The 113,092-nt window shown below is 71.4% G+C and carries 101 protein-coding genes and 2 pseudogenes (1 of these 103 cut by a window edge); 48 read left to right on the top strand and 55 right to left on the bottom strand.

The window, feature by feature from the left end; genetic code table 11:
* Positions 1–1,995 (top strand): zinc-ribbon domain-containing protein (locus tag ACGFYN_RS28135; RefSeq protein WP_393868671.1); only part of this gene is annotated, 1,995 nt, incomplete at its 5' end.
* A 440-nt stretch (positions 1,996–2,435) separates the two neighbouring features.
* Here ACGFYN_RS28135 and ACGFYN_RS28140 read toward each other — a convergent pair.
* The 6 genes from ACGFYN_RS28140 to ACGFYN_RS28165 all read right to left on the bottom strand — a co-directional run bounded on the left by ACGFYN_RS28140 (position 2,436) and on the right by ACGFYN_RS28165 (position 8,353).
* The gene (locus ACGFYN_RS28140) at positions 2,436–2,702 is read right to left on the bottom strand and encodes a hypothetical protein (protein WP_393868672.1); all 267 of its coding nucleotides are present in this window, start codon (positions 2,700–2,702) and stop codon (positions 2,436–2,438) included.
* 305 nt (positions 2,703–3,007) lie between these two features.
* The gene (locus ACGFYN_RS28145; protein WP_393868673.1) at positions 3,008–4,696 is read right to left on the bottom strand and encodes a phosphoenolpyruvate--protein phosphotransferase; all 1,689 of its coding nucleotides are present in this window, start codon (positions 4,694–4,696) and stop codon (positions 3,008–3,010) included.
* A complete protein-coding gene (gene dhaL / locus ACGFYN_RS28150) occupies positions 4,693–5,334 on the bottom strand; it encodes a dihydroxyacetone kinase subunit DhaL (RefSeq protein WP_393868674.1) in 642 nt (213 codons plus the stop codon). The genes ACGFYN_RS28145 and dhaL overlap by 4 nt, the downstream gene beginning before the upstream one ends.
* Positions 5,335–5,466: 132 nt before the next feature.
* Entirely contained in the window at positions 5,467–6,465 is a 999-nt protein-coding gene (dhaK, locus tag ACGFYN_RS28155; protein ID WP_393868675.1) for a dihydroxyacetone kinase subunit DhaK, read from the bottom strand.
* Complete coding sequence (locus ACGFYN_RS28160) at positions 6,462–7,232, bottom strand: MIP/aquaporin family protein (protein WP_393868676.1); 771 nt, start codon at positions 7,230–7,232, stop codon at positions 6,462–6,464. The genes dhaK and ACGFYN_RS28160 overlap by 4 nt, the downstream gene beginning before the upstream one ends.
* A gap of 341 nt (positions 7,233–7,573) precedes the next feature.
* Entirely contained in the window at positions 7,574–8,353 is a 780-nt protein-coding gene (locus ACGFYN_RS28165) for an IclR family transcriptional regulator (protein ID WP_393868677.1), read from the bottom strand.
* 61 nt (positions 8,354–8,414) lie between these two features.
* On the opposite strand from ACGFYN_RS28165, the gene dhaM reads away from it, so the two are divergent.
* The 3 genes from dhaM to ACGFYN_RS28180 all read left to right on the top strand — a co-directional run bounded on the left by dhaM (position 8,415) and on the right by ACGFYN_RS28180 (position 9,622).
* Positions 8,415–8,807 carry a dihydroxyacetone kinase phosphoryl donor subunit DhaM gene (gene dhaM, locus ACGFYN_RS28170; protein WP_393868678.1) on the top strand — a complete coding sequence of 131 codons (393 nt, stop codon included), beginning with the start codon at positions 8,415–8,417 and terminating at the stop codon, positions 8,805–8,807.
* On the top strand, positions 8,791–9,090 hold the full coding sequence (locus ACGFYN_RS28175; protein WP_393868679.1) for an HPr family phosphocarrier protein: 300 nt from the start codon (positions 8,791–8,793) through the stop codon (positions 9,088–9,090). Before dhaM ends, ACGFYN_RS28175 begins: the two co-directional genes overlap by 17 nt.
* Before the next feature lie 91 nt (positions 9,091–9,181).
* A complete protein-coding gene (locus ACGFYN_RS28180) occupies positions 9,182–9,622 on the top strand; it encodes an ATP-binding protein (RefSeq protein WP_393868680.1) in 441 nt (146 codons plus the stop codon).
* Positions 9,623–9,726: 104 nt separating this feature from the next.
* Here ACGFYN_RS28180 and ACGFYN_RS28185 read toward each other — a convergent pair whose 3' ends face one another.
* Positions 9,727–10,080: an ANTAR domain-containing protein gene (locus tag ACGFYN_RS28185; protein WP_393868681.1), complete on the bottom strand. Its 354-nt coding sequence runs from the start codon at positions 10,078–10,080 to the stop codon at positions 9,727–9,729.
* A 134-nt stretch (positions 10,081–10,214) separates the two neighbouring features.
* Here ACGFYN_RS28185 and ACGFYN_RS28190 point away from each other — a divergent pair, with 134 nt between their 5' ends.
* Together ACGFYN_RS28190 and ACGFYN_RS28195 are read left to right on the top strand one after the other, a co-directional pair.
* Complete coding sequence (locus ACGFYN_RS28190; protein ID WP_393868682.1) at positions 10,215–11,174, top strand: helix-turn-helix transcriptional regulator; 960 nt, start codon at positions 10,215–10,217, stop codon at positions 11,172–11,174.
* A 70-nt stretch (positions 11,175–11,244) separates the two neighbouring features.
* Entirely contained in the window at positions 11,245–11,469 is a 225-nt protein-coding gene (locus ACGFYN_RS28195; protein WP_393868683.1) for a cold-shock protein, read from the top strand.
* 64 nt (positions 11,470–11,533) lie between these two features.
* Here the strand turns inward: ACGFYN_RS28195 and ACGFYN_RS28200 are convergent, their stop codons facing one another.
* Complete coding sequence (locus ACGFYN_RS28200; RefSeq protein WP_393868684.1) at positions 11,534–12,334, bottom strand: alpha/beta fold hydrolase; 801 nt, start codon at positions 12,332–12,334, stop codon at positions 11,534–11,536.
* Between the two features lie 83 nt (positions 12,335–12,417).
* On the opposite strand from ACGFYN_RS28200, the gene ACGFYN_RS28205 reads away from it, so the two are divergent.
* Both ACGFYN_RS28205 and ACGFYN_RS28210 read left to right on the top strand, forming a co-directional pair.
* A complete protein-coding gene (locus tag ACGFYN_RS28205) occupies positions 12,418–13,419 on the top strand; it encodes a phosphotransferase (RefSeq protein WP_393868685.1) in 1,002 nt (333 codons plus the stop codon).
* Between the two features lie 152 nt (positions 13,420–13,571).
* Positions 13,572–14,405 (top strand): slipin family protein, encoded by an 834-nt coding sequence (locus ACGFYN_RS28210; protein WP_393868686.1) that lies wholly within the window; start codon positions 13,572–13,574, stop codon positions 14,403–14,405.
* On the opposite strand, the gene ACGFYN_RS28215 is transcribed toward ACGFYN_RS28210, so the two are convergent.
* The gene (locus tag ACGFYN_RS28215; RefSeq protein WP_393868687.1) at positions 14,347–15,540 is read right to left on the bottom strand and encodes an MFS transporter; all 1,194 of its coding nucleotides are present in this window, start codon (positions 15,538–15,540) and stop codon (positions 14,347–14,349) included. The genes ACGFYN_RS28210 and ACGFYN_RS28215 overlap by 59 nt on opposite strands.
* 85 nt (positions 15,541–15,625) lie before the next feature.
* Here ACGFYN_RS28215 and ACGFYN_RS28220 point away from each other — a divergent pair, with 85 nt between their 5' ends.
* Together ACGFYN_RS28220 and ACGFYN_RS28225 are read left to right on the top strand one after the other, a co-directional pair.
* Positions 15,626–16,615: a helix-turn-helix domain-containing protein gene (locus tag ACGFYN_RS28220; protein WP_393868688.1), complete on the top strand. Its 990-nt coding sequence runs from the start codon at positions 15,626–15,628 to the stop codon at positions 16,613–16,615.
* Positions 16,616–16,624: 9 nt separating this feature from the next.
* Positions 16,625–17,134 (top strand): glutathione peroxidase, encoded by a 510-nt coding sequence (locus ACGFYN_RS28225; RefSeq protein WP_393868689.1) that lies wholly within the window; start codon positions 16,625–16,627, stop codon positions 17,132–17,134.
* Positions 17,135–17,168: 34 nt separating this feature from the next.
* On the opposite strand, the gene ACGFYN_RS28230 is transcribed toward ACGFYN_RS28225, so the two are convergent.
* A complete protein-coding gene (locus ACGFYN_RS28230) occupies positions 17,169–19,037 on the bottom strand; it encodes an MFS transporter (RefSeq protein WP_393868690.1) in 1,869 nt (622 codons plus the stop codon).
* Between the two features lie 199 nt (positions 19,038–19,236).
* On the bottom strand, positions 19,237–21,978 hold the full coding sequence (locus ACGFYN_RS28235) for a D-alanyl-D-alanine carboxypeptidase (RefSeq protein WP_393868691.1): 2,742 nt from the start codon (positions 21,976–21,978) through the stop codon (positions 19,237–19,239).
* A 219-nt stretch (positions 21,979–22,197) separates the two neighbouring features.
* Between ACGFYN_RS28235 and ACGFYN_RS28240 the strand changes: the two genes are divergently transcribed.
* The 3 genes from ACGFYN_RS28240 (at position 22,198) to ACGFYN_RS28250 (ending at position 24,552) form a co-directional block, all read left to right on the top strand.
* Complete coding sequence (locus ACGFYN_RS28240; protein ID WP_393868692.1) at positions 22,198–22,956, top strand: GPP34 family phosphoprotein; 759 nt, start codon at positions 22,198–22,200, stop codon at positions 22,954–22,956.
* Between the two features lie 332 nt (positions 22,957–23,288).
* A complete protein-coding gene (locus ACGFYN_RS28245) occupies positions 23,289–24,146 on the top strand; it encodes a helix-turn-helix domain-containing protein (protein ID WP_393868693.1) in 858 nt (285 codons plus the stop codon).
* Positions 24,147–24,360: 214 nt separating this feature from the next.
* Positions 24,361–24,552, top strand: a complete 192-nt coding sequence (locus tag ACGFYN_RS28250) for a DUF397 domain-containing protein (RefSeq protein WP_393868694.1) — start codon at positions 24,361–24,363, stop codon at positions 24,550–24,552.
* A gap of 133 nt (positions 24,553–24,685) precedes the next feature.
* Here ACGFYN_RS28250 and ACGFYN_RS28255 read toward each other — a convergent pair whose 3' ends face one another.
* The gene (locus ACGFYN_RS28255) at positions 24,686–25,531 is read right to left on the bottom strand and encodes a hypothetical protein (RefSeq protein WP_393868695.1); all 846 of its coding nucleotides are present in this window, start codon (positions 25,529–25,531) and stop codon (positions 24,686–24,688) included.
* An 85-nt stretch (positions 25,532–25,616) separates the two neighbouring features.
* Between ACGFYN_RS28255 and ACGFYN_RS28260 the strand changes: the two genes are divergently transcribed.
* The 3 genes from ACGFYN_RS28260 (at position 25,617) to ACGFYN_RS28270 (ending at position 28,889) form a co-directional block, all read left to right on the top strand.
* A complete protein-coding gene (locus ACGFYN_RS28260) occupies positions 25,617–26,402 on the top strand; it encodes an SDR family oxidoreductase (protein WP_393868696.1) in 786 nt (261 codons plus the stop codon).
* 228 nt (positions 26,403–26,630) lie between these two features.
* Positions 26,631–28,205, top strand: coding sequence for a sodium:solute symporter family protein (locus ACGFYN_RS28265; RefSeq protein ID WP_393868697.1), 1,575 nt, complete (start codon positions 26,631–26,633; stop codon positions 28,203–28,205).
* Positions 28,206–28,289: 84 nt separating this feature from the next.
* Complete coding sequence (locus ACGFYN_RS28270; RefSeq protein ID WP_393868698.1) at positions 28,290–28,889, top strand: DinB family protein; 600 nt, start codon at positions 28,290–28,292, stop codon at positions 28,887–28,889.
* Between the two features lie 45 nt (positions 28,890–28,934).
* Here the strand turns inward: ACGFYN_RS28270 and ACGFYN_RS28275 are convergent, their stop codons facing one another.
* Complete coding sequence (locus ACGFYN_RS28275; protein ID WP_393868699.1) at positions 28,935–30,050, bottom strand: ADP-ribosylglycohydrolase family protein; 1,116 nt, start codon at positions 30,048–30,050, stop codon at positions 28,935–28,937.
* 117 nt (positions 30,051–30,167) lie between these two features.
* A complete protein-coding gene (locus tag ACGFYN_RS28280; RefSeq protein ID WP_393868700.1) occupies positions 30,168–33,455 on the bottom strand; it encodes a tetratricopeptide repeat protein in 3,288 nt (1,095 codons plus the stop codon).
* Between the two features lie 89 nt (positions 33,456–33,544).
* Here ACGFYN_RS28280 and ACGFYN_RS28285 point away from each other — a divergent pair, with 89 nt between their 5' ends.
* Positions 33,545–34,042: a DUF2165 domain-containing protein gene (locus ACGFYN_RS28285; protein ID WP_393868701.1), complete on the top strand. Its 498-nt coding sequence runs from the start codon at positions 33,545–33,547 to the stop codon at positions 34,040–34,042.
* Between the two features lie 28 nt (positions 34,043–34,070).
* Here ACGFYN_RS28285 and ACGFYN_RS28290 read toward each other — a convergent pair whose 3' ends face one another.
* The 3 genes from ACGFYN_RS28290 to ACGFYN_RS28300 all read right to left on the bottom strand — a co-directional run bounded on the left by ACGFYN_RS28290 (position 34,071) and on the right by ACGFYN_RS28300 (position 38,230).
* Positions 34,071–34,628 carry a hypothetical protein gene (locus tag ACGFYN_RS28290; RefSeq protein ID WP_393868702.1) on the bottom strand — a complete coding sequence of 186 codons (558 nt, stop codon included), beginning with the start codon at positions 34,626–34,628 and terminating at the stop codon, positions 34,071–34,073.
* Between the two features lie 102 nt (positions 34,629–34,730).
* Positions 34,731–37,343 (bottom strand): bifunctional FO biosynthesis protein CofGH, encoded by a 2,613-nt coding sequence (locus ACGFYN_RS28295; RefSeq protein WP_393868703.1) that lies wholly within the window; start codon positions 37,341–37,343, stop codon positions 34,731–34,733.
* Between the two features lie 38 nt (positions 37,344–37,381).
* Positions 37,382–38,230, bottom strand: coding sequence for an LLM class F420-dependent oxidoreductase (locus tag ACGFYN_RS28300; protein WP_393868704.1), 849 nt, complete (start codon positions 38,228–38,230; stop codon positions 37,382–37,384).
* 166 nt (positions 38,231–38,396) lie between these two features.
* Between ACGFYN_RS28300 and ACGFYN_RS28305 the strand changes: the two genes are divergently transcribed.
* From ACGFYN_RS28305 to ACGFYN_RS28320, 4 genes and pseudogenes are all read left to right on the top strand, one after another.
* Positions 38,397–39,908 carry a CehA/McbA family metallohydrolase gene (locus tag ACGFYN_RS28305; RefSeq protein ID WP_393868705.1) on the top strand — a complete coding sequence of 504 codons (1,512 nt, stop codon included), beginning with the start codon at positions 38,397–38,399 and terminating at the stop codon, positions 39,906–39,908.
* 290 nt (positions 39,909–40,198) lie between these two features.
* Positions 40,199–40,378, top strand: coding sequence for a hypothetical protein (locus ACGFYN_RS28310; RefSeq protein WP_393868706.1), 180 nt, complete (start codon positions 40,199–40,201; stop codon positions 40,376–40,378).
* A gap of 312 nt (positions 40,379–40,690) precedes the next feature.
* A pseudogene (locus ACGFYN_RS28315) lies at positions 40,691–42,042 on the top strand (RHS repeat-associated core domain-containing protein); the annotation flags it as partial.
* A gap of 332 nt (positions 42,043–42,374) precedes the next feature.
* Positions 42,375–42,869 carry a hypothetical protein gene (locus tag ACGFYN_RS28320; RefSeq protein WP_393868707.1) on the top strand — a complete coding sequence of 165 codons (495 nt, stop codon included), beginning with the start codon at positions 42,375–42,377 and terminating at the stop codon, positions 42,867–42,869.
* Between the two features lie 28 nt (positions 42,870–42,897).
* On the opposite strand, the pseudogene ACGFYN_RS28325 reads toward ACGFYN_RS28320, so the two are convergent.
* Together ACGFYN_RS28325 and ACGFYN_RS28330 are read right to left on the bottom strand one after the other, a co-directional pair.
* Positions 42,898–43,315, bottom strand: a pseudogene (locus ACGFYN_RS28325) (MFS transporter); the annotation flags it as partial.
* A 145-nt stretch (positions 43,316–43,460) separates the two neighbouring features.
* Positions 43,461–44,291 (bottom strand): endonuclease/exonuclease/phosphatase family protein, encoded by an 831-nt coding sequence (locus ACGFYN_RS28330; protein WP_393868708.1) that lies wholly within the window; start codon positions 44,289–44,291, stop codon positions 43,461–43,463.
* Between the two features lie 111 nt (positions 44,292–44,402).
* Here ACGFYN_RS28330 and ACGFYN_RS28335 point away from each other — a divergent pair, with 111 nt between their 5' ends.
* Complete coding sequence (locus ACGFYN_RS28335) at positions 44,403–44,795, top strand: nitroreductase/quinone reductase family protein (protein ID WP_393868709.1); 393 nt, start codon at positions 44,403–44,405, stop codon at positions 44,793–44,795.
* Positions 44,796–44,798: 3 nt separating this feature from the next.
* Here the strand turns inward: ACGFYN_RS28335 and ACGFYN_RS28340 are convergent, their stop codons facing one another.
* From ACGFYN_RS28340 to ACGFYN_RS28370, 7 genes are all read right to left on the bottom strand, one after another.
* Positions 44,799–45,575, bottom strand: a complete 777-nt coding sequence (locus tag ACGFYN_RS28340) for an alpha/beta fold hydrolase (RefSeq protein WP_393868710.1) — start codon at positions 45,573–45,575, stop codon at positions 44,799–44,801.
* Between the two features lie 59 nt (positions 45,576–45,634).
* Positions 45,635–47,095 carry an aldehyde dehydrogenase family protein gene (locus tag ACGFYN_RS28345; protein ID WP_393868711.1) on the bottom strand — a complete coding sequence of 487 codons (1,461 nt, stop codon included), beginning with the start codon at positions 47,093–47,095 and terminating at the stop codon, positions 45,635–45,637.
* The gene (locus ACGFYN_RS28350; RefSeq protein ID WP_393868712.1) at positions 47,092–48,822 is read right to left on the bottom strand and encodes an amidohydrolase family protein; all 1,731 of its coding nucleotides are present in this window, start codon (positions 48,820–48,822) and stop codon (positions 47,092–47,094) included. Before ACGFYN_RS28350 ends, ACGFYN_RS28345 begins: the two co-directional genes overlap by 4 nt.
* Before the next feature lie 15 nt (positions 48,823–48,837).
* Positions 48,838–49,956, bottom strand: a complete 1,119-nt coding sequence (locus ACGFYN_RS28355) for an LLM class flavin-dependent oxidoreductase (protein WP_393868713.1) — start codon at positions 49,954–49,956, stop codon at positions 48,838–48,840.
* Between the two features lie 107 nt (positions 49,957–50,063).
* The gene (locus ACGFYN_RS28360; protein ID WP_393868714.1) at positions 50,064–50,834 is read right to left on the bottom strand and encodes an SDR family NAD(P)-dependent oxidoreductase; all 771 of its coding nucleotides are present in this window, start codon (positions 50,832–50,834) and stop codon (positions 50,064–50,066) included.
* 10 nt (positions 50,835–50,844) lie between these two features.
* The gene (locus tag ACGFYN_RS28365) at positions 50,845–51,771 is read right to left on the bottom strand and encodes an LLM class F420-dependent oxidoreductase (RefSeq protein WP_393868715.1); all 927 of its coding nucleotides are present in this window, start codon (positions 51,769–51,771) and stop codon (positions 50,845–50,847) included.
* A complete protein-coding gene (locus tag ACGFYN_RS28370; protein ID WP_393868716.1) occupies positions 51,768–53,012 on the bottom strand; it encodes an amidohydrolase family protein in 1,245 nt (414 codons plus the stop codon). Before ACGFYN_RS28370 ends, ACGFYN_RS28365 begins: the two co-directional genes overlap by 4 nt.
* A gap of 210 nt (positions 53,013–53,222) precedes the next feature.
* Between ACGFYN_RS28370 and ACGFYN_RS28375 the strand changes: the two genes are divergently transcribed.
* The gene (locus tag ACGFYN_RS28375; RefSeq protein ID WP_393868717.1) at positions 53,223–56,210 is read left to right on the top strand and encodes a BTAD domain-containing putative transcriptional regulator; all 2,988 of its coding nucleotides are present in this window, start codon (positions 53,223–53,225) and stop codon (positions 56,208–56,210) included.
* A 221-nt stretch (positions 56,211–56,431) separates the two neighbouring features.
* Positions 56,432–56,614, top strand: a complete 183-nt coding sequence (locus ACGFYN_RS28380) for a hypothetical protein (RefSeq protein WP_393868718.1) — start codon at positions 56,432–56,434, stop codon at positions 56,612–56,614.
* Positions 56,615–56,688: 74 nt separating this feature from the next.
* Here ACGFYN_RS28380 and ACGFYN_RS28385 read toward each other — a convergent pair whose 3' ends face one another.
* Positions 56,689–58,257 carry a FadD3 family acyl-CoA ligase gene (locus ACGFYN_RS28385; RefSeq protein ID WP_393868719.1) on the bottom strand — a complete coding sequence of 523 codons (1,569 nt, stop codon included), beginning with the start codon at positions 58,255–58,257 and terminating at the stop codon, positions 56,689–56,691.
* A gap of 95 nt (positions 58,258–58,352) precedes the next feature.
* Here ACGFYN_RS28385 and ACGFYN_RS28390 point away from each other — a divergent pair, with 95 nt between their 5' ends.
* From ACGFYN_RS28390 to ACGFYN_RS28400, 3 genes are read left to right on the top strand one after another with little or no spacing between them, the layout of a single operon-like run.
* Positions 58,353–59,510 (top strand): lipid-transfer protein, encoded by a 1,158-nt coding sequence (locus tag ACGFYN_RS28390; protein WP_393868720.1) that lies wholly within the window; start codon positions 58,353–58,355, stop codon positions 59,508–59,510.
* Positions 59,511–59,516: 6 nt separating this feature from the next.
* Positions 59,517–59,933 (top strand): Zn-ribbon domain-containing OB-fold protein, encoded by a 417-nt coding sequence (locus ACGFYN_RS28395; protein WP_393868721.1) that lies wholly within the window; start codon positions 59,517–59,519, stop codon positions 59,931–59,933.
* Positions 59,930–60,706 (top strand): enoyl-CoA hydratase/isomerase family protein, encoded by a 777-nt coding sequence (locus ACGFYN_RS28400; RefSeq protein ID WP_393868722.1) that lies wholly within the window; start codon positions 59,930–59,932, stop codon positions 60,704–60,706. Before ACGFYN_RS28395 ends, ACGFYN_RS28400 begins: the two co-directional genes overlap by 4 nt.
* Positions 60,707–60,708: 2 nt before the next feature.
* On the opposite strand, the gene ACGFYN_RS28405 is transcribed toward ACGFYN_RS28400, so the two are convergent.
* The 3 genes from ACGFYN_RS28405 to ACGFYN_RS28415 all read right to left on the bottom strand — a co-directional run bounded on the left by ACGFYN_RS28405 (position 60,709) and on the right by ACGFYN_RS28415 (position 64,633).
* Positions 60,709–61,236, bottom strand: a complete 528-nt coding sequence (locus tag ACGFYN_RS28405; RefSeq protein WP_393868723.1) for a hypothetical protein — start codon at positions 61,234–61,236, stop codon at positions 60,709–60,711.
* 134 nt (positions 61,237–61,370) lie between these two features.
* On the bottom strand, positions 61,371–63,716 hold the full coding sequence (locus ACGFYN_RS28410) for a PQQ-binding-like beta-propeller repeat protein (protein ID WP_393868724.1): 2,346 nt from the start codon (positions 63,714–63,716) through the stop codon (positions 61,371–61,373).
* Between the two features lie 170 nt (positions 63,717–63,886).
* On the bottom strand, positions 63,887–64,633 hold the full coding sequence (locus ACGFYN_RS28415; RefSeq protein ID WP_393868725.1) for a VOC family protein: 747 nt from the start codon (positions 64,631–64,633) through the stop codon (positions 63,887–63,889).
* A 134-nt stretch (positions 64,634–64,767) separates the two neighbouring features.
* Between ACGFYN_RS28415 and ACGFYN_RS28420 the strand changes: the two genes are divergently transcribed.
* Entirely contained in the window at positions 64,768–65,403 is a 636-nt protein-coding gene (locus ACGFYN_RS28420) for a TetR family transcriptional regulator (RefSeq protein ID WP_393868888.1), read from the top strand.
* Between the two features lie 78 nt (positions 65,404–65,481).
* Here ACGFYN_RS28420 and ACGFYN_RS28425 read toward each other — a convergent pair whose 3' ends face one another.
* Entirely contained in the window at positions 65,482–65,949 is a 468-nt protein-coding gene (locus ACGFYN_RS28425) for an Lrp/AsnC family transcriptional regulator (protein ID WP_393868726.1), read from the bottom strand.
* Positions 65,950–66,031: 82 nt separating this feature from the next.
* Here ACGFYN_RS28425 and ACGFYN_RS28430 point away from each other — a divergent pair, with 82 nt between their 5' ends.
* Positions 66,032–66,640 carry a LysE family translocator gene (locus ACGFYN_RS28430; protein ID WP_393868727.1) on the top strand — a complete coding sequence of 203 codons (609 nt, stop codon included), beginning with the start codon at positions 66,032–66,034 and terminating at the stop codon, positions 66,638–66,640.
* Here ACGFYN_RS28430 and ACGFYN_RS28435 read toward each other — a convergent pair.
* Positions 66,635–67,108, bottom strand: coding sequence for a nitroreductase/quinone reductase family protein (locus ACGFYN_RS28435; protein ID WP_393868728.1), 474 nt, complete (start codon positions 67,106–67,108; stop codon positions 66,635–66,637). The two genes, ACGFYN_RS28430 and ACGFYN_RS28435, sit on opposite strands and share 6 nt — an antisense overlap.
* Positions 67,105–68,289 (bottom strand): acyl-CoA dehydrogenase family protein, encoded by a 1,185-nt coding sequence (locus ACGFYN_RS28440; RefSeq protein ID WP_393868889.1) that lies wholly within the window; start codon positions 68,287–68,289, stop codon positions 67,105–67,107. The genes ACGFYN_RS28435 and ACGFYN_RS28440 overlap by 4 nt, the downstream gene beginning before the upstream one ends.
* Before the next feature lie 83 nt (positions 68,290–68,372).
* Between ACGFYN_RS28440 and ACGFYN_RS28445 the strand changes: the two genes are divergently transcribed.
* Positions 68,373–69,542, top strand: a complete 1,170-nt coding sequence (locus ACGFYN_RS28445; protein WP_393868729.1) for an acetyl-CoA acetyltransferase — start codon at positions 68,373–68,375, stop codon at positions 69,540–69,542.
* Positions 69,543–69,553: 11 nt separating this feature from the next.
* Here the strand turns inward: ACGFYN_RS28445 and ACGFYN_RS28450 are convergent, their stop codons facing one another.
* The gene (locus tag ACGFYN_RS28450) at positions 69,554–70,888 is read right to left on the bottom strand and encodes a hypothetical protein (RefSeq protein ID WP_393868730.1); all 1,335 of its coding nucleotides are present in this window, start codon (positions 70,886–70,888) and stop codon (positions 69,554–69,556) included.
* Between the two features lie 89 nt (positions 70,889–70,977).
* Between ACGFYN_RS28450 and ACGFYN_RS28455 the strand changes: the two genes are divergently transcribed.
* Positions 70,978–71,403, top strand: a complete 426-nt coding sequence (locus tag ACGFYN_RS28455; RefSeq protein WP_393868731.1) for a pyridoxamine 5'-phosphate oxidase family protein — start codon at positions 70,978–70,980, stop codon at positions 71,401–71,403.
* 26 nt (positions 71,404–71,429) lie between these two features.
* Positions 71,430–72,095 (top strand): pyridoxal 5'-phosphate synthase, encoded by a 666-nt coding sequence (locus ACGFYN_RS28460; protein ID WP_393868732.1) that lies wholly within the window; start codon positions 71,430–71,432, stop codon positions 72,093–72,095.
* 3 nt (positions 72,096–72,098) lie between these two features.
* Here ACGFYN_RS28460 and ACGFYN_RS28465 read toward each other — a convergent pair whose 3' ends face one another.
* From ACGFYN_RS28465 to ACGFYN_RS28480, 4 genes are read right to left on the bottom strand one after another with little or no spacing between them, the layout of a single operon-like run.
* On the bottom strand, positions 72,099–72,959 hold the full coding sequence (locus ACGFYN_RS28465) for a GNAT family N-acetyltransferase (protein ID WP_393868733.1): 861 nt from the start codon (positions 72,957–72,959) through the stop codon (positions 72,099–72,101).
* Positions 72,960–73,012: 53 nt separating this feature from the next.
* On the bottom strand, positions 73,013–73,612 hold the full coding sequence (locus ACGFYN_RS28470) for a GNAT family N-acetyltransferase (RefSeq protein ID WP_393868734.1): 600 nt from the start codon (positions 73,610–73,612) through the stop codon (positions 73,013–73,015).
* A gap of 50 nt (positions 73,613–73,662) precedes the next feature.
* Complete coding sequence (locus ACGFYN_RS28475) at positions 73,663–74,058, bottom strand: Zn-ribbon domain-containing OB-fold protein (RefSeq protein WP_393868735.1); 396 nt, start codon at positions 74,056–74,058, stop codon at positions 73,663–73,665.
* Positions 74,055–74,507 carry a DoxX family protein gene (locus ACGFYN_RS28480; RefSeq protein WP_393868736.1) on the bottom strand — a complete coding sequence of 151 codons (453 nt, stop codon included), beginning with the start codon at positions 74,505–74,507 and terminating at the stop codon, positions 74,055–74,057. The genes ACGFYN_RS28475 and ACGFYN_RS28480 overlap by 4 nt, the downstream gene beginning before the upstream one ends.
* Positions 74,508–74,720: 213 nt before the next feature.
* Between ACGFYN_RS28480 and ACGFYN_RS28485 the strand changes: the two genes are divergently transcribed.
* The 6 genes from ACGFYN_RS28485 (at position 74,721) to ACGFYN_RS28510 (ending at position 83,060) form a co-directional block, all read left to right on the top strand.
* Complete coding sequence (locus ACGFYN_RS28485) at positions 74,721–76,301, top strand: subtype B tannase (protein ID WP_393868890.1); 1,581 nt, start codon at positions 74,721–74,723, stop codon at positions 76,299–76,301.
* Positions 76,302–76,454: 153 nt separating this feature from the next.
* Positions 76,455–77,642 carry a flavin-containing monooxygenase gene (locus ACGFYN_RS28490; RefSeq protein WP_393868737.1) on the top strand — a complete coding sequence of 396 codons (1,188 nt, stop codon included), beginning with the start codon at positions 76,455–76,457 and terminating at the stop codon, positions 77,640–77,642.
* Between the two features lie 141 nt (positions 77,643–77,783).
* Positions 77,784–79,295, top strand: a complete 1,512-nt coding sequence (locus tag ACGFYN_RS28495) for a flavin monoamine oxidase family protein (protein WP_393868738.1) — start codon at positions 77,784–77,786, stop codon at positions 79,293–79,295.
* A gap of 103 nt (positions 79,296–79,398) precedes the next feature.
* Positions 79,399–81,624 carry an acetate--CoA ligase family protein gene (locus tag ACGFYN_RS28500; protein WP_393868739.1) on the top strand — a complete coding sequence of 742 codons (2,226 nt, stop codon included), beginning with the start codon at positions 79,399–79,401 and terminating at the stop codon, positions 81,622–81,624.
* Positions 81,615–82,421, top strand: a complete 807-nt coding sequence (locus tag ACGFYN_RS28505) for an enoyl-CoA hydratase/isomerase family protein (RefSeq protein ID WP_393868740.1) — start codon at positions 81,615–81,617, stop codon at positions 82,419–82,421. Before ACGFYN_RS28500 ends, ACGFYN_RS28505 begins: the two co-directional genes overlap by 10 nt.
* Positions 82,422–82,463: 42 nt before the next feature.
* Positions 82,464–83,060: a flavin reductase family protein gene (locus ACGFYN_RS28510; protein ID WP_393868741.1), complete on the top strand. Its 597-nt coding sequence runs from the start codon at positions 82,464–82,466 to the stop codon at positions 83,058–83,060.
* Between the two features lie 10 nt (positions 83,061–83,070).
* Here the strand turns inward: ACGFYN_RS28510 and ACGFYN_RS28515 are convergent, their stop codons facing one another.
* Positions 83,071–84,417, bottom strand: coding sequence for an MFS transporter (locus ACGFYN_RS28515; RefSeq protein ID WP_393868742.1), 1,347 nt, complete (start codon positions 84,415–84,417; stop codon positions 83,071–83,073).
* A gap of 71 nt (positions 84,418–84,488) precedes the next feature.
* Here ACGFYN_RS28515 and ACGFYN_RS28520 point away from each other — a divergent pair, with 71 nt between their 5' ends.
* Positions 84,489–85,496, top strand: coding sequence for a GlxA family transcriptional regulator (locus tag ACGFYN_RS28520; protein ID WP_393868743.1), 1,008 nt, complete (start codon positions 84,489–84,491; stop codon positions 85,494–85,496).
* A 104-nt stretch (positions 85,497–85,600) separates the two neighbouring features.
* On the opposite strand, the gene ACGFYN_RS28525 is transcribed toward ACGFYN_RS28520, so the two are convergent.
* The 3 genes from ACGFYN_RS28525 to ACGFYN_RS28535 form a co-directional block, all read right to left on the bottom strand.
* Positions 85,601–86,650 (bottom strand): Zn-dependent alcohol dehydrogenase, encoded by a 1,050-nt coding sequence (locus ACGFYN_RS28525; RefSeq protein WP_393868744.1) that lies wholly within the window; start codon positions 86,648–86,650, stop codon positions 85,601–85,603.
* Entirely contained in the window at positions 86,650–87,801 is a 1,152-nt protein-coding gene (locus ACGFYN_RS28530) for an acyl-CoA dehydrogenase family protein (protein WP_393868745.1), read from the bottom strand. Before ACGFYN_RS28530 ends, ACGFYN_RS28525 begins: the two co-directional genes overlap by 1 nt.
* A 98-nt stretch (positions 87,802–87,899) precedes the next feature.
* Positions 87,900–88,814, bottom strand: a complete 915-nt coding sequence (locus ACGFYN_RS28535) for an SDR family NAD(P)-dependent oxidoreductase (protein WP_393868746.1) — start codon at positions 88,812–88,814, stop codon at positions 87,900–87,902.
* An 85-nt stretch (positions 88,815–88,899) separates the two neighbouring features.
* On the opposite strand from ACGFYN_RS28535, the gene ACGFYN_RS28540 reads away from it, so the two are divergent.
* Positions 88,900–89,826, top strand: coding sequence for a cyclase family protein (locus ACGFYN_RS28540; RefSeq protein ID WP_393868747.1), 927 nt, complete (start codon positions 88,900–88,902; stop codon positions 89,824–89,826).
* Positions 89,827–90,196: 370 nt separating this feature from the next.
* Here the strand turns inward: ACGFYN_RS28540 and ACGFYN_RS28545 are convergent, their stop codons facing one another.
* The 4 genes from ACGFYN_RS28545 to ACGFYN_RS28560 form a co-directional block, all read right to left on the bottom strand.
* A complete protein-coding gene (locus ACGFYN_RS28545) occupies positions 90,197–90,658 on the bottom strand; it encodes an ATP-binding protein (protein WP_393868891.1) in 462 nt (153 codons plus the stop codon).
* Between the two features lie 487 nt (positions 90,659–91,145).
* Complete coding sequence (locus ACGFYN_RS28550) at positions 91,146–92,051, bottom strand: acyl-CoA dehydrogenase family protein (RefSeq protein ID WP_393868748.1); 906 nt, start codon at positions 92,049–92,051, stop codon at positions 91,146–91,148.
* A gap of 3 nt (positions 92,052–92,054) precedes the next feature.
* Positions 92,055–93,188: an acyl-CoA dehydrogenase family protein gene (locus ACGFYN_RS28555; protein ID WP_393868749.1), complete on the bottom strand. Its 1,134-nt coding sequence runs from the start codon at positions 93,186–93,188 to the stop codon at positions 92,055–92,057.
* The gene (locus tag ACGFYN_RS28560) at positions 93,188–94,381 is read right to left on the bottom strand and encodes an amidohydrolase family protein (protein WP_393868750.1); all 1,194 of its coding nucleotides are present in this window, start codon (positions 94,379–94,381) and stop codon (positions 93,188–93,190) included. Before ACGFYN_RS28560 ends, ACGFYN_RS28555 begins: the two co-directional genes overlap by 1 nt.
* A 152-nt stretch (positions 94,382–94,533) precedes the next feature.
* On the opposite strand from ACGFYN_RS28560, the gene ACGFYN_RS28565 reads away from it, so the two are divergent.
* The gene (locus ACGFYN_RS28565) at positions 94,534–96,042 is read left to right on the top strand and encodes a class I adenylate-forming enzyme family protein (protein WP_393868751.1); all 1,509 of its coding nucleotides are present in this window, start codon (positions 94,534–94,536) and stop codon (positions 96,040–96,042) included.
* On the opposite strand, the gene ACGFYN_RS28570 is transcribed toward ACGFYN_RS28565, so the two are convergent.
* Positions 96,021–96,533 carry an EF-hand domain-containing protein gene (locus ACGFYN_RS28570; RefSeq protein WP_393868752.1) on the bottom strand — a complete coding sequence of 171 codons (513 nt, stop codon included), beginning with the start codon at positions 96,531–96,533 and terminating at the stop codon, positions 96,021–96,023. The two genes, ACGFYN_RS28565 and ACGFYN_RS28570, sit on opposite strands and share 22 nt — an antisense overlap.
* A gap of 145 nt (positions 96,534–96,678) precedes the next feature.
* Positions 96,679–97,059 (bottom strand): STAS domain-containing protein, encoded by a 381-nt coding sequence (locus ACGFYN_RS28575; protein WP_393868753.1) that lies wholly within the window; start codon positions 97,057–97,059, stop codon positions 96,679–96,681.
* 309 nt (positions 97,060–97,368) lie between these two features.
* Here ACGFYN_RS28575 and ACGFYN_RS28580 point away from each other — a divergent pair, with 309 nt between their 5' ends.
* Together ACGFYN_RS28580 and ACGFYN_RS28585 are read left to right on the top strand one after the other, a co-directional pair.
* Positions 97,369–97,950, top strand: a complete 582-nt coding sequence (locus ACGFYN_RS28580; RefSeq protein ID WP_393868754.1) for a sigma-70 family RNA polymerase sigma factor — start codon at positions 97,369–97,371, stop codon at positions 97,948–97,950.
* Entirely contained in the window at positions 97,947–99,320 is a 1,374-nt protein-coding gene (locus tag ACGFYN_RS28585) for a maleylpyruvate isomerase N-terminal domain-containing protein (protein WP_393868755.1), read from the top strand. The genes ACGFYN_RS28580 and ACGFYN_RS28585 overlap by 4 nt, the downstream gene beginning before the upstream one ends.
* 163 nt (positions 99,321–99,483) lie before the next feature.
* Here the strand turns inward: ACGFYN_RS28585 and purU are convergent, their stop codons facing one another.
* Positions 99,484–100,365, bottom strand: coding sequence for a formyltetrahydrofolate deformylase (gene purU, locus ACGFYN_RS28590; RefSeq protein ID WP_393868756.1), 882 nt, complete (start codon positions 100,363–100,365; stop codon positions 99,484–99,486).
* A 46-nt stretch (positions 100,366–100,411) separates the two neighbouring features.
* Positions 100,412–100,912, bottom strand: a complete 501-nt coding sequence (locus ACGFYN_RS28595) for a hypothetical protein (protein ID WP_393868757.1) — start codon at positions 100,910–100,912, stop codon at positions 100,412–100,414.
* Positions 100,913–101,029: 117 nt separating this feature from the next.
* On the opposite strand from ACGFYN_RS28595, the gene ACGFYN_RS28600 reads away from it, so the two are divergent.
* A complete protein-coding gene (locus ACGFYN_RS28600; protein WP_393868758.1) occupies positions 101,030–102,337 on the top strand; it encodes an ABC transporter substrate-binding protein in 1,308 nt (435 codons plus the stop codon).
* Between the two features lie 40 nt (positions 102,338–102,377).
* Here the strand turns inward: ACGFYN_RS28600 and ACGFYN_RS28605 are convergent, their stop codons facing one another.
* Both ACGFYN_RS28605 and ACGFYN_RS28610 read right to left on the bottom strand, forming a co-directional pair.
* Positions 102,378–104,060 (bottom strand): hypothetical protein, encoded by a 1,683-nt coding sequence (locus tag ACGFYN_RS28605; RefSeq protein WP_393868759.1) that lies wholly within the window; start codon positions 104,058–104,060, stop codon positions 102,378–102,380.
* 167 nt (positions 104,061–104,227) lie between these two features.
* A complete protein-coding gene (locus ACGFYN_RS28610; RefSeq protein WP_393868760.1) occupies positions 104,228–105,613 on the bottom strand; it encodes a transcriptional regulator in 1,386 nt (461 codons plus the stop codon).
* A gap of 265 nt (positions 105,614–105,878) precedes the next feature.
* Here ACGFYN_RS28610 and ACGFYN_RS28615 point away from each other — a divergent pair, with 265 nt between their 5' ends.
* From ACGFYN_RS28615 to ACGFYN_RS28625, 3 genes are read left to right on the top strand one after another with little or no spacing between them, the layout of a single operon-like run.
* Positions 105,879–106,532, top strand: coding sequence for a bifunctional DNA primase/polymerase (locus ACGFYN_RS28615; RefSeq protein WP_393868761.1), 654 nt, complete (start codon positions 105,879–105,881; stop codon positions 106,530–106,532).
* Positions 106,533–106,569: 37 nt separating this feature from the next.
* Positions 106,570–107,361: an ABC transporter ATP-binding protein gene (locus tag ACGFYN_RS28620; RefSeq protein WP_393868762.1), complete on the top strand. Its 792-nt coding sequence runs from the start codon at positions 106,570–106,572 to the stop codon at positions 107,359–107,361.
* A complete protein-coding gene (locus ACGFYN_RS28625; RefSeq protein WP_393868763.1) occupies positions 107,358–108,959 on the top strand; it encodes a transporter in 1,602 nt (533 codons plus the stop codon). Before ACGFYN_RS28620 ends, ACGFYN_RS28625 begins: the two co-directional genes overlap by 4 nt.
* A gap of 145 nt (positions 108,960–109,104) precedes the next feature.
* On the opposite strand, the gene ACGFYN_RS28630 is transcribed toward ACGFYN_RS28625, so the two are convergent.
* The gene (locus tag ACGFYN_RS28630) at positions 109,105–109,980 is read right to left on the bottom strand and encodes an alpha/beta fold hydrolase (RefSeq protein WP_393868764.1); all 876 of its coding nucleotides are present in this window, start codon (positions 109,978–109,980) and stop codon (positions 109,105–109,107) included.
* A gap of 518 nt (positions 109,981–110,498) precedes the next feature.
* Positions 110,499–111,191: a metal-dependent transcriptional regulator gene (locus tag ACGFYN_RS28635; RefSeq protein WP_393868765.1), complete on the bottom strand. Its 693-nt coding sequence runs from the start codon at positions 111,189–111,191 to the stop codon at positions 110,499–110,501.
* A 239-nt stretch (positions 111,192–111,430) separates the two neighbouring features.
* Here ACGFYN_RS28635 and ACGFYN_RS28640 point away from each other — a divergent pair, with 239 nt between their 5' ends.
* The gene (locus ACGFYN_RS28640) at positions 111,431–112,186 is read left to right on the top strand and encodes an SIS domain-containing protein (RefSeq protein WP_393868766.1); all 756 of its coding nucleotides are present in this window, start codon (positions 111,431–111,433) and stop codon (positions 112,184–112,186) included.
* Positions 112,187–112,209: 23 nt separating this feature from the next.
* Here the strand turns inward: ACGFYN_RS28640 and ACGFYN_RS28645 are convergent, their stop codons facing one another.
* On the bottom strand, positions 112,210–113,092 hold the 3' portion of the coding sequence (locus tag ACGFYN_RS28645; RefSeq protein WP_393868767.1) for a PAS domain-containing protein. The gene runs 524 nt beyond the window's last position; only the last 883 of its 1,407 coding nucleotides appear in the window; its start codon lies beyond the right edge, outside the window; its stop codon occupies positions 112,210–112,212.

The following is a 113,092-nucleotide window of genomic DNA, read 5'->3' on the forward strand; positions in this document are numbered from 1 at the left end:
CCAGGACGCACCGCATCCGACATCCACGCCAGCTCGAACAAGATGTGCCAATGGCACTGCGGACAATGCGGCAGCCAGTGGAGCACGACACCAAACGCCCGAATCCGCTCAGGCAGCGGCTGCGCGCAATGCCGACGGGCATCCTGGCAGACGCCGCCGCCTGGCGCATCCCTGCAAGACCGCTTCCCAGAGATCGCGGCAGAGCTCACTGCAATCAACGGCCACCCAGGACGCACCGCATCCGACATCCACGCCAGCTCGAACAAGATGTGCCAATGGCACTGCGGACAATGCGGCAGCCAGTGGAGCACGACACCAAATGCCCGAGTCCGCGGAGGGGCAGGTAGTGGGTGTCCGAAATGCGGACGGCTACGGACAATTAATGCGCGCAGGATAGCGCATCCGGGCACGTCACTGGCAGATCTGCACCCTGAACTGGCCCTAGAATTCGTCGCCAATCTAGAGAACGAACTCACTGCTTCAGAGCTCAAGCCGCACAGCAATTATAAATGTCGCTGGCGCTGCCGCTCCTGTAGCAACGAATGGGTAGCTGTTCCACAGAACCGCGTGTCCGGAAAAACGGGATGCCCCGCCTGCTTTGCAGCAAGACGCGGAAGCTGGAGACGTAGCCCAAAGAGCACCTCTCTGACCGCACACGATGTACTCGGTCACGTCGCCTCGGAGTTCGTCAACAATGAGACAACTCCCGATCATGATCTAACCATGCTCAGACCAGGATCTGCCGATAAGTGCACATGGTTGTGCTCAACTTGCGGGCACACCTGGATAGCTTCTGTCGCCTCTCGCGTCGCCTCCCACAGGAACCGAAGCGAATCCGGGTGCCGTAAATGCTATGACCGTCGAATTGCCGCACGGCGCAGAACACCCAAAGAAGGGGAGTCGCTAAAGGAACGTTACCCACAGATTAGTCAATCTTTCGTGAAAAATCTAACGACGCCAGGAAATGGCCCCGAACGTCTGCGCATCCGTAGCAATGACCGATGTCTCTGGCGATGCAATCACGGGCACGAGTGGGAAGCTAACGTCCTGTCCCGGACCTATGGCTCCGGATGCCCCAAGTGCACCTCAGCAGGCAGGTCCCGTTTCGAGCTTGAAGTGCAGTCTCTACTGATAGCAGCAACGAGAACCGACGTAGTATGCGACTACGTCGTAGAGCATGTACGCGGCCTATCAGGGCGCCGTCCTCGAGTGGATCTCTTCGTCCCGGCAGTTCGGCTCTACGTGGACCTAGACCCATTCCACACACACAGCACGAATAGGCACAGAGAAAAGGACGCCAGGAAGTGCACGCTTCTCTGTGATTTGGACTATGTACGGGTTCGCGCCCAGGGCCTCCCCGCCATTCCAGGGGATCACGTAGAAGTTATTGACAGCACCAAGGATGGCATCAACCCGTGGACTTGGGCGCAATCCCTTCGCCCCATATTAATCGCTCACGGCTTGCCATTCGAACCTCTCAATAAGGAAGAAAGAGGCTTAGCCCTCGGACAGGCCGCAGACGCTTGGGCTGCAATTAAGGGGCGGGTAAGGTTTGAATCCGTCGCTGAGCGGAATTCCGACCTTCTAATCGAATTCAGGAAAAATCTCACCCGCCCCGAGTACGACCTAAGCTTGTGCTCTCCTTCCTCTTTCGATGTAGCGCAATGGCAGTGCATCAAATGCGGAAACACCTGGGAAACGATGATCCGCAACAGGGCCATCAGCGGTTCCGGTTGTCACGCATGCCATCGGCAAGGCATCAACAAGAACAATGTCGCACGCTCGATGGCACCGCCTGGCGAGTCACTTGCAGAGCTGTTCCCTGACATTGCCGCTAGGTTCATCCGTTGCTTGAAGGATCCGAGTCGCACCCCAGGCAACCTCCGCATAAAGAGCAATCTGAAGTGTGAGTGGTCCTGCCACACGGGCAAGCACACCTTTACCGCACCAGTCTTTTCGGTAGCGAACGGCACAAAGCGCAGGTGCTGCAAATAGGAGCTCGCGTGACTATGCCATGTCTCCCTCGTCGGCGATGCTGCTTCCTCGTGACCGTCGAAGCAGCCGTGGTACCGGCGATGGATGAGCTCAGGCGAGCTGCCAACCCACCGGGCTACCTCTGCGATAGAGACTCCAGCGTTCAGCCATCGCGTAATGCAGGCGTGTCGCAGGTCGTCGACGAGTTCGCCTGGCGGACCTCTGAGGAGCCGGAACAACTCCCTTTCTGACATCCACATCTGACATCAACGATGCCGGATGGGGGCGTACACCAGCATCCTTGTCCGGCCGTCGCACCAGTCGCCAACAGCAGCTGGAGCGGGCTCGGATCGAACTCCTAAATCGGGTGTCGCAGGTTCGAATCCTGCCGGAGGCACAAGGTGGCTCTCGGGGACCGACGACCGCGATCTCGTCAGATCGTCCTTCAGGCCCCGTGCTCATCACATGCGCCGGGCGCTCCTGCGCGCCAAGGATTCGGCGGCGAGCCCGGCCGGCAGAGCGAGGCTCAAGCCCAGAACTCCGGCGTTGACGACCGAGGGACCCTGGGACCAGGCCCAAGCGCAGCCGACCGCGAAGGCCACGGCTACGGCGATGCGCCCGGGAGTTCCGCTGACCACAAGGAGGGGAGTCTGCCCAGCCATGCGCCGGCGGTACTTGAGTACGACGATCACCGCGGCAACCAGCACCAGGATGGTCGGTCCTGCCAAGCTGTCCATAATCTACGTGTGCCCTCTCGGTTTCTCCGCAGCGTACGGCGGACCTCCTTGCAGTATCCGCCCTTGTACTCGTACGGGAGAAAGGTCGGCATGTTCGCCGCGTTCAGGATGCCGTACGCATCGGAGGGCGGCGGGGCGGCCGCGAACAACACGGCCGCGAACCGGCATTGGAGGCGAGGTGGGCTGTCTCCTTCTTGTTGAAGTAGACCGTTCCGCTGATGATTCCCCACGTCCACTTCGGGTCGGCGACGACGGGGTACGCGGCGTTCGCCCCGGGTTCTTCAGGCCCCTTCTTCTCAAGGCAGCGGCGGCCGGCAGGACTGCTCGACGAGTTGCCAGACCTCTTCGGGCGTTTCGCGGGTCAGGGCCACGGCGGCCAGTGAGGCACAGGCGTCGTGGCGGAGCCGGCGGATGCGGGCCCGGACCTCGTCGACGGCGGCGGAGCCGACCGAGAGGCTGTCGCAGCCGAGGCCGATGAGGAGAGGGGTCACCAGGGGGTCCGCGGCGGCGTCACCGCAGACGGACACCTCAATACCGTGACGGTGGGCGGCAGTGACGACGCGGGAGACGGCGTCGAGTACGGCAGGGTGTGCCGCCATGGCCGGGGTGGCTGTGGGGTCACGCCGGTCAAGGCCCAGGATCTGGCAGGTGAGGTCGTTGCTGCCGATGGAGAAGAAGGAGGCTTCCCGGGCGAGGCTGTCGGCCGCGGCGACCGCTTCGGGGAGTTCCACCATGATGCCCAGGGGCGGTATCGGAACGCCGGCATCGGTGGCCGCGGCCTCCAGGAGGCGTCGGCAGGCGCGTAGTTCGTCGACACTCGCGACCATCGGGATCATGATGCGCAGGTCGGTGCCGGCTCCCGCGCCGAGCAGGCTGCGGAACTGGTCGGCGAAGGCGTCCGGTTGGGCGAGCATGAGGGGAAGGCCGCGCCCGAGACGTCCGCCCTCGCGGCCTTCGGCGAGGAACGGCGGCAGTTTGTCGTCGGCGAAGTCGAGCGTGCGGGCCGTGACGAGCTGCCCGGTGAGAGCGCGCAGCACGGGGACGAGGGTGCCCGCGTGCTGCGCGCGGGTGGGCCAGGCGCGATGGTTCAGGAAGGGCAGCTCGGTGCGGAGCAGGCCGACACCTTCGGCACCCGTGGTCAGAGCCGCGCGGGCCTCGGTCGGGGTGGCCACGTTGGCACGCAGGGCGATGTGGTGCCGGTCGAGCGTCTCGGCGGGCAGGTGACGCTCTTCGGCGAGGGCGAGCCTGCGGGCCCGCGCGGTCTCCACTGCTCGCAGGGCCCTGGCGCGTTCCTCGTCGTCGGGGTGCGCGACCGCGTTGCCGTTGTCCGCGTCGAGCAGGATCTCCTGTCCGTCCGGCAGTTCGAGCAGCTGGGGGTCGACGGCCAGGAGGTAGGGGATGCCCAGCGAGCGGGCGACGATCGCGGCGTGCGAATTCGGCCCGCCGGTCACCGAGACGACCGCTGTCACCGTCCGGCCGGGTTCCAACAGGTCGGCGGCGCCGATCTCGTGGGCGACCAGGACGAGGGGCTGGTCGGGAGCGGGGCCCGTGTCCCCATAAAGGTGCCCCAGGACGCGGCGGCCGACCTGCCGGACGTCCGCGGCGCGTTCGGCGAGGGTGGGGTCGTCCAGGGCAGCGATGGTTCCGGCGTAGGCGTCGATGGCCTGGCGGACCGCAACAGGTACCGGCCGGCCGTCGTTCGCCCTCTTGACGGCCTGGTCGCGCAGGTCCTGGTCCTGGGCGATGTAGCTGTTGACCTCCATGATGTCGGCCAGTTCGTCCTTGCCCTGTTCGCGCAGCGAGGTGGACAGGTTGAGCAGGCGGGCGGCCACGGCGTCGAAGGCGTCGGTGATCTGCTGCGTGGGGTTGCCGCCGGTGCGGTGGGGCAGCGCCCTTCTGGTGGGTGGCCGGTCGGTGCGGTGGACGAAGCCGAGGGCTGTGCCGGGTGCGGCGGCGTGACCGGTATAGGTGCAGCGGTCGTTCATCGCGCCCCCAGCGTCTCGGCGAGGGCGCGGAAGACGAGGGCGGTGGAGGTGGCGCCGGGGTCCTGATGGCCGATGCTGCGGGCGCCGAGGTAGGAGGCGCGGCCCTTGCGGGCCTGCATCGGGGTGGTGGCGCGCATGCCCTCTTCGGCGGCGTCGGCGGCGGCCACGGCCGCGGCACCCAAGTCGGCTCCGGCGTCGGCCTGTTGCCGGAAGGCGGACAGTGCGGGGGCGTAGGCGTCGATCATGGTCTTGTCGCCGGGCGCGGCCGCACCGAGCTTCGTGATGCTCGCGAGGCCGGCGGCAAGTGCGGCGGCGAACTGCTGTGAGTCGGCCGTGGGGCTGTCCAGTTCCTTGCCGATGGCGCGGAAGGCGCCGCCGTACAGCGGCCCGGAGGCGCCGCCGACGGTGGAGATGAGGGTGCTGCCGGTCTTGACCAGTACAGCCCCGACGGTGTCGGGCCGGTAGTCGGCCAGGGCTGTGACGGCGGCGGAGAAGCCGCGGTGCATGTTGGTGCCGTGGTCGGCGTCGCCGATGGCCGAGTCGAGCTGGGTGAGATGGTCCTTGTGCTTGTCCACGGCGGCTGCGATGCCCTGCACCCACGTGCGGGCGAGGTCGGTGTCCACGGAATCTCCGTTCATGGTCGGTACGGGGCTGGCTGGCGGTGGGGTGAGCCGGGGGCGAGGGGAAGACGCGAGGAAGTGCGGTCCGGGCGGACAGCTGGACGGCATGGCCCGGCCCTCGCGTCGCGCGTGGCCCCGCCCCCGGCTCGGTCAGATGCCCCAGCGCAGCGCTGGGGTGTTCACGGGCGCGTCCCACAGGGACAGCATGTCGGCATCGGCCTTGCAGACGGTGAGAGAAACACCCGCCATGTCCAGGCTGGTCACGTAGTTGCCGACGAGGCTGCGGGCGACGACCACCCCCTTGTCCGCGAGTACGGCGGCGACCTCGTTGAAGACCACGTACAGCTCGATGAGCGGGGTGCCGCCCAGGCCGTTGACCAGAACGATGGTCTCGTCACCGGCGTCGAGGGGCTGGTCGGTGAGGATGGCGTCCAGCGCGGTCGCGACGATGTCCTTGGCGGGTCGGAGCTTCTCGCGGCGGCGGCCGGGCTCGCCGTGGATGCCGACGCCGACCTCCATCTCGTCCTCGGGCAGGTCGAAGCCGGGCTTGCCGGCGGCGGGGGTGGTGCAGGCGGTCAGCGCCACCGCGAAGGACCGGGAAAGAGCGTTGACCCGCTTGCCCGTCTCGGCGACCTCGGTGAGGCTCCCGCCCTGCTCGGCGAGGGCTCCGGCGATCTTCTCGACGAACACGGTGGCTCCGGTGCCGCGGCGCCCGGCGGTCCAGAGGGAGTCCTGGACGGCGACGTCGTCGTCGATCAGGACGGTCTCCACCGTGATGCCCTCGTCGGCGGCCAGTTCGGCGGCCATCTGGAAGTTGAGGACGTCACCGGTGTAGTTCTTCACGAGGAACAGCACGCCCGCGCCGCCGTCGACGGCCTGTGCCGCGGCCAGCATCTGACCGGGTACGGGAGAGGTGAACACCTCGCCGGGGCAGGCCGCGTCGAGCATTCCCCGGCCCACGAAGCCGCCGTGCAGGGGCTCGTGCCCTGAGCCGCCGCCGGAGACGAGGGCGACCTTGCCCGGCTTGGTACCCGAGGCGCGGGCGATCACCTTGTTCTCGGCGTCGACCTTGAGGCTGGGGTGGGCGGCGCCCATCCCGGACAGGGCCTCGGCCGGCACCGCTTCAGGGGCGTTGATCAGCTTCTTCATGACAGGGCTCCTTCAGCGGCGACGACAGGCTTGGTCGTCGCCTCGGTGGCGGTGGTCACGCCGCGGCGGGCGTTCAGGGCGACGTACAGGAATCCGGCGGCAACCGCGCCGATGACTTCGGCGGCCAGGTAGACCGGCAGCTGGTTCCAGTGCACCGTGCCGCCGAACAACCGGCCGGTGATCATCGGACCGAGCGTCCTGGCCGGGTTGATGGACGCCGCGGTGGCCGGGGCCACCGGGATGATGATCGCGAACACGCCGAGGCCGATGGCCAGACCGGCAAAGCCTCCGGCCGCGCGGCGATCGATCGCGCCGAAGACGACGAAGGCGAGGATGAAGGTGCCCACGGCTTCTGCGAAGAAGGCCTGGCCGGCCCCGACTCCGCTGCCGTAGGCGGCGATTCCGAGGCCGACGTCGACCGCCTTCCTCCCCAGCACTCCGACGATGGCGAGGGCGCCCAGCACCGCCCCGGCCAGCTGGGCGGCGATGTATCCGGGAACGTCCCGCCAGGGCATCTTCCGTGTCGCGGCGAGTGCGAGGGTGATGGCCGGGTTGATCTGGCAGCCGGAGATGTGGCCGATCGCGTAGATCATGGCGATGACCACGGTGGCGAACGCCAGCGAGATCATGCCCAGGTCGGCGAAGGTGAAGGGGGCCTTGCCGTTCACGATGAGGGTTGCGGGGACCGAACCGACGCCGATGAACACCAGCATCGCCGTGCCCAGCACCTCGGCCAGCAGCTTCTGTGCATGAGAGTTTTCTTCCATGGAAGGCGCCCGGAGCCGAGCAGCGGCCAGGGCGTCTCACCTCCTCCGCGTGGAGCGGGCTGTGAAGGGAGGTGGCCGCCAGGTGGGTCAGGGTCGGACAACCTGGCGGCCGCTCAGGGGGAAGCCGGACGGGTTGAGTCTCCGGCTGCAGAGTGTTCATCATGGATGAACGTTGTTCCGGAAATTAAGGCCACATTTCCAGCCTGTCAAGAGCTCCGGCCGCCTTCGCGTTCCGTCGAAACGAAGAAGGCCCCGCGGCGGTGTACCGAGGGGCCTGGATCAGAGGGCGGGGCGGAAAGGCGGACGACTGCCGCCGGGCCGCGAGGTCGGGTCGGGTCAGGTCAGGTCATCGTGGTGCGTGCGGCGGTTCCACGGGGGGCTCCCAGGTCGCGGGAGAGGTTGCGGGCGGTCTCGCGGACCGCGACCGCAAGCTCCTGACGTGCCGATTCGGCCAGCAGTCGCTCAACCGCGCCGACGATGCCGAGAGCGCCGACCACCTCGCCGGAGCGGTCGAAGACGGGAGAGGCGATACCCGCGTCCCCGATGGCGGATTCCTGGTCCTCGATCGCATAGCCCGTCCTGAGGGCCTCCTTCAACTGACCCGCCAGCTCCTCCGGGTCGGTGATGCTGGCACCGGTGAGCACCGCCGGCTCACCCGCGAGCAGCCGCGCACGCTCGCCGGGCGGCAGGAAGGCCACGACGGCCTTGCCCAGGGCACACGTGCTCCAGGGGATGCTGGCGCCCACCTCAAGGATCTGCACGGCTCCCTCAGGCCGGAACGCATGGTGCACCACCAGGACGTGGTCGCCGGTGAGCACGGCCACCCAGACCGCCTCGTTCGTCCGGTTCGCGAGCTGGTCCGCCCAGGTCAGCGACCGGGTTCGCAGTTCCTGGGTGTCCAGGTACGCGTTGCCCAGCTGCACCAGTTCCGGGCCGAGCTGGTACTTCGAGCTGTCCCGGTCCTGCACCACCAGCCCTTCGGCCTCCAGGGTGCGCAGCAACGCATGCACGGTGGGCTTGGCCACGCCCAGGCGGTCGGCCAGCTCGGTCACTCCGAGGCGGGGCCCGGTGGACGCGAGCTCCCGCAGTATCTGCACAGCCCGCTGGACCGCCTGCACCATCGAAAGATTCCCCTCAGTTCACTATTGCTGAACAGCGTTCCGACATCTACGGTACCTGTTCATGAGCGCATCTGTCGGCATCGTACTCGTGTCCCACAGCGCCGAACTCGCCTCGGGCCTCCGCCTGCTGGTGGAGCAGATCGGCTCGGACACGGTCCCTCTCGCCACCGCCGGAGGCACCGACGACGGCCGGATCGGCACCAGCTACGACCGCGTCCTCGCCGCCATCCGCAGCGTCGACCGGGGCGGGGGTGTCGTGGTCCTGCCGGATCTCGGCAGCTCCGTCCTGACCGCCCGCACCGTCCTTGAAGACCATCCCCGCCCCGACGTGCTGATCGTCGACGCGCCCTTCGTCGAAGGAGCCGTCGCCGCCGTCGTCACCGCCGCATCCGGTGCCGACCTGAAGACCGTCGCCGAAGCCGCCGAGGAGGCGCGCAATGTCCACAAGCTCTGACTCCGCAACCCCGAGCGCCACGACCACGTCCAGTCACGGGACGGCCGTCGTCCTGCCCGCCAATCTCCATGCCCGCCCCGCTGGTCGACTCGCCCGCGCCGCAGCCGGGTTCACCAGTGCCGTGCAACTGGAACACGACGGCCGGAGCGTCAACCCGACCGGCGTCCTCGCCGTGATGGGCCTCGGGGCGACAGCGGGAAGCACCGTGACCATCCGCGCGGAAGGACCCGACGCCGAGCAGGCCGTCGCGGCGTTGGCCCAGATCCTCGCCACCGCCGAGTGACCCGATCACCACCAGTGGCACGGGACCAGCCGCCGCTTTTGACATGAGAAGCAAGGACCAGTGGAGGTGGCCGAGGGTGAACACCCCCGCCATGAGCACGTCTGACGCCTCTGTGGACCCGCCCGCGCGGGTCGAGCACGTCTGCGCGCTGCCGCACATCCCCGAGGCCGTCTGCGCCGTACGCCGCCGGGCACGCACCGTTCTCGTCCAGTGGCGCGTGCCCTCTCTGACGGTCGACCACGCACTCCTGGTGATCTCGGAGCTGACCACCAACGCGATCGTTCACGCGCTGCCGCCTGCAGTGCTGCGTTTGTCCCTGCCGGAGACCTGTGACGGCCGCGCCCTCCTCATCGAGGTCGCCGACGCAGGACCAGGACCTCGACGACGACCTCCGCGCGACCGCCCCCACCCTGCCGAGCACGAGGAGAACGGTCGCGGGACCGACATCGTCGCGGCCCTCTCCGCTCGACACGGCGTATCCCGCCACCCCGAGAGGGCCACTCGATGGGCCGTTCTGCACATGGGGGCCTGACCGCCCTCGTGCCCGCGAGGCACCGGACGGTGCGGCAACGCCGTCCGGCAGACACCGGCATCCGGCGTGCTCGGTTCATCAGATGGCACGCCACCCCGTCAAGGTCACCCGCAAGCCACCGGCTCGTGTTCCTCGTCGACCTCGTAGGCGTCGTCCTCGTCCTGGCGGCGGGCGTGGTCGACTGCGTGGGGGAGGGCGGTGCGGATGACTTCGGGGAGGGGGCTGCCGCCGGCGGGCCACTGGACCAGGCAGCGGGCGACCTCGCGGAGTTTGACGTTGGTGTGCTGGGAGATGTGCTTCAGCACTCCCCAGCCCTGGTCCGGGCGCAGGCCCGCCACGGTGATGACCACGCCGATCGCCTGGTCGACGAGGGCATGGGAGTCCACGGCGTGCCGCAGGTGCTGCACTTCCTCCTGCAGGGCCGTGAGATGGTCCGCGTCCTCGTCTTCTCCGATCATGTTCGGAAGCCTCCGCGCCTTGGGGCCGCGAGCGACAGCCGTATGACGAACTCCCTGGCCGTACGCCGTGCAGAAAACGAAAAGCGGCTGCTCAGCGCATACATGTCGGAGCTGATGACGGGAATCCGATGGCCATGGAGACGCTGACGTTCGAGAGCGATGATCTGGGCGCGACCGAGGATTTCCTCAGTCGCGCCTACGCCAGGATGCGTATCGGCAGCGCCACGCCCGAAGCCAGCCGCGCCCTCGTCACCCGCACCGGCATCGACGCGGTGAGCATCGACGAGCTCGACCTGTCCTTCGAGATGAGCTATTCGGTCACGCCGCTCGGCAAGATCTGCCTGTGCGTCATGCACGACGGCACCGTGCGGGACCACGGCTTCCAGGGGGTTCAGGACGACTTCGGCCCCGGCGACGTGGTGATGTTCGCGCCGCCCGACCTGCCGTACTCGGGGCGGATCTGCAACGCCCGCTACAACATCACGATGCTCGACCCCGGCCTGCTGTCCCAGGTGGCCGGTGAGCAGGGTGAGCCGTCGGTCCGGCTGACCGGGCACCGGCCGCACTCGACGGCGGTCGCACGGCAGTTGGGCCGCACCATCGCGTATCTGCGGGACCAGGTGCTCGCCGATCCGGCCGTGGCCGCGCAGCCGCTGGTGGCGTCCACCGCCGCGCAGCATCTGGCGGCGAGCGTGCTGTCCGCGTTCCCCAACACCGCGCTGGCCGCCGACGCCGGCACCGACGCGCGCGACGAGCGTGACGCGCACCCGCTGGTTCTGCGCCGCGCCCTCGCCTACATCGACGACCACGCCGACGAGCCGCTCACCGTGTCCGAGATCGCCGGGGCCGCGCATGTCACCGCCCGGGCCCTGCAGTACGCCTTCCGGCGCCATATGGACACCACCCCGCTCGCCCACCTCCGCCGGGTACGGCTCGCGCACGCGCACCGGGACCTGATGGCGGGCGATCCCACGGACGGGACCACGGTCACGGAAATCGCCGCCCGCTGGGGCTTCCACCACCCGGGCCGCTTCGCGTCCCTCTACCGCAACACCTACCGCAGCGCTCCCCACCAGACCCTGAACGGCAGTTGACCCGGCGGCCCCCTCGCCCCGGCCCCGCCCGGCGGCTGTCGCGCGTACCGCGAGCCGTAGGGTCGCACCCATGGTCATCGCAACCGTCCGCGAGTGGTACGACGAGGAAGGCTGGGGTGTGCTGGACTCCCCTGAGACGCCCGGGGGCTGCTTCGGCCACTTCTCCGACATCCGGATGACGGGGTTCCGCACCCTGTCGCCCGGACAGCAGGTGGACCTCACCTGGGAGGCTCCCGGCTACCGGCAGGACGGCTACGACTACCGCGCACTGAGCATCGTCCCCCGGCCCGCCTGAGGCTGCCGTCGCTGCCGCTCAGGCGGCGGCAGCGGCGTCCCTTCGTCCTGCGCCTCGTCCGGCCTCAGGTGTTCCGTTCGGGCCCCGCCCGGCGGATCGGGAACATCGTGGGGGCGGGGGGTTTGGTGAGGAAGTCGAGGATCAGGGTGTTCACCAACGCCGGCTTCTCCATCGGTACGGCGTGAGACGCGCCGGGGACGATCGCCAGCTGGGAGTCGGGGATCGCGCGGTACAGGTCGATCGTGTGCTCCAGGGTCATCATGTCGTCGTCCCCGGCGAGGATCAGCGTGGGCGCGGTGATCCGGGACAGCTCGGCCGTCGTCAGGGCCGGTTCCACGGCGAACATGTCGGCCATCTTGCTCATGACCACCGGCCAGTGGTCGGCGCCGTCGGGTGACGCGGCCGCGTACAGGTCGCGCAGCGGCGCCATGGCGGGGCCGTCGTCCGCCATGTGCTCCAGCATCGCCGGATCCGCGAGGATCTCGGGCGTGGGGCGGAAGTTGGCCCCGATGGCGACGACCTTGCGGACCAGGTCGGGGCGGGCCAGCGCCACCAGCAGGGCCACGATCCCGCCGTCGCTCCAGCCGACGAGATGGGCGGGGCCCCGCACGACCGCCTCGATGAAGTCGACGGTGTCGTCGGCCATGTCCCCGTACGACAACGGGCCCTCGACGTCGGGGGTGCGGCCGTGGGCGCGGCGCTCCGGCAGGAACAGGCGGTACGCCGCCGCGAGGTCCGCCCGCTGCGCGCCCCACGTCTCGTTCGTGCTCAGTCCTCCGTGCAGCAGGACCAGCGGTTCGGCGTCCCCGGCGCCGTCGGTCTCGTACCAGGTCCTGACGCCGGGCAGTTCCACGTAGTCGCCCATCGTTCCCCGTCTCTCCGGATGGTCAGCGTGAATCGACGTTAATCCGGATGAGGCGACGGCGCCCGCGGTGGTGAGATGGCGCGATGAACGGTGACGCGGTCGTCGACCGCGGGCGGTATCCCGATGTCGTGACGCCCTGGGAGGGCGAGGAGTGGCGCGCCGCCGCCCTCGGGTGGGTGGGCGACGTCCTCGACGCCCACGGACTGCACGAGACCGGGCCCCGGCGGGTGCGGCTGCGGCCCTGGTCGGTGCTGGTGCGGCTGTCGGTCGACGGCCCCGGCCCGCTGTGGTTCAAGGCCGGCCCGCCCGCCGCCCGCTTCGAGGCGGGGCTCACCGAGGCCCTGTCCGAATGGGTTCCGGAGCATGTGCTGAAGCCGCTCGCCGTCGACGCCGGACAGGGCTGGTCGCTGCTCCCCGACGGCGGGCCGCGCCTGGCCGACGCACTTGAGGACGGGCCGGCCGGCCCCCGTATGTGGGAGGAGCTGCTGCGCCGGTACGCCGAACTGCAGCGCTCCCTGCTGCCGTACGCGGAGAAGATCGAGGCCCTCGGGGTGCCCGACGCACGTACGGCCACGCTTCCGCACGTCTTCGACCGGCTGGTGGCGGAGAACGGCGCCCTGACGGAGGCCGACCGTGCCGTGCTGAGCGGACTGCGGCCCCGCCTGGTGGAGTGGTGCGAGGAGCTCGCCGGCCTCGGCGTCGCGGACTCCCTCGACCACGCGGACGTGCACGAGGGGCAGGTGTTCGTGCCGGGCCCGGGGCGCTTCACCTTCTTCGACTGGGGGGACGCCGCCCTCTCGCACCCGTTCTGCAGTTTCGTGGTGCCCGCCGGACACGCCGCCGAACGCCACGGCCCGGACGTACTCCCCCGCCTGCGCGACGCCTACCTCGAACCCTGGACCGGCGACGGCCGCACCACCCGGGACCTCCGCCGCGCCCTCCGGCTGGCCTGGCGGCTCGGGGCGATCGGGCGGGCAGTCGCCTGGGGGCGGCTCTTCCCGGGAGCGGCGGACGCCACGGACCTGGCCGGCGACGCCCAGGCCGTCGGCTCGCTGCTACGGCTCCGGGACGAACCGGCCGTATAGCCAACGGCCGAGGCACCGGCGGACCTTGACGAATTCCTGACGCTCGCGACCGAACCCTTCCGGCCGCCCGCCGTGTCCTCCTCCATGTCCCGATCGCATGTCCCGATCGCATGTCCGGAACGGCAAACGACATCTGTGAGAAATGGAGTGCCATGGAAGGCACCGTCGTCGCGGTAGTGGTGGTGGCCGCACTGGCCCTGCTCGTGCTGCGCAGTGGGATGCGGGTGGTCAACCAGGTCGAACGCGGCGTCGTGTTCCGGATGGGACGGGCGCTGCCCGCCCACCGGCAGCCGGGCGTCACGTTCCTGATCCCGTTCGTCGACCGCATGCGCAAGGTGAACACCCAGGTGGTCACCATGCCGGTGCCCACCCAGGAGGGCATCACCAGGGACAACGTCTCGGTGAAGGTCGACGCCGTCGTGTACTTCCGGGTCATCGATCCCGTACGGGCCGCCATCGAGGTCCAGGACTACGTCTTCGCCGTCGGCCAGGTCGCCCAGTCCTCCCTGCGGTCCATCATCGGCAAGAGCGACCTGGACGACCTGCTCTCCGACCGTGAACGGCTGCACGAGGGCCTCGCGTTGATGATCGACAGCCCGGCGGCGGGCTGGGGCGTCCACATCGACCGTGTGGAGATCAAGGACGTACAGCTGCCGGAGTCGCTCAAGCGGTCCATGTCGCGGCAGGCCGAGGCGGAGCGCGAGCGGCGGGCCCGGGTCATCACCGCGGACGGCGAGTTCCAGGCCGCGCAGCAGCTCGCCAACGCCTCGCGGATCATGTCGGACACCCCGGAGGCCATGCAGCTGCGCCTGCTCCAGACGGTCGTGGAGGTCGCGGCCGAGAAGAACTCGACGCTGGTGATGCCGTTCCCGGTGGAGCTGCTGCGCTACTTCGACAAGGCGGCACAGCACTTCACCGCCGGTGCCCCTACGACTCCTGCAGCGCCGGTGCCGGCCCAGGTTCAGGAGTCCGCCGAGCCGCAGTAGCAAGCGTCAGCGTCACCCCGAGCGACGCGAGCGCCATCACGGTCATCGCCGTGGCCGGCGAGGTGAGCCCGGCCACCGAGCCCGCCGCGGCCGCGGCCACGCCCTGCATCGTCAGCATCCCGGACGAGTGCAATCCCAGGGCGTGGCCGCTCAGTTCCTCCGGAGTCAGCGCCATCAGCTGCTCCTGCTGGACGAGGCTCGCGCCGAAGCCGACGGAGGCGAGGGCCGCCGCGAGGGCGGCGACGGGCAGCGCCGGGTGCAGCACGAAGAACACGTACGGCGTGGCCAGCAGCAGAAGCAGCGGGGTGGCGAGCCGGGGGCGGAGCGCGGGCGGCACGAGGCGGCCCACCGTCACGTCACCGGCGAACATGCCGAGCGCTCCGCAGGCGAACAGCGCACCGGCCGCGTGCGGGGCGTAGGAGACGTAGAGGGACTCGCAGCCGACGACCAGGCCGTTGGGCAGCCACAGGCCGAGGTAGGTGAGGCGGCGCCCGCGCGAGGACCACAACAGGGAGTTGGTACGCCAGGTCTCGCCGACGGACGGGCGGCCCAAGGAACGCGGTGGCCGGGCGGTCAGACCCAGGCGGACACCGAGGGCCGAAGTGGCGTACAGCGCCGCCGAGATGAGCAGGCAGGTGCGCGCGGGCAGCACCGCCAGCAGAGCGCCGCCGGTCGCGAAACCGGTGATCTGCATGAGCCCGGAGAGCATGTTGAAGACCGAACGCCCCAGCAGATAGCCGTCCTTGGCGAGGACCTCGTTCAGCAGCCCCCAGCGCACCCCGCCGCCGACCGAGGCGATCAGCCCCATCAGGAGTACGACGGCGAAGACGCCCGCGACGGGCAGCCCGGGCAGCGCAAGGAGTGCCGTGCCGGCCGCGAAGGAGAGACCGATGCCGGTCAGCGCCGTCCGCGGGGGCAACCGATCGGAACCCGACAACAGGAGGGTGGCCCCGAGCACCTGCGCCAGCTGTGGCCCGAACATGCTCACCGCCGACAGCAGCGGGGAGCCGGTGATCGTGTAGACCATGGTGCCGAGCGCCAGACCGCCGATCGTCTGGGCCGCGCCCTGGGCGGCGGAGGCGAGGAAGAGAGGGGTGAACTCCGGGGTGCGGAACAGTTCTCGGTAGCTGCGCATGCAGCGAGTCTGGGAAGTCCGCCAGAACGCCGATATTGTTTCGCGCACACGCGAAAGGTGCACGCCCCGCGAAAGGTGAAGAGCCATGGGCTGGTGGCAGATCAGCGCCGACACCCTCGCCCGCAGCCGGTTCGTGCTCTCCCCGCTCGCGGAGACCTTCGCCTGTCTGAAGCTCCTGCACGCGGGCGGGGGCGGGCACCCGGGCGAACAAGCCTGGCTGCGGGATCATCTGCCCGCCTACCGGCGCCGTCTCGCCGCCGATCCGGTCGGCGCGGCGATCGTGCGCGCGGGACTCGGGCGGGGCTGGATCGCGGACTTCCTCACGCCCACCCCGAGGGACGGGGAGACCTTCGAGGAGGAGGTCGCCCGTGTCCGCGCGGCCCGCCCCGAGGAGGCCCGCGCGAATCTTCTCGTCTCCCTCACCGGCGCCCCGCTGCCGCCGGAACTGGACCGCGACGACCTGCCCGGGCGCGCGGCGGGCCTGCTGGAGTTCGTGTGGGAGACGGCCGTACGGCCCGACTGGCCCAGGCGCCGGCGCATCCTGCAGGCCGATGTGACCGCCCGCACCGCGCAGTTCGGGCAGGGCGGCTGGGCGGCCGTGCTGGAGGGGCTGCGGCCGGGGCGGACGCGCTGGCTCGGCGAGAACCGGCTGCAGGTCAATCCGCAGGAGTATCCGCCGCGCGACCTCACCGGCGCCGAGCTGGTCTTCGTGCCTGTCACCCCGCAGCGGCACGGCTGGGTGTCCTGGGAGGGGCACGAGCGGTACGCCGCCGTGTATCCGTGCGTGGGTGCGCTGGCCGGCGGCCCCAGGGGCGCCGTTCCGGAGTCGCTCGGCGCCCTGCTCGGTCCCGCCCGTGCCGGCGTCCTCGTCCTGCTCGCCTCCCCCATGAGCACGACCCAGCTGACCGCCGTGACCGGGCAGGGCCTCGGCTCGGTGGGCCGGCATCTGAAGGTGCTGCTCGACGCGGGGCTGGTGGAGCGGCGGCGGGCGGGCCGCTCGGTCCTCTACTCCCGCACGGCGGCGGGCGACGTTCTGACCGAGGCGCAGAACCGGCACGACACGTACCGGAGTTAGCATCCGCTCATGACGACTGCAGACAGCAACGGTTCCGCACCCCTCGACGTGGAGATCGGCGCCCTCCAGGGCGGCTCCGCCGGCCTCTCCCAGTACGCGGGCAAGGCCGTCCTGATCGTGAACGTGGCCTCCAAGTGCGGGCTGACCCCGCAGTACACCGGGCTCGAGCGCCTCCACGAGCGCTACGCCGGCCAGGGCTTCACGGTCCTCGGCGTGCCCTGCAACCAGTTCATGGGCCAGGAGCCGGGCAGCGCCGAGGAGATCGCCGAGTTCTGCTCGGCGACGTACGGCGTGAGCTTCCCCATGACCGAGAAGGTCGAGGTGAACGGCGACGGCCGGCACCCCCTCTACGACCGCCTGACCGGCTTCGCCGACGCCGAGGGGCACACCGGCGACATCCGCTGGAACTTCGAGAAGTTCCTGATCGGGCGGGACGGCAAGGTCGTCGCCCGCTTCTCCCCGCAGACCGAGCCGGAGGCGGCGGAGCTGGTGGCGGCGGTCGAGGGCGCCCTCGCCTAGTGGCACAGGCGGACCGGCCGGGGGCGCCGCGCGGTCACTTCAGCTCGTCGGGGCAGGGCGTGCCGCGCGGCAGCTGGTACGGCGCTCCCAGCCGGTACAGCCCCGCCTTGGGGGCCACCAGGATCGTCCACTTGTCCCCCTTGTCGTCCTCCTCGGTCTGCATCAGGCAGCCGTTGACGTTGTCGAAGGACTTGGGCATGCCGTCGGCGCGGTGCTTGGAGGCCTCCGTCTCCTTCGGCGGCTTGACGCCCTTGCCCTTGGCGTCGACCAGGCCGAGCCAGGGCGAGTAGGGGACGCGGATGAGGACGCGGCCGGGCTTCTTGACCTCGATGGTCAGCTCGCCCTGCTCGGCGCGGTCGACGATCGCGGGCGGATCGGCCAGCGGCACGGGGTCGGTGACCCGGAACAGCTGCCAGTTCGCGTCGCCCCAGATCTGCTTCAGATACGGCATGCCCCGCTGGACGAGCTCCCGCTCGCGCTCACCGCCGTCGCCGTCCGGCTCGCCCTTCGGCAGGACGACGTAGTGGACGGCCCAGCGCTGCAGCCACTCGTGGTAGTTCGCCGAGTTGAGCGTGTCGTCGTAGAAGAGGGGGTTGCGCTCCATGTCGGCCTGGCGGTTCCAGCCGCGGGCCAGGTTGACGTACGGCGCGAGCGCGGAGGCCTCGCGGTGGGAGCGGGCCGGGACGACCTCGACGCGGCCCTTCTCGGCGCCGACGTCCTGGAGCTCGTTGACGAGGGGTGCCAGCTCGCGTGCCCAGGACGCGGCCGGGGTGGTGTGGACGATGTCGTCGACCGCCTTGAAGCCGATCCAGAAGGTGAAGCCGAGGAAGGTCAGCACGGCCAGGTACCACTCCCGCGAGCGCGGGATCTGGAACGGCAGCGCGGCGACCAGCGTGACACCGGCGAACAGCATCGCCAGGCGCGTGATGTTGGAGCCGATCTGCGAGCTGACCAGCCACACCGCGACGACCGACAGGCCGTAGACCGCGGAGGTCAGACGGACGGTCGTCCAGTGCTTGGGGACGAGCATGAAGATCATGACCGAGCAGAGGAACGGCAGGATCACCGAGCCGAAGGCCATCGGCTGGGTGCCGGAGAAGGGGAACAGCCAGGCCGAGACCGCCACGACGGCGGCGGGCGCGATACCCAGGGCCCAGGCCCCCGGACGGCGTTTCTGCAGGAAGAGGGCCACCGCGACCAGGCCCACGAACAGGCCGGCGACCGGGGACGACATCGTCGCCAGCGCGGCCAGGGGCGCGGCGCACAGGGCCTTCGCCCAGCGCTTGTAGCGCCACTTGTGCGGCCAGCAGAAGACGACGGCGACCGCACCCAGCGCGAACATCGTGCCCAGCCCGAAGGTCACCCGGCCCGAGGCCGCGTTGCACAGGAACGCGAAGACGCCCGCGAGCGAGGCCCACAGGGGGTTCTTCACGGACCGGCTGCGGATGAGGATCATCGTCAGCAGTCCGGCGGAGACGGTCCCCGCGATCATCATCGTCGTACGGACGCCGAGCACCGACATCAGATACGGCGACACCATGCTGTACGACACCGGGTGCATGCCGCCGTACCAGGCGAGGTTGTACGCGGAGTCCGGGTGCCGACCGACGAACTCGGCCCAGGCGTCCTGCGCGGCCAGGTCCCCGCCACTGTTCGCGGACGTGAAGAACCAGACGATGTGCAGGATCCCGGCGAGGGCCGTGATCGAGAGCACGGGGTGGTGCAGCAGACGCTCACGCAGGGCGAGGACAGCGGCTCTCACACGTGACGGATGGCGCTCTGCGCCGCCCGTCGTACGAGCCGTGTCACGGCTGTCCGTACGCGGTGCGGGCACCCGTATTCGCGGGCCGGTTCCCGGGCCCGGATCGGCGTCGTCGGCGCGTGTCGGCTCCGCAGTGGCCACCTGAAGGCACTCCCCGTGGTGTCCCGTCTTCTGTTCTGGGACGTATCCCGTTGCCCGCCCGTTCGCGGCCGCGTCCCCGGGGATTTCCCGGTCGCGTCCCGCGAGCGACGGCATGCCCCGTTTCGTGACGCTAGCACGCACCCCGCCGGGAGGCGCCCTGGTGGGCCTCCCGACGGGGTGTGGAGATCCGGTGACCGGATCAGGTGATGCGCTTGAGCTTCGCGCCGAAGCCGGGCTCGGTCAGGTCCTTCTGCAGCGCGACCGGCACCTTGACCGCGCCGCTCGTGCCGTCGCCCACGGTGAGCGTGCCCACCTGGGTGCCGGCCTTCGCGGAGTGCGGTACGTCGTCGGCGTCGAAGGACAGCTTCACCTTCAGGCCCGCCCAGCCGACCGCCGGGACGTCCTTGGTGAGCACGATCGGGGTGTGACCGCCGAGCTGGTCGTCGACGTACCCGACCACGTCGCCCTTCTTGAGGATCTTCTTGGAGGTCAGCGCGTCCTGGGCACCGATCATCGCGGTCTTGCTGACCGCGTTGACGGTGTCGATGATCGGCGCCGTGTGCTGGCCCAGGATCGCGCCGACGACGGTGACCGTCTCACCGCCGACCTCCTTGGTGGCGGCGAACAGGAGGTTGCCGCCGGCCTTGGTGGTCGTGCCGGTCTTGATGCCGAGGGCGCCGTCGTAGGGGACCAGGGCGTTGTAGTTGCGCCACTTGTGGCCGGACGGGTCGACCCAGTTGGGCAGCTTGGTGATGTCCATCAGGGCCGGGATCTTGACCAGCTCGTTGCCGAGCTTCACCTGGTCCTCGGCGGTGGAGACGGTGGACTCCTTCAGACCGGAGGCGTCCGTGTACGTCGTGTTCTTCATCCCGAGGTCCTTGGCGGTGTCGTTCATCTTCTTGATGAACGCCGCCTCGGTGCCCGAGTCCCAACGGGCCAGCAGGCGCGCGATGTTGTTCGCGGAGGGGATCATGATGGCCGACAGGGCCTGCTTCTCGGTGAGCGTGTCGCCCTGCTTGACCGTGTTGAGGGTGGACTCGCCGTCCTTGTCGTAACCGCCCTCCTTCTCCGCCGTCGCGTCGACCTTGATCCTCTCGCCCTCCGCGCCCGACTTGAGCGGGTGGTCCTTGAGGACGATGTACGCGGTCATGGCCTTGGCGACGGAGCCGATGGCGACGGGGGTCTGCTTGCCGAAGTTCCCCATCGTGCCGATGCCGTTGACGTCCATCCAGCCCTGGCCCTCGCTCGGCCACGGGAGGTCGGCCTTGCTGCCGTCGAAGGTGTAGGAGTCGTCGGCCGTCAGCGCGAGATTGGGGGTGGGCAGCGGGCGGACGGCCTGCGCGATCGCAAAGGCGACCGCCAGGAGCAGGACCAGCGGGGTCCAGATCTTGACCCGGCGGACGATCGTGCGGACCGGGGTCACCGGCGGAGGCGGCGTGTTCGTCAGCTCGGCCAGCAGGTCCATCGGCGGCTTCGGCGGCAGCGGCTGCTGCGCGGTGCGCTCGGGACCGACCTGCGGGATCGCGGCGGTGGCGTCCGCGGGCCTCTGCGTGGCCGGTTCGTCGAGGGGCTTGAGCGCGACGAACTTGCTGGTGCGCTCCGCCTCCGGCGTCTTGGCAGGCTCGTCCGGCTCGCTCGGCTTGTCCGGGGCCTTTTCGGGAGCCTTGGCCGCACCGCCGAGCTTGAGCATGGTGGTGGGCTGATCGACCTGGGGCTTGGCCGGCCGCTTGAAGACGGCGGTCGGCTGATCGACATGCTTTGCCCCGGCGGGCTTCCCGCCCCCGCCGTCGCCGTCCGCCACGGCATCTTCCACGGGACTTTCGTCCACGGGGCTGTCGTCGTCGGGTTCGTCGGAACCGGCCGGGGTGGCGTCCTCGGGGGCCTCGGCCTCCTCCTCGGGAACAGCGTCCTCGACGACCTCGGCGTCCCCGTCGGAGGCAGGGGCGTCGGCGTCATCGGCCTCGTCCGTCGCGGCGGCGGCACTCGCGGCCCCGGCGGAAGCGGCAGCGTCGGAGGCGGCGTCCTCGACGACCTCAGCGTCCGCGTCGGAGGCAGGGGCGCCGGCGTCATCGGCCTCGTCCGTCGCGGCGGCAGCACTCGCGGCCCCGGCGGAAGCGGCAGCGTCGGAAGCGGCCCCGGCGGAGGCGGCCCCGGCGGAGGCGGCAGCGTCGGAGGCGGCAGCGTCGGAGGCGGCGTCCTCGACGACCTCGGCGTCCGCGTCGGTCCTCGCCTCCGACGTCGCCGGTACGTCGTCCTCGGCCTCGTCGTCGCCCGCGGCCTCGTCCGTCGCGGCGTCCGCCGGCTCGGCCTCGTCCGCGGCGTCCCGCTCGCCGCCGGAGCCGTCCGTGTCGGCGTTCCGCTCACCGTCCGTGTCGGTGCCGGACTCCGCGGAGGCGTCCTCCGCGGAGTCCGAAGCCTCGGAGCCCGCGGAATCGTCCGCTCCGGCGCCCCCAGGCGCCTTCTCCGGGCCTGGCGCGTCGCCGGAGTCCTTGGAGTCGCCCGTACGGACCCAGGCCGCCACAGCGGCGCGCAGGCGGGCGTCGCCCGACGCGTCGGACTCGTCACCCTCCGTCGCCGCGTCGTCGCCGGGACCGTCCGCTGCATCCGCGGAAACGTCTCCGCCGCTCGCGGCACCCTCCGCGGACTCCTCTTCGGCCTCCGGCTCGGGCTCCGACTCCGGATGCCGTCCGGAGCCGGCCTCCGGCTCCAGATCCCGTACGGAGAAGACCTTCGTCGCCGTGTCCACGCCGCCGGAACTCCCGGCCTTCCCGGACGCCGAACCGCCGGAGGCCTCCGCCTCCCGGGCCACCGCCAGCCGCGGATCGCGTGCTTCCGAGCGGGCTTCGGGAACCGGACCCGTGCTCCCCGACGTCGCTTCTGCCGACGACTCGCGCTTCTTGGACCTGTCGGGGGACTCGCCCGCCACCGATGCCTCCTCCATGCCGCACGCTCTCCGTGCGCCTACCGAACCGTGAACCGCCGCCCGGACACCGGTCAAACGCGCTGTCCGAACCATGTACCAGTGTCCTGTGTGCGGTCTTAACCGCTGCGGTAGACGAGAACGACATACCTACCGGTTCCCTCACAAAGAGGTCACGCACCCTCGACAGACCAATGTGAGAGGGGTCACCCTGTCTTTCATCCACGCGGGGAGGCATGGATGGGCAGGAGCCGCAGAACACTTCCGGAGGAGCTTCTGCTGCTGGCACTGGACCCGACCACGGGTACCACTGCACAGCCGCAGTCGCTCGACCTTGGTCTGGCCGGAGCACAGCTAGTGGAGCTGGCGCTGGCCGGACGGATAGCCCCAGACGGGGATCGTATCGCCGTGGTAGCCCCACGGCCGACTGGAGATCCAACACTGGACTGCGCATTGGAGTTGCTGCGAAGGCGTGGCGCTCCCGTGCGAGCCGTCCACTGGATTGGCGGACCCCGACTAGGGCTGCGCCAGACCTATCTCTCGCATCTGGAGCGGTGCGGCATGGTGCATGCCGTGGCGGGCCAGATGTGCGGAGTGCTGCCGACGACGCGGTACCAGGCGACGGACACCGAAATCAGCCGGGAGATCAGGGCCCGGCTGGATTCCGCGATCCGTACCGGCGTACCGCCGGACCCGCGGACCGCGGCGCTCGCCGCCCTGGCCCACGCGGTCGGCCTCGGCAAGCACCTGTATCCGGGCAACGAGGGTCGGTCCTCACGTTCCCGGCTGCGGGATCTGATCAGGCACGACCCCATGGGCGGCCTCGTGGCACACGCCGTGATGGACGTCCAGAACGGCGTGGCTGCCCAGCCGCGCCGCAGCCCGGCCGCACCGCCCGGCCGTCCGGTCACGGGACCGGTCAGGTCGGTACCGGAACCCGCTCGTGGCGTTCCGATGCAGCCGCGCCGCGGCTCCATGGCGCGCGTCGTGGCGCACTGAGCCGCAGCACCACGACGAGCGGCTGGAACCGCAACCGCAGCACCACGCACCGCCGAGCACCGCACCGAGCCTGAACAGGCAGTCCCCAGGACCCGGTACGGGAGCCGCTGGTCCGCGCGGGGCGGCGGGACCGTCGCCACATCCGCACCCGCGGATGACGTGACGGTTCCGCCGTCCCGCGCGTCCGCATGTGCGGGCAGGGCGGTGAACTGGCGCGTATGCAGCGCATATCCAGCTGTTTCCCAGCGGTGGCGAGCACCTTGGTGGCAGTCTGCTCAACAGCAGATACGCAAAGTTGCAAGTAGAGGCACGCAGCCGGAGGTGCACGTCCCGTGGCGTCCAATGTCAATCCCACCGTCAGGCGGCGCCGACTGGGCCAGGAGCTGCGCCGGCTCCGTGAGCTCAAGGGTATGACGGCCGAGGAAGTGGCGGAGCGGCTGCTGGTGTCGCAGTCGAAGATCAGCCGGCTGGAGAACGGCCGGCGCAGCATCAGCCAGCGTGACGTCCGTGACCTGTGCGGGGTCTACGAGGTGGAGGACCACCGGATCGTCGACTCACTCATGCAGATGGCCAAGGACAGCCGCCAGCAGGGCTGGTGGCACTCCTTCGGCGACATTCCCTACAGCGTGTACATCGGCCTGGAGACGGACGCGGCGAGCCTCAGGGTCTACGACCCCCAGGTCGTCCCGGGTCTGCTGCAGACCCGGCAGTACGCCGAGGCGCTGATCGCGGGAGCGCTCCCCGAGACCGCGGCCGCCGACATCGAGAAGCGTGTCCAGGTGCGGCTGCGCCGGCAGGAACGAATCACCGCCCCGGAGAACCCGCTGCGGCTGTGGACGGTGATGGACGAGGCGGCGCTGCGGCGCGTGGTGGGCAATCGCTCCCTCATGCGCGACCAGTTGGAGCACCTCGTGGAGCAGGCCCAGCTGCCGCACGTCACCGTGCAGGTGATCCCCTTCGACTTGGGGGCGCATCCCGGCCTCAACGGTCAGTACGCGATCCTCGAGTTCCCGGACGCGGCCGACTCCAGCGTGGTCTACATCGAGGGCGTCACCAGCGACCTGTACCTGGAGAAGGCCAACGACGTGCAGAAATACAGCGTGATGTACGAGCACCTGCGCGCCCAGGCCCTCAATCCGGACCAGTCCCGGCAGTTCATCGCGGACATCGCAAAGGAATATGCCCGCTGAAGCGCCGCACCGTACACCTTCCCTGGGTCGAATTGGAAGACCCACCTGGAATATGCCACCCGGTCGAGCGAATAGTCGCTTCGCCCGTCGAGGTTCGCGAGTAGCGTCGATCACGCCACCACACACCAGAGGTTGGCGCAAACCGCGCTGTGCGTCCGGAGTCGGATCCGCCGTGCGGTGACAGCAACTCAACAACTGGCACTTCGGAGCAAACATGGCAATTCGTCAGGGCGGCACGCACACGTGGACCAAGTCCTCGTACTCCACCGGCAACGGCGCGTGCGTCGAGATCAAGTCACCGGTCCGCGCGGCCATGGCCGTCCGGGACTCCAAGGTCCCCGAGGGCCCCGTGCTGGCCTTCCCGGCCGACGCCTGGAACACCTTCGTCGGCTCGATCAAGGCGTAAGGGGAGGATCTTTCTGATCCTCGACCTGCGTTCACGTTCCACAACTGCACAAGCACCAGCAAGAGCCCTCTCGACCAGCTTCGCCGTCCTTGCCGAGGGGGCTCGGCTTGTGCCCGGCCGCACCGGCCGGCCGCTACCTCAGACGGTCCACGTACTTGTCCGTCCCCGGCACCGTCGGGACGAACGGCGCCACCAGCTCCACCCTCCCCAGCCCGGCCTCCCGCACCGGCTCCTCCAGGTCCGCGAAATACGCCTCCCAGCACTCGCGCGGATCCGCCTGCAGAAACCACAGCAGGGTCAGCCTCGTGTCCACGCCCTCCACCTGCTTCACGTACGTCATCCGATCGCCGGGCAGCGGTGTCGGCCGGAAGAGGGTCACCATCGCGGCCGGTGAGCCCGCCACCCGCTTCGGCAGATGCCGCGAGCGCAGCCAGTCCAGCAACTCCCCGCGCTGCTCCGCCGATTCGGCGTCGATCACCTCGACGACCAGACCCGCGTAGGGATGGTCGAGCGCGTGGAAGTCGCGCGGCCCGGCCGCCCCGTCCCGGTAGACCGTCGCCTCGTGGTCCTGGAACGCCGTGAAGACGTGCGTACGGTCCTGGTAGACGCGGGCGTCGCGGTTGAGCCGCTTGTTGATGGCGACGGTCCACCGCATGTGGTCGCCGTAGCGGCCGTCCGTGATCCAGTACGTGGAGAGGTAGCAGCCCGCGGTGACCGGCTGGGCGATCGCCGACTGCTGCGGACAGCGCAGCAGTTGGAGGTCCCGGGTCGCCACCCAGCGGCGCCCGGCGTACATCCAGGGCATGGCCATCGCCCCGGCGTAGTAGTGGTCGTCCTCGTACCAGCGGTTGTACGCGTACTCGTGGCCGGGGTGGGGCTCGACCATGGTGATCAGGGCATGGCCCGGGCGGACCCCGTACGGCCCCACGGCGGCCAGTTCCGCGTACGTCCCACTGCGGGTGCCGGTCTCCTCGGACATGGGCGTTCCCCTTCCTTCGTCGGCCGCTCGCCCATACTCTGACGCCCCGTCAGAAAATGCGCCAGGGTCAGGGCGGAGGTCAGTCATGTCACTGCTAGCGGGCAGAACGGTCGTCGTGTCGGGGGTCGGTGCCGGGCTCGGTCATCAGGTCGCGGCGGCGGTCGTACGGGACGGCGGCAACGCGGTGCTCGGGGCGCGCACCGAGGCCAACCTCGCCAAGAGCGCCTCCGACATCGATCCGGACGGGACGCACACCGCGTACCGGCCGACCGACATCACGGACGAGGCACAGTGCGAGCAGCTCGCGGCGCTCGCGCGGGAACGGTTCGGGCGGATCGACGCGGTGGTCCATGTGGCCGCCTGGGACAGCTACTTCGGCGGTGTCCAGGACGCGGACTTCACCACCTGGCAGTCGGTGATCGACGTGAACCTGCTGGGCTCGCTGCGGATGACCCGGGCCTGTCTGCCGGCGCTCAAGGAGCGCGGCGGTTCGGTGGTGTTCATCGGCACGCAGTCGTCGGTGGCGGCACCCAGCCAGGTGCGGCAGGCGGCGTACGCGGCCTCGAAGGGCGCGCTGACGAGCGCGATGTACTCCCTGGCGCGCGAGCTCGGTCCGGACCGCATCCGGGTCAACACCGTGCTGCCGGGCTGGATGTGGGGTCCGCCGGTGCAGGCGTACGTACAGTTCACCGCTCACACGGAGGGCGTGCCCGAGCCCGACGTGCTCCGGCGGCTCACCGAGCGGATGGCGCTGCCGGACCTGGCGACGGACGGGGACGTGGCCGACGCGGCCGTCTTCCTCGCATCGGACCGGGCGCGGGCCATCACAGGGCAGTCGCTGCTGGTCAACGCGGGGGAGCTGATGCGTTGAGGGCCCTTCCCGACCACTTCGAGTTGTTCATGTGAGTGAACAGAGGTCAGCAAGACGAACATCTTTGCTTGCTCTTGACCTTACATCCGCTTGTCGTGTCCGCGCTAGCGCACCCACGATGAGCGGGCACTTCGCGGCCTCTCCCGGCTTCCCACGCCCCTACCCCGCTCAGGCGAAGTGCCAACCAACTGAGCGTGGTTCACAAGGCGGACCCTGGAAGGGGGGCACATGAACAGTCTCGACTGGGCCGTGCTCATCGGCTATTTCGGCGTGATGGTGGCCATCGGCATCTGGTCGCACAAGCAAGTGGGCAACGTCAGCGACTTCTTCACGGCCGGCGGGAAGATGCCGTGGTGGCTGTCCGGCATCTCGCACCACATGTCGGGCTACAGCGCGGTCCTTTTCACCGGCTACGCGGGCATCGCCTACACCTACGGCGTGACGTCCTTCGTCACCTGGTCCTTCCCCATCGCGCTGGGCATCGCCATCGGCTCGAAACTGTTCGCGCCGCGCATCAACCGGCTGCGCTCGCGGCTCCATGTGGCCTCGCCGCTCGAGTACCTGAAGAACCGCTACGACCTCAAGACGCAGCAGGCGCTGGTCTGGTCGGGCATGCTGCTGAAGATCGTGGATGTCGCCGCGAAGTGGGCGGCGATCGCGACGCTGCTGTCGGTCTTCACCGGTGTCTCGCTCAACCAGGGCATCCTGATCACCGGCGCGATCACCGCCGTCTACTGCACCATCGGCGGTCTGTGGGCGGACGCGCTGACCGAACTGGGCCAGTTCGTCATCCAGTTGCTGGCGGGCACAGCGATGTTCGTGGCGGTGGTGCTGAAGCTGAACGACAAGGGCATCGGCCTCTTCGACGCCTTCGACCAGCCCGCCCTGCACGGCCACGACAAGCCGCTGGTGGGCCCGTACGGCACGGTCTTCCTGCTGGCGTTCCTCTTCATCAAGCTCTTCGAGTACAACGGCGGCATGCTCAACCAGGCCCAGCGCTACATGGCGACGGGCAGCGCCCGTGAGGCCGAGCGCTCGGCGCGGCTGTCGGCGGTGCTGTGGCTGGTCTGGCCGGTCGTCCTCTTCTTCCCGATGTGGATGTCGCCGCTGCTGGTGCACGCCCAGAAGCCGGACGGCTCCGACTCCTACGGCCTGATGACCGAACAGCTGCTGCCGCACGGTCTGTTGGGCCTGGTGGTCGTGGGCTTCTTCTCCCACACGATGGCCATGTGCTCCTCCGACGCCAACGCGATCTCGGCGGTGTTCACCCGTGACGTGGCGCCGGTGGTGTCGGAGAAGGCGCGGGCCTGGGGCGAGCGTTCCGGCCTGATCGCGGCCCGGGTGACCACGGTGATCTTCCTCGGCCTGTCGATGGCGGTGGCGACCCAGGTCAACTCGCCGACCTTCAAGGACATCATCACCGTCGTCATCAAGTGGGTCGCGGGTCTGATGGGCCCGATCGCCATCCCGATGATGCTGGGCCTGCTGCGCCCCTTCCGCCGCTCCGGCCCGACCGCGGCGCTCGTCAGCTGGTCGATGGGCCTGCTGGCCTTCTGGCTGGTCAACTACCCGATCAGCTGGAACGTCGACGGCGGCGTCCCGCTCCAGTACCAGGTGTCGATACCGCTGGCCGTCTCGCTGGTGCTGTACATCCTCATCGGCCATCTGAAGCCGGAGGACACCCCGGACCGGCTGGCGGTCATCGAGCGGATCAACACGGACGACGACAGCGCGGCGGTCGCCTTGCCGGAACCGGCGGGCGAGGTGGAGGACGTCACCGGCCGTACACCGGTGAAGGACTGACGCTCCGTCAATACCGTTGGAGGACCCGGGTCGTGGTGCAGACCCGGGTCCTTGCGCATTCCCTTGCACGGGCAGACTGGCCCTATGACGCCACCCGACTTCAAGGCCGACCTCCTGCGCTATCTGCAGGACGCCCGCAACGCCCTGCTGTGGAAGCTCGAGGGCCTCTCCGAGTACGACATCCGCCGCCCGCTGACGCCGACCGGCACCAACCTCCTGGGCCTGGTCAAGCATGTGACGTTCGTCGAACTGGGCTATCTGGGCGACACGTTCGGGCGCCCGTCCGGCGTGCCGAGCCCCTGGTCCGCGGCCGCCTACGCCGACGATCCGAACGCCGACATGTGGGCCACCGCCGACGAGTCCCGGGACGACGTCGCCGCCCGCTACCGCGAGGCGTGGGCGCACGCCGACGCGACCGTGGAGGCGCTGCCCCTCGACACGCCGGGCCGTGTGCCGTGGTGGCCGAGCGGCAACGAGGTCACCCTGCACCACGCCCTGGTGCGCGTCCTCGCCGACACCCAGCGGCACGCCGGGCACGCCGACATCCTGCGGGAGACCCTCGACGGGGCCGTGGGCATGCGGGAGGACAACTCCAGCCTGCCGACGGACGACGCGGCGTGGTGGAAGGAGTACCGCGACCGGCTGGAGCGGACGGCCGCGGAGGCGGCGCGCAGGACGCCGTAGCCGTAAGGGAATCGGCGCTCAGGCCGCCGATCCGGACCTGCGGATTCAGGCGCGCGGATACCGGGCCAGCCACCCCGGCGACGAGCCGGCCGGACCGTGCAGGGCCGGGCCCTGGGTCATCTCCATGGCGAAGTCGTCGGCGAGCTCCAGGAGGGTGGGGCGGCCCTCCAACTCGGCGAGCCAGCCCGGCGGGAGGGCCGTCTCACCGTGCAGGGCGCCCAGGAGGCCGCCGGTGAGGGCGGCCGTCGCGCCCGAGGGCCCGTCGTGGTTGACGGCGAGGCACAGGCCGTGGCGGACGTCCTCGCCCACGAGCGCGCAGTACACGGCGGCGGCCAGCACGCCTTCCGCCGCACCGTCACCGGCCAGTTCGGCGACCCGCGCCGGGGTGGGCATCCCCTGCCGTACGGCGCCGAGGGCGTGCTGGAGCGCGTCCGAGACCGACTGGTGTCCGGGGCGTGCGGCGAGCAGCGCGAGCGCCCGCTGCACGGCTCCGTCGAGGCTCTCGCCGCGGGCCAGGCCGTGCACGACGACGGCGTACGCCCCCGCCGAGAGATGAGCCGTCGGATGCCCGTGGGTCTGGGCCGCGCACTCCACCGCGAGCTGGACCACCAGCTGCGGCTCCCAGCCGACCAGCAGCCCGAAGGGCGCGGACCGGGCCGTCGCCTCGGGTCCGGCCTCGCCGGGGTTCTTGGGCGCGTCCAGGGTCCCCATGTTCTCGTCGCCGAACCCGAGCAGCAGCGACCGGGCGGGGTCCCGCCGGGCGTAGAGCCACTCCTCGCGCGCCAGCCAGCCGTCGTCCTTGCGGCGCTCGTCGGGCCCCCAGTCGCGCTGGGTGGCCGCCCAGCGCAGATATGCCCGGTGCAGATCGGTCGGCGGATGCCAGGCGCCGGTGTCACGGCGGACCTGCGCCCGGATCAGCCCGTCCACGCTGAACAGGGTGAGCTGGGTGAGATGGGTGACGGCGCCGCGCCTGCCGTAGGCGAAGCCGAGGTCGAGGACGCCCTCGGCGCCGTACTCCTCCCGGATGGCGTCGAGGTCCAGCCCGTCCACGGGCGCGCCCAGCGCGTCCCCGACGGCGGCCCCCAGCAGCGTCCCGCGCACCCGGCTCCGGAAGTCCTGCTGCTCGACACGGCCCCACACGGCCCCGGCTGACGCGTCCACCCAGACCTCCCTCCGGCACCGTCCGACGCATGACAGCTCAGCACTGTAATCGAACGGGAACGGTGGGTTGAGAGGGCAGAGTGATATGCGAAATGTTGACCGACTGATCCGTAGTGGTCAGTTATCGGCCTCGGTGACCGCTGTCAGATAGCGGGTGAGGCGGGCGGTGTCGGCGTCGGGGCTCTGCCGGAGTTCGGTGAGGAAGCTGGCGAGGTAGGCGAGGTCGTCCCAGTCGTGCGTCGAGGCCAGGAACTCCGCCAGGCCCCGGTCGGCCTCCGCCCAGTCGGCGAGGGCGCAGCCGACGAAGCACCTGCCCTGCGCGCGCTCCAACTCGTTCGGTTGGTCACTCTCGTGCAGGAACCGGGCGAGTTCCCGCCACAGCGGTTCCGCGGCCCGCAGTCCCTCGGAGCGGCTGACGGTCATCGCCAGATGGTAGGTGCCGACGAGCGGTTCGGCCTCGCGCAGGGCCTCGGCCCTCCGTCGCGCCTCGGCCCACTGCCCGTGGTGGCGGTGCATCTCGATGCGGAGCTCGTCCAGTTCGGTGTCGGGCTCCGCCTCCCTTTCCGCATCGGCGAGCCGGGCGTCCGCCTCGTCCCAGCGGCCGGTGAGCTGCAGCACGTCGACGGCCCTGCGGCGCGCCCAGTCCGCCTCCGTACCGAGGGCGACGCACCGGTCCAGATCGGCCAGCGCGCGGTCGACCCGTCCCGTCGCCACGAGGACTCGCGCGCGCTGGCCGTAGGCCCATCCGTCCTCGGGATCCAGCTCCAGGGCGCGGTCGAGATGCGGGAGTGCCTCCTGGTAGGCCTTCTGTGCGCGCAGAACCGCTCCGAGGCCGGCGAGCGTGGGGTCGTAGTCGGGATTCAGATCCAGGACGCGGTGGAAGAGGACGATCGCTTCCTCGTACCGGCGGTCGAGCCGGTACTCCTCCCCCAGTTGGTGACTGAATGCGTCGACCTCGGGGTCGAGTTCGACGGCCCGGTGCAGGTCCTCGTACATACCCGCCCGGTCGCCCAGCCGGTCGCGTGCCTGGGAGCGTATCCACATGGCCCAGGAGTAGTCGGGCTTCAGCTCCACGGCACGGTCGAGGTCGTCCAAGGCCTCCTGGTCGCGGCCCAGCGCAAGCAGGGCCGCTCCCCTGCTGCCGAGCGCCGACGGGTAGTCGGGCTTGAGGGAGACGGCCCGGCCCAGTTCGGCCACGGCGTCCTCGAGACGACCCGCGCGACGGTAGGCGTCACCGCGTTCCGACGCGATCCAGGCCGCCTCGGGAGCCCGTGAGACCGCCAGGTCGAAGTCGGCGAACGCCTGGTCCGACTCTCCCCTGCTGCCGTGGAGACGCGCCTTGCGCACCAGCGTCCACAGGTCGTCGTCGATGCTCAGCGCGCGGTTGAAGTCGGCGAGCGAGGCGTCGTACTGCCCGAGCCCGTGTCGGCTCACGGCCCGCCCGGTCAGCGCGACCGCGTCGGTCGGATCGAGGGCGACGGCCCGGTCGAAATCGGCGACCGCCTCCTCGAAACGGGCCGCCAGCCGGTAGGTCTCCGCACGCTCGGCGATGATCCACCCGGTGTCGGGGGACAGTTCGGCCGCCCGGTCGAGGGCGCTCAGTGCCGCCGGGAAGTCGTCCATCAGCTGGAGGGTGAGGCCGCGACCGTAGTGGACCAGGTACTGCTGCGGATCGAGCTCGACCGCGTGGTCCAGATCCGCCAGGGCCCGTGCGTACTCCCGGCCGCGGCGCAGTTCCCTGGCCCGCAGCACATGGGCCATGGCCCGGCCGGCGCCGTCGAGTCCCGGACGGGCCAGGAGCAGGTCCATCGCCCTGATCACTCCGGTCTCGTCGTCCGCGAGCGCCTCGGCCAGTTCCCGCCCCCATTCGAGCAGGACCGGGTGGTCCGTCGCGGCACCCGCGTCCTGGAGCATCCGCGCCCAGCGGCGGCCGACGACCTCGTCCGCGTCGTGGCAGGCCTCGACGAGCCGTCGCAGCGCGTCGGCGAGCGCCGCGGGCGGGCGGGCGCAGAGCCGGTGATACGTCTCCTCCAGGAGCAGCGCGCGCCACTCCTCGTCCTCCCACAGGGCCTCGTCCTCCCGGCCGGCCTCGGAGTCGGCGCGCCACTCGTCGTAGGCCTCCGCAAGTTTCCGGTGCCGCGGCGCCCAGGTCCGCGGATGTTCGCGCCGCTCCAGCCTCAGCATCTGCGGCCGTACGACGTCGTGGTACTGCGTCCGCTCTCCGCCCTGGTCGACGAACGGCAGCCCCGTCAACCACTCGTACAGTTCGTCCCGTTCGTCGTCCGGGCGGTCGACCAGGACCCGGAAGACGTCCGCGTCCAGCCACCGGGGCAGCGCGCAGAGCGTGGCGACGTCCCGACGGGCCTTGGGTTCCCCGTCCAGGAACCGGCTCACCGCATTGCGGCTCGGATCGCGCACGCCCTCCGGACCGACCGGGGGTGTCTTCGCGAGCGTCGACACGAGGACGGGCAGCCCGCCCGTGAGCCGCAGCACCTCCTCGACCACCGGCTCGGCGACCACCCCGCGCGCGGCCAGCAGCCGCCTCGCCTCCTCGTCGGTGAACGGCTCCAGCGCGACGTCCGCCACGGAATACAGGCCGCCGCCGCGGGCGGAGTCCCGGGGGCTCTGCCCGGCGGTGACCACCACGAGGGTCGCCGGCAGCCGGCGGACCTCCTCGTCGCCCGTGAGCATCTCGTGCAGCCACGGTTCGAGATACGGTCCGGTCCGCTCGTACGTGTCGAAGAACAGCACGATCCACCGGCCGCCGGAGGCGGCGTCCCGCAGGTCGCGCAGCAGCAGCGGGGTGAGCACCTTCTCCGGTGTCAGCACCAGGTCCCGGTCGTCCTCGCTGCGGAACCGGGCGCCGAGCCCGGCCCACAGGCGGTCCGCTCCCTGGGCGAGCCGGTCCGCGGGGATACCTCTGGTGACCACACCGGCGAACGGGACGGTGGCGTCCACCAGACCGATACCCGCCTGCACGGCGGCCGTGCTGCCTGCCGACGCCGTCGGCGGCTCGGGGGCCGACGCGGCGAGGGCGGCCGCCTCCGCCTCGCGCCGCCGGTCACGGTAGGTGGCGAGCCGCCGCTCCAGTGCTCTCAACCTCCGGCTCTGGTCCGCGAACTGACGACACGTCACCTCCAGCGCCGCCGGCACGCTGCCGGCGCCCTCGCCGACGTACACCGTCAATGCGCCGCGCTCGCGCGCGAGATGGCGCCATTCCCGGATCAGCGAGGTCTTTCCCACGCCGGCGGGGCCGTGCACATGGAAGCGGAAGAAATGCCGGTCGTCGCCGGGCGGGATGTCGAAGTTCCGCAGGAACAGGTCCCGTTCGGCCTCCCGGCCCACGAATCCGGCCCGCACGCTCTGTTGATTCAGCTGCTGCAGCGACGGCTCCGTCTGCGCCACCGGTACGTCCTCTCGCCCGCGAACCCTGACTCCCACATTCTGGCTCACCGGGTGCGGGCGCACCGGTCGCCACGGGGAGAATGGCTGTCATGACCACCACCCCCCGAAACCCCCTGACCATCGCTGCCGCGCTGCTCACGGCGACCGTCGCCCTCTACATCGCCCTCGTCGCCTTCGGCAACATCACCGACTTCGGGACGAACCAGGCGTTCGTGCAGCACGTTCTGGCCATGGACACCACGTTCAAGGACGACGACCTGATGTGGAGAGCCGTCACCGACAAGGGCCTGCAGAACACCGCTTACGTCGCCATCATCGTCTGGGAGACCGTCGCCGCCCTGGTCCTGATCTACGGCACCTGGCTCTGGGCCCGGCGCGAGCAGGACCGGGCCCGTGCCGTGTCGACCTACGGCCTGCTGATGCTGCTGGTGCTCTTCGGTGCCGGATTCATCGCGGTCGGCGGCGAGTGGTTCTCCATGTGGCAGTCGAAGACCTGGAACGGACTCGACGCGGCGCTGCGGGTGTTCATGCTGAGCGGGGTCGTCCTGATCGTCGTGCAGCTGACCGGCCGGCGGGGCGAGGACTGAGCCTGTTCGCAGGCTCCGAGCCCCGGGCCTACTTGACGACGGCGACCTTCGTACCGGCCGTCCCGAACGTCCACATCGCCGCCCCGTCCGCCGTCCGCATCCGGATGCCGCCCGTCGGTGTCCCGGAGGCGGGCGGCGGTGAGGAGCCGTCGACGGCGTTGGAGAAGGCGATGTTGGAGCCGGACTGCACGGTGAAGTACACGATGTGCTCGATCTTCACGCCGTCCGAGCCGGTGATGGGGCCCTCGGACCGTGTGCCGACCGTGTAGGTCCCCGGCTCCGGGCTGACCGTCCCCGGCCACACGGCGAAGGTGCGCCGGGCCGCGTCGGCCGAGTCGATGAGCCAGACCGTCTTCTGCCCGAGCGAGTAGACGATACGGCGCCCGGTGCCGGAACCGTCCGGTACCGCGACCGGGCCCTTGGACTTGGTGGGCTTCGGGTGCGCCGGCGCCGACGCGCTGGGCCGGGCCGCGACCGCGTGCGGTTTCGGTCCCTTGTCGGCCTGCACGGCCAGGACGGAAACAGCGGCTATCGCTCCCACCGTCAGGCCGGTCACCCAGACCTTCGAGGCTGGCACGGCACGCATCTCCTCGGTTACAGGACCCCTCGGACCCGTTGGAACAGGGGTCCGATCATCGTACTGTGACGCCCTCGCTCCTCCGTCCGGACGGGATCGTCCGGGACGGGCTCAGTCCAGTACGGGCAGCAGCTCCGGAAGGTGCCCGTCGGACGCCGCCGCGGCCCGCTGCCGTTCCTCCGTCACCTCGCCGTACAGCGTCGTACGCGGCCTCGCCGGGCGGCCGGCCGCCTCCGCCACCGCGATCAGGTCCCGCACCGACTTGTAGGAGCCGTAGGAGGAGCCGGCCATCCGGGAGATCGTCTCCTCCATGAGGGTCCCGCCCAGGTCGTTGGCGCCGGAGCGGAGCATCTCCGCCGCGCCCTGGGTGCCCAGCTTCACCCAGCTGGTCTGGATGTTGGGGATGTGCGGGTGCAGGAGCAGACGGGCCATCGCCGTCACGGCCCGGTTGTCCCGCATCGTCGGGCCCGGGCGGGCGATCCCCGCCAGGTAGACCGGCGCGTTGGTGTGGATGAAGGGCAGGGTCACGAACTCCGTGAAGCCGCCGGTGCGTTGCTGGATGCCGGCCAGCGTGCGCAGGTGGCCGAGCCAGTGGCGGGGCTGGTCGACATGGCCGTACATCATCGTCGACGACGAGCGGATGCCCAGCTCGTGCGCCGTCGTGATCACCTCGATCCAGGTCGCCGTCGGCAGCTTGCCCTTCGTCAGGATCCAGCGCACCTCGTCGTCGAGGATCTCCGCGGCCGTGCCGGGGATGGAGCCGAGGCCCGCCTCCTTGGCGGCGCTCAGCCACTCGCGGATGGACATGCCGGTGCGGGTCGCGCCGTTGACGACCTCCATCGGGGAGAAGGCGTGCACGTGCATCCCGGGCACGCGTTCCTTGACCGCCTTCGCGATGTCGAAGTACGCCGTGCCCGGCAGGTCCGGGTGGATGCCGCCCTGCATGCACACCTCCACCGCGCCCACGTCCCAGGCCTGCCGGGCGCGGTCGGCGACCTGGTCCAGGGAGAGGGTGTAGGCGTCGGCGTCCGTGCGGCGCTGGGCGAAGGCACAGAAGCGGCAGCCCGTGTAGCAGACGTTGGTGAAGTTGATGTTGCGCGTGACGATGTACGTCACGTCGTCGCCGGCCACCGACTTGCGGACGTCGTCGGCGACCTGGCACAGCGCGTCCAGCGCCGGGCCGTCCGCGTGCAGCAGGGCCAGCGCCTCGGCGTCGGTGAGCCGGGTGGGGTCGTCGGCCGCCGTCGCCAGGGCCTGGCGGACGTCGGTGTCGATGCGCTCGGGGACCATGCCGGGGGCGGCCGCCTCGCGCAGTTCGGCCCAGTCGCCGTAGACCTCGTCGAAGTCGTCGCGGCGGTCGGAGGTACGGCCCTCGGTGTCGATGGCCGTGTGCAGATCCGTACGGCCGTAAGGGACGAACACCTCCTCCGGCTCCTGCCAGGCGTGGCCCTCGACCACCGCGTCCGGGCGGGCGAGGCCCGTCTCCGCGTCGGCCAGGGCGCTCACGTGCGGGCGCAGCCGCGGGTCCAGCCAGGGCTCGCCGCGCCGCACGAACTCCGGGTAGACGCAGAGGCGTTCGCGCAGTTCGAAGCCGGCCGCCGCGGACTTGGCCGCCAGCTCCTCGATCTGCGGCCAGGGGCGCTCGGGGTTGACGTGGTCGATGGTCAGCGGGGAGACCCCGCCCCAGTCGTCGATGCCGGCGCCGATCAGCCGCTCGTACTCGGAGTCGACCAGGTTGGGCGGTGCCTGCAGGCAGGCGCTCGGGCCCATGATGTGCCGGGCGACGGCCACCGTGGCCACCAGCTCGTCCAGTTCGGCGTCCGGCATGCCGCGCATCGCGGTGTCCGGCTTGGCGCGGAAGTTCTGGATGATCAGTTCCTGGATGCCGTGGTACGCCCGCGACACCTTCCGCAGCGCGAACAGCGACTCCGCCCGCTCCTCGTGACTCTCGCCGATGCCGATGAGGATGCCGGAGGTGAACGGGACGGAGGAGCGGCCGGCGTCCTCCAGCACCCGCAGGCGGACGGCCGGTTCCTTGTCCGGGGAGCCGTAATGGGGGCCGCCCGGCTCGGACCACAGCCGGGTCGCGGTCGTCTCCAGCATCATGCCCATCGACGGGGCGACCGGCTTCAGCCGCTGGAAGTCCGTCCACGACATGACGCCCGGGTTGAGGTGGGGCAGCAGGCCGGTCTCCTCCAGGATGCGGATGGAGACGGCGCGGACGTAGGCAATGGTGTCGTCGTAGCCGTGCGCGTCGAGCCACTCGCGCGCCTGCGGCCAGCGGTCCTCGGGCTTGTCGCCGAGGGTGATCAGGGCTTCCTTGCAGCCGAGGGCGGCGCCCTTGCGGGCGATGTCGAGGACCTCGTCCGGCGACATGAACATCCCGTGGCCTGCGCGGCGCAGCTTGCCGGGGACGGTGACGAAGGTGCAGTAGTGGCACTTGTCCCGGCACAGCCGGGTGAGCGGGATGAACACGCTCTTCGAGTACGTGATGACGCCGGGGCGGCCGGCCGCCTCCAGGCCCGCGTCACGGACCCGGGCGGCGGACGCGGCGAGGTCCTCGAGCGCCTCGCCGCGCGCCTGGAGCAGCACGGCCGCCTCGGCGGTGTCGAGCGCGACGCCGTCCCGGGCGCGTTTGAGGGCGCGACGCATGGAGTTCCCGGTCGGGCCGGTGCCGCCGGGGCGGTCGGAAGAGCCGGTTCCGGAGCTCACGGAAGTCGTCATCCTTCGAGCATACGGTCGAGCTGATCAGCGCCGGGAAGTCAGCCCAGGAAGGCCTGGTACCCCTCCAGCGCCCTGAACGCCTCCGTCTCCCCCGCCGGCGGCAGCTGCACCACCACCTCCTCGATGCCCAGGTCCGCGTAGTGCGCGAGCTTGCCGGGGCTGGGGTGGACGGCGTACGGGACGATCTGGAGGGCGGCCGGGTCGCGGCCCGCGTCCGCCCAGGCCGACCGCAGCACCGGCAGCGACTCGGTGAGGCCGCCCCCGCCGATCGGCATCCAGCCGTCGGCGTACGCGCAGATGTGGGAGAAGAGCTTGGGGCCGGCCGCGCCGCCGACGAAGGTGCGCGGGCCGACGACCGGGCCGCGCGGCTTCTGGACCGGCTTGGGGTGGACGTGCGAGGCCCGAACGCTGCCGAACTCGCCCTCGTACGCGGTCGGTTCCTCCGACCACAGGGCCCTCATCAGCGCCATCCGGTCGCGCACCAGCTCGCGCCGGGTCCGCCACTCGACGCCGTGGTCGGCGGCCTCCTCGACGTTCCAGCCGAAGCCGAGGCCGAGGGTGAAGCGGCCGCCGGAGAGGTGGTCGAGGGTCGCGATCTGCTTGGCGAGGGCGATCGGGTCGTGCTGCGCGACCAGCGTGATGCCGCTGCCGAGGCCGAGCCGCTCGGTGACCGCGGCCGCCTGGCCGAGCGCGACGAAGGGGTCGAGGGTGCGGCCGTACTCGGGCGGCAGCTCGCCGCCCGCCGGGTACGGCGTCGTCCGCTCCACCGGGATGTGGGTGTGCTCGGGCAGGTACAGCCCCGCGAAGCCGCGCTGTTCCAGCTCACGGGCGAGTCGGACGGGGGCGACGGTCTCGTCGGTGAGGAAGATCGTGACAGCGATACGCATGGGCCATCTGTACCGGGCAGGGGCGGAGAAGTCCATACCGACCAGTCGGCCCTATTTTCACGGAGAACGCGCGAAGAACTCCCGAATCCATGTACATGTCATATCGTCGAACCCCGATTCCCTCTCCGTTCACGGAAGTTCACACCCGGACACGAAGGTGGCTCGTATGTGTGAGGACGCCCACGGCATCGGACGACGCGCCCTGTTCGTGACGGGCACGGCCGCCGCGCTTACGTTGGGAAGCGTGAGCTTCGCGGCGGCCGACGGCCAGAACCAGGGGACGAAGACAGCGACGATTCGCGGCACTCTGCCCACCGGTTCGCCGGACTTCGTGTACGTACCCGTCGAAGTCCCCGCCGGTGTACGCGAGATCAAGGTCGCCTACACCTACGACAAGCCGTCCGTCCCGGCCGGCACCCAGGGCAACGCCCTCGACATCGGCATCTTCGACGAGCGCGGGACCGAGCCGGGCGGCCGGGGCTTCCGCGGCTGGTCGGGCGGGGCGCGCCCGGAGTTCTTCATCCGCGCGGACGACGCCACGCCGGGGTATGTCCCGGGGCCGGTGCGGGAGGGCACCTGGCATGTGGCGCTGGGGCCGTACACGGTCGCCCCGCAGGGGCTGTCGTACGAGCTGACGGTCACGCTGACCTACGGGGAGCCGGGCGAGACGCCGGCGCCCGTGTACCCGCCGGAGCGGGCGCGAGGGCGCGGCCGCGCCTGGTACCGGGGCGACTGCCACCTCCACTCCTGGTACTCCGACGGGCGGCGCACGCCCGCCGAGATCGCCGCCCTCGCGCGGGCGGCCGGGCTCGACTTCATCAACTCCTCGGACCACAACACCCATACCTCGCACCCCCATTGGGCCACCGAGGCGGGCGAGGACCTGCTGATCCTGCTCGGCGAGGAGATCACGACCCGCAACGGCCACGTCGTCGCGCTCGGCACCGAGCCCGGCACCTTCGTCGACTGGCGCTACCGGGCCCGTGACAACCGCTTCGGCAAGTACGCCCGGCAGATCCGGCGGGCCGGCGGCCTGGTGGTGCCGGCTCATCCGCACGCCACCTGCATCGGGTGCAACTGGAAGTTCGGGTTCGGCGAGGCGGACGCGATCGAGGTGTGGAACGGGCCGTACACGCCCGACGACGAGGTGGCGCTCGTGGAGTGGGACAACCTGCTGGTCGCCTCCGTGCGCGAGGGCCGCGAGTGGATCCCGGCCATGGGCAGCAGCGACGCGCACCGCGACCCGGACGCCGTCGGCCTCCCGCAGACCGTCGTCCTCGCCGACGACCTGACCCGCACCGCGATCCAGCACGGCATCCGCGCGGGCCGCTCCTACGTCGCCGAGTCGCAGAAGGTGTCACTGACCTTCACGGCGAGCGGGGACAAGGGGCAGCACGCCGGGATCGGCGAGCGTCTGGAGGTCGCCGCCGACACCCCGGTCACGGTCCGCGTGGAGGCCACCGGCGCCCCGCGCTGCACCATCCGCATCGTCACCGACCAGGGAGTACTCCTCACCAGCGACCCCCTCCCCGTCGCGGGTTCCGGCACCCTGGAATGGCACACAACTCCCGCCTACGCGGCCTACGTACGCGCCGAACTGCGCCACGAGACGGCGGCGGGCCCGGTGCCGGGGGCACTGGCGGCGTTCACGAATCCGATCTTCCTGGGGCGGCGCTAAGTTCCCTGCCGAACGGGTTCACAGACCATCGTTTTTTGCACGCCTTGGCGACTCCCTTACCTCTGCCATGCCCTTTCTCCCTAGTGTTTTGGGGTTGGCATGCGCACAGAGTGAAGCAATTGACGTGTTGGGTGTACGGGGTACGGGGGGCTGGTTCGGGTGTCGGACCTGAAGAAGGAAGCGACGTCGATGCACAAGGCGGCGTCGGGGCTGCGCGGGGTGGGGCATCACACGGCGGAGCCGTTGAAGCAGTTCACGGCGAGTCCCATGACCTGGGTGCGCTGGGGGCGTTGGGTTCGCTGCTGGGTGCCAAGGGCGAGATAGAGAAGGGCATGGCCACGCTCAGCAAGCTGACCAAACAGCTGGATGAGGAGTGGGAGGCGGAGGCGAAGCTGATGGGTGACGTCTCCACCGCGTTCGACCTGCTGGATATGCTGATCGCGGCGGCAGCCCAGGCGGGGAAGGGCTGAGCGGCAACACCATGGTCGATCTGAACCCTTTGCACTATGTGAACAAGTTCAACCATATGTTCGGCGACAATCTCGCCAGCGGTCTGGAGTTTTTGGGCATATCGGATCCGGCGGTGGATCCGGACGGGGTGCGGGAGATCGCCAAGAAGTGGCGGCATCTGGCCACCGGGCTGGACGACGCGGCGGAGGCGGCCCGTAAGTCCCTGTCCGGGGTGGAGTGGGAGGGCAAGGCGGCCAAGGCCTTCACCAAGCGCTCCAAGGCGGCCCGCAAGCAGGCCACGGACATGGCCCACTCGCTGCGCGAGGGCGGGAAGGCGCTGGACGATTGGCGCCGTCACGGACTTCACCTACGATCCCACCGGGCAGTTGGTAGAGGCTGTCGGACCGGCCGCGACGCTGTCCATCAGGCGCGACGCCGTCGGCAACGTCGTGGCAGAGACGGTGAACGGCCGGACCACGACCTACGGTCACGACGCCCTGGGGCGCCGCACCCATCGCATCACCCCGACCGGTGTGGTCAGCCACCGTGACTATGACGAGGTGGGCAGCCTGACCCGGTTGGTCACCGCCGACCGCACCACCGACTTCGCCCGCGATGCGGCAGGGCGTGAAACGGCCCGCCGCATCGGCGGGGCGATCACGCTGGCCAGCACCTACGACGGCCTGGGCCGCATGGTGACTCAGGCGGTCACAAGGGCGGACAGGGGCACGATCCAGCGCCGGGACTACTCCTACCGCGCGGACGACAACCCGTCCGCATCGATGACCAACTCAACGGCTCGCACCATTTCGACCTGGATGTCACTGGGCGCGTCGTCGGCGTGCGTGCGGCCGACTGGACCGAGTCCTATGCGTACGACGCGGCAGGCAACCAGACAGACGCCTCATGGCCCGCACGCCATCCCGGTCAGGAAGCCACCGGCCCCCGCTCATACACCGGAACCAGGATCAGGAGTGCCGGCGGCGTCCGCTACGAACACGACGGGGCAGGCCGCATCGTCCTTCGGCAGAAGACCCGACTGTCCCGGAAGCCGGACACCTGGCGGTACTGCTGGGACGCGGAAAACCGTCTCACCCAAGTCGTGACGCCCGACGGCACCGTCTGGCGTTACCGGTACGACCCCCTAGGGCGGCGCATCGCCGAGCAACGCCTTGGCGCAGACGGCCGGACGTTTGCCGAAGAGACCGGCTATACGTGGGACGGCACGACACTCTGTGAGCAGAGCTCCTCCGGGGCGTCGCCGACCGTGGTCACACTCACCTGGGACCACGAAGGTCTGCGCCCCCTCTCCCAGGTCGAGCGCATCACGACGGCCGAGGCCCCACAGGACGAGATCGACGCCCGGTTCTTCTCGATCGTCACGGATCTGGTCGGCACTCCGACCGAGCTGCTCGACGAGTCCGGCGGTGTTGCGTGGCGCTCGCGTGCCACGCTGTGGGGTGTCACCGCGTGGGAGACGCAGAGCAGCGCCTATACGCCCCTGCGATTCCCGGGCCAGTACTTCGACCCGGAAACCGCCCTCCACTACAACTACTTCCGCCACTACGACCCCGAGACTGCTCGCTACCTCACCCAGGACCCCCTCGGCCTGGATCCAGCGCCCAATCCGGACACGTATGTCGGCAACCCCCACACATGGACCGACCCACTCGGACTCTCCCCGTACAACATCCATGCCTCGGTCGCTTATCAGGACTGGGGGACCAAGGGTGCGCACATCCATATCAAGAACATGGAGGTGCGCATCAAGCCCGACGACAAGGGCGGGATCACGGGCGTGGGCATCAAGCTCAAGAACGGCACCGCCAGTGAGCAGCAAGTGCAGAAGGTGCTGGACGAGATCCATTCGAACCCGGCTCTCCGAAAGGACATCATCGACAAGGCCACGGCCGCACGTGATGCCATGAACAAGGGTGAGTACGGGATGGCCAAGAACAGGGCCGCAGAACTGCACTTCATCATTAAGGCGCTCGAAAAGATGAACAGGGCTGGCTGATGTCAGACATCGACTTCTACGTGATCGCGGCGACGCAGAACGCCGTGCTCGGCGTCCCTCTCGGCGCACCTCCGGAAGCCTGGGAGGGAGCGTTGGGCGGCGACTTCGTCGACGACGTCGAGAAGTCACTCATGCGGCGCGACTACGGCCTGGTCGAGATCTCCTTCACCAAGCGCCACGGCGCATGGGAATCCGTGTCGGTCTCGCTCCAGATCCACCGTCTGGCGCGGGGACTTGAGGACATGGTCCCGCCGCAACTCACTCAGAGGTACGGGGAGTTCTCCGAGCGGGTGAGGTTCGACCGGTTCCACACGGCGCTGCTGGCACGAGGCGGAGCCCTTGAGGAGGTCCCCGACGCTTCCCCAGGAGGGTTCGGTCACTTCCGGGAAGCCACGGCGGGATCCTCCGTGTACGTCGTCGAAGAGCCTCCCCACAGCGGGCTGGAGCCCGGCACCCTCTGGTCGATCGTGGCATCGGGCGGCTACCGGCCGTGAGTTCGGCATGGAGCGTTGACCGCAGGCGTCACGCCCGCTCCCGCAACACCACCACAGCCACCGCCGCCAGTCCCGCCGACACCGCCAGCGCGATGTCCGCGCCGTGCGCCAGGCCGCTGCCCGTCGACGTGGCGATCGCGACCGTCAGGACCACGCCCGCGCAGGAGCCGATGGAGCCGAAGGTCCGCTGGGCGCCGGAGCCCATGGCCGCGCGGGCTGTCGGGACCGACTCGACAGCCAGGAGGGGAAGGCGCGTTGAGGAGGACGGGCAGGAGACGGTGCCACGAGTGGGCGTCGAGGGCGCCGAGCATCGTGAGGACGCCGACCGCGTGCAGGGTGAAGCCGACGGCCAGTTGGTGGCGGGGCGGGACGCGGCCGGACAGGCGCTTGGCCTGGAGGGCGACCGTGAATGACAGCCCGGACCAGAGGAGATACAACCAGGCCGATCACCGCGAGGCCCGTGAACCCGCGGACGAGGCCAGGAAGCGCGGGTGGCGGAGAAGGGTTTTCGGGCGGGCCTGTGTGGTTAATCCGTCGTGCCATGATCGATCCAAGCGAGCTGCCTTCACCGCCCTGATCGACCTGTTGAAGTCATCCGCCGGACGGTGAGTCCAGATCCGCGACGACCGCCGCATGGTCCGACGGCCAGACGCCGTCGACCGGAGCGTCGCCCGCCCGGTGGACGGAACGGACCGTGCCGATGCCGTCCGGGCCCGCCGGGGCTCCCACGTGGATGTAGTCGATGCGGGCGCTCGGGCCGAGACCCGGGTGGACGTACTCGTTCGCGGTGTCGCAGGTGGCGGACGGCGCGGCCGGGTCGGCGTAGTCCCAGGCGTCGAAGAAGACCTGGCCCGGCACGACGGGCGCGGTGCGGAAGCCGCCGAAGAGACGGAGCTCGTCGGAGTCGGGCACCGCGTTGAAGTCCCCGGTGACGACGGGCGGGAAGCCGGTGCCGCCGCGGTGGGCGGCGACGAACTCGGCGAGCGCGGCGACCTGCGCGCGGCGTACGGCCGAGGCGTGCAGCGGCGAGGACAGGTGGACGGTGAAGAACGGCACGGGGTGGCCGGGGGCGTCCAGGCGGGCGTGCAGGGCGAGGCGCCCGTCGTCGACCTCCGCGGGCGCGGGCAGCCGCAGCACCTCCTGCTCGACGACCGGCCAGCGGCTCAGCACCGCGTTGCCGATCTCCACCCCCGTCTCCCCGATCCGCCGCTGCCAGCGCTCGGAGGCGGGCGAGGCGGCCCAGGCCCAGTGCAGACCGAGCTCCCCGGCGAGCCACTCGGCGAGGTTCTCACCGTCGGCGGACCACACCTCCTGAAGCCCCACGACATCGGGCCGCAGGTCCTCCAGCACGGAGAGAATGGCCTTCTGCCGTTCGGCCCAGGGACCGAAGCGCCACCACAGGTTCCAGGTCACCACCCGCATGAGGGCCACCGTCTTTCATAGAGCCACGTTCGAAGTTCCGTCAGGCGTCCGATTCCCCGTGAGGGACATTGAAGAGCATCAGCGCCGCCACGAGACAGGAGATCCGCAAACATGCCCCGCCACTCGGAGACCAGGTACCGCGCCGTCACGGCGTTCCAGCGCCGTCTCAACGCCGTCATGCGCCGCCTGCCCACCCATACGCTCCTGGAGACGACGGGCCGCACCTCGGGCCTGCCCCGCCGCACACCGGTCGGCGGCCGCCGGGTCGGCGACTCGTTCTGGCTGGTCTCGGAGTTCGGCGAACGTTCCCAGTACGTCCGGAACATCAAGGCCGACCCGCGGGTGCGCGTCCGGCTGCACGGCCACTGGCACACCGGCACGGCCCATCTCATGCCGGACGACGACCCGGTCGCGCGGCTGCGCAGCCTGCCCCGGATGAACAGCCTGGCCGTGCGGGCGGTCGGAGCGGCGCTGCTGACGGTGCGGGTGGATCTCGACCGGTGACGATCAGTCCACGCGCGCGTACAGCTCCAGCACGAGATCCCGTACGGCGTCCGGTGCGCGCAGGGTGGGCAGATGATCGCAGTCCGCGCGCCGCACCAGACGGCAGCCGGGGATCGCGGCGGCCATGTCCTCGTTGCAGCGGACGGTTCTGGGCATGTCCTGCTCGCCCAGCAGCAGTGTGCAGGGCATCGCGAGCTCGCCCAGGCGCGGGTAGGCCGGCGGGTCCTCCTGCTGATGCCCGTAGGTCGTGAACCAGGCCGGGATCGCCGCCCGCACCAGTTCGGCGGCCTCGGTGTCGGGAGGCGTACCGGCCGCCGCCCAGCTCTTCAGCGCCAGCGCGAGAAGCCCGTCCATGTCACCGGCCTTCGCCAACTCGCCTATTCTCGCCATCAGTTCGGGCATCTCTAGGCCCGGATGGCCGGTGATGCCCGGGACCAGCAGGGCGAGGGCGGCGACGCGCGCCGGGTCGTCCAGCGCGAGGCTGATCGCGGTGGCGCCGCCCATGCTCGAACCGGCCAGCACGGCACGCGGGACCTCGAAGTGGTCCAGGACAGCCCGCAGGTCGGCGGCGAGGGAGTACTTGGTGGTGGGGGCCGGCGACCTGCCGTACCCCCGGGAGTCGTAACGGATCACCCGGTACCGCTCGGCGAAGGACGGCGCGACGCCGTCCCAGACCCGGGAGTCGGCGATGCCGGGATGCAGCAGCACCAGCGGCAGGCCGTCACCGCCGGTGTCGTCGGCCCAGAGCTCGCCGCCCTCGGTCCGCACCATGTTTTCCATGCAACGACTGTCGCCGACGCCCGTGGGGGGCGCCAGCGGACGGTCGGCCAAGGTCGGCCTCAGCCCGGCCAGACGATGGCCTGTACCTCGCTGTAGGCGTGCAGGGCGTACGAGCCGACGTCGCGGCCGACGCCGCTTCTCTTGAACCCTCCGAAGGGCGCCTCCATGTTGCGTCCGACGGTGTTCACGCCGACCCCGCCGGCCCGCAGCCGCCGCGCCACGCGGAAGGCGCGGGCCACGTCTGCGGACCACACGTAGTCGATGAGCCCGTAGTCGCTGTCGTTGACGAGGGCGACGCCCTCCTCCTCGTCGTCGAAGGGGACGACCACGACCACCGGGCCGAAGATCTCCTCGCGGGCCACCCGCATGTCGTTGGTGCAGTCGGCGAGGAGGGCCGGGGCGACGTAGAACCCCCGCTCGTGCGCGGGCCGTTCGCCGCCGGTCACCACCACCGCGCCTTCCTTGCGCCCCAGTTCGACGTACGACTCCACCCGGTCCCGGTGCGCCGCGGAGATCACCGGGCCGACCACCGTGTCCGGTTCCCTGGGGTCTCCCACCTTCAACCGGCCCGCATGCGCGGCGAGTTGATCGACCAGGCGGTCGTAGATCCCCCGCTGCGCCAGCACCCGCGTCGGTGCCGTGCAGATCTGGCCGCTGTAGAAGGAGAAGGTGGTGCCGATTCCCGCCACCGCCGACGCCAGGTCCGCGTCGTCGAGGACGAGAGCCGCGCCCTTGCCGCCCAGCTCCATCAGCTGGCGTTTCATGTCCCGGCCGCACACCTCGGCGATACGCTGCCCGACCGCCGTGGAGCCGGTGAAGCTCACCATGTCGACGTCGGGCGACTCCACCGCCGCCTGGCCGACCGAGGCCGACCGCCCGCAGACCACGTTCACCACGCCCGGCGGCACGCCCGCCGCCTCCAGGGCCTCCGCCATCCGGTACACCGACAGCGGATCCTGCGGGGCCGGCTTCACGACCACCGTGTTGCCCATGGCCAGCGCGGGGGCGATCTTGCCCGCCGGGTTCGCCCACGGGTTGTTGTACGACGTGATGCAGGTGACGACGCCGACCGGCTGGCGCACGGCCAGCGCGCCCATGACGGCCGCCCTGCCCATCGGCCCGGCCTCGTTGACCTGCGGCGCGATCGGCCACTCGGCGGGCTCCACGCGCGCGTAGCGCCGGAACCGGGCCATGCCCACCCCGACCTGCATCGCGCGCGCCGTCCCGGTGGTGGCTCCGGTCTCCGCCCGCGCCAGCTCGGCGTACGGCGCGAAGTGGGTGCCGATGATGTCCGCCGCGCGGCCGAGGACCGCCGCCCGCTCCTCGGGCGGGGTCCTCGACCACGGTCCGAAGGCCTCGCGGGCCGCGGCACAGGCCGCGTGCACCTGATCCCGCGAGGCCTCCGGAGCCCGGCCGACGGTCTCCTCCGTCGCCGGGTCCGTGACGTCGTAGTGCCCGCCGTCGGGCTCGACCCACTCGCCCCCGACGAACAGCCGCTGCCCGTCGGCCACTTGGCTCACCGGGTGCTCACCGTCCTCGTGTCCCGCCCGGACCTGAGCACCGTGCCCGGTACGGCGCCGCTCACCACGTCGTCCCGGATCGCCTCGACCCCGTTGACCCACACGGCCCGTACCCCGATCGCTTTGGCGTCGAGGCGCGGGCTGTCACCCGGCAGGTCGTGCACCAGGGTGGCCTGGCCCGCGTCGATCCGTTCCGGGTCGAAGAGCACCAGGTCCGCATGGAAGCCCTCCTCCACCCGCCCTCGCTCGCGCAGCCCGAACAGCCGCGCCGGGTCGTCGGTCAGCATCTTCACGGCCTGTTCCAGACCGACCAGCTTGCGGCGGCGCAGACAGTCGCCGAGGAACCTCGTCGTGTACGGCGCCCCGCACATGCGGTCCAGGTGCGCGCCCGCGTCGGACCCGCCGAGCAGGACGTCCTCGTGCTGCCAGGTCTCGGCCCGCAGCGCCCAGGACGCCGGGTCGTTGTCGGTGGGCATCGGCCACAGGACCGTCCGCAGGTCGTCGGCGGCGCAGATCTCGACCAGGCAGTGGAAGGGTTCGAGCCCCCGCTCCTCCGCGATGTCCCGCACCACCCGCCCGGACAGCCCCTCGTTGGCCTCGCTGTAGGTGTCGCCGATGACGTACCGCCCGAAGTTCGCGAGCCGCCGGAAGACGCCCGCCTCCTTCGACCGGGCGCGCCGCAGCATCTCGGCCCGCACGTCGGCGTCCCGCAGCCTGGCGATCCGCTCCGGGACCGGCAGTCCCAGGATCGGCCCCCAGCCGGGTATCAGGTTCAGCGCGCAGAACGTGCCGAGCGACATGTTCATCGGTGTCAGGATCGGCATGGTCAGCGCGACGACCCGGCCGCCCGCCTTGCGGGCCCGCTCGCTCGCGAACAGCTGCCGGGGCACGCGCTCGGGGACGGCCGCGTCCACGGTCAGCACGTTCCAGTTCAGGGGCCGCCCGGCCGTGGCGCTCATCTCCACGAACAGATCGATCTCCGCGTCGCTGAACTGGTCCAGGCAGCCCGCGACGATCGCCTCGATCTGCGTCCCCTCGTGCTCACCGACGGCCTTCGAGAGCGCGATCAGCTCCGCGGGCTTCGCGTGCCGCGAGGCCACGGGCTGTCCGTCGCCGTCGGAGTGGGTGGAGGACTGGGTGGTGGAGAACCCCCAGGCACCGGCGTCCATGGCCTCGTGCAGCAGCCGTACGATCTCGGCGAGTTGCTCCTCACTGGCCTGCCCGCCGACCGCGTCCGGCCCCATCACATGGCGCCGCAGCGCACAATGCCCCACCATGAAGCCCGCGTTGACCGCGATCCGCCCCTCGAGGGAGTCGAGATACTCCCCGAAGGTGTGCCAGCTCCAGGGCGCCCCGTCCTCCAGCGCCACCAGCGACATGCCCTCCACCTTGGACATCATCCGCCGGGTGTAGTCGGCGTCCTCGGGCCGGGACGGGTTCAAGGGGGCGAGCGTGAAGCCGCAGTTGCCGGCGGCGACGGTCGTCACCCCGTGATTGAGCGACGGGGTGGCGTACGGATCCCAGAACAGCTGGGCGTCGTAGTGCGTGTGCGGATCGACGAACCCGGGCGCGAGGACGAGCCCGGAGGCATCCTCGCTGCTGCGGGCCTCCTCGGTGACGGCACCGACGACGGCGATCCGCCCGTCCCGGATGCCGACGTCGGCGGTGAACGCGGGTGCGCCCGTCCCGTCCACGACGGTCGCGCCCTTGATCAGGTGGTCGAGCATGGAACGCGAACCCCCTTACACAGCCTGGCGGAACCGGGACGTCCGGTGAACAGGATCCGTATCGATCTTCGGGATCACATGCTCCCCGATCAGGGAAATCGTCTGCAGCGTCTCCTCCTTCGGCACCCCCACCGGCAGCCCGAAGCTCAGCTGGTCCGCCCCGGCCTGCTCCCACCGCTTGCACTGGGTGAACACCTCGTCCGGGTCGCCGCAGATCAGCAGCTCCTCCTCGATCAGCAGCTCCACGAACTCGGGGGTGTACTCGGGCAGCGTCTCCGGCCACACCGGGAACCCCTCGGGCCGCGGGAAGGTGTCGTGGTACCGGAACACCAGCGAGGGCAGATAGTGCAGCCCGCCGTGCACCGCGATGTCGATCGCCTCCGCGTGCGTCGGCGCGCAGATCGCCGTCGTCGTCACCATCACGTTGTCGTTGACGAAGTCCCCGATGGGCTCCGCGTTCACGACCGCCGTCTTGTACTGCTCCAGCACCCACTCCATGTCGGAGACCTTCTGGATGCTGAACCCCAGCACCCCGAGGCCCTTTCTCGCGGCCATCGCGTACGACGGCGGCGACCCGGCGGCGTACCACATGGCGGGGTGCGACTTCCCGTACGGCTTCGGCAGGACCTTGCGCGGCGGCAGCTGCCAGTGCTTGCCCTGGAAGCCGGTGTACTCGTCCTGGAGCCACATCTTCGGGAACTCGGCGATCGTCTCCTCCCAGATCTCCTTCGTGTAGTTCATATCGGTCACGCCCGGTATGAACCCGAGGATCTCGTGCGAGCCGGCCCCGCGGCCGCTGCCGAACTCGAAGCGGTTCTCGGTGAGGTGGTCGAGCATCGCGACCTTCTCGGCCACCTTCACCGGGTGGTTGACCTGGGCGAGCGGGTTGAAGATCCCGGAGCCGAGGTGGATGCGGTCCGTGGCGTGCGCCAGGTACCCGAGGAAGACGTCGTTGGCGGAGAGGTGCGAGTACTCCTCCAGGAAGTGGTGCTCGGACGCCCAGGCGTACTTGAAGCCCGACCTGTCCGCCTGGATGACGTACTCGGTCTCCTCCATCAGCGCCTTGTGTTCGGCGAGCGGGTCGGTCTCGGCGCGCTTGCCCACGTATCCCTGTACAAAGAGCCCGAATTCCAAGGCGGGTCACCATCCCTACGTTCCTGACGCACCGTCAGATTCTCTGCCGCCGAACTGTTGCACCGCCCGCATGCACCGTCAATAGCTGACAGCCAGTCAGATGCGGGTCAGACGACGGACACCCCCGCCAGCCAGCCCCCGTCGATCACGAACGGCTGCCCGGTGATGTAGGAGGAGTCGTCGCAGGTGAGGAAGAGGGCCAGGCGGGCCACCTCCTCCGGCCGCCCGATCCGGCCGAGCGGCACGAGCTTGCGGTACAGCTCGTCCAGCGCCCGGCTCGTCCCCTCCGCGTCCGCCGTCGGGTCCAGCTGTGCGGGGTTGGACATCGCGGTGTCGATCGCGCCGGGGCACATCGCGTTGACCCGGATGCGCCGGTCGGCGAGTTCCAGGGCGGCGACGCGGGTGAGGCCGAGGATGGCGTGCTTGGTGGCGGCGTAGGAGCCCACGGCGGCCATGCCGGTCACAGCCGTGTAGGAGGCGGTGTTGACGATCGTGCCGCCGTCCTCCATCACCGGCGCCACCGTCTTCATGCCGAGGAAGCAGCCGACCTGGTTGACCTGCACGACCTGCATGAACTCGTCGAGGGGGGTGTCGAGCAGGGAGTTGAAGCGCAGGATGCCGGCGTTGTTGACCAGGCCGTCGATCCGGCCGAAGGCGTTCTTGACCGCGCCGGCGGCCGACCGCCACTCGTCCTCCCGGCTCACGTCCAGGTGGACGTAGCGGGCGCCCAGCTCTTCGGCGAGCGCCCCGCCCTGTTCGTCCAGGACGTCGGCGACCACGACCTCGGCCCCTTCCGCTCTGAACAGACGGGCCTCCTGCTCGCCCTGTCCGCGCGCCGCCCCGGTGACGATCACGACGCGTCCGTCCAGCTTGCCCATGCCGTACTCCTCAGAGGTGGGGCGCCACATCGGCGCCGAACGCGGCCATCTGGTCGGTGAGTTCGCTCCGGCTGCGGCAGCGGAACCGCACCTGGATCTGGTGCACGCCCATCGCGCGGTACGCCCGCAGTGACTCCGCGAGCCGGTCCGGGGGGCCGGCGAGGGTGCGCCGCCCGACGTCCCAGTCGGGCGCGCCGACGTACAGCGGCTCGGTGATGGCGCCCACCGTGATCGGCTCCTCGACGCCGGCCTCGGCGCGCAGCCGTGCCAGCCTGGTGATCTGCTGGGGCAGGCGGTCGCGCGGGTCGCCCTGCGGCAGCCAGCCGTCGCCCTTGAGGGCGGCCCGGCGCACCGCGGCGGGCGAGGAGCCGCCGACCCAGACGGGGACCTTCTCCTGGGCCGGCCTCGGCCGCTGGCCCAGGCCCTCGAAGTCGTAGACCTTGCCGTGGTGTTCGGGGAACTCCTGCGGGCCGAGCGCGGCGCGCAGGGCGTCGATGGACTCGTCGAGCACGGCGCCGCGCCGCTCGAAGTCGGCGCCGAGGACGTCGAACTCCTCCCGCACATGCCCGGCCCCGACGCCCAGGATCAGCCGGCCCGCGCTGAGGTGGTCGAGGGTCGCGTACTGCTTGGCGGTCAGCAGGGGGTGCCGCAGCCCCACGACGGCGACGTGGCTGAGCAGCCGCACGCGTTCGGTCACGCCCGCGAGGAAGGCGAGGGTGGCCACGGGGTCGTACCAGACGGTGCTCATGGCGTCGGCCAGGCGGCGCGGGATGGCGACGTGGTCGCAGCTCGCGACGTAGTCGAAGCCGGCGCGCTCGGCGGTGCGGGCGATCTCCACCAGGTCCCCGGGGCCTGCGCCGGCCTCCCAGCCCTCGGCGTAGATCGTGCTCTGCGACTGGACGGGCAGCTGTATCCCGTAGACGAGGCCGGCGCTCACCGCGCCCCGCTCCACAGTCCGTCGGCGGTCAGGCCCAGCAGGTCGATGGCGTTGCCCCGCACGATCCGCTCCACCACGTCCGGTGCCAGGTGACCCATCTGCGCCTCGCCGACCTCGCGGGACTTGGGCCAGGTGGAGTCGGAGTGCGGGTAGTCGGTCTCGTACAGGACGTTGGCCAGGCCGATGGCGTCGAGGTTCTTCAGCCCGAAGGCGTCGTCGAAGAAGCACCCGAAGACATGCTCGGCGAAGAGTTCGGACGGCGGGCGGTGGACCTTGTCGGCGACGCCGCCCCAGCCGCGGTTCTCCTCCCACACGACGTCGGCGCGCTCCAGGATGTAAGGGATCCAGCCGATCTGGCCCTCGGCGTACATCACCTTCAGGTTCGGGAAGCGCTCGAACTTGCCGCTCATCAGCCAGTCGACCATGGAGAAGCAGCAGTTGGCGAAGGTGATGGTCGAACCGACCGCGGGCGGGGCGTCCTTGGACGTGGAGGGCATCCGGCTGCTGGAGCCGATGTGCATGGCGACGACCGTGCCGGTCTCGTCGCAGGCGGCGAGGAAGGGGTCCCACTCGTCGCCGTGGATCGAGGGCAGGCCCAGGTAGGGCGGTATCTCGGAGAAGGCGACCGCACGGACCCCGCGGGCCGCGTTGCGCCGCACCTCGGCGGCCGCGAGCTCGGGGTCCCACAGGGGTATGAGCGTGAGGGGTATCAGCCGGCCCTGCGCCTTGGGGCCGCACCACTCCTCCACCATCCAGTCGTTGTACGCCCGCACGCACAGCAGCCCGAGTTCGCGGTCCTTGGCCTCGGTGAAGGTCTGCCCGCAGAAGCGCGGGAAGGTCGGGAAGCAGACGGCGGACTGGACGTGGTTGACGTCCATGTCGGCGAGGCGCTGCGGGACGTCGTGGGAGCCGGGCCGCATCTGCTCGTAGGTGATGATCTCCAGCTTGATCTCGTCCCTGCTGTAGCCGACCGCCGTGTCCAGGCGGGTGAGCGGGCGGTGCAGGTCCTCGTAGACCCACCAGTCGCCGATCGGGCCGTCGTCGCCGGGCGCGCCCATCACCGGCCTGAACCGCCCGCCCAGGAAGGACATCTCCTTCAGCGGGGCGCGCACGATTCGCGGTCCGGTGTCCTGGTACTTCTTCGGCAGGCGACTGGTCCAGACGTCGGCGGGCTCCACGGTGTGGTCGTCGACGGAGATGATCAGGGGAAACGTGGGCTGGGTGCCGGGTTGGGTGTCCATGGCGGCCACGGTAGCGCTGATCTGACGGTCCGTCAGCTATGCGGTTGCGGGGATCTTGCCGTCCGGGTCTGTCCGGAAGTGTGCGAAGACCGGGTGTGGACCTTGTGACATCCCGCGCGTCTGTCTGTGAGCGCACCCTCCACAGCTGACGCATCCGCCATGGACAAGGCAGACTGACGGAGTTGCTCGATGGGTCTGGGGGGAACGGCGATGGACGGTGTACCGCGAGTGCCGGAGCAGAGGCGTGCCGGCTCCTCGGCGGAGCCTGCCGCGCTGAGCTTCGCCGTGCTCGGACCGGTACGGGCCCGGCGCGGCGATGAGGCCGTCGGCACCGGCTCCCCCCAGCAACGCGCCCTGCTCGCCGCCCTGCTGCTGCGCGAGGGCCGCACCGCGACCGCCGCCGAGCTGATCGACGCCCTGTGGGGCGAGGAGCCGCCGTCGCAGGCGCTCGCGGCGCTGCGGACGTACGCCTCCCGGCTGCGCAAGGTGCTGGACCCCGGGGTCCTGGTGAGCGAGTCGGGCGGGTACGCGGTGCGCGGGCTCGGCGAGGGCGCGCTGGACCTGGCGGTGGCGCAGGAGCTGGCGGCCGAGGCGGAGAAGGCCCGCGGCGCCGGTGATCCCGGTCGCGCGCGTGCGGCGCTGGGCCGCGCCCTCGCACTGTGGGACGGCGAGGCGCTGGCCGGGGTGCCGGGCCCGTACGCGGACGCGCAGCGGGTCAGGCTGGAGGAGTGGCGGCTGCAACTCCTGGAGTCCCGGCTGGACATGGACCTGGAGCAGGGGTGCCATGCGGAGGCCGTCTCGGAGCTGACCGCGCTGACCGCCGAGCACCCCCTGCGCGAGCGGCTGCGCGAGCTGCTGATGCTGGCGCTGTACCGCAGCGGCCGGCAGGCGGAGGCTCTGGCCGTCTACACGGACACCCGGCAGCTGCTGGCCGACGAGCTGGGCGTGGACCCGCGGCCCGGCCTGCGCGCACTCCAGCAGCGGATCCTCAGGGCGGACCCGGGCCTCGCGGAGCCGTCCTCCCCGGCACCCGAACCGGCCGTCGCGCCGGTGCGGCCCGCCCAGCTCCCCGCCACCGTGCCCGACTTCACCGGCCGTTCGGTCTTCGTGGCCGAACTGGGCGAGGTGCTGGCCTCGGCCGAGGGCCGCGTCATGGCCGTCTCGGCGGTCGCGGGCATCGGCGGCGTGGGCAAGACGACCCTGGCGGTGCACGTCGCCCACCGGGCCCGGGCCGCCTTCCCGGACGGACAGCTGTACGTCGACCTGCAGGGCGCCGGGGCCGCCTCGGCGGAGCCGGAGACCGTGCTGGGCTCCTTCCTGCGCGCGCTCGGCACGGTGGACTCGGCGATCCCGGACTCCCTGGAGGAGCGCGCGGCGCTGTACCGCTCGGTGCTGGACGGCCGCCGCGTGCTGGTGCTGCTGGACAACGCCCGCGACGCGGCACAGGTGCGGCCCCTGCTGCCCGGCACGGAGGGCTGCGCGGCCCTGGTGACGTCACGGGTGCGGATGGTCGACCTGGCCGGCGCGCACCTGGTGGACCTGGACGTGATGTCGCCGGACGAGGCGCTGTCGTTGTTCACGAAGATCGTCGGCGAGGAACGGGTGGCGTCGGAGCGGGAGGCCGCCCTGGACGTCGTCGCGGCCTGCGGCTTCCTCCCGCTGGCCATCCGTATCGCGGCCTCCCGGCTGGCGGCCCGCCGTACCTGGACCGTCTCGGTCCTCGCCGCGAAGCTGGCGGACGAGCGCCGCCGCCTGGACGAGCTCCAGGCCGGCGACCTCGCGGTCAAGGCGACCTTCGAACTCGGCTACGGTGCGCTGGAGCCGCCCCAGGCGCGGGCGTTCAGGCTGCTGGGCCTGGCGGACGGCCCGGACATCTCGCTCGCGGCGGCCGCGGCGGTGCTCGACCTGCCGCCGGAGGAGACGGAGGACCTGCTGGAGTCCCTCGTCGACACCTCCCTGCTGGAGTCGGCGGCACCCGGCCGCTACCGCTACCACGATCTGGTCCGGCTCTACGCGCGTGCGTGCGCCGAGCGCGACGAGTGGCCGCCGAGCGAGGGGGCATCTACCACGCCTTTCGGGCAGTGGGGGAAACTCGCGGCGATGTCCCGGCTGCTGGACTTCTACCTGGCCACGGCGGCCGGGGTGTACGCGATGGAGCGTCCGGGCGACCGGCTGGTGGACCACCTGGAGCCCACCTCCTACCCGGGCCTCGAATTCGGCGACCGGCACGGGGCGCAGGACTGGCTGTACGCGGAGGCGGTCTGCCTGCTGGCCTGCGCGGCGCAGTGCGCGGGACGGGCCGAGACCCTCCCGCGCGCCATCGACCTGCTCTGGGCCGCGCACGACCTGTCCGAGTCGGGCGCCAACTCCAAGGGCTACGAGGCGACCTCGAAGGCCCTGCTGGAGTCGGCCCGGCTGCACGGCGACCCACGGTCCGAGGCGCGCGCCCTGACGACGCTGGTCAACGTCCATCACGTCAGCGGCCGATTCGAGCAGGCGGCCCAGGAGGCCGAGCGGGCCACGCTCCTCGCGCAGCAGGCGGGTGACCTCCTGCCGGTCTGCTGGGCGAGCAACGCGCGCGGCATCATCGCGCTCTACCAGAGCCGCCACCAGGACGGCGAGGAACACCTCTCGCAGGCCATCGGGCACTTCCGCACGCTGGGCGACCGTCCCGGCGAGGCCAGCGCCCTGTGCAACCTCTCCCGCATCCACCTCGCCACCGGGCGCACGGGCAGCGCGGTCGCGCTCGCCCGCGAGGGCATCGAGATCTACGACGCCATGGGCAACTCCATGCGCGGGGCCAACGCCCGGTACGCGCTAGGCCTGGCGCTCACCCAGAGCGGCGAGCTGGACTCCGCGGCCGAGCGGCTGCACGAGGCGCTGGAGGTGTTCCGGGACAGCCGCCAGCGTCTGTGGGAGGGCATGAGCCTGTTCCGCCTGGCCGAGGTCGACCTCGCCGCCCGGCGCCCCGCGCAGGCCGCCGCAGGCGCCGAGATGGCGCTGACCGTGCTGCGCGGCATCGGCGGCGAGTGGCGCCGGGGCAACGTCCTGACCGTCCTCGGCCGCGCCCTCAGCGGCATCGGCCAGACCGGCCGCGCGCAGGTCTGCTGGCATGAAGCCATGGGGATCTACGAGGAGTTGGGCTCGCCGGAGGCCGCGGAGGTGCGGGCCCTGCTGACGCCCGTGCAGGCGGCCTGACGGTTCACGCCGAGGCGTTCATCGTTCGTTTATCGCCGCGCGCCATGCTGGGCGCAGTCGATCCGTCGCGTCGGGGGGCAGACGGGTCACTGCTGAGGGGCCTCCACCAGGCAACTGGTGTGAGCGCCCACGAAGGGCCCGTCCGGCCGCCCTCGGGGGAGTGACCGGGCGGGCCCTGCCGATCCATCCATGTGATCCGTCCCGAAGGGGAGTTGACGACCATGAGCGACAAGCTCAAGCCGGCCGATCTGCACGCCACCGGCACCACCGACGGCGAGGTGACGACCCAGGACCTGCACGCCACGGACGAGCCCGTGACGACGGACGACCTGCACGCCACCGACGAGCCCGTCGAGACCAAGGACCTGCACGCCACCTCGGAGCCGTTCAAGCCGGCCGAGTAGGGCTCCCCGCAAGGGGATCGGCCGCGGCGGCGCGGAGGGGAGCCGCCGCGGCCGTTGCACGTCCGCAGCGCGGCCTAGCGCGCACGGCCGCGCAGCTCCCCCTTGACCACCTTGCCGCTCGCGTTGCGCGGCAGCTCCGCGAGGAACTCCACCTGCCGCGGCACCTTGTAGTTGGCCATCTCCCGCCGGGCCCAGGCGATCAGGTCGTCGCCGGTGAGCACCGAGCCGGCCCGTCTGACGACGTAGGCCCTGCCGACCTCGCCCAGCCGCGGGTCCGGTACGCCGACGACCGCGACGTCCGCCACCGCCGGGTGCAGGCCGAGCAGTTGCTCTATCTCCGCCGGGTAGGCGTTGAAGCCGCCGACGATGAACATGTCCTTGATGCGGTCGGTGATGCGCAGGTTGCCGTCCGCGTCCAGCACGCCCACGTCCCCGGTGCGCAGCCAGCCGTCCTCCGTCAGTGTCCGCTCCGTGGCCGCCGCGTCCTCGTAGTAGCCGCGCATGACGTTGAAGCCGCGCACCAGGACCTCGCCGGGCCGCCCGTCCGGCGCCTCCACCCGCACCTCCGTGCCCGGGATCGCCCGCCCGGACGTCGAGGCGATGACCGCCGGGGAGTCGCCGCGCCGGCACATCGTCACGATCCCGCTGGCCTCCGAGAGGCCGTACGCCGTCAGGACCGTCTCCACGCCCAGCTCCCCGCGCAGCCGCTCCACCAGTTGCAGGGGCACCACCGCGGCGCCCGTCACCACCAGCCGCAGCGCCGAGAGGTCGTGGGTGTCACGGGCGGGATGGTCCAGCAGGGACTGGTGCAGGGTCGGCGGGCCCGGCAGCACCGACACCCGTTCCGAGGCGATGTTCGCCAGCACGGTGTCGATGTCGAAGACCGGCTGGGGGATCATCGTCGCCCCGCGCATCAGACAGGCCAGCACGCCGGCCTTGTAGCCGAAGGTGTGGAAGAAGGGGTTCACGATCAGATAGCGGTCGCCCCGCCTGAGTCCGGCGAGGTCGCACCAGATCTCGTATGCCCTGAGCGTCTGCGCGTGCGTGATCACCGCACCCTTGGGGCGGCCCGTCGTGCCGGAGGTGAAGACGATGTCCGACGGCAGGGACCCGTCCACGGCCGCCTCGCGCGCCCGCACCTCGGCCCCGCTCACCCCGTCACCGCCGGCCAGGAAGTCCTTCCAGGTGCGGAAGTCCGCGGGCGCGTCGTCGGACAGCACCACCACCTGCTCCAGGTCGGGCAGCCCCGGTCCCTTGGCGATCTCCCGCCGCAGCGACGCCACGTACGACGTCCCCAGGAACGTGCCGGTCACGAACAGCAGCCGCGCCCCGCTGCGCCGCAGCACGTCGGCCGCCTCACCGCCCTTGAAGCGGGTGTTCAGCGGCACCAGCACCGCCCCGGCCGACACCGCGCCGAGCGCCGCCACGATCCAGTCCAGCGAGTTCGGGGCCCAGAGGGCGACCCGGTCGCCGGGCGCGACCCCGCCCGCCATGCAGGCTGCCGCCGACCGCTCGACGCGGGCGCCGAGTTCGGCGTACGAGACCCGTGTCCGTCCGTCCACCACCGCCTCGACGTCCGCGTACCGGCCGGCCGCGGACCGGACCAGCTCCGGGATGCTCCCCCACTCCAAGTCACCGCGCACCACGACCTCCAGACCCACTAGCTGACTACCCGTCAGATTAGCTGTAGCCTGACGCCCTGTCAGCAGCCGCTTCAGCATGCGGAGGTGCGCGCAGCATGTCGTCAGGCATCGGCCTCAAGGACGCCACCGCGATCGTCGGAATAGGTCAGACACCCTTCGCCAAGAACCTTCCGGACGACGAGAGAACCCTGGCCTGCCGGGCCGTTCTCGCCGCCCTCGACGACGCGGGCATCGATCCCGGCGAGGTCGACGCCCTCGCCTCGTACACCATGGAGGAGACGGACGAGGTCGAACTGGCGAAGGCCGTCGGCTTCGGCGACCTCACCTTCTTCAGCAAGGTCGGGTACGGCGGCGGCGGTTCGTGCGCCACCGTCGCGCACCTGGCCACCGCCATCGCCACCGGACAGGCGGGCGTCGGCGTCGCCTGGCGCTCCCGCAAGCGCGGCAGCGGACCCCGGCCCTGGCGCAACACCACCGTCCAACTGCCCACGCCCGCCCAGTGGACGCGGCCGTTCGGCCTGCTGCGGCCGGTCGACGAGATCGCCATGCTCGCCCGCCGCTACATGCACGAGTTCGGCGCCACCCGCGACCATCTCTTCAACGTCGCCCTCGCCTGCCGCAACCGGGCCAACCAGAACCCCGGCGCGATCATGTACGAGCGGCCCCTGACCCGCGAGATGTACATGACCTCCCGCTGGATCAGCGAGCCGCTGTGCCTCTTCGACAACTGCCTGGAGACGGACGGCGCGCTGGCGTGCGTGATCGTCTCCGCGGAACGGGCGCGCGACTGCCGCCGCACCCCCGTCTACGTCCACTCCGCCGCGCAGGGCCTGCCCGCCCAGCACCACGGCATGGTCAACTACTGGAACGACGACCCGCTCACCGGCCCCGCCTGGGCCGCCGCCCGGCACCTGTGGAAGCACGCCGACTTCACGCCCGAGGACGTGGACGTCGCCCAGATCTACGACGCGTTCACGGCGCTCATACCGCTCTCCCTGGAGGGCTACGGCTTCTGCGGCCGGGGCGAGGGCGGCGCGTTCACCGAGCAGGGCGCCCTGGAGATCGGCGGCCGGCTGCCGATGAACACCGGGGGCGGCGGGCTCAGCGAGGCGTACGTCCACGGCTTCAACCTCATCAACGAGGGCGTCAAGCAGCTCCGCGGCACCAGCACCGCGCAGGTCCCCGGCGCCGCCACCTGCCTCGTCACCGCCGGTGAGGGCGTCCCCACCTCCGCGCTGCTCCTGAGGAGTTGATCCACGGTGCTCTCCCCCGTCACCGACACCGACGGCGCCCCCTTCTGGGGCTATGCGCGCCAGGGCGAACTCCGCGTCCAGGCCTGCACCCCCTGCGGCGAGCTGCGCTTCCCGCCCCGCCCCTGCTGCCCGCACTGCCACTCCTTCGAGAGCGGGTGGCGCAGGCTCTGCGGCCACGGCCGCATCTGGTCCTACGTCGTCCCGCACCCGCCCCTGCTGCCCGACTACGCCGAGCAGGCGCCGTACAACGTCGTCGTCGTCGAGCTCGTCGAGGCACCGCGAATCCGGCTGGTCGGCAACCTGGTCGCCGAGGCGGGCGCGCGCCTCGACTCCGTGCCGCCCGAGCGCATCCGGATCGGCGCCAGGGTGCAGGTCGTGTTCGGCGCGGACGGGCTGCCGCAGTGGGTCCTGGAGCGCGCATGACGACGGCCGTGCGGCTCACCGCCGACAAGGACACCGGCGTCGCGGTCGTCACCCTCGACCGTCCGGACCGGCTGAACGCCGTCGACCTCACCATGCGGGACGAACTGTGCGAGGTCTGGCGGGAGTTGCGGTTCGACGACTCCGTGCGGGCCGTCGTCCTGACCGGGGCGGGCGAGCGGGCCTTCTGCACCGGCCTCGACCGGGACGCCGTCGTACCGCAGCCCGGCTCCCCCTACATGGCGGACGATCCGCTCCTGCGCGTCGGCCCGAAGTCCAACGACCTCTGGAAACCGGTGATCGCCGCCGTACACGGCATGGCCTGCGGGGGCGCCTTCTACCTGCTCGGCGAGTGCGACTTCCTCGTCGCCGACACCACCTCGTCCTTCTTCGACCCGCACACCAGCTACGGCATGGTCAGCGCCTACGAGTCCGTCCTGATGGCCCTGCGGATGCCATACGGGGAGGCCGCCCGGATGATGCTCATGGGCACGGCCGAGCGGATCTCCGCACAACGTGCCCACGACATCGGCCTCGTCTCCGAACTCACCGGGCCCGGCGAGGCGTTGGCGGCGGCGACGTCCTGCGCCGCGGTGATCGCCGGATACCCGGGCGAGGGCGTGCAGGGCACCGTACGGGCCCTGTGGGCCGCCAGGGAGCAGGCGGTCGCGGCCGGGTTCGCCCAGGCGCCCCACCTGATCGCGCTGGGCAATCTGCCGGCCGAACGGCAGGCGGAGCTGTTCACCGCGCGGCGGACGGCGTTCCGCACGCGCTGACGTCAGCTCACCGGCGGGGCCAGGTCGTCCAGGTCGCAGTGGTCGACGCGGGCGGCGCTGCCGCTCACGTACTCGCGCACCGCCACCGTCCCACCCGCCGGCACGTCCACCTGGTCCAGCCGGGTGTCGACGTCGCCGCCGTCGGCATCCTTGAAGGTCACGTCGACCGAGAAGGTGCCCGAGGTGCCGTTCGGGTTGGTGACCTCGACGACCGCGTACGGCTCCTTGACGGTCGCGCAGCTCACCAGCCTGGTGGTCGCGTCCTGGAGCGACGACGCGGTGGGCGTGGCGGAGACTCCCGAACCGCCGGAGCCGGTGCTGCCGTAGTCGTCGTCATCGTCGTAGTAGGTGTGCCGGTGCGACGTCGAGCTGTCGTGGTCCTGCGAGGAGCTGCTGCAGCCGCCCCCGCCGCTCCCGTGACTCTTGCCGATGCCGTGGTGACCGTGGCTGTGTCCGGTGAACCCGGTCAGCGAGAGGACCACGAATCCCAGTACCGCCGTGAACTTGAGCCTGCGCCCCCGTAGATGCATGCCGAGACACTATCGATCACCTGTCACGACCATGTCACCGCGTGGCATCCGTCGCGTACCCGGCGTAGCGTCTGCCTGGACGGCCGCCGTATGGACCCTTCCGTGAACCCGTTCGACGGCCGTCCCCGAACTGCCTATGTGGTGCGGGCCGTCCCGGTGCCCTTCTCCGCGTCCAGCGCGTACACGCAGCGGTCCTTGCTGCAGGCGTACACGACGCCGTCCCTGACCACCGGCGAGCCGGTGATCTCGCCGCCGGTCGCGAGCTTCCAGCGCAGCCGCCCGTCGTCAGCCTTCAGCGTGTAGAGCAGATGGTCGGTCGAGCCGAAGTGGATACGGCCCTCGGCGACCGCCGGGGCGCCCACGATGTCGCCGCCCGACTGGAAGCGCCACTTGGGCGTGCCGGTGACCGCGTCCAGGGTGTACAGCCCCTTGCCGCTGCCCACGTGCACATGGCCCGCCGCCACCAGGACCGGCTCGGTCGACGCCCGGGACTCGGTGGCGATGCGCCAGCGGTCGCGGCCGTCGGTGGCGTCCAGGGCGTAGACCGTGCCGAGGTAGTCGGCGAGATAGATGCCGCCGCCGGTCACGGCGGGGCCCGGCGCGAAGGTGGGCGGGCTGAGGAAGACCGCCGGGGCCTCGAAGTGCCACCGCACCCGGCCGCTCGCCACGTCGATCGCCAGGACCCGGCTGCCGGCGCAGACGTACACATGACCGTCCGGCGCGTAGGTCACCCGCAGCGGCACCCCGCCGCACGAGGCCGCGTCGCCGATCGGGTACGACCAGCGCTCGTCGCCCGTACGGGCGTCCAGGGCGCGCAACCGGGCGTCCTGCCACACGTAGACGGTGCCGTCGTGCACGGCGGGTCCGGCCTCGGGCGACTCGAAGTCCGTCTGGGCGCCGGTGAGCTCCCACAGCTTCTGGCCGCCGGACGCCTCCCAGCCCTGGACGCCGCCGCCGCGTGTGCCGGTGACGACCGTGCCCCGGTCGGCCTGGAGCGAGTAGACCCACGCGTCGGTGGACAGCCGCCACAGGTCCGCGCCCTCGCGGCAGTCCAGGGCGAACAGGGTGGGCCCGTCGGAGGCGTGGATCCGGCCGTCCGCGATCGCCATCGACCAGGCCACGTCGCGGGTCTTGAAGCGCCGGCGGCCGGTGGCCACGTCCAGGGCGTGCACCTCGAAGGAGGTGACGTAGACCAGGTCGCCGGCGACCGAGGGAGTGCCCCACACGTCGTTCGACATGCGGAAGCGCCAGGGGCGCCAGCCCGCGGGTGCCTCGGGGGGCGAGGACGCCAGCGCCGTGGGCACGACGGGGTCGGCGCCGTTGACGCCGGGGCGCGGTTTGGACCAGGCGCCGGCCAGCGCCGCCTCGGGCGGAGGCGCCTTCACGGCGGCGGCACGCACGTCGGAGACCCGGGGCCCGGGGCCGATGGGCACCTGGGCGCCGGCCAGCCGGACCGGACCGGTGTCGGGGGCGCCGACGGGCACCGGCACCACCGGGTCGTGCGAGGGCAGGGGCGGCACGCCGCCGGGCCGCGCGCCGCCTCCGCTGCGGCCGCCGCCCTGGCTGCCGGGCTTGACCGCCGGGCGGCCGTTGCGCCGCCCCTCGATGAGAGCGACCGCCTTCTCCGGCAGCCAGGCCGAGGCCGTACCGCTGTCGTCGGAGCCCGAGCCGAAGAGGTGGGGGGCGAGCTGGGCCTGGAGGTCGGCCGGGTTGGGGCGGCCCGTGGCCTCCATCTGCATACAGGACTCGATCAGCGGGCGCAGCTCGTCGGGCAGGCCCTCCAGGTCCGGGCCCTCCCTGAGCAGCATGAAGACGGTCTCGACCGGGTTGGCGCCGTGGAAGGGCGGGTGCCCGGTCGCGGCGAAGACCAGCATCGAGCCGAGCGAGAAGACATCGCTCGCGCCGGTCACGCTGCGCGAGTCCTTGGCCTGTTCCGGGGACATGTAGGCGGGCGTGCCCACCGCCACGTTCGTCATCGTCAGACGCGTGTTCGAGACGCCGGACGCGATACCGAAGTCGATGACCCGGGGGCCGTCCTCCACGACGAGCACGTTCGACGGCTTGAGGTCCCGGTGCACGAGTCCGGCGCCGTGGATCGACTGCAGCGCCTCGGCGACTCCGGCCGCCAGCCAGCGCACGGCCTGGGCCGGGAGCGGCCCGCAGTCGTTCACTATTTCCTCGAGGGAGGGCGCGGGGACGTAGGCGGTGGCCAGCCACGGCACGGCCGCACGGGCGTCGGCGTCGACCACGGCCGCCGTGTAGAAGCCGGAGACCGCGCGGGCGGCCTCGACCTCGCGCGAGAAGCGGACGCGGAACAGCTGGTCCTCGGCGAGCTCCGTACGGACGGTCTTGATCGCCACGCGCCGGCCGGACGCCGAGCGCGCGAGATAGACCAGCCCCATGCCGCCGGCACCGAGCCGTCCCAGCACCTCGAACGGACCGATACGCCGCGGATCGTGCTGTGTCAGCTGATCCACCACTTGCCTGCCACCTCCCCGTCCGGGCCGCGCCGCCCACCTTTGCACGCGACCCCGTGCAGCGTCTCACCACCGCACCGCCATGGCGGCACGCACCCCGATTCTTCCTGCTACCGGGCACTGGTTGCGAACCCGGGGTCGAGTCGGGATGCCTCACCCCAAATCGGTACGTTTCATCGCTCGGTCTGGTTCAGTCGTTCCAGTACGGCGAACGACGCCCCCTGATTGTCGGTGACGAGAGCCACCCTTCCGTACGACGTCTCGAATGGTGGCGCCTGGATCCGTCCGCCGAGACGGCTCACCGTATCGAGAACGGCCTCGCAGTCGTCGACGCCGAAGTGGACCAGGAAGTGCGGCGGCATCTCGGCCGGGAAGACGTCCGAGACGGGCGCCCGTCCGAAGTCGGGCTTGGCGTCCGGCCCGAACAGGGCCTCGTGGAAGAGCTCGCCGTAGAAGACGTTGGCGGCCTCGGTGTCGCGGGCGTAGAGCTCGGCCCAGGCGAAGCTGCCGGTCCCGTGCCGCTTGCCGAAGCCCGGATGGCCGGCCGGCTCCCAGAGGCCGAAGACGGCACCCTCGGGGTCGGTGACCAGCGCGGCCGTGCCCAGGTCCGCCAGCGGCATGGGCGCCGTCACGACCTGTCCGCCGGCGGCGTGGATCCGATCGGCCAGCCCCTCGGCGTCCGGCGTCGCGAAGTACACCGTCCACACGGTCGGCAGCCGCCCGTCCGTCTTGCGCGCGAGCCCGGCCACCGCCTCCCCCTCGTGCCGGGCCCAGCAGGAGCCGGGCACCTCGGGCCGGTCCTCGAAGGTCCACCCGAAGAGCTCACCGTAGAACCGCCTGCCCGCCTCCACATCGGAGAGCTGCGCGTCCACCCAGCACGGAACGCCCTCTGTGTACGCGGCTGCCCTGTTTTCGGCCATAGCGCCAAAGTAGCGGCGGCCCACTCGGCCCGCAGACCAGGCACACCCGCCTCTGCGTACTCATGCACCCCATTTGCAGTCGGCCGAATCGCGCTCCGATCACCCCTCGGTAAGCTGACGACATGACAGGACAAGTGCGTACCGTCGACGGCCGCGTGGCCGGCCGGCGTGGGCAGGCGACCCGGCAGAAGCTGCTCGACTGCCTCAGCGAGATGCTCAGCTCCTCCCCTTATCGGGACGTCAAAGTCATCGATGTCGCCCGGAAGGCGGGCACTTCGCCCGCGACCTTCTACCAGTACTTCCCGGACGTCGAGGGCGCCGTCCTGGAGATCGCCGAGCAAATGGCCACCGAGGGCGCCGGGTTGACCGAGCTGCTCGAGGACCGGTCGTGGGTCGGCAAGGCCGGCTGGCAGACCGCGCAGGAACTCGTCGACGGTTTCCTGGAGTTCTGGCGCAAGAACGACGCGATCCTGCGCGTGGTCGACCTCGGTGCGGCCGAGGGCGACAAGCGCTTCTACAAGATCCGCATGAAGATCCTGAACTCCGTGAACAACTCCCTCGCGGATTCGGTCGCCGAACTCCAGTCCAAGGGACGCGTCGACAAGGACGTGAACCCGGCGGCGGTGGCCGGTTCACTGGTCGCGATGCTCGCGGCCGTCGCCTCGCACCAGAAGGGCTTCCAGACCTGGGGCGTCAAGCAGGCCGAACTCAAGCCGAACCTGGCCCTGTTGGTGCACCTGGGCGTGACCGGCAAGAAGCCGACGAAGTAGCGGAACGCCCCCTTTTTCCAGTATCCAGGCCCCCCAAGTCCTGTCTGGCAGGCGGTGGTTCACGGTCGAATCCGTGGGTCACCGCCTGTTGTGCTGTGCGGGCAGCGGCCGGTCCTTGACCACGTGCTTCATCACCAGCGTGGAGGTGAGCCGCTGCACCCCGGGCAGCGTGGCCAGCCGCTCGTCGTACAGCCGCTGGTAGCCCGCGAGGTCGGCGGCGACGACCCGCAGCAGATAGTCCGGCTCCCCGAACAGCCGCTGCGCCTCCAGCACCTCGTCCACCTCGCCGAGCGCCCGCTCGAACTCGGCGACCGTCTCCCGGTCCTCCTGCCGCATGGAGACGAAGACCAGCGCCTCGAAGTTCAGCCCGAGGGCCGCGGGCTCGACGACGGCGCGGTATCCGCTGATGGCTCCCGACCGCTCCAGCTCGCGCAGCCGCCGGTGGCACGGCGAGACGCTGAGCCGTACCCGCCCGGCCAGCTCGGTCACGGTTAGCCGGCCGTCCTGCTGGAGTTCTGCAAGGATTTCCCTGTCCACGTCGTCCATGGAGCAGATTTTTCCACCGATCACGCGATCATGGGCAAACTTCGGGAACACTTTCGGGCTGTTCGCGCCTAATGTCCCCCTCATGACTTCGGGAACCCTGCTCTCCTTCCTCGCCCTCGACCTGCTCCTGGTGTGCGTGCCGGGCGCCGACTGGGCGTATGTGATCGCGGCCGGGGTGCGCGGCCGGTCCGTGCCGCGGGCGGTGGCGGGTCTGGTCGGCGGGTACGCGCTGCACACCGCGCTCGCGGTCGCCGGTCTCGCCGTCCTGGTCGCGAGCTCGCCCGGGCTCCTCACGGCGCTGACGGTCGTGGGGGCCGGCTACCTGGTGTGGCTGGGCTGGAGCGTGCTGCGCCGTCCGGCGGCACCGGCGGCGGCCGGCGAGACGCACTCCGGCGGCCTCTTCCTGCGCGGCGCCGCGATCAGCGGCCTCAACCCCAAGGGCCTGCTGCTCTACCTCTCCGTGATGCCCCAGTTCCTGGTCACCCGGGGAGCGCACCCGCCCGTCGCCGCCCAGACGGCCCTGCTGGGTCTGCTGCACATGGCGTGCTGTGCCGCCGTCTATCTGACCGTCGGCGTCACGTCCCGCGCCCTGCTGGCCGCCCGCCCCACCGCGGCCCGCGCGGTCGGCCGCACCTCGGGGGCGGCGATGCTCGGCATCGGCGCGCTCCTGCTGGCGCAGCACGCGCTATGACGGCCGCCGCGTGAGCCGGAAGACGCGCAGCTCCCGCTCCACCCGCTCCTGATAGGTCGCGTACGGCGGCCAGAAGGCGAGCAGCCTCTTCCAGACCGCGGCCCGCTCCTCCGTCTCCAGCAGCCGGGCACGGACGGGGATGTCCGTGCCCTTCCAGTTGACCTCGGCGTCGGGGTGAGCGAGGAGGTTGTGGGTCCAGGCCGGGTGCTCCGTACGGCCGTAGTTCGACCCGACGAGGAGCCAGCCGCCGTCCTCCTCGGGCATGCACGCGAGCGGCGTACGCCTCTGCAGCCCGCTCTTCGCCCCGGTCGAGGTCAGGATCACGCCCGGCAGCATCTGGGCGCTGAGCAGCACCTTGCCGCGGGTGAGGCGGTGGACGGCTCGGTCAAGCGCCGGGACGACGTGCGGGGCCACCTTGAGAAAGCCCCGCGCGGACGCCATCCGCTGCACCGCGCGCTCGCCGATCACACCGTCACCTCCCGACCCTCGAAGAGCCGCGCCGCGTCCGCGGCGTGCGCCCGCAGCCGGTGCACCGGCCCGAGGAGCAGGTCGTCGCCGGCGGCTCGCTTGAAGTACAGGTGGGCCTCGTGCTCCCAGGTGAACCCGATGCCGCCGTGCAGCTGGATCCCCTCGGCCGCCGCGGTGCGCAGGGCCTCCAGCGCCTGCGCGAAGGCGAGCCCGCCCACCCGCTCGTCGTGGGCGGTCGCCCAGGCGGCGTAGTAGGCGGCCGACCGCGCCGCCTGCACCCGCACATACACGTCGGCCAGCCGGTGCTTGACCGCCTGGAAGGACCCGATCGGCCGCCCGAACTGTTCCCGCTGCCGCACGTACTCCACGGTCCGCTCCAGCGCCCGGTCGGCCGCGCCGACGGCCTCGCAGGCCAGGACGGCGGCGGCCGTGTCCCCGGCACGGGCGAGCGCCGCGAGCACGTCGGCACCGTCCTCTCCCAGCAACTCGCCTTCCACATCCCGTAGTTGCACACTCGCCTGGGACCGGGTGGCGTCCAGCGCGGTCTGCCGTGTCCGTACGACTCCCTCCGCGTCCCCCGGCACGAGGAAGAGCAGGGTCCGCGAGCGGGCGAAGCCCCCGGTGTGCGCGGCGACCAGCAGCAGGTGCGCACTGTGCCCGTCGAGCACCTGCTCGGCCTGTCCGTAAAGTCGCCACCCCTCCCCCGCGCGCCGGGCCTGCACGCCCCCGGCCCGTCCGCCGCCCGCCCACTCCCCGCCGTTGTCGCCGGTCAGGGCGAGGGCGGTGGCGAGCGCGGTGCCGGGTACCGCGAGCGTGGCCGTGAGGGCGCCCGAGGCCAGCCGGGGCAGCAGCGCGGCGCGCTGGGCGTCGGCGCCGAGGGCGAGGACCAGGGGCGCGGCGAGAACGGTGGTCGCGAGGAACGGGGAGGGGGCGAGCGCGCGGCCCGTCTCCTCGGCCGCCAGGGCGAGTTCGGTGACCGAGCAGCCGACGCCGCCGTACGCCTCCGGCAGGGCGAGTCCGGGCAGGCCGAGCCGGTCGGCGAGGGCCGCCCACAGGGCCGGGTCGTGTCCGGCCGGGGTGTCGAGGGCGGCGCGCAGCTCCTCGGGTCCGCAGCGTTTGTGGAGCAGCTCGCGCAGGGTGCGGCGGATCTCGTCCTGCTCCGCGGTGAAGCCGGCGTCCATGGCCTTCCCCTCTTCCCTACGGATCTGACGGTCCGTCATATTAGGAGGACCGAAGCGATATGCCCAGGGGCAGGAGGCCGTTCATGAGTCGCGGGAGCCGGAATGTCGCCGTGGTCGGTGTGGCCCTCTCGGACTGCGGGCGGGTGGAGGAGGCGACGCCGTACGCCCTGCACGCCCAGGCGGCCCGCCGTGCGCTGGCCGACGCGGGGCTCGGCCGTGAGGTGGTGGACGGCTTCGCCTCCGCCGGGCTCGGCACGCTGGCCCCCGTCGAGGTGGCCGAGTATCTGGGCCTGCGCCCCACCTGGGTCGACTCCACCTCTGTCGGCGGCTCCACCTGGGAGGTCATGGCGGCGCACGCGGCGGACGCGATAGCGGCGGGGCACGCGAACGCCGTGCTCCTGGTCTACGGCTCCACCGCCCGCGCGGACGTCAAGGCGGGCCGGCGCACCGGGAACCTGTCCTTCGGCGCCCGCGGCCCGCTCCAGTTCGAGGTGCCGTACGGCCACACGCTGATCGCCAAGTACGCCATGGCCGCGCGCCGCCACATGATCGAACACGGCACGACGATCGAGCAGTTGGCGGAGGTGGCCGTGCAGACGCGGGCGAACGCCGCCCTCAACCCGGACGCCATGTTCCGCGACCCGGTCACGGTCGACGACGTGCTGTCCGGCCCGATGATCGCCGACCCCTTCACCAAGCTGCACTGCTGCATCCGCTCCGACGGCGGCGCGGCGGCGCTGCTCGCGGCCGAGGAGTACGTACGCGACTGCCGTACGGCGCCCGTCTGGGTGCTCGGCACCGGGGAGCACGTCTCGCACGCCGCGATGTCCGAGTGGCAGGACTTCACGGTCTCCCCGGCGGCGGTGAGCGGGCGGCTGGCGTTCGAGCGGGCGGGTGTGCGGCCCGGGGAGATGGACTTCGCGCAGCTCTACGACGCCTTCACCTACATGACGCTGGTGACCCTGGAGGACCTGGGGTTCTGCGCGAAGGGGGAGGGCGGGGCGTTCGTGGAGAAGGGACGGCTGCGGGTCGAGGGCGGGGAGCTGCCGGTGAACACGGACGGGGGCGGCCTGTCGGCCCAGCACCCCGGGATGCGGGGTCTGTTCCTGCTGGTGGAGGCGGTGCGGCAGCTGCGCGGGGAAGCCGGGGCGCGTCAAGTGCGGGCGCGCGACGGCGAGTTGCCGAGACTGGGCGTGGCGTCCGGCACCGGCGGCTGGTTCTGCTCCTCGGGGACGGTGGTGCTGGGGCGGTGAGAGCCCGGCGGTCAGCCGGTGACGGTCACGGACGCCTGGTCGTTGCTCGCATCGGGATCGTGCCGTCCCGGCCTGCCCCCCGGGGCGGGGGAATCGGAAGGGCCGGAACCCTTGTCCTCCAGCCGCACACTGCCGGTCGCGGGTTCGCCGAGGCGCAGGGTGAACTCGAAGGTGCGGGACTTGCCCGGTTCCAGGCCCTCGACGTCGCAGGTGTACGTGTATCCGTCGTCGGCGCAGTAGGGCTCGCGGTCGCCGTCGTCGATCTCCGTCATGGGCTCCTTGAGGACGGCGGTGCCGGGGGGCGGGCCGAAGACGAGCCGGGTGGAGTAGCCGGGGTTGCCCGGGCCGTTGTTGCGGACGGTGAGGCGGAGCTTGCGGGTGTCACCGGGGTCGCCGTGCAGGTCGGCGCCAAAGACCCGGTAGTCGGCGCCGGCTGCGAGCGGGACGCTGACGAAGTCGCCCGCCTTGGTGAACGTGCCGGAAGGCGTCTTCGTCGCCTCGGCCCGCAGGCGCGGCCCGTCCCCGTGCTCACCCCCGTCGGAGAAGCTCTGGTTCGGGCCCGGCCCTGCCGCCAGCGGCCAGACCAGGCGGTTGAACGATCCGTACATCCTCGTCCCGGAGGCGCGCAGGCGCAGACCGGGCCGGACGATGACGCTCTTCCCCGGCGCGATCGGCACGCCCGGGAAGCTGCACACCGCCTGGCTGCCGTGCTGCAGCTTTGGATAACGGCAGTTGGCGTAGTGCTGCACGAACTCGAGATCGCCGGCGTTGACGACGAGTGCCAGCCCCCGCACGGGCACGTCGCCGGCGTTGCGGACGACCACCGGGGACGTCACCTCGGCGCCGGGGCGAACCCCCTTGTCCGGTACGGGAGTCAGCAGCTCCAGGACCGGCTCCCCCACGACCACCCGGGTGCGCGCGGTCAGCTTCCCGCCGTCCGTCATGACGTACGTCAACCGGAGGTACCCGGTGTCACCGGGCTTGCTGCCCTTCGCCGGGAGCGGGGCGAACACGTCCGTGGTCAGGCCGTTGAGGCTCGCGGCCGGGCCCTCGCAGACGACGTGGGTGGCACTCCCCCGGCAGTTCGTGCTGTCGTCGCGCAGCCGCACGGCGCCCTCCGAGCCCGGCGCGACGTCCACGGTCAGCCGCCGGGCACCCGGCGCATAGGGCCCCGGGCCGTCGACACGCAGAGGGAAGACCTTCTTGCCGCCGTTCGCCGGAACGTAGAAGATCTCGGGTGCGGAGAGGGAGAACGCCTTCTCGTCGCCGGCGCAGGCGGTGAGGCCACCGAGCAGCAGCAGGACACCGGCAAGGACTGCGCTTCTGAAGTGCCGTGTGCGATCCACCGGTTCGTCCCGCCCCTCCCTGGAAGTACTCCGCCGGCCCCGGGCCCAACGTACTGGGCGAACACCCTTCGGCGTATGGAGGAACCGACATGGCCCTGACCCGCGAAGAACGCGAGGCGTTTCTCGCCGAGCCGCACATCGCCGCACTGGCGGTGGACGCGGGGGAGGGACGCGCCCCGCTGACCGTGCCGATCTGGTACCAGTACGAACCCGGCGGCAGCGTGTGGATCATGACGGGCGAGGAGTCCCGCAAGAACGAGCTGATCGTCGCCGCGGGCCGCTTCTGCCTCATGGTCGACCGGCTGGAGCCCACCATCCGGTACGTGTCCGTGGAAGGCCCGGTGACCGCGACCGAGCCCGCCACCTTCGAGCAGCTCAGGGAGATGTCGGCGCGCTACCTTCCGGCCGGCAAGGTCGACGGCTATGTGGACTTCGCCTGGAAGAACCACGGTCCGCAGGTCGTCGTCCGGATGCGGCCCGAGCGCTGGGTGTCGTCGGACCTCGGCACGGTCTGAGCCGCGGCGCACGTGACAATCGGGGCATGGGAACGGATCTGCACGAACTGCTGAGGTCACTTCGGGTGTGGGACCCGGAGGTGACGGCGCTGCCGCCCTTCGACCCGGCGGCCGCCCCCGACGCGCCACTGCCCCTGTTCACCACCTGGTTCGCCGAGGCGGTGGCGGCCGGCCAGACCGAGCCGCACACGATGTCGCTGGCCACGTCGGACGCGGCGGGCCTGCCGGACGTGCGGATCGTGATGCTGCACGGCGCGGACGAGGACGGCTGGTCGTTCGCCACCCACGCGACCAGCCACAAGGGCGCGCAGCTGGCGGCCCGCCCGCAGGCCGCCCTCGCCTTCTACTGGCCGGTGCTGGGCCGCCAGGTCCGCCTGCGCGGCCCGGTCACCGCCGCACCGGCGCAGGAGTCCCAGGGCGATCTGCACGCCCGCTCCACCGGCGCGCTGGCCGCCGCGCTGACCGGCCGCCAGAGCGAAGTCCTCGGCTCGCTGGACGAGTTGGCGCGTACGTCGCAGGCGGCCTGGGAACAGGCCCGGCGGGAACCGGACGCACCGGTTGCGACCTGGACCCTGTACCGCCTGCGCCCGGACACCGTGGAGTTCTTCCAGGGCGACGAACGACGGCGGCACGTACGGCTCAACTACCGCCGTGCGCCGAAGGGCTGGGCGCGCGAGCTGCTGTGGCCGTAGGGCTCACGCGGCGAAGGCGTACACCGCGAAGTCCGCCACCGGCCGGTACCCGATCCGCCGGTACAGCGCGTTGCTGGTCGGGTTGGCGAGGTCCGCGAAGAGCAGGACCTCGTCCGCACCCGCCGTCTGCGCGGCCCGGCTCACCTCGGCCGTGACCGCGCCGGCGTAGCCCCGGCCGCGCAGCGGGGCCGGGGTGTAGACAGGGGCCACGCGGAGCTGGCCTGCGACCATGGGCGTGGTGCCGGCCATGGAGAGCGGGGTGCCGTCGCCGTCCTCCCAGAGCGTGAGCCCGCCGGAGGCGATGCGCGTTTCGGCCCAGCGCTCCGCGCGCTGGGGCGCTCCCCCACCGATGGCCTCGGTGAACTCCCGGTACCAGCGCTCCAGTTGATCCCGGTCCGCCTCCCCGGCGACCCGCGCGCGCCCGGCCGGCCACGGCTGCGGAACCGTCAGCGTGCCCAGCCGGTACAGCCGGCTGCGTTCGACCGGCTTCGCCGTCCTGTCCGTGTGCCGCCGCCAGGCGCGGGCCAGCGCGGCGGCCGTGCCGACCTCGCCGGAGACACTCGGCAGGGGGCGGCCGAGGCCGGCCAGGTGGACGGCGAGCGAGTCGGCCCCCTCGGAGGTGAGGGGCGTGACCTGGAGCGGGTGGGGCGGGGTGCGGAAGTAGGCCGCCCGGACCGTGCCCTCGCGCTCCAGCACGCCGAAGTAGGGCGCCTCGTCGCCGTAGATGTCCGCACCGCGCGTCCGCAGCCCCTCGGTCACCGTCAGTGGGACCGTGTGCAGGGCGGGCCTGGAGCGCAGGAACTCCCCCGCGCGGGCGAGGAATTCGGGCAGGTCGTCGATGAGGTACCAGTCGTCGGGCCGCATGCTTCATGATCTCTCACGGCGGCCCGGGGCGCCTTCCTGTTTCGGAGCCCTCGCTAGGGGATCTCCGGCTCCGGGTCCGTCGCCAGCCGGCCGTGCAGATGGACGTCGCGGAAGGTGTCGTAGCGCCCGGCCTCGAACATCGCGCCGCGCAGGGTCCCTTCGTACCGGTAGCCGCATCGCTCGGCGACCCGGCAGGAGATCTCGTGGCCGAGCGCGTGGCCGAGTTCGAGCCGGTGCAGCGCCAGTTCGGTATGCGCCCAGCGGGAGACCACGGCCAGGGCGCGGACGGCGACGCCCCGCCCCCGGGCCTCGGGCAGCACCCAGTAGCCGACGCGGGCCACGCGCTGGACGGTGTCGATGGCGTTGACGCCGACGTGGCCCAGCACCGTCCCGCTCGCGGCGTCGAGCACGCAGTACGACGCCGCGCTCCCCTCCGCCGTCAGCCGCGTCTTCGAGCGCAGCGAGTCCCGTGCGCCGTCGGCGTCGGTGATCGGTCTGTGGGGGGTGTTCCAGCGCCGGAACTCCGGGTCGGTGGTCCCGCGCAGCCAGGCCGCGACATCGGCGTCGGACTCCGCGTCCCAGCCGCGCAGCCGGATGCCGGGACCGTGCAGTTCGGGCAGGAAGGCGGTGAGGTGCTCGTCGGTGGAGGCCACCGGCCCATTCAAACCCTTACGTCTCGTCCGCGTCACCCGGATTGCCCGCCTCACCCCGGCGGGCGGAACACCGGCGCCCCCTCCCGGAACGCGACCTCCAGCTCCATCCCCGCCCGCAGCCCGCTCTCCCCCGGCTGCACGACCTCCGTCATCATCCGCGGACCCTCCGCGAGGTCGACCACGGCGGCGACGTACGGCGTCCGCTCCCCGAAGGGCGGCAGGTCGTTGCGGTGGACCACGGACCAGGTGTAGAGCACGGCCCGGCCGCTCGCCCGCTCCCACGCGACGTCCTCGCTCCAGCAGAACGGGCAGAACTCCCGCGGGTAGTGGTGCGCCCGCCCGCACGCCCCGCACCGGCGGATCAACAGCCGGCCCTCGGCCGCCGCCTCCCAGTACGTCCGGGTGAAGGCGTCGGCCTCCGGCACGCCGAAGCGGGGGGCGCTCATCCGAAGAGCCCCAGCGCGCTGTCCAGCGACCAGGTCTGCCACGACATCGCGAACAGCGCGACCACCGACATCAGGGCCATCATCGAGTTCTGACCCTGCTCGGCCACCTCGTGGATCATGAGCGTGAAGTACAGGACGTTCAGGAGCAGTCCGCCGACCAGCGCGACCGGCGTCAGGAACCCGGCGACCAGCCCGAGGCCGATCGCCAGCTCCGCGTAGACCACCACGTACGCCATCGTCCGGGGCCGCGGTGCCACCATGACGTCGAAGCCGGACCGTACGGCGTTCCAGCGGTGCTTCGCCGCGATCGACGCCGCCCACGCGATGCCGGTGCCGCGCTCGAACCAGGCCTTGCGGTCCTTGTGCCGCCAGCTCTCCAGCCACCACAGCCCGAGGCCTATGCGCAGCACGGCCAGCCACTCAGCGCCACTGAGCCAGATCGAGTCCATGAATCTGACGGTACGTCAGATGCCGGGAACCCGGAACCCCGCGCGGCCGCCCTGAAGCCGTGCGCCGGCTGTGAAGCTGTGCATCCTCCGTGAATCCGCACGGATTGTTGGCAATTTTGTTTGCAGTCCCCCTACGTTCGCAGTCGACAGCCGACAAACCCCCGAGGGAGTCGAACCGTGAAGCACAGGGCAGTCAAGCGCAGGACCGTGGTGATGGGCATCGGAGCCACCGCGGGCATCGCCGCCGTCGGCGGTGTGGCCCTCAACGCGCAGGCGTCCAGCACCTCGTCGTCCTCTTCCGACCCACTGACCTTCGACCCGGACGCGTACACCAAGCTGACGACGACCGTCACGGACACCGCCGGCGACGAGCACCAGGTGACGTACCACTTCTGGAAGGCGATCACCTACGTCGCCGACCCGGTGGACGCCACGTACCAGTCGCTGATCGTCAGCGCACCGGTCGAGATCGACGGCGCGACGGTCGACCCCACGAACGCGCCGATCCTGCTGGCCAACTCCATCGGCGGCTACATGCCCTCCTCCGTCGCGGACGCCACCGGTGTCGGCGCCGGGGGCATGTCCGGCGGCGGCGCACCCAGCGGGAGCGCCACGCCGAGCGCCTCCGCCTCCGCGCCGGGCGCGAACGGCAACACCAACACCAACGCCACCGGCGGCGCCACCGCCTCCAACCAGCTCCTGGCGCTGGCCGCCGGCTACGTCGTCATCGAGCCGGGCGCCCGCGGCCGCAGCCTCAAGAACTCCTCCGGCGAGTACTACGGCACCGCCCCGGCCGCGATCGTCGACCTCAAGGCGGCGGTGCGCTACATCAAGCACAACCGCGGCCGCATCCCCGGCGACGTGGACCGGATCGTCTCCGCCGGGACGAGCGCGGGCGGCGCCCTGTCGTCGCTGCTCGGTGCGTCCGGCGACAGCCCGATCTACGAGAAGTACCTCAAGGAGCTGGGCGCCGCCGACGCCTCCGACGCGATCTTCGCGGTGGGCGCCTGGTGCCCGATCACCGACCTGGAGCACGCCGACGGCGCCTACGAGTGGAACTGGGGCACCAACGCGCTGAGCACGGGCAAGCAGGTGGACCAGACGGTCTCCAAGGCGCTCAGGGCCCAGTTCGCCGAATACCAGGCGCAGTTGAAGCTGCGCGGTCTGAACGGCTTCGGCCCGCTGACCGCTCGCAACTACGACGCGTACCTGGTCGAGCAGTACCTTCAGCCGTCGGCGACCACCTGTCTCGCCGCCCTCTCGGACGCGGACCGCGCGACATATCTGGCCAAGAACACCTTCATCACCTGGAAGAACGGCAAGGCCGCCTTCACCTGGGAGGACTTCCTCACCCACGTCGGCGCCCGCAAGAAGACCGTCCCGGCCTTCGACGCCTTCGACCTGTCGGCCGGCGAGAACAACGAGTTCGGCGCGGGCACCATCGAGAACCGCCACTTCACGGCGTACGGCGCGAAGAACGACACCACCGGGCTCGACAGCAAGCGGGTCGCCGCCGACATCCCCGGGAAGCTGCACCTGATGAACCCGATGTACCACCTGGTGGAGAAGGTCAACGGCCGCCGTGCCAAGCACTGGTGGATCCGCCTGGGCACCAGCGACTCCGACACCTCGCACGTGGTCTCCGCGAACCTGGCGGCCCGTCTGGCGGGCCTCGGCGACGACGTGAACCACCTCTACTACTGGGACCAGGGCCACGGCGCCAACACCGACCCGGGCGACTTCATCACCTGGATCGCCAAGGTGACGGGCCACCGCGCCAGGACCGGGAAGTAGGACCGGGGCGGGTGGGGCCCCGCGCGGAAACACCACAACGAGGTGGCCTACGTCACAAGCCCCACCCACTCCTCCTACACCCGTGATCAATCCGAAACCAATTCCGGGCTTGACCGAGACCCATCAACCCGGTGCGTGATTACGCTCGCGCTCATGGCCGACTCCATACCGTCTCCAACCCCCACGGACCGACCCGTCTACATCATCGGCGGCGGCCCGGCAGGACTCTCCGTCGCGTACACGCTGCGGGCCCGGGGCATACGCGCCGTCGTCCTGGAGAAGTCCGACCGCGTGGGCGCGGCCTGGCGGCGGCACTACGACCGGCTCCACCTGCACACCACCCGGCGCCTCTCGGCCCTGCCCGGGCTGCCCATACCGCGCCGGTTCGGGCGCTGGGTGGCCCGCGACGACATGGTGCGGTACCTGGAGAAGTACACCGAGGCGCACACGCTGGAGATCGTCACCGGCGTCGAGGTCTCCCGCATCGAGCGCTCCCCCGACGGCACCGGCTGGCTCCTGCACGCCACCGGCGGACGCGAGCTGACCGGAGCCGCCGTGGTCGTGGCCACCGGCCACAACCACAGGCCCTACGTCCCCGAGTGGGCCGGACGCGACACCTACAAGGGCGACTTCGTGCACGCCGGGGAGTACCGCAACCCCGCGCCCTACGCCGGGCGCGACGTCCTCGTCGTCGGAGCCGGCAACACCGGTGCCGAGATCGCCGTGGACCTGGTGGAGGGCGGCGCCTCGCGGGTGCGGCTGTCGGTGCGGACGGCTCCGCACATCGTGCGGCGCTCCACCGCCGGGTGGGCCGCCCAGTACACAGGGGTGATGGTGCGGCGGCTGCCGACCGGGGTCGTCGACCGGATGGCGCGGCCGATGGCCAAGCTGAGCGTGCCCGACCTCGCGGAGAAGGGGCTGCCCCGCCCGGAGACGGGCCTCTACACCCGGGTCAAGGAGGGGGCGATCCCGGTGCAGGACGTGGGCCTGATCGACGCCGTGCGCACCGGGAAGGTCGAGGTCGTGGCCGCCGTCGACGGCTTCGAGGGCGGCCAGGTCGTCCTCGCCGACGGCACCCGTGTCGCACCGGACGCCGTCGTCGCCGCCACCGGGTACGCCCGCGCCTTGGAGGGCCTCGTCGGCCATCTCGGCGTGCTGGACGAGAGGGGCAGACCCCTGGCGCACGGCGCCCGCACCTCGCAGCAGGCCCCCGGCCTCTACTTCACCGGCTTCACCACGCCCATCAGCGGAACGCTCCGTGAGGTGGCGATGGACGCCGAGAAGATCGCGAAGGCCGTCGCGAAGCGTGGCGGGGACACGCTGTCCCGGCTGCCCGGATGACGTAGGAACCCTCAACTGCCTTCTTCGGCGCTCCCGTTACGCACGAGCCAGATGCGACGGGAGCGTTGAAGCGTGCCGCCTTGCGGGGCCAGAATGTGAACACTGCTCACTTTCTGGCCCCACACTCTCTCCACCCGGAGGATGCACGTGGCACGCGAAAGACAGCACAACCCCCGCCCCCTGACCCGGCGTTCACTGCTCGGCGGTGCCGCCGCCGCTGCCGGGGCCGTCACCCTCACCGGCACCGCCGCCGGTCCGGCGGCCGCGGCGGGTTCGCGGACCGTGGACGTCGCGATCGTCGGCGGCGGGCTCGCCGGACTGACGGCCGCCCGCGACCTGGTGGCCGGCGGGAAGACCGTGGCCGTCCTGGAGGCCCGCGACCGCGTCGGCGGCCGGGTCGTCAACCTGCCGCTGCCGGGCGGCGGTTTCACCGAGGGCGGCGGCGAGTTCATCGGCCCCACCCAGGACCGCATCAAGGCTCTCGCCGACTCCCTGGGCGTGGCGACCTTCACGACGTACAACACCGGCAAGAACCTCCTCTACAAGGACGGCACGAGGACCCCGTACGCCACCGACGGCATCCTCGGCTCGGTGCCGCCGATCGACGCGGCGGGCCTCGCCAACGCGGCGATCGTGCAGGCCTCGCTCGACGACATGGCCAAGCAGATCCCGCTGGACGCGCCCTGGACGGCGCCGAAGGCCGCCGAGTGGGACAAGCAGACCTTCGAGAGCTGGCTGAACGCCAACGCGATCGTCCCGTCGGCCAAGTTCCTGCTGGACGTGGCCTGTACGTCCGTCTTCTCGGCCCAGCCCCGCGAACTCTCCCTGCTCTTCGTCCTCTTCTACATAGCCGCCGCGGGCAACGAGTCGAACGTCGGCAGCCTGGAGCGCCTGACCGACACCGCGAACGGCGCCCAGGAGTCCCGCTTCGTCGGCGGCTCCCAGCAGGTGCCGATCAAGCTGGCCGCCACACTCGGCGACCGCGTGGTGCTGAGCGCGCCCGTGCGCTCGATCACGCGGTCCGGCGGCAGGTACGTCGTCACGGCCGACGGCATCACGGTGACCGCCAAGAAGGTCGTCGTCGCCGTACCGCCGCCGCTCGCGGCCCGTATCTCCTACGATCCCCTGCTCCCGGCCGCCCGCGACCAGTTGAGCCAGCGCCTGCCGATGGGCTCCATCGGCAAGGCGATCGCCGTCTACGACAGCCCCTTCTGGCGGGCCGACGGCCTCAACGGCCAGGTCGTCAGCGACTCCGGCGTGGTCCGCTCGACCTTCGACAACTCCCCGCCCAACGCCTCCTACGGCGCCCTGATGGGCTTCATCGAGGCCGATGAGATGCGCGCCTACGACGCAGCGAGCGCCGACGAGGTCAAGGCCGCGGTCCTGAAGGACTATGCCAACTACTTCGGCGACAAGGCCAAGTCGCCCACCTCCTTCGTCCTCCAGCGCTGGGACAACGAGGGCTTCTCCCGCGGCGGCCCGGTCGCCTACGCCCCGCCCGGGGTGCTCACCGAGTACGGCACCTCCCTGCGCAAGCCGGCGGGTGGCATCCACTGGGCGGGCACCGAGACCTCCACGCACTGGAACGGATTCATGGACGGAGCGGTGCGCTCGGGCGAGCGGGTGGCGAAGGAAGTGCTGGCGGAGTTGTAGCGGGCCGCAACCATTTGCGGCCCGACCCGTTCCTGACTGGGCGTCAGTTCAGTAATCTGACAGTGCGTCAGTTATTTGCTGTCACACAGGAGCGGGCGGACCGATGCTTGGATCAACCCACGGCACCCTCACCACCGACTCCCGCCGGGCCCGGGTCATCGCCTGCGGCGAGCAACCCGGGCCCGCCGTCCACGGCCGGCCCGCGGACGTCGACGACCTCGACGTCGGCGGGCGGCCGCTGTACGCCGACGTACCCGACCTGGACCGGTTCTTCCACCCCGGGTCCGTCGCCGTGATCGGCGCCTCGGACACCGAGGGGCGGCCCAACACCGGCATCACCCGTCAGCTGGTGGCGTGGGCGGAGCGCGTCGGGGCGCGGCTGCACCCCGTGCACCCCAGCCGCCCGTCCGTCTTCGGGATCCCCTGCTCCCCCTCGGTCGCCGAGCTGCCCGAGCAGGTCGATCTCGCCGTCCTGCTGCTCGCCGACCCCTTCGCCGTGATCGAGGAACTGGCCGAGGCCAAGGTGAAGTTCGCGGTCGTCTTCGCCTCCGGGTTCGCCGAGACCGGCGCCGAGGGCGCGGCCGCGCAGGAGCGGCTCGCCGCCTCCGTGGCCCGCTCCGGGATGCGGCTGCTGGGGCCCAACACCAACCTCAACGCCTTCGAGCACTTCCGGGACGACCTCGACGGGCCCGCCATCGCCCTGATCACCCAGTCCGGGCACCAGGGCCGCCCCGTCTTCTCCCTCCAGGAGCTCGGCATCCGCCTCTCCCACTGGGCGCCCACCGGCAACGAGGCCGACCTGGAGACCGCCGACTTCATCTCCTACTTCGCCGAGCGGCCCGAGGTCGGCGCCATCGCCTGCTACGTGGAGGGGCTGAAGGACGGCCGGTCGTTCCTGCTCGCCGCCGATCGGGCCGCCCGGCGGGGGGTGCCCGTCGTCGCCGTCAAGGTGGGCCGCACCGAGACCGGCGCCCGTACGGCCGCCTCCCACACCGGCAAGCTGACCGGCGCGGACACCGTGGTGGACGCGGCGATGCGGCAGTTCGGGGTGATCCGGGTGGACGGGCTCGACGAACTGCAGGACACCGCCGCCCTGCTGGCCCGCGCCCGGCCGCCGCGCGCCGAGGGCGTCGTCGTCTACTCGATCTCCGGTGGCACCGGCGCCCACTTCGCCGACCTGGCCACGGAGGCGGGCCTGCGGCTGCCGGCCCTGTCCGAGGCGAAGCAGACCGAGCTGCACCAGTGGATACCGGAGTACCTGAGCGTGGCCAACCCCGTCGACAACGGCGGGCACCCGGTGGGCGACCACCGCGGCCAAAAGATCATCGACGCGATCCTCGACGACCCCGGGGTGGGCGTCCTGATCTGCCCGATCACCGGCCCTTTCCCGCCGCTCAGCGACCGTCTGGTGCAGGACCTGGTGGACGCGGCCGAGCGGACCGACAAGCTGGTCTGCGTGGTCTGGGGGTCGCCCGTCGGCACCGAACCCGCCTACCGGGACGTCCTGCTGGGCTCCTCCCGGGTCGCCACCTTCCGTACCGTCGCGAACTGCATCACCGCCGTCCGCGCCTACCTCGACCACCACCGCTTCGTCACCGGCTACCGCTCGCCCTTCGACGAGGCCCCCCGAGCCACCTCGCCCTCCTTCCGCAAGGCGCAGGCCCTGATGTGCCCGGGCCGGCAGCTCAGCGAGCACGCGGCGAAGCAGCTGCTGCGGGCGTACGGGATCCGCGTCCCGCGCGAGCAGCTGGTGACCAGTGCGGCGGCGGCCGTCCGCGCGGCGAGTCTGGTCGGCTACCCGGTGGTGATGAAGGCGTCCGGCGCGCAGATCGCCCACAAGACCGAGCTGGGGCTGGTGAAGATCGGGCTCACCTCGGCCAGCCAGGTCCGCGACGCCTACCGCGAGCTGACGGACATCGCCCGCTATGAGGGGGTGGCCCTGGACGGTGTCCTGGTCTGCCAGATGGTGGAGCGGGGCGTGGAGATGGTCGTCGGCGTCACGCACGACGAGCTGTTCGGGCCGACGGTGACGGTAGGGCTCGGCGGGGTGCTGGTCGAGGTCCTGCGGGACGTCGCCGTCCGCGTGCCGCCCTTCGGCGAGGACCAGGCCCGGGACATGCTCGGCGACCTGCGCGGGCGGGCCCTGCTCGACGGCGTGCGCGGACGCCCGCCGGCCGATCTCGACGCGCTCGTCGAAGTCGTGCTGCGGGTGCAGCGGATGGCCCTCGAACTCGGGGACGGTCTCGCCGAGCTCGACATCAACCCGCTGATGGTGCTGCCCCAGGGGCAGGGCGCCGTGGCCCTGGACGCGCTGGCGGTGTGCCGGTGAGCGAGCAGACGTGGGTGCTGCACGAGACCGCGGGCCAGGTCGCGTACATCACGCTCAACAGGCCGGAGGCCCTCAACGCCCTCACCCCCGGGCAGCGCGACCGCGTCATCGCCCTGCTCGCGGACGCCTCGGCCGACCCGGACGTGCGGGCCGTCGTCCTCACCGGCACGGGCCGCGGCTTCTGCGCGGGAGCGGATCTGCGGGGCGGTGCGGGCTCGGGCGCGGGCGAGCGGGTCGCGGGCGACGTGGCCCGCACCCTGCGCCTCGGCGCCCAGCGGCTGGTCGCCGCCGTCCTCGACTGCGAGAAACCGGTGCTCGCCGCCGTGAACGGTACGGCGGCCGGCCTCGGCGCCCATCTCGCGCTCGCCTGCGACCTGGTCCTGGCCGCCGAATCGGCGCGCTTCATCGAGGTGTTCGTACGGCGCGGTCTGGTACCGGACGGCGGCGGGGCGTACCTCCTCCCCCGTCTGGTCGGCCCCCGGAGGGCCAAGGAGCTGATGTTCTTCGGCGACGCGCTCTCGGCCGCCGACGCCGAGCGCCTGGGCCTGGTCAACCGGGTCGTCGCGGACGGGGAGCTGGACAAGACGGCCCGCGAGTGGGCGGCGCGGCTGGCCGCCGGGCCCACTCGCGCCCTCGCCCTCACCAAGCAGCTCGTCAACGCCTCGCTCGACTCCGACCGCGCCACCGCTTTCGCCGCCGAGGCGGCCGCGCAGGAGATCAACATGACGACCGAGGACGCGCAGGAGGGCGTACGCAGCTTCGTGCGGCGCACCGACCCCGAGTACAGGGGCCGCTGACCCTTCCCATCTGACGAACCGTCAGCTTCAATGGAAGGCGTGATGGGACACGCAGGGGCGGCCGCGGCAGCCGTCCGCTACCTCAGGGCGGCCGGGGCTCCGGCCCCCGTGGACGCTCTGCCGCGCCCGGACCTCCGATGCGTCGGCGAGGACGAGCGGGCGCCGGTCGACCCGGCCGAGTTCCGGCGCGTCCTCGGCAGCTTCGCGACGGGCGTCACCGTCGTCACCGCCCCGGCGGCCCCCGGCGAGGACACCCCCGCGGGCTTCGCCTGCCAGTCGTTCTCCTCGCTCTCCCTCGAACCGCCGCTGATCGCCTTCATGGTCGGCCGTACGTCGACGACCTGGCCCCGCATCGCCCGCGCGGGCGTCTTCTGCGTCAACGTCCTCGCCGGCCACCAGGGCGGGCTGTGCCGGTCCTTCGCGGTGAGCGGCGCGGACAAGTTCGCGGGCGTGGCCCACGACGCGGCACCGGTCTCCGGCTCCCCGCGCCTGGCCGGCGCGCTCGCCTGGATCGACTGCACGATCCACGCGGTGCACACCGGCGGCGACCATCTGATCGTGGTGGGCCGGGTCGACGCGCTGGGCGCGGGCGACGAGGACGGGAAGCCCCTGCTCTTCCACAAGGGCCGGTTCCTGTAGGCCGGTTCCGCTAGGCCGTCGCCGCCGCCGTGACCGTCGCGGTCGCGGCCACCGGCTTGCGCCGGATCACCAGCGCCATCAGCGCCGCCGCCGCGCACAGCGCACCGGAGGCGTACCAGACCATGTCGTAGGAGCCGAAGACGTCGCGGGCCACGCCCCCGAGGAAGGCCACGAGCGCGGCGCCGACCTGGTGGGAGGCGAGGACCCAGCCGAAGACGATGGCGCTGTCGTCGCCGAACTGCTCGCGGCACAGGGCGACGGTCGGCGGGACGGTGGCGACCCAGTCGAGGCCGTAGAAGACGATGAAGAACAGCATCGGCGGGTGGACCGAAGGCGCCAGCAGCATCGGCAGGAACAGCAGGGAGATGCCGCGCAGGGCGTAGTAGACGGCCAGCAGGCGGCGCGGTTCGAAGCGGTCGGTGAACCAGCCGGAGGCGATCGTGCCGGCGACGTCGAAGACGCCGATGACCGCGAGCAGCGAGGCCGCCGCCGTGACGGGCATGCCGTGGTCGTGGGCGGCGGGCACGAAGTGGGTCTGGATCAGGCCGTTGGTGGAGGCGCCGCAGATCGCGAAGGTCCCGGCGAGCAGCCAGAAGGTGCCGGTGCGGGAGGCCTGCACCAGGACGCTGATCGTTCGGCGGGCGGCGCCGCGCGCGGGCGGGGGCTTCTCGACGAACTCCTCGGCGCCGTACGGCTTCAGGCCCACGTCCGCCGGGTGGTCGCGCAGCAGCAGCCAGACGAAGGGGACGACCGCGAGGGCGGCGAGGGCCACCGTGACCGCCGCGGGCCGCCAGTCGTGGGTCTCGACGATCCAGGACAGCACGGGCAGGAAGATCAGCTGCCCGGAGGCCGAGGCGGCGGTGAGGATGCCCGTCACCAGGCCGCGGCGCTCGGTGAACCAGCGGTTGGTGACCGTGGCGGCGAAGGCCAGGGCCATCGAGCCGCTGCCGAGACCGACCAGCAGACCCCAGCAGAGCATCAGTTGCCAGGCCGCCGTCATCCACACGGTCAGTCCGGAGCCGACCGCGATCACGGTCAGGGCCACGGCGACGACCTTGCGGATGCCGAAGCGGTCCATCAGGGCCGCGGCGAACGGGGCGGTGAGGCCGTAGAGCGCGAGGTTGACGGAGACCGCCGCGCCGATGGTGCCGCGCGACCAGCCGAACTCCTGGTGCAGCGGGTCGATCAGCAGTCCGGGGAGGGAACGGAATGCGGCCGCGCCGATGATCGTCACGAAGGTGACGGCGGCGACGAACCACGCCATGTGCACCGGCATTCTGCGGCTCCGCCGCAGGCGTGGCCTCTTGGCGGCCGGGGTGTTCTCTGCGGCGGCTGCGGCCTCGGTTGTCTGGGTCACGACATAGAGCATCCAGGCCGGGAGCGATCGCAGCCACTGGCCCGAAGGACAGCATTCGTTAGAATCGGGCCATGGACAAGGTCATGGATACGGTCACGGAGTTCCGCCCGCACCGCGTCGTCGTCCTCGCCATGGACGGACTGCTCCCCTTCGAGCTGGGCATCCCGCACCGCATCTTCGGGCGCCCGAAGGACGCCCTGGGCCGCCGGCTGTACGAGGTCATGACCTGCTCGGTCCGGCCGCCGGGCCCGGTGCGCACCGACGCCGACTTCTCGATCACGGTCGAGCACGGCCCGGAGCTGCTGGCCACCGCCGACACCGTCGTCGTCCCGGCGTCGTACGAACTCGGACCGGTCTTCGAGGAGGGTGTCCTGACCGCCGAGCTGGCCGCCGCCCTCGCCCACATCCGGCCCGGCACCCGGCTCGCCTCGATCTGCACGGGCGTCTTCGTCCTCGCCGCGGCCGGCTACCTGGACGGCCGGCCCGCGACCACGCACTGGGCGGAGACCGACCAGCTCCAGCGCCTCTTCCCGAAGATCGACGTCGACCCGGACGTGCTGTTCATCGACGACGGCGACGTCCTGACCTCCGCGGGCGTCGCGGCCGGCCTCGACCTGTGCCTGCACATGGTGCGCCGCGACCACGGCACGGCGGTCGCCAACGAGGTGGCCCGCCGCACGGTCGTGCCGCCGCACCGGGACGGCGGGCAGGCGCAGTACATCGAACGCCCGGTGCCCGAGCCCCAGTTGGCCACCACGACCGGCGCCCGCGCCTGGGCCCTGGGCCGCCTGCACGAGCCGATCCAGTTGCGCGACATGGCCGCCCAGGAGTCCATGTCCGTACGCACCTTCACGCGCCGCTTCCGCGAGGAGGCCGGCGTCAGCCCCGGCCAGTGGCTGACCCAGCAGCGCGTGGAGCGGGCGCGGCACCTGCTGGAGTCCAGCGACCTGTCCGTGGACCAGGTGGCGCAGGAGGCCGGGTTCGGTACGGCCCAGTCGATGCGGCAGCACCTCCAGACGGCGCTGGGGATCACCCCCACCGCCTACCGCCGCACCTTCCGCACCGGCGTCAGAACGTGAGAGCCGTCGTCGTCAGCACGTGAGAGCCGTCGTCGTCAGCACGTGAGAGCCGTCGTCGTCAGCACGTGAGAGCCGTCGTCGTCAGCACGTGAGAGCCGTCGTCGTCAGAACGTGAGCACCCCGCGCGCGACCCGCCCCGCCTCCGCGTCCGCCTCGGCCTTCGCGAAGTCCTCGACGGGATAGGTCTCCGTCACCAATTCGTCCAGCAGCAGCCGCCCCGCCCGGTACAGCTCGGCGTACCGGGCGATGTCCCGCTGCGGCCGTGAAGACCCGTACCGGCAGCCGAGGATGGACTTGTCGAGGTACATGGAGGAGACGAGGAAGGACGCCTCCGCGGTCGCCGGCGGGACGCCGAGCAGCACCGCCTGGCCGTGCCGGTCCAGCAGATCGATCGCCTGCCGGATCAGCTCCACCCGCCCGACGCACTCGAAGGCGTGGTCGGCCCCCGTCGGCAGGATGTCCTTCACCCCGTCCGTCGACGTCAGGAAGTCCGTCGCCCCGAACTGCCGGGCCACCGCCTCCTTCGCCGGGTTGGCGTCGACGGCGACGATCCTCAGTGCCCCGGCGATCCGGGCGCCCTGGATGACGTTGAGCCCGATGCCGCCGGTGCCGATGACGAGGACCGACTCCCCGCGGTCCACCCGCGCCCGGTTGAGCACGGCCCCCACCCCGGTCAGCACCCCGCACCCGATCAGGGCGGCGGACGGCAGCGGGATGTCCTTGGGTATCCGGACCGCCTGCACCGCCTTCACCACGGTCCGCTCCGCGAACGCGGAGTTCGAGGCGAACTGGTACACCGGCCGCCCGCCCCGCGTGAACGGCTGCCCCGGCCGGCCGATCGCCTGCCGGCACATCGTCGGCCGCCCGCGGTCGCACTGCGCGCACGTACCGCAGTTGGCGAGCGTGGACAGGGACACATGGTCACCGGGCACGACATGCGTGACCCCGGCGCCGACCGCCTCGACCACGCCCGCCCCCTCATGCCCCAGCACCACGGGGACGGGGAAGGGTATGGTCCCGTCCACCACGGACAGATCGCTGTGGCACAGCCCGGCCGCCGAGATCGCGACCAGCACCTCCCCCGGTCCCGGATCCCGCACCTCCAGGTCGTCCACGACCTCGACCCGCTTGCCGTCGAACAGCACTCCGCGCATCAGGCGACTCCCTTGGGCTCCCTCGGCAGGCCGAGCACGCGCTCGGCGATGATCGTGCGCTGAACCTGGTCCGAGCCGCCGTAGATGGTGTCGGCCCGGGAGAAGAGGAACAGGTGCTGCAAGGCGTCGAGTTCGTACGGTGCCGGGGACGACCAGTCCACCGGCCCGACCGCGGCCGCCGCCCCGCGCACCTCCATGGCCAGCTCTCCGAGCCGCTGATGCCAGCCGCCCCACAGCAGCTTCGCCGCGCTGGGCGCCCCAGGGTCCCGCGAACTGCCCAGCGTCCGCAGGGCGTTCCACCGCATGGCCCGCAGCTCGGCCCACTGCCGCACCAGCCGCTCCCGTACGACGGGATCGGCGACGGCCCCCGTCTTCACCGCAGCCTCGACGACCCGTCCCAGCTCGGCCGCGAACCCGATCTGCTGAGCGAGTGTGGACACCCCCCGCTCGAACCCCAGCAGACTCATCGCGACCTGCCAGCCGCCCCCGAGGCCCCCGACGACATGATCCGCACGGGCGCAAGCCCCGTCGAAGAACACCTCGTTGAAGTCGCTGGTCCCGGTCATCTGCCGGATCGGCCGCACCTCGATGCGCCCGGGCTGGTCCATCGGCACGAGCAGGAAGCTCAGCCCGCGGTGCCGCGTCGAACCTGGCTCGGTCCGCGCCAGCACGAAGCACCAGTCGGCCTCATGGGCGAGCGAGGTCCAGATCTTCTGCCCGCTGATCCGGTACGTCCCGTCCGGTCCCCGCTCGGCCTTGGTGCGGATCCCGGCGAGATCCGACCCCGCACCGGGCTCGCTGTACCCCTGGCACCACAGCTCCCGGCCCCGGGCGATCGCCGGCAGGAACCGTGCCTTCTGCTCGTCCGTCCCGTGCGCCAGCAGGGTCGGCGCCAGCAGGTTCTCCCCGATGTGCCCGGTCCGCGGCGGCGCGACGGACCGCGCGTACTCCTCGGCCCAGACCACCTGCTGGGTGAGCGAGGCGGTCCGGTTCCCGAACCCCGCCTCCCCCCACCCGATCCCGACCCACCCGTCCCTGCCGAGAGTCCGCTCCCAGTCCCGGCGCCCCACCGCCCCCGGGGCATGCGCCGCAAGCCACTCCCGCACCTCACCCCGAAAGGTCTCGTCCTCACCACTGAACCCAAAGTCCACGAAGGCTCCTTAGCTGCAAGGCTTTCAGGGGCGCGGGGAACCGCGCGACAAGCCACGACGAACCCGCACCCGCACACCACAGACCCCCCGCCAACCCCTTAGGCGTTCGGCCGCTCCCCCCGCGCCGCCGCCCGCTCCATCGCCGCCAACCGCTCAAGCATCGGCATCGGATCCACCCCCACGGACCCCGGCAGGAACTCCGCGATCGACTCCGGCGTCCAGGAACCCCCTTCCGCGAAAGCCGAACGCAGTTCGTAGGGCTGCGCCCACACCGCCAGCTTCGCCCCGGCGATCGTGTACACCTGCCCGGTGATCCCGTGCTCCTTGGCCCGCTCGGACAGCAGATAGACGACGAGGGCAGCCACGTCCTCCGGCTCCCCCATCTCCGCCAACTCCACAGGAACGTTCGCGGACATCCGCGTGCGGGCGACGGGCGCCACCGCATTGGCGGTCACCCCGTACTTGTGAAGGCCCAGCGCAGCGCTCCGCACCAGCGAGATGATCCCGCCCTTCGCCGCGCTGTAGTTGGCCTGCGACACCGACCCCTGGTGGTTGCCGCTGGTGAACCCGATCAACGTCCCCGCCCGCTGCTTCCGCATCACCGCCGAGGCGGCCCGGAACACGGTGAACGTTCCCTTCAGATGTGTGGCGACGACCGGATCCCACTCCTCCTCGGACATGTTGAACAGCATCCGCTCACGCAGGATCCCGGCGACGCACACGACCCCGTCCAGGCGCCCGTACGAGGCCAGTGCGGTGTCCACGACCCGCTGCCCGCCGGCCATGGTGGAGATGTCGTCGGCGACGGCGACCGCCTCCCCGCCCGCCGCCTCGATCTCCTTGACGACGGCCTCGGCGATCTCGCTGGCCGGGGAGGCGCCGTCGACGGAGACGCCGTAGTCGTTGACGACGACCCGCGCTCCCTCGGCCGCCGCGGTCAGTGCGACCGCCCGCCCGATGCCCCGTCCGGCGCCCGTCACGGCGACGACCTTGCCTGCCAAGAAGTTCCCCACGTCCGGCCCCTTCCCGCGGTTTCTGACGGACCGTTAGATTTTATGACCCGTCAGATACCTGGAGACAAGCCCCCGGGGAGGACCGATGTCGCTGCCGGATTCGTTCCACGAGATCGCCAAGCGCGTGAACAACTGGGGTCGTTGGGGCTCCGACGACGAGATCGGCACGCTCAACCTGATCACCGACGAGGTCGTGCGCGAGGCCGCCGCGACCGTCCGCTCGGGCCGCCGCGTTCCGCTCGCCCTGCCCCTGAAGCAGGACGGCGTGCAGACCGGGATGATCCCGGGCCGGGTCAACCCCCTGCACACGATGGTGCAGATCAACCAGGAGCTGTTCGGTCCCGGCACGGTCGCCTGCAGCGACGACGCCGTGACCATGGGCCTCCAGGCGGCCACCCACTGGGACGCGCTGCCCCATGTCTCACACTCGGGGCGGCTCTACAACGGCCGTCCGGCCGGCACCGTCACCGCGCACGGCGGCGCCGAGTTCGCCGGCATCGACAAGGCGCGGCACATCGTCTCGCGCGGGGTGCTGCTGGACGTGGCACACGCACGGGGCGTGGACCGGCTGGAGGGCGGGCACGCGGTGACCCCCGAGGACCTGGAGGCCGCCGAGGAGTTCGGCGGCACGCGCGTGCGGGCCGGCGACATCGTCCTCGTACGGACCGGGCAGATCCAGGTCTGTCTCGCCGGCGACAGGGAGGCGTACGGCTACCCCTCGCCGGGCCTCTCGGTCCGTACGCCGGAGTGGTTCCACGCGCGCGATGCCGCCGCCGTGGCCAACGACACCCTGACCTTCGAGATCTTCCCTCCCGAGATCGAGGATCTGTGGCTGCCCGTGCACGCGCTCGACCTGGTGGAGATGGGCATGCTGCAGGGTCAGAACTGGAATCTCGAAGAGTTGTCCACAGCCTGTGGAGAAGCGGGCCGGTACGCGTTCCTGCTCTCGGCGATGCCCGAGCCGTTCGTCGGCGCGACGGGAACTCCCGTGGCCCCCGTCGCCGTGCTGTGAGGCCACACGGCCGGCGGCGCGGCGCTCCCGCCCCGAGCACGGCACCACGCACCGCCGACCGCCTTCGGCGCACCCCGCCGATTCCTCCTGGCCCCTGAACGGAACCGGCGCCGAACCGCGATCCGCGCTCGACGGGGGCTCCCGTCACCGAAGCCCTCGCCGTCCCCTCACGGCGACTCGCAGACCAACAGCGTGATCAAACGGGCACGTTGCGTCAACACCCGTACGGAGATTTATTACTTAAGCCCTATTTGCCGAGGGCGCGCACGGAAGCACGTCCCGGCGCATCGCACCCGGCCGGACCTGACAGGACGGGGGTCGTTGCGACCGTGCACCGCAGCTGACCGGACTCCCGGCTTCCGTGCGCCGGTCACACCACCTCGAACGCCAGCCCCTCGTACGCCGGCACGCCACGCATGCAGGACTCCGCCTCCTGGCGGGACTGTGCACAGCGGTCGAGTTCGCACCAGATGCGCTTGCCGGCACCCTCGGGGCTCCAGCCCCAGCGGTCGGCGAGACCGTCGACGAGGGCGAGGCCGCGGCCGCCGGTCGCGTCACCGTCGACGCAGCGCGGCACGGGGGCCCGGTCGCTGCTGTCGGCCACCTCCAGGCGGACGGTGGCCGATTCGCCGGCCACACCGGGCAGGCACAGGCGCAGGACGGCCGGACAACCGGTGTGCACCACGGCGTTGGTGACCAGTTCGGAGACGAGCAGGATCAGCGTCTCGGCGAGCGGCTCGTCGGCCTCTATGCCGGACCCGGCGAGACGCGAACGAGCCCACTTTCGGGCTCGCCCCACCTCAGCGGGGTCGGGCCGGACTTCCAGCTGCACCTGAAGCACCTGCACCGCTCACACCATCCGAACCGGCGGACACATGACCTCGCGCCACGCGCGCGCCGCGACGAGGGCCACGATCGTAGCCATTTTCTGCATGGCCAGAACAATGGCCAGTGCAGAGCCCAGAGCAAGGGTCACGGAACGTGAATCCCTTAAAAGACAGCATGGTTGACGTACAGTCACGCCAACAAGCGCTTCGGGCATATTCCAGCGCGAAGGAGTACCCGTGCGGCATACTGTGCGACGCTCACTGCGGGGAGTCGAACAGGCCTGTTTAGGCATCACCCCGGGGGCAACACCGGCACGGCACGCGCTCGGAACCACTCGCATCCCACAGAAGGTACCGGAGCGGGGCGCCGACTCCAGGACGTGACGGGTCACGCATAGGACACAACCCGATATCAACGCTCCGTAATTCCGGTATGCCACAATCCGCGACATCTGCGAGGTCCGATTCCGCGACATCGCAGGCCCATGCCGGTCACCCGGTCAGATCGGCCGCGAGCAGCTCCTCACTCTCCGTAGCGCCGCCGCCACGTTGCGCCCGGACCCAGGTCCGCTTCAGGTGCAGGTGCACCTCGCTCTCCCAGGTGAAGCCCATCCCGCCGTGCACCTGGAGGCAGTCGCGGGCGCCGCGCTCGGCGGCCTCGTCCGCGAGCAGCCGGGCCGCGGCGATGTCGGCCCGGTCGGCGGTGACGGCGGCCGCGTAGACGGCCGCGCGGGCGACCTCGGCCCGCACCAGCATCTGCGCGCACAGATGCTTGACCGCCTGGAAGGCCCCGATCGGCTGCCCGAACTGCTCGCGAGTCCGGGCGTGTTGCACGGCCAGCTCACAGACACGCGTGGCCGTGCCGAGTTGCTCGGCGGCGGTCAGCAGGACGGCGACGGGATCGGTACGGGCCGGTGCGGGCACCCGGTGCAGGGGCGTCAACGGATCGACCGACTTCATCGGCAGGGCCCCCTCGGCGCCCCGCCGCACCACGTCCGCCTCGGCCAGCCACTCCACGAGCCGCCCGTCGGCGGCGGCCACGACCACCTCCCCCGTGGCCGCGCCGGGCACCTCCCCGGCGGCAAGATGCGTGGCGACAAGCGGCCCGGGCACCAGCGCCCGCCCGGCCTCCTCGAACACCAACACGGCCTCGGGCAACCCGAGCCCGACGCCTCCCTCCGCCTCGGACAACCGCATCGAGAAGAACCCGAGCCCACCGAGAGCCCGCCACATCTCCCGATCAAGACGGGGCGGTGAATCGCCGGCCCGTGCAGTGCCGATCAGGGACGCGGGGAACTGCGCGACCAGCCACGACGAGCCGCTCGCCGCCCGGCGGCCGATCGCAGTCCGCACGGCGCGGCGCAACTCCCGATGCTCCTCGCTCAATTGAAACCGCACAGCTCACCTTCCCTTCGGCAGTCCCAGCACCCGCTCGCCCACGATGTTCCGCTGAATCTGCGAAGTGCCCGCCGCGATCGTGTACGACAGCGACGACAGCCGGTCGAGCACCCAGGGCCGGTCCAAGTCCAGGGAGTCCGGTCCCAGAACCTCGGCGGCAGCGTCGTAGAGCTCCTGCCGGGCGTGCGAATAGCTCAGCTTGAAAACCGAACCCCCCACCCCCGGCACCCCGCCGGAGGCCTCCGCCTCGCTCACGTTCCACTGTGTGAGCCGCCACAGCGCCCGGAACTCGGCGTTGAGCCTGCCGAGCCGGCGCCGGAGCACGGGGTCGTCCCAGCGGCCGTTCTCCCGGGCCGCGGAGGCGAGTTCGCCCAGCACCCGCCGGCAGGCGACCACCTCGCCCACGAACGCCGTGCCGCGCTCGAAGGACAGCGTCACCATGGTCACGCGCCAGCCGTCGTTCTCCTCGCCGACCCGGTTCGCGGCCGGTACGCGCACGTCGTCGAAAAACACCTCGGCGAACTCGGCCGACCCGGCAAGGGTCCGCAGCGGCCGTACGGTGATCCCCGGGGCGTCCATGGGCATCGCGAGCCAGGAGATGCCCCGGTGTTTCGGCGCTTCGGGGTCGGTGCGGACCAACAGCTCGCACCAGTCGGCCACTTCGGCGTGCGAGGTCCAGATCTTCGAGCCGCGCACCACGTAGTCGTCGCCGTCCCGCCACGCGCGCGTGCGCAGTGCCGCGAGGTCGGAGCCGGCGTCCGGTTCACTGAAGCCCTGGCACCAGACCTCCTCGCCGCGCAGCACCGGCGGCAGCCAGCGCACCCGCTGCTCCGGCGTCCCCTCGGCGGCGATCGTGGGCCCCGCGTGCAGCAGCCCGACGAAGTTCGCCCCCACGTAGGGCGCACCGGCCCGCTCGGTCTCCTCCAGGAAGATCAGCCGGGTGGTCGGGGAGGCGTCCCAGTGGACGTCGGCGTACCCGGCCTCGTACAGCATCCGCTGCCAGCCGAGGTCGTACGCCCTGCGCGCGGGCCAGTCCCGCGGGGACGGCTTCGGCGGCAGCGTCGGCAGCGCCTTGCCGAGCCACTCCCGCAGCCGCGCCCGGAACTCCTCCTCCTGCGGGGTGTACGACAGGTCCACTAGCGGTCCAGGTCGAGGTCGAGCATGCGGATGGCGTTGCCCCGCATCAGCTTGTGGACGGTCTCGTCGTCGAGCCCCTTCACATGGTCGAGGGCGATCTCCTTGGTGTTCGGGAAGGTCGAGTCGACGTGCGGGTAGTCGGTCTCGAAGGTGGCGTTGTCCCGCCCGACGACGTCCAGCGAGGCGACCCCGTGCTTGTCGCGGAAGAAGCAGCAGAACATCTGCCGGTAGTAGTACGTCGACGGCGGCTCGGGCACCAGGTCCCTGACCCCGCCCCAGGCGCGGTGCTCCTCCCACACGTCGTCGGCGCGCTCCAGGGCATACGGGATCCAGCCCATCTGCCCCTCGGAGTAGGCGAGTTTGAGGCGCGGGAACTTCACGAGCACCCCGCTGAACAGGTAGTCCATCATCGAGGCCATGGCGTTGTTGAAGCTCAGCGACGCCTGGACGGCGGGGGGCGCGTCGGGGGACGCGGCCGGCATCTGGGAGCTGCTGCCGATGTGCATGTTGACGACCGTGCCGGTCTCCTGGCACACCGCGAAGAAGGGGTCCCAGTAGCCGGAGTGGATGGACGGCAGGCCGAGGTAGGTGGGGATCTCGGAGAAGGTCACCGCCCTGACGCCGCGCGCGGCGTTGCGCCTGATCTCCGCGACCGCCAGCTCCACGTCCCACAGCGGGATCAGGCACAGCGGGATGAGCCGGCCGCCGCTGTCGCCGCACCACTCCTCGACCATCCAGTCGTTGTAGGCGCGCACACAGGCCAGCGCGACCTCCTTGTCGTGCGCCTCGGCGAAGGTCTGCCCGCAGAAGCGCGGGAAGGAGGGGAAGCAGAGGCTGGCCTCGACGTGGTTGAGGTCCATGTCCTCAAGGCGCGCCTTCGGGTCCCAGCAGCCGCGCCGCATCTCGTCGCGGGTGATCCCCTCCAGGGTCATCTCGTCGCGGTCGAAGCCGACCGCGGCGATGTTGCGCTTGTACGGGAACTTCAGGTCCTCGTAGATCCACCAGTCGGTCGGCTGGCCCTCCGGGTCCATCGTGATCTGGTACTTGCCGGCGACGTAGGCGAGTTCGCCGATGCCCGCGGTCAGGGGCTGCGGGCCCCGTTCGCGGTACTTGGCCGGCAGCCACGTCTCGAAGAGGTGTGCGGGCTCGATCACGTGGTCGTCGACGCTGATGATGCGGGGCAGTTCGGTCATGGGTCCCCTCCGCCTGACGCGACTGATTTCTGATGGACCGTCAGATTCGCTTCGCCAAGCAGGCTAGTCCCGCGCCTCTGGACCGACAAGGCGCCGAGCCCTACGCTCTGCGCACGATCTGACAGCCCGTCAGTTAGGCCGAGGGGGCCGCCGTGAACGACACCGCCCACGCACTGAGCGCGTCCCGCACCCTCTGGGACCTTCTCGCCCGCCGCGCAGACCTCACCCCGGGGCGCCCGGTCCTCCTTCAGGACGACCGCTCCCTGAGCTTCGGCGAGCTGCGCGCGGGGGCCGAGCGCGTGGCGGCGGGCCTGTACGACATGGGCGTACGGCCCGGCACGGTGGTCGCCTGGCAGCTGCCGACCCGCCTGGAGACGGCCCTGCTGACCTTCGCGCTGGCCCGCCTCGGCGCCGTGCAGACGCCGATCATCCCCTTCTACCGCGACCGCGAGGTCGCCTTCGCCCTGCGCGAGTCCAAGGCCGAGTACTTCGCCGTCCCCGGCGAGTGGCGCGGCTTCGACCACACCGCGATGGCACGGCGGCTGGGCGCCAAGGGCATCTTCGAGGCCTACGACGACCTGCCCGAGGGGGACCCGTCCGTACTGCCCGCCCCGCCCGCCGAGGGCACCTCCGTGCGCTGGATCTACTGGACCTCGGGCACCACCTCCGACCCCAAGGGCGTGCTGCACACCGACCGTTCGCTGATCGCGGGCGGCTCGTGCCTCGCGCACGCGCTGCACCTGTCGGAGGACGACGTGGGCTCGATGGCCTTCCCGTACGCGCACATCGCCGGGCCCGACTACACGGTGATGCTGCTGCTGTACGGCTTCCCGGCGGTGATGTTCGAGCAGTTCGCGCTGCCGGACGCGCTGGAGGGCTACCGCCGGCACCGCGTGACGGTCGCGGGCGGCTCGACGGCGTTCTACTCGATGTTCCTCGCCGAGCAGCGCAAGCAGCCGGGCACCAAGGTCATCCCCTCGCTACGGCTCCTCGCGGGCGGCGGGGCGCCCAAGCCGCCGGAGGTGTACCACGCCGTCGTACGCGAGATGGGGGTGCAGCTCACGCACGGGTACGGCATGACCGAGGTGCCGATGATCACCATGGGGGCACCGGACGACACCGCGGAGAACCTGGCGACGACGGAGGGCCGGCCGCCGGAGGAGATGGAGATACGGATCGCCGGCGGGGAGGTGCGGCTGCGCGGGGAGGCCGTGTGCCGGGGCTATCTGGATGCGGCGCAGACAGCGGACGCCTTCGACGCGGAGGGGTTCCTGCGCACCGGTGACCTCGGGCACGTGACCGCGAGCGGGCATCTGGTGCTGACCGGGCGGCTCAAGGACGTGATCATCCGCAAGGGCGAGAACATCTCGGCGAAGGAGATCGAGGACCTGCTGGCCGCCCACCCGGCCGTCGGGGACGTCGCCGTGGTCGGGCTGCCGGACGCCGAGCGAGGGGAGCGGGTCTGCGCCGTGGTGGAGCGGCGGCCGGGGGCCGGTGACCCGACCCTGGACGCGCTGACCTCTTACCTGCGCGCGGAAGGGCTGTCGGTGCACAAGCTGCCGGAGCAGCTGGAGGTGGTGGACGCCCTTCCGCGCAACGACACCTTGCGCAAGGTGCTCAAGTACAGGCTGCGGGAGCGCTACTCCGGGACCGTGAAGTAGCGGGCGAAGGCCGGGACGATCTCCGCCTCGCCGACCCTGCCGTCGCCGTCGGTGTCGAGCACGGCGGCGCTCGCACTGGCGATGTCCTCGCCCACGCCCAGGATTCTCAGCACGCGCGCGGTGTCCTCGACGGTGGCCGCGCCGTCACCGTCGGTGTCCGCGACGGCGAGGGCCGCGTGCAGGAAGGGCCGGGCGATCTCGGCGAACCGGTCGGGGTTGTCGCGCAGCCGCTTGACCGCGCCGTTCACGAACTCCTCGCGGTCGATGCGCTGGTCGCCGTCGCGGTCCGCTATGCCGGCCATGCCCTGCCAGAACGCCTCGGCGCCGGCGTACAGCGCCTGGCCCTTGTCGGACCGCGCCGCGACACCGAACTCGGCGAGCAGCGCCTTGGCCGCCGCATTGAAGTCCTCGCGGTCGATATAGCCGTTGCCGTCCTGGTCGAAGGTGGCGAACCGGGCCGCGATCCTGCGCTCGTACTCGCTGCTGACCATGTCTTTCGGGCCGCCTCACGTCATGTCGGGTGCATCTGCACGGGAGCGTACGACGGAGCGGGACCTTCGGGCGGCGGAAAGCGACGCTTGTGCCAAGACCGGGGGAATTTTGGGACAACGATGTGGCAGGAGCGCCCGGCGCTTGCTAGGCGGAGAGCGGGCCCGCCTCCTCGGAGACTGCGTCGTCCACGTCGGCGTACACCTCGAACAGACGGCGCACGCCGAGCGCGCCGAGGACACGGTTGACATGGGAGCCGTCGACCGCACCCTGTGCCGGGAGTATCAGCCGCAGGCTGCCCTGGCAGGAGCGGATCAGCCGGCGGGAGGCGATGAGCACGCCGACACCGCTGGAATCGCAGAAGAAGACGTCGGAGAGGTCGAGGACGAGGCTGTGGCGGCCGTCCGCGACGACGTCGTGCACCCGCTGCCGCAGCACCGGCGACGTCACCAGGTCCAGTTCGCCCGACACGCTGAGCACGATCCAAGGGCCCTGCTCGCCGCCGGTCACATAGAACGCCACCACCATGCCTTTCGTTCGCCGGACCCCCTCGAACCGGAAGCCACTCCTTCGCTTCCTTGCAGCGCGGCTGCCCAGCCGCCGTTCCCTGAAACACGACACCAGAAACGAATAGCGATCGTAAACGGCTGGTTTTGTTCGGTATCGATCCTGTTCGATCAGATCTGAACCGGGTAGGCGGTGCTCCACTATCACCTCCGACCGCGCCGGGGGCGCCCAATGGCACAAAGGGGCGTGCGCTGTCGGAGGTGCCGACTACATTCGAGGAGAGGATGGACGCAGGCTGGGTCGAGGCAGACGTACGGGTGAGGGGGCCGCATGGCGAAGAAGGACGTACCGCCCCGCTGGGACCGCAAGATGCAGCAGCGGCTCGCACGCGGTGAGGCGGCCGCCCTCGGCGAGCTCTACGACCGGTTCGCCTCGCTCGTCCACGGCCTCGCCCACCGCGTCCTCGGCGACGAGCGCGCCGCCGACACCATCACCCGCGAGGTGTTCGTGCACGTCTGGGAGCACCCCGAGTCCTACGACCCGAGGCAGGGCCCGCTGCGCTCCTGGGTCGCGACGCTGACCCACCGCCTCGCCGTGCAGCGGCTGCGCGCCACCGAGACCGCCGCCATGGCCCAGGGCTCCGGCGGCTCCGCCGAGGAGCTGGAGCGCAGGGTCCGCCGCGCCTCGATCGCCGCGCGCGCCGACTACATCGTCCAGTCCATGCCCGTCCCGCTGCGCGCCGCCCTGGAGCTGGCCTACTTCCAGCGCCGCGACTACCGCCAGGCCGCGGCCGACCTCGGCGTCACCGAGGACGAGGCCCGCCGCCGGCTCCGCCTCGGCCTGCAACTGCTGTCCACCGCCCACGACGCCGGCGCACCCGGGGCCCCGCCCGGCTACGGGGGTGCGGCGTGAACGACGGAGGCAACGCCGACCGCTATGAGTCCGGCGGCTTCGAGGGCAGGGACGACAAGGGGGAGCAGGGCGGCAGGTCCGGGCGGCAGCACGAGCCCGGCGTCCCCGGCGGCCCCGCGAACGGCGGCGGCACCGGCAAGGACCCCGACCGGCCGCCCCGCATACCCATGCCCCGCTCGTCCGTGGAGGACGGCGGCCGGCCGCTGCCCGCGCTGGAGAGGCCTGACGAGCCGGCGCCGCGGCCCGTCCCGCTCGTGCTGGAGCACCGCGTGCTGAAGTCGCTCCTCGGCGCCTGGGCGCTGGCCGCCTGCTCGCCGGAGGAGACGGTCGCCGTCGAGGAGCATCTCGGCGACTGCGGCACCTGCGCCGAGGAGGCGCTGCGGCTGCGCGACGCGGTCGGCCTGCTGCACCCGCAGGAGACCCTCGACCTGGACCCGGCCCTGCGCACCCGCGTCCTGGACGGCTGCCTCGACCGGCGCCCGCCGCGCATCCCGGTGCCCGGGTGGGCGGCCCCGTACGACGCCGAGACCGCCCGCCTCGACGCCCTGCTGCAGGACATCGGGGACGCCGAGTGGCACGCGCCCGTGCGGCTGCGCTGGTTCGACGGCGAGGGCCCGGCGAGCCGTCGTACGACCGTCGCCGGCGTCATCGCCCACCTGCTGTCGGTCGACGGCCTGGTCGCGGTCGCCCTCGGCCTGGACGACCCGCTGGGCGACTGTGCCGCGGAGGGCCCCTCGCCCCGGACCCGCACGGAGACGTACTGGCGCACCACGCATGTCCCGCCCGGCCGCTCGGTCCGGGCACCCTGGCGGGAGCAGACCCACGACCTCGTGCGCACGGTGGGCTTCGCGGGCGGCGGCACCGGCTCCGCACGCCTCGCGGTCTCCTACGGCGACTTCGAACTGCCGCTGCACGACGCGATGGTGGACCGGGCCTTCGAGTGCTGGGTGCACGCGGAGGACATCGCCGAGGCGGTCGACTACCCCTACGGCCCGCCCGCCCCGCGCCACCTGCACCGCATGATCGACCTCGCGGCCCGCGTGCTGCCCGGCGCGCTGGCCCAGCGCCGCCGGACGGGGCTGGCCTCGCCCACCCACGGACGCCACCTCGTCCCGGCCGGCGAGCCCGGCCGCAGCCTGCGCCTGGAGATCGAGGGCTCGGGCGGCGGCGAGTGGCTGATCCCCCTCGACTCCCCCGCGGCGGTGGGCTCCGCCGAGCACGAGGTCGCCCATATCGCCCTGGACGGCGTGGAGTTCTGCCGCCTGGCCGCCGGGCATGTGCCTCCGGCGGATGCGGCGGTCGGTCAGGTCGGTGACAAGGAGGCGATCAGGGATGTCCTGTTCGCTGCGGCGTCCTTGAGCCGTCTGTAGGGGTGGGTTCGTGTGCGTCGGCGGCTGCAGATCGTCTGTGGCCGGTCGCGCAGTTCCCCGCGCCCCTGGGAGGCTTCACCGCAAGTTCTTTCAGGGGCGCGGGGAACTGCGCGACAAGCCACGACGCACCCGCACCCGCCGACGCACCCGGCCGCCCGAGCGACTAGGCGAACACGACCGTCCGGCGTCCGTTGAGCAGGATACGACGCTCGGCATGCCACTTGACGGCCCGCGCCAGCGCCTGGCACTCCACGTCCCGCCCCACCGCGACCAGCTGATCCGGCGTGACGTCATGCCCCACCCGCTCGACCTCCTGCTCGATGATCGGGCCCTCGTCGAGATCGGCGGTCACGTAGTGCGCCGTGGCCCCGATCAGCTTGACCCCCCGGGCGTGAGCCTGGTGGTACGGCTTCGCGCCCTTGAAGCTCGGCAGGAACGAGTGGTGGATGTTGATGATCTTGCCGCTCAGCTGCTTGCACAGATCGTCGGAGAGCACCTGCATGTACCGGGCCAGCACGACCAGTTCGACGTCGTTCTCACGAACGACCGCCAGCACCCGCGCCTCCGCGTCCGCCTTGGTCTCCTTGGTCACCGGAATGTGGTGGAAGGGGATCTCGTACGAGCCCACGAGCTCGGCGAAGTCGGTGTGGTTGGACACCACGGCGGCGATCTCCACCGGCAGCGCACCGATCCGCGCCCGGAACAGCAGGTCGTTCAGGCAGTGCCCGAACTTGCTGACCATGAGGACGATCCGCATCTTCTCGTCGGCCCGGTTGATCTGCCAGTCCATGTGGAAGGCGTCGCCGATGGCCGCGAAGCTCGCCCGCAGCTTGGCCACCGTCACCGGAGTCTCCGCCGAGAAGTGGACGCGCATGAAGAACAGACCCGTGTCGTGGTCGCCGAACTGCTGGCTGTCCTCGATGTTGCAGCCGGTCATGAAGAGGTAGCTCGACACGGCGTGCACGATGCCCTGCTTGTCGGGGCAGGAGAGCGTGAGGACGTACTGGTCACTGGCCGCCGCGGCTCGGGTGGACTGCTCGTTCATGCAGGACAGGGTCCCATACACGGGCCCGCGGACGGGCCCGGGTCCGCTAGGCGGACCGCGTCATGATCCGCAGCAGCTCGAGGGTGCGCGGCGGGGTGTCCGCGTCCTCGCCGTCGGCCGCGGCCATCCGCACATGCGCGTCCCGGGCCGCCCGGACCGCCTCCGGCCAGCCCTCGTTCTCGAAGTACGCGGAGACCTGGGCGTCCGGCCCCACCTGGTGCATGATCCGCAGCACCCGCAGCACGGCGGTGTCGACGAGGGCCGCCTCCTGGGAGTCCCGGAAGATCGTGCCGACGTACTTCTCGGCGGACCAGTTGTCCAGCCAGGTGTCCTCGACCAGGCGGTAGACGGCGTCGGTCACGTCCCCGTACCCGTCGACACCGGCCAGCCAGACGTCCCGCTGGAACACCGGGTCGGAGAGCATGTGCAGCGCGGAGCGCACATTGCTGCGCCAGCGCCACCACGGCATGTCGTTGAGTGGCATGCCGCCCATGGTGGGGGAGCGACGGCCACGGCGGGAAGAGTTCTCCGGAGCTTGCACGGTCACCGATCGTACGTTCTTCCGCTCAGGCGCCTCATCGACCCCTGCAATTCACCTTGCAGCCACCACTCGATAACCGTGGGTCACCCCCGGGTTGTTGATGTGGCGGAAGCGTGTGTGTCCATGACCGGTCGGCGACGCGTCCCCAACACCATCCGTCTCCTGCGCACCAGGCCTCGCAGAGCCACCGTGCTGTCGGCGGGGGCGTTGGCCGCGTGTGCGTCGCTCGCCGCCGGATGCGGGGTCATCCCCGGTGCCACGGGGGGCTCCGGGGATGACCCGATCACCGTCATGACGTGGGCCCCGGAGCAGACCAGCGCGACCAACAAGCCCGGCATGCCCGCCTTCGCCCGGGCCTACGCCCGCTGGATCAACGCCCACGGCGGCATCGCCGGACACAAGCTGAAGGTCCTGACCTGCAACGACCACAACGACAGCGTGGCCGCCGCGGAGTGCGCGACCACCGCCGTCAAGAACGACGTCGTCGCGGTCGTCGGCTCCTACAGCCAGTACGGCGACTCCTACCTGCCGACACTGGAGAGCGCCGGCATCCCCTACATAGGTGGCTACGGCGTCACCACCGCGGAGTTCACCAGCCCGCTGTCCTATCCGGTCAACGGCGGCCAGCCCGCCCTGCTGGCGGGTCTCGGCAAGGAGCTCTCCGGCGGCTGCGGCCCCGTGGCGCTCGTACGGCCCGACAGCATCGCGGGCGACGAGCTGCCCGCCATGCTCGACTCCGGCCTCAAGGTGGGCGGGCACCCGGACGCGGCGGACCAGCGGGCGGCGGACGACACCACCGAGTACTCGTGGCCCTCGCAGAAGGCGCTGAAGACGACCACGACCGACCCGGCGAAGAAGGGGTGCGTGATCCCCGCGCTCGGGGACCGCACCGACACCTTCATGGACTCCTTCCGGCGGGACCGGCAGGACTACCCCGCGGTGAAGACCGCCGCCACGCTCGACAGCGTCGACCAGACGGTGATCAACGAGTCCGGCGGGCAGTCCGGCCCGTACGAGGGGTCGTACATCACCGGCTGGTACCCGGTGGCCAACGACAAGCGCTGGGACCCCATGAAGAAGGTGATCCAGGAGCAGGCCTTCGGCGACAACCGCATCGACCCCGCGGACGCCGGCGTGCAGACGACCTGGATCGCGTACACGGTGTTCAAGGCCGCCGTCGAGTCGCTGGGCAGCGGCGACGTCACCGCCGACACCGTGCGCAAGGCCCTCGACGACGGGCTGAAGGTCGGCACGGGCGGGCTCACGCCGAAGCTGCACTGGGCCGACGAGAGCCGGCTGGCCGCCATCGGCTTCCCCCGCCTGGTCAACGCCGACGTGACGCTCCAGGTCGTACGCCAGGGCCAACTCGTGGCGGCGGACAAGGGGTTCGTCAACGCGACCAAGACGCTGGAGGGCGCGGACGTGCACTGAGGTGCACCTCCGCGCCCCCCGGCGCGTGTCCCGGCCGCCCCTAGAGCTGGGTCGGCTGGCGCTGGGTCAGTCCGTACGTCTTGGCGATGGCGTTCCACAGCCCGGCCGCCTGCACCTTCTGCTGGCTCGCGGTGCCGCTCGCGCGGTTGCCGGCCTGGGTCTGGCCGCTCGGGCGGGCCTGGCCCTTCTTGCAGCCCTTCTTGCCGCCCACCTGGTCGGCCCAGGCCGCGTAGTGGTTGTCGGCGGCGGCGGACGCCTGCCACGCCTTGGTGAGCGCGGTGGTCAGCGCCGCGTGGTTCGGGAGCTTGTCGACGGACAGGGCGGACAGCCGGGTGACCAGCTGGTTGCGCTGCTTCGCCGCGGCACGCAGATCCGAGGCCGCCTGGCCCTGGTTCTTGCACCCCTTGACGTCGGCCACCGCCCGGATCACCGAGGCACGGCTGTCGCCGCTGTCGGCCAGCAGCTTGTCCAGGGCGACGGCCTGCTGCTTCGCCGGGTCCGCGGCGGGCGACGCGGAGCCGTCCGTCGCCGGGGCCGTGGCGGAGACCGTCTGGTTCTTGTCCTTGCCGTCGCCGCCCCCGCCACCGCCGAGCAGCGCACCGGCGCCGACACCGAGGACGACGATGCCGATGCCGACGGCCGCGATGAGCGGTACCCGCGACCGGCCCTGGCCGCCGCCGCGTCTGCCGCCCCGGCCTTCGTCGCCGGGCGGGGCGTACGCGGGCGCGGGCTGCTGGGGACGCCCGTAGGACTGCTGGGGCTGCTCGAAGCGCGGCATCTGCTGGGTGGCCGCGGCCGGGCTCTCGCCGCCCGGCCCGCTGCGGAAGAGGTTGTCGAACTCGGCGGGCGGCTGCCGGTCCTCGCCCTGCGCCATGCCGTACGGCATGCCGCCGGGCTGGTCGGTCACCGGGGCGATGTACTGCGTGGCCTCGGCGTCGGGCCCGGACGCGGGCGGCATCGGCCCGGCGCCGGGCTGCTGCGCGTGCCCCAGGAACTGCGTCGCCTCGGAGGCGGCCGGTGCGCCGCCCACCTCGGGTGGCAGTGCTCCCGGCCCGACGGGGGGTATGTACTGCGTCGCCCCTTCGTCGGCCGGCGCGGTCATCGGCGGGATGAACTGCGTGGCGCCCTCGTCGGCGGCGGGCGGCAGCGGGCCGCCGTACGCGCCGGCGGCGGGCGAGCCGTAGCCGCCCGGGGCGGCGGGCGGCAGCGGGGCGCTCGCCGCGCCGTGGTCCTGGCCGGCGTACCCGTCGGCGGGCGGCAGGGGCGCGGAGTGGCGGCCCTGCCGGGGCGGCGGGAGGGCCGCGCCGGGGGCGCCGTAGGACGAACTCTCCGGCGGCAGCGCGGCCGAGGGGTCGGGCGCGGGCGCGCCCCACTGGTCCGCCTGCGGCTGGTGCTGCTCGGGCGTGCTCCACGACTGGGTCTGCGGCGTTCCCCAGCCCTCGCCCTGCGCCGGGGCCGGGCTCTGCTGCTCGCCGGGGCCCCAGGGCGTGCCCCAGGCCTGTCCCACGGTCGGGGCTCCGGCCTGCGGGCCGCCGTACGAGCCGTTGGCGTCGTACGGGCCGGTGGCGTCGTGCGAGCCGCTGTGCCGGCCGTTGTACGGACCGACCGGGGCCTGTGCGCCCAGCATGCCCGGCAGCAGCGGTTCGCTTCCGTCCGAGGGCAGCACGATGCCTTCGCGCGCTTCGCGCTGCGAGGGCTCCTCGCCCTGTCCACTCTGCGTCACCGGGACTCCTACGAATGGGGGACCTTCGGAATCGTCGGCTCACGCTACCGGGTCCTCCGAGCCGGGTGCCACGCAGCTCTGGGCCTAACCTCCTTCCCTGTGACAGCAGTAACAAAACCGGTCTACAAAGCGCTGTATGTGTCCATGTTTCGCGGCTCGCACGGCGCTCAGGCCGCTGCCTGCACGCCCATGCGCGCCCCGAACTCCCTTACCACCGGCTCGTCCTGATACGGCTCCAGCCGCTGCTGGAAGTCCTCGAGGTAGTCGGCGCCCCGATTGGAGCGCAGGGTCTCGAGGAGGTCCACCGCCTTCAGCCCGGTGCTGCAGGCCTGCTCGATCTCGCGCTGCTGCACCAGCGCCGTGGCCAGCAGGACGTAGCCGATGGCCCGCCTGCGCGCCTTCGTCTCCGGGAGCCGGTCCAGCGCCTCCTGCGCCTGCCGTGCCGCCGCGTCGGCCTGGCCGAGGTCGCGGTGGCAGTGCGCCAACTCGTCGGCGAGATACGCCTCGTCGAAGTGCGAGATCCACGCCGGGTCGTCCCCGGAGGCGGAGTCGGCGGCCTCAAGTGCCGTGACGGCACGCCCCGATGCCCCGGCGGTCGCGCGCGCGTCGCCCATCAGCGCGTGCCCGCGCGCCTCCGCCGCATGGAACATCGCCTCCGCGCGCGGGGTCACGCGCCCCCGCGCCCCTTCCTGCGCCGCCCGTGCCAACTGCGCGATCTCACGCGGGTTTCCGAGCTGCGCGGCGAGGTGGCTCATGGAGGCGGCGAGGACGTATCCGCCGTAGGCGCGGTCGCCCGCGGCCTGTGCGAGGCGCAGGGCCTGGATGTAGTAGCGCTGGGCGAGCCCCGGCTGGCCGGTGTCGACGGCCATGTAGCCCGCGAGCTCGGTCAGCCGGGCCACCGCGGCGAACAGGTCGCGCCCGACCGCCTCCCGGTACGACCCCGCCAGCAGCCCCGAGACGACGCTGTTGAGGTAGTGCACGACCACCGGGCGCACATGCCCGCTGCCGTACTGGTGGTCCAGGTCGGTGAGCGCCTGCGTCATCGCGCGCACGGCGGCCACGTCGGACTGCCCCACCCGTGGCCCCGCCGAGCGCGAGACCTGCGAGTCGGGCGCGGAGATCAGCCAGTCACGGCTGGGCTCCACGAGCGCGGAGGCGGCGACGGAGGAGCCGGACAGGAAGTCCCGGCGCCCCACGTCGCTGCGCCACAGCTCGCAGACCTGCTCGATGGCTCCCAGTACCGTCGGCGAGAACTGGAGGCCGACGCCCGAGGCGAGGTTCTTGCCGTTGGCCATGCCGATCTCGTCGATCGTGACCGTGCGGCCCAGCTTGCGGCCCAGCGCCTCCGCGATGATCGCCGGGGCGCGTCCGCGTGGCTGCTGACCGCGCAGCCAACGGGCCACGGACGTCTTGTCGTAGCGCAGGTCGAGACCGTGCTCGGCGCCGCACATGTTGACCCGGCGGGCGAGCCCGGCGTTCGAGCACCCCGCCTCCTGGATGAGCGCCTGCAACCGTTCGTTCGGCTGTCGCGCGACGAGAGGCCTTGCGGCCATGGCGTACCCCCTGGGAACAACCCCTGAAGCGAAAAGATCCGGCCGTGAAGATCAATGCCCCGGTGCCGTACGTAAAATGCGAGGCTTGCGCGGATTGCCGGGGTAAGAACCTGTGTCGACCCCGCATGTGGCTACCCAGATCACGCGGGGGTTCCTCCTGCGCGCCCCCACACATGCATCCATGCGCCCCAGCCGTGGAATCGATGCTCCTCCCCCGCGCGCGATACGGCCGTAACCCGAGGTGGGTGCGGGAGTTGAGTTCATCGTGGAAGAGACGATCGCGGGAACCGAAGCCGCTCAGATTCCGAAGCAGCGCGGGGACTCGCTGCTGGAGACCGCCGTACGCTACGCCGAGGAGCGCCACTGGGACGTCTTCCCCGGTACCTGGCTGGAGGCCGTCGACGGGGTGCAGCACTGCTCCTGCTCCGACCCCGCGTGCGCCGCCCCCGGCGCGCATCCGGCGCGCGAGGACTGGGCGACGCTGGCCACGGGCAGCGCGACCGTCGCCCGCCGGATGTGGCAGAAGCAGCCGACGGCGTCGATCCTGCTGCCCACGGGCCGTACGTTCGACGCGATCGAGGTGGCGGAGAGCGCGGGCTTCCTGGCCCTCGCGCGTATGGAGCGCATGGAGTTGACGCTCGGCCCCGTGACCGTGACCCCGAACCGGCGCATGCACTTCTTCGTCCTGCCCGGCGCGGCCGTGAAGGTGCCGGAACTGGTGCGCAAGCTGGGCTGGTCACCGGCGTCCCTGGACCTGGTCGCGCTCGGCGAGGGGGCGTACGTGGCCGCGCCGCCCACCCGCTTCGGCTCCCGCGGCGCCGTGCAGTGGGCCTGCCGCCCGACCCCCGCCAACCGCTGGCTGCCCGACGCCGAGGAGCTGATCTCCCCCCTCGCCTACGCCTGCGGACGCGACCGCTGACGCGCCCGCCCGGGGACGAACCCCTAGGGTTTCCCGCATGACAGAGGGAATTGAGGTCGGTACCGCCGCCGTGCGCGTGCGAGGGCTCTGGAAGCGGTTCGGGCAGCAGGTCGCCGTCGCCGGGGTCGATCTCGACCTGCCGGCGGGCAAGTTCATCGGGCTGGTCGGACCCAACGGCGCCGGGAAGACCACCACTCTCTCCATGGCCACGGGGCTGCTGCGGCCCGATCAGGGGAGCGTCGAGGTCGTCGGCCACGACGTGTGGCAGGACCCCGCGGCGGTGAAGGCCCGGATCGGGGTGCTGCCGGAGGGGCTCCGGCTCTTCGAGCGACTCTCCGGACGTGAACTCCTCGGCTACAGCGGGCGGTTGCGCGGGCTGCCTGGCGCCGAGGTCGACAAGCGGGCCACCCAGCTGCTCGACGTGCTCGACCTGGCCGGCGCCCAGCACAAGCTCGTCGTCGACTACTCGACGGGCATGCGCAAGAAGATCGGCCTCGCGGCCGCACTCCTCCACAATCCCGAAGTGCTCTTCCTGGACGAGCCGTTCGAGGGCGTCGACCCGGTGTCCGCCCAGATCATCCGCGGGGTGCTCGAGCGGTACACCGCCTCGGGCGCCACCGTCGTCTTCTCCTCCCACGTCATGGAGCTCGTGGAGTCCCTGTGCGACTGGGTGGCCGTCATGGCCGCCGGCCGCATCCGCGCCCACGGCACCCTCGCCGAGGTGCGCGGGCAGGCGGCCTCGCTCCAGCAGGCGTTCCTCGAACTCGTGGGCGCGGGCGGCCGCGACACCGGCTCCAACCTCGACTGGCTGGGCGGCGGGGCACGATGACGACCGAAGCGAACATCACCCCCGTCGTCGTACGGCTGAAGCTGTCGCTGCTGCGCAACGGACTCAAGCAGTCCGGCGGGCGGCGGGCCGCCTACATCGTCTCGGCCGTGGTCGTGGTGCTCTTCGGGGCGCTGCAACTGCTCGGGCTGATCGTCCTGCACGGGAACGCGCACGCCCTGTCCGTGGTCACGCTGCTGGTGGCCGTCCTGGCGCTGGGCTGGGCCGTGATGCCGCTGTTCTTCCCGAGCGGCGACGAGACCCTCGACCCGACCCGGCTGGTGATGCTGCCGCTGCGGCCCCGGCCGCTGGTGCGGGCGCTGCTCGCGGCCTCGCTGGTGGGCATCGGGCCGCTGTTCACCCTGCTCCTGCTGACCGGTTCGGTGGTCGCGGTCGCGCACGGCGGTGCGGCCTACGCCGTCGGCGTCGTGGCCGTCGTCCTCGCGCTGCTGGTGTGCGTGGCCCTGGCGCGGGCCGTCGCCGCCGCCAACATCCGGCTGCTGACCAGCCGCAAGGGCCGTGATCTGGCGGTGCTGAGCGGGCTGGTCATCGCGATCGGGGCGCAACTGGTCAACTTCGGCGCACAGCACCTGGGTTCGTCCGGCATCTCGCAGCTCGACCCGGTGGCCGACGTACTGAAGTGGGTACCGCCCGCGTCGGCGATCGGCGCGGTCCGCTCGGTGAGCGAGGGCTCGTACGGCACCGCGGTCGCACAACTGGCGCTGAGCGCGGCCGCGTTGTTCGCGCTGATCGCCGTGTGGTCGCGCCATCTGACGAAGTTGATGACCTCCCCCGACGGCTCCACCCTCCAGGCCGCCACCGACCGGCCCACCACCCGTGAGCGCTCGGCCGGCGGCCTCGCCCGGCTGCTGCCGGCCGGCCGCACCGGCACGGTCATGGAGCGCAGCCTGCGCTACATCTGGCGTGATCCCAAGACCAAGGCCGCCTGGGTGACCTCGCTCGCCATCGGACTGATCGTGCCGGTGTTCAACGCGCTGCAGGGCACCGGCTCGATCTACTTCGCGTGCTTCGCCGCCGGCATGCTCGGCATCCAGATGTACAACCAGTTCGGGCAGGACACCTCGGCGTTCTGGATGGTCGCCACGACCATCTCCTCGCCGCACGACGCCTATGTGGAGCTGCGCGGGCGGGCCCTGGCCCTGCTGGTGATCACCCTGCCGTACGCCACCCTCGTCACCGTCCTGACCACCGCGATGCTCGGCGACTGGCCCCGCCTGCCCGAGGTGCTCGGCCTCTCCTTCGCCCTCCTCGGCGCGATGCTCGCGACCGGCGCGTGGACCTCCGCCCGCTTCCCGTACTCCATCCCGCAGGAGGGCTACAAGAACGTCGCCCCGGGCCAGACCGGCCTCGCCTGGATCTCCATCTTCGGCGGCATGGTCTCCGCGGCCCTGCTGTGCTCCCCCGTCATCGTCGCGGCGATCTGGGTCGGCATCGCGAAGAACGGCGACGCGTGGGGCTGGCTCCTCCTCCCCCTGGGCACCGTCTACGGCGCCGCGATCACCTGGTCCGGCCTACGCCTCGCAGCCCCCCGCACAGCGGCCCGCCTACCGGAAATCCTGACGGCGGTGAGCAAGGGCTGACGCTTGCGGGTCCAGGGCGCAGGGGACCGCAGTGTCTTCAGGGGCGCGAGGAACTGCAGGTTTAGGGACGCGGGGAACTGCGCGAGAAACCACGACGCACCCGCACCCGCCGACACCACCGGGACCCCCACCTCACCAGGCGCCCCTAAACCCCCCGCACCTCATCAAGAAACGGCTCAATCGCAACCCGCCACCCCTCCGGCTGGTCGTAATGCACGAGATGCCCCGCATCGGCAACCTCCGCATACTCCCCCCGCGGCAGCACCCGCACCATCTCCTGCGCCTCGGCCCGCCCCAGCTCCCCGTCCAGCCCCCGCACGACCAGCGCGGCACACCGCACCTGCGCCAGCTCCTCCCAGTGCGCGTCGTACACCCACGTCTCACGCGACCTCAGCATCTGATCGGGCACGAACACGGGCCGCCAGCCGTCGGCGGACTCATGCATCACCTCGGCGTAGAACTCCCCCCGCGCCGCATTGGGCCGCTCCACCCACGGATCGTCCTCACCGAACCACTTCCGTACGTCGGCCAGCGTGGCGAACGGCACCGGCCAGGCCTCGAACCACGCCGACCACTCCCGCTGCGAGGCCGCGCCCAGCGCCGACGCCCGCATGTCGCAGATGATCACGCCCCGCACCAGGTCGGGCCGGGCCGCGGCGAGCTGCCAGGCGGTCAGCGCGCCCATGGCGTGGCCGATGAGGACGGCCGGGGCGAGGCCGAGCTGCTCCAGGGCGGCCTCGGCGTCCTGGACGTAGGCCTCACGCGTGAAGGCGGCCTGCGGGGACTTGTCGCTCTGGCCGTGACCGCGCTGGTCGAGCGCGACCGCACGGTGCCGCTCGGAGAGCCAGCGGGCGGTGGACGCCCAGTGCGAGGCGCGGCCCATCAGGCCGTGCAATAACAGCACGCCCGGGGTGTCCTCGCCCGTCGCGCCGTCCGCCGGGTCGGTCTTGGGCGGGTCGCCGAACTCCCACGCCGCGAGGCGTACACCGCCCGCCCCGGTCACGTCGATGCGTCGCGCCATGGTTCTGGTACCCCCCTGGCTCCGTGAACCGCGTCCTGCCTTGTGCTGCGGATACCCGGTCCCTGTGCGCCACTCCCCAGCGCCCGTCCCGCGTGACCGTCAACCGCAGGCTATCGAATGGTTATTCGAAAATGCTGTATCTGCGAGCAACACCCCTCGTACGAGTGACCTCGCCGAGGCATGATCGCCGCCGCCGAGGGGAGATCTTCTGCGGGGAGCGGACCGCTCGGGGAAAACGGTCCGTGGGGATGACCCTGGGAGCTCGGGGCTCCGGGTCAGCACAGGGGAGGACAGGCCCCGGCGCCGCACGGCGCCGGGGCCATCCACACGTCTGCGGCACATCCTCCCGCCCCCTCCGGTCATATGCCTCACGCGACAGCCTTGCACGCGAATCGTCCGGGCGCTTGCGATTTCGGCCACCGGACCGTGACCTCGAAGCGGTTGCCGGAACGCCCGCAGGGCGCCTCAAATACCCCTGGGGCAACGGAGGTTGAGGATTGCCCGAGGTCCGGCCGGACTCAGCGCTTGGCGACGAACACGTGGGAGGCGACGTCCGACTCCAGCTCGGCCGCCTCGCCGCCGCTGCCCACCAGCACACCGCCCGCCGACTCCGTCACGCTGACCACCGAACCGGGCTGCACACCCGCGCGCCGCAGCGTGTACATCAGCTGCGCGTCCGTCTGGATCGGCTCGCCGATGCGGCGCACCACGACGGTCTTGCCGTCGGCGCCCGGGTCGAGGTCCGCCAGCGAGACCATGCCCTCGTCCAGGAACGGGTTGGCGCCGTCCTTCTCGCCCAGCTCCTCCAGGCCCGGGATCGGGTTGCCGTACGGCGACTCGGTCGGGTGGCGCAGCAGCTCCAGCACGCGCCGCTCCACGGCCTCGCTCATCACGTGCTCCCAGCGGCACGCCTCGGCGTGCACCTGCTCCCACTCCAGGCCGATCACATCGACGAGCAGACACTCGGCGAGGCGGTGCTTGCGCATCACGCGCGTGGCGAGGCGGCGGCCCTCGTCCGTGAGCTCCAGGTGGCGGTCGGTGGCGACGGACACCAGGCCGTCACGCTCCATCCGCGCCACCGTCTGGCTGACGGTCGGCCCGCTCTGGTCCAGGCGCTCGGCGATCCGGGCCCGCATGGGCACCACACCTTCCTCCTCCAGCTCGAGGATGGTGCGGAGATACATCTCCGTGGTGTCGATCAGTCCGGACATACATGCCCCTCGGTGAGATCTGCCGGAAGCACGACGGCTTCCCGGCGCGTGCGCTGGCCCTGGCTCCAATTCTGACGCATACCACTGACAACCGTGCCGCGCCGTTGAAACCAGGGGCTTGCGCCCCGTGCGCCACGGGGCTCCCACCACCGTATTGACACGGCACTGGTCCAGACCGCACGGTGATCCGCGACACAGACACCCGCACAGACACCCGACGCCGTACCGGAAGGGCCCGCATGAGCGACGGCAAACCGGCCGACCAGTTCTTCGACGCCGCGATCGATCTCCTGCGCCGGGTCCGGGACGAGGAGGCGGAGTCCATCACGGCGGCCGGCACGCTGCTCGCCGACACGGTCACCGAGGGCGGACGGCTCTTCGCCTTCGGCGCCGGGCACTCCTCGCTCGCCGCACAGGACGTCGTCTACCGCGCGGGCGGCCTCGCCCTGATGAACCTGCTGACCGTGCCGGGCGTCGTCGGCGTCGACGTCCGCCCGGCCACACTGGGCTCCGCCCTGGAGCGCGTGGACGGCCTCGCGAGCGTGGTCCTCGACTGCTCCCCGCTGCGCACCGGGGACGCCCTGGTGATCATCTCCCTCTCCGGCCGCAACGCCCTCCCCGTGGAGATGGCCATGAAGGCGCGCGAGCTCGGCGTGAAGGTCATCGGCGTGACCTCGGTGGCGTACGCGACCGAGACCCGTTCCCGGCACGCCTCGGGCACCTATCTGCGCGACCACTGCGACGTCGTCCTGGACTCCAAGATCGCCATCGGCGACGCGACCCTCACCCTGGACACGGTCCCGGCCCCCTTCGCACCGGCGTCCACCGTCGTCACCAGCGCGATCCTCCAGTCCGTCATGGCCACCGCGGCCGGCGCCCTCGCCGCCCGCGGCATCGAGCCCCCGCTCCTGCGCTCGGGCAACGTGGACGGCGGCCACGAGTGGAACACCCAGGTGATGAAGGAGTACGGCGACCGGATCTTCTACCAGCACTGACGCCGCCCGCGGGCGCGTCCGGCCTAGCCGTCGCGCCCCAGGACGCCCGCCAGATCCAGCGCCGTCGCGATCCGTACGGCCACGTCCTCCGCGTACACCGCGTCGGACCGCTCGAACGTACTCCGCCCGCCCCCGCGCAGAAACGTCACGACACCGAGCGTCCGCCCGCGGCTCCGCAGCACCGCGCACAACGCGTGCACCGTGTCCGCGGACCACTGCCGCGCCACCGCCCACTCCCGCGCCTGCTCCGCCGGCACCGCACCCACGGTCGCCCGCACGGACCCCGTCCGCTCCACGCACTGCAACGCCGGATGCCCCTGCGCATAACGCACCGGCAGCCCCGCCTCACCGGTGAGCAGGCTCGGCCCCGGCGCCCCGGACGGCGTCGCGGTGACCCGCACCAGCCGCACGGGACCCCCCTCCCCGTCGGCCACCGCACCGCCCGCGACCCGGTCGATCAGCGCGTGGTCGGCGAACCCGGCGAGCGCGAAGTCGAGATGGACGGTCGCCGCCTCCCGCGGATCCTCGCACTCCGCGGCCGCACGCGCCGCCCGGTGCAGCTGGTTCGCCCGGAACCGCAGCTGCGCCGCCTCCTGCTCACCCTGCTTGCCCGCGGTCACGTCCACGAAGAGCCAGGCGACCCCCAGCGGCACCGGCTCCTCCGCCAGCGGCGAGGCCAGGCGTACGAAGCCGCAGCGCCAGCACCGCCGCTGCTCACCCTCCGCCGTCCGCACGCTCACCCAGATCTCGGCCGGCGCGGGCGGCGCGCCCTCCGCGAGCACATGCGTGAGCGCGCTCTCCAGCTCCTCCACTCCCTGGGCGAGCAGCTCGCCCAGCGGGCGGCCCAGCGCGGACGTACGCCCTATGCCGAGGGCACGCGCGGCGTGCGCGTTCACCACGGCGGGC

The organism is Streptomyces sp. NPDC048419, from assembly GCF_043200415.1.
Taxonomy (GTDB): Bacteria; Actinomycetota; Actinomycetes; order Streptomycetales; family Streptomycetaceae; genus Streptomyces.

Coding starts and splice junctions, on each gene's coding strand:
- ACGFYN_RS28455 (WP_393868731.1), top strand. CDS start 70,978: ATGGCCCTGACCCGCGAAGAACGCGAGGCGTTTCTCGCCGAGCCGCAC.
- ACGFYN_RS28220 (WP_393868688.1), top strand. CDS start 15,626: ATGGGCTGGTGGCAGATCAGCGCCGACACCCTCGCCCGCAGCCGGTTC.
- ACGFYN_RS28490 (WP_393868737.1), top strand. CDS start 76,455: ATGGCCGACTCCATACCGTCTCCAACCCCCACGGACCGACCCGTCTAC.
- ACGFYN_RS28335 (WP_393868709.1), top strand. CDS start 44,403: ATGCCCCGCCACTCGGAGACCAGGTACCGCGCCGTCACGGCGTTCCAG.
- ACGFYN_RS28480 (WP_393868736.1), bottom strand. CDS start 74,507: ATGGACTCGATCTGGCTCAGTGGCGCTGAGTGGCTGGCCGTGCTGCGC.
- ACGFYN_RS28475 (WP_393868735.1), bottom strand. CDS start 74,058: ATGAGCGCCCCCCGCTTCGGCGTGCCGGAGGCCGACGCCTTCACCCGG.
- ACGFYN_RS28180 (WP_393868680.1), top strand. CDS start 9,182: ATGAGCACGTCTGACGCCTCTGTGGACCCGCCCGCGCGGGTCGAGCAC.
- ACGFYN_RS28575 (WP_393868753.1), bottom strand. CDS start 97,059: ATGGTGGTGGCGTTCTATGTGACCGGCGGCGAGCAGGGCCCTTGGATC.
- ACGFYN_RS28340 (WP_393868710.1), bottom strand. CDS start 45,575: ATGGAAAACATGGTGCGGACCGAGGGCGGCGAGCTCTGGGCCGACGAC.
- ACGFYN_RS28320 (WP_393868707.1), top strand. CDS start 42,375: ATGTCAGACATCGACTTCTACGTGATCGCGGCGACGCAGAACGCCGTG.
- ACGFYN_RS28380 (WP_393868718.1), top strand. CDS start 56,432: ATGAGCGACAAGCTCAAGCCGGCCGATCTGCACGCCACCGGCACCACC.
- ACGFYN_RS28570 (WP_393868752.1), bottom strand. CDS start 96,533: ATGGTCAGCAGCGAGTACGAGCGCAGGATCGCGGCCCGGTTCGCCACC.
- ACGFYN_RS28630 (WP_393868764.1), bottom strand. CDS start 109,980: ATGGCGCGACGCATCGACGTGACCGGGGCGGGCGGTGTACGCCTCGCG.
- ACGFYN_RS28445 (WP_393868729.1), top strand. CDS start 68,373: ATGAGTCGCGGGAGCCGGAATGTCGCCGTGGTCGGTGTGGCCCTCTCG.
- ACGFYN_RS28485 (WP_393868890.1), top strand. CDS start 74,721: ATGGGCATCGGAGCCACCGCGGGCATCGCCGCCGTCGGCGGTGTGGCC.
- ACGFYN_RS28500 (WP_393868739.1), top strand. CDS start 79,399: ATGCTTGGATCAACCCACGGCACCCTCACCACCGACTCCCGCCGGGCC.
- ACGFYN_RS28625 (WP_393868763.1), top strand. CDS start 107,358: ATGACGACCGAAGCGAACATCACCCCCGTCGTCGTACGGCTGAAGCTG.
- ACGFYN_RS28620 (WP_393868762.1), top strand. CDS start 106,570: ATGACAGAGGGAATTGAGGTCGGTACCGCCGCCGTGCGCGTGCGAGGG.
- ACGFYN_RS28405 (WP_393868723.1), bottom strand. CDS start 61,236: ATGCATCTACGGGGGCGCAGGCTCAAGTTCACGGCGGTACTGGGATTC.
- ACGFYN_RS28560 (WP_393868750.1), bottom strand. CDS start 94,381: ATGACCGAACTGCCCCGCATCATCAGCGTCGACGACCACGTGATCGAG.
- ACGFYN_RS28235 (WP_393868691.1), bottom strand. CDS start 21,978: ATGGAGGAGGCATCGGTGGCGGGCGAGTCCCCCGACAGGTCCAAGAAG.
- ACGFYN_RS28160 (WP_393868676.1), bottom strand. CDS start 7,232: ATGGAAGAAAACTCTCATGCACAGAAGCTGCTGGCCGAGGTGCTGGGC.
- ACGFYN_RS28635 (WP_393868765.1), bottom strand. CDS start 111,191: ATGTCCGGACTGATCGACACCACGGAGATGTATCTCCGCACCATCCTC.
- ACGFYN_RS28175 (WP_393868679.1), top strand. CDS start 8,791: ATGTCCACAAGCTCTGACTCCGCAACCCCGAGCGCCACGACCACGTCC.
- dhaL (WP_393868674.1), bottom strand. CDS start 5,334: ATGAACGGAGATTCCGTGGACACCGACCTCGCCCGCACGTGGGTGCAG.
- ACGFYN_RS28270 (WP_393868698.1), top strand. CDS start 28,290: ATGACGCCACCCGACTTCAAGGCCGACCTCCTGCGCTATCTGCAGGAC.
- ACGFYN_RS28525 (WP_393868744.1), bottom strand. CDS start 86,650: ATGCGCGGAGTGCTGTTCGACGGCAAGCGGGTCGAGGTCGTGGACGAC.
- ACGFYN_RS28360 (WP_393868714.1), bottom strand. CDS start 50,834: ATGGGCAAGCTGGACGGACGCGTCGTGATCGTCACCGGGGCGGCGCGC.
- ACGFYN_RS28290 (WP_393868702.1), bottom strand. CDS start 34,628: ATGCGTGCCGTGCCAGCCTCGAAGGTCTGGGTGACCGGCCTGACGGTG.
- purU (WP_393868756.1), bottom strand. CDS start 100,365: ATGAACGAGCAGTCCACCCGAGCCGCGGCGGCCAGTGACCAGTACGTC.
- ACGFYN_RS28370 (WP_393868716.1), bottom strand. CDS start 53,012: ATGGACACCCAACCCGGCACCCAGCCCACGTTTCCCCTGATCATCTCC.
- dhaM (WP_393868678.1), top strand. CDS start 8,415: ATGAGCGCATCTGTCGGCATCGTACTCGTGTCCCACAGCGCCGAACTC.
- ACGFYN_RS28285 (WP_393868701.1), top strand. CDS start 33,545: ATGACCACCACCCCCCGAAACCCCCTGACCATCGCTGCCGCGCTGCTC.
- ACGFYN_RS28210 (WP_393868686.1), top strand. CDS start 13,572: ATGGAAGGCACCGTCGTCGCGGTAGTGGTGGTGGCCGCACTGGCCCTG.
- ACGFYN_RS28400 (WP_393868722.1), top strand. CDS start 59,930: ATGACGACGGCCGTGCGGCTCACCGCCGACAAGGACACCGGCGTCGCG.
- ACGFYN_RS28260 (WP_393868696.1), top strand. CDS start 25,617: ATGTCACTGCTAGCGGGCAGAACGGTCGTCGTGTCGGGGGTCGGTGCC.
- ACGFYN_RS28300 (WP_393868704.1), bottom strand. CDS start 38,230: ATGCGTATCGCTGTCACGATCTTCCTCACCGACGAGACCGTCGCCCCC.
- ACGFYN_RS28185 (WP_393868681.1), bottom strand. CDS start 10,080: ATGATCGGAGAAGACGAGGACGCGGACCATCTCACGGCCCTGCAGGAG.
- ACGFYN_RS28240 (WP_393868692.1), top strand. CDS start 22,198: ATGGGCAGGAGCCGCAGAACACTTCCGGAGGAGCTTCTGCTGCTGGCA.
- ACGFYN_RS28295 (WP_393868703.1), bottom strand. CDS start 37,343: ATGACGACTTCCGTGAGCTCCGGAACCGGCTCTTCCGACCGCCCCGGC.
- ACGFYN_RS28200 (WP_393868684.1), bottom strand. CDS start 12,334: ATGGGCGACTACGTGGAACTGCCCGGCGTCAGGACCTGGTACGAGACC.
- ACGFYN_RS28580 (WP_393868754.1), top strand. CDS start 97,369: ATGGCGAAGAAGGACGTACCGCCCCGCTGGGACCGCAAGATGCAGCAG.
- ACGFYN_RS28610 (WP_393868760.1), bottom strand. CDS start 105,613: ATGGCCGCAAGGCCTCTCGTCGCGCGACAGCCGAACGAACGGTTGCAG.
- ACGFYN_RS28250 (WP_393868694.1), top strand. CDS start 24,361: ATGGCAATTCGTCAGGGCGGCACGCACACGTGGACCAAGTCCTCGTAC.
- ACGFYN_RS28165 (WP_393868677.1), bottom strand. CDS start 8,353: ATGGTGCAGGCGGTCCAGCGGGCTGTGCAGATACTGCGGGAGCTCGCG.
- dhaK (WP_393868675.1), bottom strand. CDS start 6,465: ATGAAGAAGCTGATCAACGCCCCTGAAGCGGTGCCGGCCGAGGCCCTG.
- ACGFYN_RS28305 (WP_393868705.1), top strand. CDS start 38,397: ATGTGTGAGGACGCCCACGGCATCGGACGACGCGCCCTGTTCGTGACG.
- ACGFYN_RS28375 (WP_393868717.1), top strand. CDS start 53,223: ATGGACGGTGTACCGCGAGTGCCGGAGCAGAGGCGTGCCGGCTCCTCG.
- ACGFYN_RS28145 (WP_393868673.1), bottom strand. CDS start 4,696: ATGAACGACCGCTGCACCTATACCGGTCACGCCGCCGCACCCGGCACA.
- ACGFYN_RS28225 (WP_393868689.1), top strand. CDS start 16,625: ATGACGACTGCAGACAGCAACGGTTCCGCACCCCTCGACGTGGAGATC.
- ACGFYN_RS28390 (WP_393868720.1), top strand. CDS start 58,353: ATGTCGTCAGGCATCGGCCTCAAGGACGCCACCGCGATCGTCGGAATA.
- ACGFYN_RS28495 (WP_393868738.1), top strand. CDS start 77,784: ATGCACGTGGCACGCGAAAGACAGCACAACCCCCGCCCCCTGACCCGG.
- ACGFYN_RS28415 (WP_393868725.1), bottom strand. CDS start 64,633: ATGGCCGAAAACAGGGCAGCCGCGTACACAGAGGGCGTTCCGTGCTGG.
- ACGFYN_RS28600 (WP_393868758.1), top strand. CDS start 101,030: ATGACCGGTCGGCGACGCGTCCCCAACACCATCCGTCTCCTGCGCACC.
- ACGFYN_RS28430 (WP_393868727.1), top strand. CDS start 66,032: ATGACTTCGGGAACCCTGCTCTCCTTCCTCGCCCTCGACCTGCTCCTG.
- ACGFYN_RS28520 (WP_393868743.1), top strand. CDS start 84,489: ATGGACAAGGTCATGGATACGGTCACGGAGTTCCGCCCGCACCGCGTC.
- ACGFYN_RS28640 (WP_393868766.1), top strand. CDS start 111,431: ATGAGCGACGGCAAACCGGCCGACCAGTTCTTCGACGCCGCGATCGAT.
- ACGFYN_RS28215 (WP_393868687.1), bottom strand. CDS start 15,540: ATGCGCAGCTACCGAGAACTGTTCCGCACCCCGGAGTTCACCCCTCTC.
- ACGFYN_RS28255 (WP_393868695.1), bottom strand. CDS start 25,531: ATGTCCGAGGAGACCGGCACCCGCAGTGGGACGTACGCGGAACTGGCC.
- ACGFYN_RS28425 (WP_393868726.1), bottom strand. CDS start 65,949: ATGGACGACGTGGACAGGGAAATCCTTGCAGAACTCCAGCAGGACGGC.
- ACGFYN_RS28190 (WP_393868682.1), top strand. CDS start 10,215: ATGGAGACGCTGACGTTCGAGAGCGATGATCTGGGCGCGACCGAGGAT.
- ACGFYN_RS28465 (WP_393868733.1), bottom strand. CDS start 72,959: ATGCGGCCCGACGACTGGTACCTCATCGACGACCTGCCCGAATTCCTC.
- ACGFYN_RS28350 (WP_393868712.1), bottom strand. CDS start 48,822: ATGCTCGACCACCTGATCAAGGGCGCGACCGTCGTGGACGGGACGGGC.
- ACGFYN_RS28205 (WP_393868685.1), top strand. CDS start 12,418: ATGAACGGTGACGCGGTCGTCGACCGCGGGCGGTATCCCGATGTCGTG.
- ACGFYN_RS28510 (WP_393868741.1), top strand. CDS start 82,464: ATGGGACACGCAGGGGCGGCCGCGGCAGCCGTCCGCTACCTCAGGGCG.
- ACGFYN_RS28460 (WP_393868732.1), top strand. CDS start 71,430: ATGGGAACGGATCTGCACGAACTGCTGAGGTCACTTCGGGTGTGGGAC.
- ACGFYN_RS28440 (WP_393868889.1), bottom strand. CDS start 68,289: ATGGACGCCGGCTTCACCGCGGAGCAGGACGAGATCCGCCGCACCCTG.
- ACGFYN_RS28195 (WP_393868683.1), top strand. CDS start 11,245: ATGGTCATCGCAACCGTCCGCGAGTGGTACGACGAGGAAGGCTGGGGT.
- ACGFYN_RS28330 (WP_393868708.1), bottom strand. CDS start 44,291: ATGCGGGTGGTGACCTGGAACCTGTGGTGGCGCTTCGGTCCCTGGGCC.
- ACGFYN_RS28540 (WP_393868747.1), top strand. CDS start 88,900: ATGTCGCTGCCGGATTCGTTCCACGAGATCGCCAAGCGCGTGAACAAC.
- ACGFYN_RS28265 (WP_393868697.1), top strand. CDS start 26,631: ATGAACAGTCTCGACTGGGCCGTGCTCATCGGCTATTTCGGCGTGATG.